Raw genomic sequence first — 98,350 nt, forward strand, 5'->3', positions numbered from 1 at the left:
CCCCATCAGGTGGGAGATGACTTGTGCTGATGACGGCCCGCGATCGATGTAATCGCCGAGCGTGATGATCAGCTTGCGCCCTGCAATGGCGGCGGCATCCTCGACGATTGCCTGCTCTGCCTTCTGCAGCAAGTCATGCCTGCCATGAATGTCACCGATGGCGTAGATCGGAATGTCGCCGGGATCCAGTTTCAGCCGCTCACGGACCGTCGAAGGCATGTTGAACCTCTCATTGCGAGCATCGAAGCGTCGCTACGCTTCGCATTGGTGCAATCAAGCGACAATAAAATCCAATCGCTCGTGCATTCGTAGAAAAACGCGCCTTATCATTGCACCCGCGATCCATCAATCCTAGAGGCTCAACTGATTGGAGGAGCAATGGGAACCGTATCGCGGTTTGCCGACCGGGCAAGACCAGCCGCGCACCGCATCGAAAGCGAGGAAGAGGCGATCGCCACTGCGCGCCGGCTTGCTGCGGACTTCGCGCTGCAGGCGAGCGAGCGTGACATCAACCGCGTCTTTCCTCGTGCGGAGCTCGACGCCCTTTTCCAGTCAGGACTGACAGCCGTGACGGTTCCACCAGAGAATGAGGGGCTGGATGTCGCCAATGCGCTCCTCGGCGAGATTGTCGCCATCATCGCGGAAGGCGATTCTTCGATCGGGGAATGCCTCGAGCATCACTTCACCGTGCTGGAAGAGCTCAGGAATGAACCGAACGAGGAGCGAAGGGCCCTCCTCTTCGTTCGCGCCCTTGCTGGCGATCATTTCGTGGCAGCAACCTTTGCTGAAGCGGGCGCGGCGGTCCCCTCTGGCGTCCGCTATCAATTGAGCGGCCGAAGCTTGCGCGTGCCCGGCATCCTGTTTGCCGATTGGATCGCCGCCGACGCGATCGACACGCAGGGGCAAGCGGTCCGCTTCCACCTGCCTTGCGACACCGCGGGGCTGCAGATCATCGATGACTGGGATGGTTTCGGGCAAAGGACCAACGGCGCCGGATCCGCAGTTGCCAATGGCGTCATCGGAAACGGCGAAGCAGTGGCGGATAATCGCCACCAGCCTCACACGACCAGTTCGGCCCTGGCCGCCCTCCTCCATGCTGGGACGGACCTCGGCATCGCGCGAGCCGCCCTTGCCAGTCTTCGGGAAGCGCCGCGTTCGGCCGGGGTTGGAAAACTTGCACTTTCCGTGCAGGCGACGGCTGCGCTCCTGGAAAGCGCGGGCGGCAAATTGGACTTCGCGCAGGTGAGCCCCTCGACAGGCGGGACCGAAGCTGCCTTCTTCTCCGCGTCAGCCGCCAGCATCACCGCAAGCAGGACGGCGCTCGACGTCGCCAACGCACTGTTCGAACTGTCCGGTAACGGCGCGACAAGCATCGGCCGGAATCTCGATCGGCATTGGAGAAACGCACGAATCCGCGCAAATGATGCGGCCGCCGACGATCTCTACCGGGCGGCCGCGGCGCATTATTTCGGCGACGGCTGATGCCTCAATTGGCGAGAGAAATGGCGACTTCCTCGTCGGCACCGTCCAGCTTGTTGCCGGATGCGACGAATTGCTCGAGCGTCATGTTGTCGAGAATATCGGCGATCGCGTCCCGGACCTCGGTCATGGAGCGCCGCACCTGACAGTTTTCGGGATCGGAACAGTCGTCGCAGGCTTCGAAAGCCGTGCGGCTGGCACATCGAATAGGTGCCAAGGGGCCGTCGAGTGTGCGGATAACATGACCGATGCGAATTTCGGAGGCCGGACGCGACAGCGAGTAGCCGCCGCCCGGGCCTTTCTTCGATCGAAGAATGCCGACATTTCGCAATTCCAGAAGAATCGTATCGAGGAATTTCTTCGGAATATTGTTGCGCGAGGCAACGTCGTTGATGAAGGCCGTTTCACCGGGCGCGAGCCGCGCCAAGTCAACCAGCGCCTTCAACCCATACTTTCCCTTTTTCGTCAGCATTTTCTGTTGCCTTAAGCCCCCGGTACTCCGTCCCCATTATCCAGCAAATAACGCCAAAACCGTGAACACACAAGAAATAGCTATTATTTATATAGTTTATATTCGACTTCGGCTTGCCCACAGACACCTCGGGTGGTTGCGCCCGACTTCACCGCACAATAGTCTTTCCTGGTTTCAAGCAACCGTTGAAAATCCGATGGAAACGCTGGCAAATCTGGAGTCCTTTGTCCGCAGCGCCGAACTCGGTGGATTTTCCGCTGCAGCGCGCCGCCTTTCCGTCACGCCCGCGGCCGTCAGTCGCAATGTCGCGATGCTCGAGGCCAATCTCGGTGTTCGCCTGTTTCAGCGCAGTACGCGCAAGCTCACGTTGACCGAGGCGGGCGAACGCTTCTTCGCCGCCATCCGCGATGATCTGGCAAACCTGCAGAGTGCCATTGCCGCCGTGGCGACCGATCGAGGCGAACCGTCCGGCGTCCTCAAGGTCAGCATGAGCCCGGCCTTTGGCACCGGCTATGTCCTGCCGTTGCTGCCGGATTTCCTGGAACGCTATCCGCTTGTGAAGCCGGAATGGATGTTCGAGAACCGCCAGGTCGATCTCATTTCCGAAGGCTATGATGCCGCGATCGGCGGCGGCTTCGAACTAACGCCCGGTGTCATCGCCCGAACGCTTGCCCCCGCTCATCTCGTTGCTGTCGCCTCCCCTGCATACATGAAGGGCCACGTTCCGCCATTTGATCCAGCCGGGCTCTCCGTGCTCGACGGCATCGTTATGCGGTCCAGCCGCACCGGCCGTCTCCGTCACTGGGCGATGCGCAACGTCGCCGGCGATGAGATGCCTGCAGCGTTACCGGAAAAGGTCGTCGTCAACGATCCCGTGGCCATGTGTCAGCTTGCCCTGCTCGGCCTCGGCGTCGCGATGATTGCAACCGCAGATGCCCTGCCCTTTCTTCAACGTGGCGAACTCGTGCGTCTGGTTCCGAACTGGTATGCCGATGCCGGGCCAATTTCGCTCTACTACGCAAATCGAACATTGCTGCCGGCAAAGACCCGCGCCTTCATCGACTTCATCACCGATCGCTTCCAGAAGGACCGTTTGGCCGAGCGTTTTGCCGGGAGCCTTGGCTAGGTTCATGCCTCCGGCGAGCGAAAAAGTGCCACCTTCTGCGGAAACCCGTTGAGTGTGTGCCAGCCGGCCGAGACGGCTTCGGCCTGCGCCTCTTTCGGGAGCGCGTCGGACATCAGGAGCCGAACGCGAAGATCTCCGCACGTTGTCTGGATGCGGCTGACGCGAGTGACGTCGGGGCCGATCAGCGTGAAGTCGAGGCGACGGCTGGAACCGATATTGCCCTAGCTGACCTCGCCACGGTGCAAGGCAATGCCGACGCTGACAGCAATCTCGCCGAACTGGAACCGATCGACCTCTCGCAGAATGTCCCTGGCGGCGATCAATGCCGACGTGCTGCTGGGGTGGTCGCGTCGGGTCACTCGGCTTCCCCGGCGACCTCGAATGCTTCCTTGCGGGGAAATTCGACCATTGTCCTTCTCCTGTGACTTGCCTCGCCACGCGAGGTCAAATTCGATGAGATGGACAATGCGCTGTCACGTGCGTTCTGATAATCTGCTCAAATCGGGAAGGATCATCAACTCAGAGCGGATAATCGGAGAACCCAATGGACCGGCTGACAAGCCTCACAGTCTTTGGTCGCGTGGTGGAGTGCGGCGGCTTCTCTGCGGCCGCACGCCGTCTCAACATGTCGGTGACGATGGTCGGCAACCACGTACAGTCCCTCGAGGACAGGCTGGGTGTCAGGCTACTCAACCGCACGACGCGCAAGGTCAGCCTCACGGAAACCGGCAAGTATTACTATGAACGCTCGGCCCAGATCCTGGCCGATCTCGAGGAAGCCGACAGTACCGCAGGAGCGTTGAGCTCTACGCCGCGTGGTACCCTCAAGATCTATACCAGCACGGCCATCGTCCGCTTCCTTCTGCCGGTGGTCAGCGAGTATCTCGAGCTCTACCCGTCGATCGCCCTCGATATGAATATTGGGGAACGGATGATCGATATGGTCGAGGAAGGTTATGATCTGGTGATCCGCACCATACCGCCGCCGGACTCGAGCCTCGTTGTCCGGAAGCTGACGCCTTGGCGGCACATCCTTGTGTGTTCGCCAAGCTATCTTGAGAGCCATCCGATACCGCAGGTCCCGGCGGATTTGGCCAACCACAACTGCCTTCAGTACACCTATTACCCCTATGGAGACGAATGGCGCTTTGAAGGCGCCGATGGCGCCCAGGCGAGCGTGAAGATCGGTGGCAACGTCGTATCGAACAGCGCCGAGACGCTACGGCACCTCACGACGACGGGCCAGGGCATCTTCCTGGCGCCGAGTTTCGTTGTGTTCGACGACATCGCGTCGGGACGATTCGTCCGGATGATGCCCGACTACCGCGCTGTCGAGTTCAGCATCAACGCCGTCTATCCGAACCGCAGTCACTTGCCGACGAAAGTGCGCCTGTTCATCGACCTGCTCGCAGAGCGCTTTGCGGAGCACCGGAAATGGATGACGTAGTCAGTTCGTGTTTTGCGTCGGCGGCGGCACGGTATTGGGGCTCGTGGCGCCTGCCGGCGCCTTCGGCGCGGGACTGGTCCCGCCGCCTGTCCAGACGTTGAATGCCAACACGACCATCGCCACCACGAAGACGACGGCACCAAACAATGCCCAGGCTGAAAGGTTTCGCCCTTCCCTTGACAGCGCTTTTTCCTGCGCGTCGTAGGCCGTGTGCCGATCGGTAGAATGATCGTCCGGCCTGTTGTCATTGGCGGTCATCGTTGCACCTCTGGCAACAAAACGCGACCGCTGTCGGCGAGTTCCGGAGATCAGAGCAGCGGATTGCGACCCTGGGCGGCACTGAGGTTTAGTTCGCGGGCAATGTCCTCTGCATCTCTCTTGGTGAGGCCGACGAAATCCCTGCCGTCCGTTGCCGCAGGCAGGGACGTCAAGGTGTCGACGATCGTCCACCCTCCACGCGGCTCCTGACGGATCTCGTAGCGGGGGAGATCTTCGAATGGACAAGGTTCATCTTCCATGTGTTACCGCTAACTGTCATTCACATAACGGTATCTGCGGCGGCCAACAGCTTTTGCAAGCCGCTGTCGACAGCCCTAGGCTTTTGCATCAGGGACATTTGTCTTCAACTCCTTCAGCCATATCCGTGCATTGCCGTCGGATGGCGCACGCCAATCGCCACGCGGAGACAGCGAACCGCCCGACGTCACTTTCGGGCCATTCGGCGATGCCGACCGCTTGAACTGGCTGATGGTAAAGAACCGGAACAGGAAAACCTCCATCCAGTGCTTGATGACGGGCAGATCGAAACTGCGGCGCTTGTCGGCGGGGAAATGCGGCGGCCAGACGCCCGCCCCGGCATCCCGCCAGGCATTGTAGGCAAGGAAGGCGATTTTCGAAGGGCGAAGGCCAAAACGCGTCGTGTAGTAGAGGGCGAAGTCGTGCAGATCGTATGGCCCGATCTTGTCCTCCGTGCTCTGCATGACGCCGTTCTCATCGGCGGGAACCAGTTCGGGCGAAATCAGCGTGCCAAGAATGCTCTCCAATGTCGCATTGGCTTCCGCATCGAAATCACCGGAACGGATCACCCATCGGATCAGATGCTGGATCAGGGTCTTCGGCACCGATGCGTTGACGTTGTAGTGGCTCATCTGGTCGCCGACCCCGTAGGTCGACCAACCGAGACCAATTTCCGACAGGTCTCCGGTACCAAGCACCAGCGCATTGCGGTGGTTTGCGGCGCGGAACAGGAAGTCCGTGCGCAGACCAGCCTGGACGTTTTCGAAGGTCGTATCGTAGACCGGCTTGCCGCTGCCGAAGGGATGCTTCAGATCCTTGAGCAACTGCAGGGCCAGTGGCCTGATGTCCACTTCCTCCGCCGTGACGCCCATGCTGCGCATCAGCGCCCAAGCGTTCGACTTGGTGGCGTCGCCCGTCGCGAATCCCGGCATGGTGAAGCAGAGGATGTCCGAACGCGGCCAGCCGAGCTGGTCGAAGGCGCGCGCCGCGACGAGCAGCGCATGGGTGGAATCGAGACCACCCGAAATGCCGATGCAAAGTCGCTTGATGCCGGTCGAGCGCAGCCGCTTCATCAGCCCCTGCACCTGGATGTTGAACGTTTCGTAGCAATCCTGATCGAGGCGGCTTTCATCAGCGGGCACGAAGGGGAAGCGCGCAACATCGCGCTTCAGGCCTATGTCGCCTTTCGGCTTCTTGAACTGGAACGCTACGCGCCGGAATTCGTGCCCGGCCGTGAGGTTGAGCGTGGCCGCATCATTGAACGTGCCTGTTCGCAACCGCTCGAGCCGCAGCCTCTCGACATCGATATCTGCCACGCACATCTGCGACGACGTCGGGAAACGATCGGTTTCGGCAAGCAGACTGCCCAGCTCGTAGATGCAAGCCTGACCGTCCCACGCGAGATCCGTCGTCGATTCGCCAGGGCCGGCGGCCGAATAGACATAGGCCGACAGGCTACGCGCCGACTGTGCCGAGCACAGAAGCTTACGGGTGTCGGCCTTTCCGACCGTTATGTTGCTGGCCGAAAGGTTGGCGAGGATCAGCGCACCCGCCAGCGCGCCGAAATCGCTCGGCGCCGCCGGCGCCCAGAGATCTTCGCAGATCTCGATGTGAAAAACGAAATCTTCCATATCTTCGGCTGCGAAGATGAGGTCTGTTCCGAACGGTACCGTCTCGCCGGCCACACGAATGCTGTCGCCGCGCACGCCTCGCCCAGACGCGAACCAGCGTTTCTCGTAGAACTCGCGATAGTTCGGGAGATGCATCTTCGGAACGACGCCGAGGATGCGACCAGCATGAATGGCGACCGCGCAATTGTAGAGCCGCCCGCCGTTCTGCAGCGGCGCGCCGACAAGAAGAACCGGCGTGAGATCGCGGCTTGCCCGGACAATCTCCGCGATCGCAGCATCGACGCCCTTGAGAAGCGCGTCCTGCCCCAGCAGGTCGTCGATGGAGTAGCTGGAGATTCCGAGTTCGGGAAATACCATCAGGCCAGCGCCCTCGGCATGTCCCTGCCGCGCCAGTTCCAATGTTGCCTGCGCGTTGAAGTCCGGATCGCCGATCTCGCAATTCGGCGTGCAGGCCGCTACGCGGACAAAACCTTGATCATAAATCGAATAGAAATTCACCAATGCCTCCAGCAGCCAAGCGCTTGATGACTGACCATTACATCCAAATGCCTCCGGGCAAAACCTGATCTCGCACTGCGAACAGCCTTATTCGATGTCGCTCATGCAAGCTGCAAACAGTATCCTGTAAAATGAAGGACTTATCAGCAGTTGCGAAAAGGGAAGACCCGCGAAACTGCCCAAAATAAAATTACGAAACTGTCATAAAACTATGGAAGAGTCAGCCTATATCGCTCGCGCGCCACAGTTCGATTTACCTCTCTTCCAGAGCAATGAATGTCCAACGTTATCCGCGTCCGTGCCGGGCTGCTTCGGGAAACACATCCCGGTGAGCGTCGCGTCGCGTTGACGCCGGACGACGTGCGGCGGCTTTCCGCGCGTATGTCGATTCATTTCGAGCGCAGCTGCGGCATCGGCGCGGGGCACGCAGACGACGCCTATATCGCTGCAGGCGCCGAGCCCGCCGAGTTCGCCGGGATGGCATCCTCTTTGGATGTATTCGTCAGTGTGCGGCGGCCGGCAGCCACGCGGATTTTTCCAGGGACAGCGGTTCTGATTTTCCTTGGTTCGAACGCAGCACCAGTGGCCGGTCTACCAGCTGGACAACGGCCGCTCCATCTCGACATCGCCAGGCTTTCCGGGGTGCAGGGCGTCAAGGGTGCGGACATTTCATCGAGACAGGCAGCCATTACCGGCCACGCCGCCATACTGGAAGCGGCCAGGCAGTTCGGCATTTCGCATCCGATGCTGATGGTGGACGGAAGCTTTGTCCGGCCGGTCAAAATGGCCGCCTTGGGCAGCGACGCAGCAAGCCTGCAGGCACTGGCGACCGCGCGCCGTCTCGGCGCGCTGACCCATGGCTTTGGCCTGGGGAGGGATACACAAGCAAAGATCGAACGACTCGGTGCCAAATTCCTCGCCATGTCCTCAGACTTGGCACGGCTGCGCCAAGAGCTTTCCGATCCTCTGTCCAAGATGCAGTTGATCACGACCAACGTCGTGATACCCGGTCAAACCGCCCCGATGCTGCTTGACGAGACCATGCTTTCGCGGTTGAGCCCCGGAACGGTGATTGTCGATCTTGCCGCCGAAAGTGGAGGCAATTGCGCGCTGATGCGTGTCGACGAAACAATCAACGTCTTCGGCGTTCGAATCATCGGCTCCGCCACACTTGCGAGCCACGAAGCCGCCGAGGCGAGCCGGCAGTTCAGTGACGGGCTGAGAAATCTGCTGGAACATTTGATCGACGCAGATTGTGCTCTGAGGCTCGATCCCCGCGATTCCATGACGGCCGCGCTTATGAATGAAGAGACTGCATTGAGGCGCGTTTCACCATGATCGCGGCGCACGCTTGAAGAGAGGACGGACGGCTGCGGCGCCATAGATGCTGCGGTGCAACATTATTGTCTTGGTAACATCCGTTTCGAAAACGCGTTGAGTAACAACTGGTTATGGCCAGCGTTGGTAAACGTTTCCTTGCGCAAAAATCGAGAGTTGCCTTTGTGCAACACCCGAATTCCGCTTTGCAGCAAAACTCAATTTTGACTGTATCTATTATTGATACATTTAATCGGAAATGTAATTTGGCGCCGCGGACGTACCGCGTTTCCCGCAAGGGCTTGTACGAAACAATTTGGGGTAGGTAGAGCCGGCTTTCGGCAGTGACGACCTGTGCCCAATCGACAGAAGATTGGACTGATTATGAACATTAAGATGATTCTCGTGAGCTCGGCGGCGGCCTTGGCTGCCATCTCGAGCTCGCAGGCCGCTGACGCCATCGTTGCTGCTGAGCCGGAACCGGTTGAATATGTCCGCGTCTGCGACGCTTACGGCAGCGGCTACTTTTACATCCCGGGCACGGAGACCTGCCTGAAGATCAGCGGTTACATCCGTTTCCAGGTCAACGCTTCCCCGAACGCCGTCACGGGCGGCGCTTCCACGTCCGGCACCTCTGACTGGGATGCCGTTACCCGCGGCCAACTCCAGTTCACTGCCAAGAGCGACACCGAATACGGTCCGCTGACGGGCGTCATCGTTCTCCAGACGAATGCCGACAATGCGTCCGGTCAGATCGCAAAGCTCGACTCGGCTTACATCGACATCGCCGGCATCCGCGCCGGTCTGTTCTACAGCTGGTGGGACGATGGCCTGTCGGGCGAAACGGACGACATCGGCAGCAAGGTGACGCTGCACAACTCGATCCGCTATCAGTACGAAGCCGACAACTTCTACGCTGGTATCAGCGTTGATGAGCTGGAAGACGGCTACTACAGCGCCGGCGAACAGCCGAACAACGTCGGCGTAGCGATCGGCATCGGCGGCAAGGCTGGCGTATTCGGCTACCAGGTCACAGCCGGCTACGACACCGACAACGAAGAAGGCGCCGTCCGCGCCATGGGTACTGTCGCTATCGGTCCGGGCACCCTCGGCCTCGCAGCGGTCTACTCCAGCGGCCCGAACTCCTACTATCAGGCCGCTGAGTGGGCTATCGCCGGTGAGTACGCCATCAAGGCGACCGACAAGCTGAAGATCACCCCGGCCGCCCAGTACTACGGCAACTACGGCATCGTCGCTGGCGACTTCAACGACAACAACGACGCCTGGAAGGTTGGACTGACGGTTGACTATCAGATCGTCGACAACCTCTACGCCAAGGCGACCGTCAACTACCTCGATCCGGACATCGGCAACGACGTAACGTCGGGCTTCTTCCGCCTCCAGCGCGCATTCTAATCGAAAACGGCGCCGCGTTTTCACCTTGCTTCGCGACTAAGGTCACGGAGAAGGCGATGCGGCGCCTCTTTAACGTTTCTGATCAGATTGACCTCCGATCAGTTAGGAGAGGTGGCCCGGGTTCCCTGCCCGGCCACCCCTTTTTCGTCTTGAGGACGAAATTATTCCGCGGCGTGGCGATCGCGCACGAGACTTCCATCTGACGGCTGCCGATGGCCGGCAGATTTCTGCGCCTCGAGGCGACGTAGCTCGGCTACACTGTCGTGAATGGTCACCGAACCAAGCATGTCGACGACGGCCTGCTCGGCGCGATCGCAAAGAAACTCCGAGAGGTCTCCGATATTCTCGCCCACAAGTCCCTCATGCGGAATGTCATGCCTGGTCGCCCAGATCTTCTTGTCACCGGTGACAGCAGCATAGATCTGGCTGAGCAATATCTGGTCCCGCGGACGCGCCAAACGGATGCCGCCCTTGCCGCCCTGGGCAGTAGCGAGAATACCGTTCTCATTGAGCGGCAGCAGCAGCTTGCGGACAAAGCTGGCGCTGGTATCCAGCCCTTGTGCTAGGGATTGGCTCGTGGTGCGGAGATTTGCCTCTTCGTTGACGGCGACACTGATGACAATCTGTAGAGCGGTCGAAAAGCGCGTGTCGATCATGCTGTGCTGAGGCCTTCCGTCTGAAGCCAGTTCGTGACAGATATTTGCCACGCGAATCCATTGTCAAGAACGCATAGTTGAAATCACGGCGACTTGACTGAAACCTCGGATAGGGCGGGTACGGCAGCGACACGGAGTGCGCCGCGAAATAAACATGAAGGCCGTGGCCTCTCGGCATGAGACCACACCAAGTTTCAAGGCTCCATCACGCGATTTCGATTTTACGCCAAGGCTTACCTGCAATACGCTCCGCGCGCTAGAAATTTCAACCAGGGAGAGACGCCATGAGACGCAGGTTTGCCTATATCGCAGCCGCTTTCGCCTTTTCAGCGGTTGGGATCCATGCTCAGGACAGCGCGATGAGTTTCTTCGTGACCAGTGCAAATCCCGGCAAGGGCGGCGACCTCGGCGGCCTTGCCGGTGCCGACGCCTATTGCAACACACTTGCCACAGCCGCGGGCTCCACTGGCAAGACCTGGAAGGCCTATCTTTCCACTGACGCCGAGAACGCAAAGGATCGCATCGGCTCCGGGCCATGGCATAATGCCAAGGGTGAAAAAATCGCCGACGACGTGGCCTCTCTACACAGCGACAAGAACAACCTGACCAAGCAGACCGCGCTCAACGAGAAGGGCGAAGTCATCAACGGCCGCGGCGACACACCGAACCGCCACGACATCCTGACCGGCTCGCAAGCGGATGGCACCACGGCGCCTCAAACATGCGGCAACTGGACGATGGGCGGTGCAGAAGGTGTCGCGATCGTCGGCCACAGCGACCGGACGGGACTAAATGACTCTGCGGAAGCCAAGTCGTGGAACGCCGCGCATCCGACCCGTGGCGGCTGCACCGTGGAAGCCTTCAAGACGACCGGAGGCGACGGTCTGTTCTACTGCTTCGCAGCGAATTGATCGGCAAGGCATTGCCGGACGGTGCATTCACCGCCCGCATCGCCACCGCATGCCATCACGAGCCGAGGCGCAGGCACGGATGCCCTGCGTACAGAACACGGTCGCTGTCTAAAGCCAGCCGATCCGCCGAAGCAACCAAAGTGTCGCAACGGATGTGATCGTCACGAACATCACGATGATGACGAATGCCCAGGTGTCGTTGACCCCCGGAATGCCTCCGACATTCATTCCGAACAGGCCGGCCACCACGCTCGGCGGCAGCAGCAGGGCCGCCAGCGCCGCCAACCGATTGGAATTGCGTGCGATGCGTTCGCTGATCACCGTCGAGAGGTCATCGTGCAGGATACCGGTGCGGTCGCGGATGGCATCGAGGTACTCGATGAAGCGCATCAGCTTGTCGATGACCTCGCGCATGCGCAGCTTGTCGCGTTCCAGGAGCCATGGCGCGTCATCATGTTCGATGCGGTTCAATGCATCGCGCTGCGGCGCCAGATAGCGGCGAAGCTGTACAGAACGCCGGCGCAACAGCTTGAGGCGCTGGCGCACCTCGCTTGCTTCGCCGTGAAAGATCATCTCGTCAAGCTCGTCCACCTCCTCGTCCATGGCGTCAAGTACAGGCTCCAGGTCGCGCACAAGCTTGTCGCCGATCAGCGCCAGCAGGTCTCCGGTGCGATGCGGGCCCTTGCCTTTCTCGAGCGCCCGGCGAATGTCGCGCAATGCGGTGATGTAGTGGCCGCTGTCACGCAGGGAAATGACCTTGTTGACGTCGATCCACATATGGAGCGGCACGAGATCGATGTCGGTCTGCTTGTCCGGCTCTTCGTCCGGCGCCGTCGCACACACGCCCCGAAGGATGATTAGCAGACCGTCGGCGACAGGCTCGACGCGCGGCCGTGTTTCCTCTTCGAGAAGGGCTTCCGTCACGAAGCTATCGAGGCCGCTTTCCCTGTTGATCCAATCGGCAGCCGCCACATGGTCGCGCTCGAAATGCAGCCAGATGATCCCATCTTCCGGCTTCCATCGTCGCGCCCGAGCAATGTCCAGCTGTGTACAGCCACCACACCCGTCCAAGAGCAGGGCGAAGCGCAATCCGGGCTCCGCGCCGTAGCTCACTTTAGAGGTAACTGGCGACTCCATCGCGCGCCCCGCAAACAGCCAGAGGAAACCTGAAAATGCAGCCAACACAAAAGCTTGGCACGGCAGATTCTAGCAGGTCACGATCAAGGCGCAAGTCCGCCAGAATCAGCATTGGTATCCGGCAGCCGCGGGCTTGGCGCTCAAAATAGGTCGCCTTCGTCTGCCAAGACGATTTCAACACCGATCAGATTGGCGTATTATTGCAGTGTAATTGTGCGAGGCCGATCCAGGAAGGAGGGCCAGCTTGATCACGACAACCACCGATCACCGCAACTGGTCACAAGGCTTCGGCGCGCCTGGCTCAGGCGAAGCTCCGCGTAACGTTCGCGATCTCACCGAGCATGCCGATATTGTCGTCCTTTTGCCCGATCCGGCCTCGGCACAGTCCTGTCTCGATCTGGCTGACGACGCGGCAGATGCTGTGCACGACAGCATCGCCGCCGTACATATCGGGGCCGATCCGCTGGCCATGCTCGTATCGGCCGAGGAAATCGAATTGCAGATGCTCCGAGACCTCGAGGAAGGTTCGACGCACGAACGGTTCGAACGCGTCAAGCGGCTATTCGACGAGTGGAGACTGAGCGCGCCTCACCGGCAAAGCCTGGTGCTCGGCGATTGCCAGGGTGACCTGCGCCGTTGCGTCGGCAACGTTTGCCGGAACGCGTCGCTTGTCGTCACGCCCTATCGAGGCAATCTCGACGCTCGTGACGCCTTCCATGACGTCCTCTTTCACGAAGGCAAGCTCGTGCTCGTCCCGCCGGCCAATGGCTATCGCGGACGTCTGCTGGACCACGTCCTGATCGGCTGGAAGCCGCATGACCACGCGCGGCGCACGATGGTCGCCGCACAGCGCTGGCTGGAAGCCGCCAACCGCGTTACCGTGCTCTGCGTCGATGACAAGCCGAACAGGCACTACGAGACCACCGCGACGGAAATCTGCCGGCAGCTGGGACTCGATGCCGAGGTCGTCGTGACCTCGTCAACGGGCCGCTCGGTCGGCAACACCATCCTCGACTTTGGTACGTCGGTGAACGCCACCTGCATTCTGATCGGCGCGTTCAAGCACGGTTATCTGCTCGAACTGCTTCTCGGCCGCGTCACCTATCGCCTGCTGTCCCATGCCACTGTTCCCCTGCTAATGAGCCATTGACAGAGCCGCCAAGCGCACCTTTACGAGCCGGAAGATGCGGCGGTGAAAACCGCGAACTGTGCGTCGAATGCACGCTTGTATGCGGGCCGCGCTTGACCGCGAGCGACATAGGCGGACAGGTTCGGGTATTCGGCCAGTAGGCCCGATCCTTTCACCCTGAGCAGCACCGACACCATCTGAAGGTCACCGGCGCTGAACTCGCCGTCGAGCCAGTCGGCATCGCCAAGTCGATCGGAAAGTTCGCCCAGCCGCTTTCGGATGCGTTCCTCGACGAGAGACCGGCGCTCGTCGTACCAAGTCTTGTCGCCCTCTAGGTATCGGGCGATTTCGCGATCGACGATCGGCGGCTCCATCGTGCTGATCGCGGCAAACATCCATGTGATCGCGCGCGCCCTGGCATTCGCATCGTCTGGCAGCAGGCCGGCATGGCGCTGCGCGATATGGAACACGATTGCCCCCGACTCGAACAAGACCAGATCGCCTTCTTCATAGGTCGGAATTTGCCCGAAAGGCTGAAGCGCGAGATGCGCGGGCTCCTTCATCGCTTTAAACGAAAGAAGGCGAACGTCGTAAGGCTGGCCAACTTCTTCGAGCGCCCAGCGAACGCGCATGTCACGCGCCAGACCCTTGCCGCCATCAGGCGACCGTTCAAAGGCGGTAATTGTAATCGTCATCGCTGTCCTCCATAGCTTGTCTGTCTTGAAGACGGCTGGCTAAACGGGAACCCGACAGTTTGTGCTCGAGATAATCCTCGCGGTCACTTCAATCAGCTCAAAGGACGCGTTCCTGCTGCTGTCGAGCGTCGGCTCTGGCACGACCGCCACATCTCCGTGCACAGACCTGCTGCGACCAGCTTGTCGAAGCAAGCGATTGGGCGCAATAGTCGCGACACCTGCTACGTGCAAGATAGGGCTCATCGAGCGTCCGGGGCAAGACAGCCTGTTCCGCGAAATGAAGGAAACCATGCCCCTGCAGGAAAAGGAGATTGGACGTGCCAACAGAGATCGACGACGAACCTCTTCGCAAGCTTGGATTGAAGTATCCCCTTGTCGTCGCGCCGATGGCCGGTGGCCCCTCAACGCCCGAACTGGTGATCGCGGCTTCGGCTGCTGGCGCGCTGGGTTCGGCCGGGGCCGCCTATTCCAATCCCGCAGCCATCGTTGAATTCGCTGACAAGGTACGCCAGCGCACGGACAAGCCCTTCGCGATCAACCTTTTCATTCCTCATGCCGCCCCACCCGTTGATCCGGCCGCGGTGGAGCGGGCGATAGCAGCCACGGCCGGATATCGCGCCGAGCTTGATCTGCCGACCCCGCAATTCAAAGCACCTTTCGAAGAGGACTTCGACTCCCAATTCGAGACGATTCTGAGGATTAGGCCGGCCGTGTTCAGTTTTGTCTTCGGCCTGTTGTCGGCAGATCATACGAAAGCGGCACGAGAAGCCGGCATTCTGCTCATCGGGACGGCGACCGCACCGGAGGAAGCACAGGCACTCGAAGACAGTGGCGTTGATGCGATCACGCTCCAAGGCTTCGAGGCCGGCGGCCATCGCGGTATCTTCGAACCCGACGGCGCCGATCCGGAGATCTTCCTTCGCGACCTTCTCGCTCAATGCAGGGGGAAAGTGCGCGTGCCGTTGATCGCGGCGGGCGGCATCATGACCGCGTCGGACATTCGCGCCACCCTCGCCGCGGGCGCGCAAGCGGTGCAGCTGGGCACGGCCTTCCTGGCCACCAGTGAGGCCGGCACGTCGGCTCCTTACCGGTCCGAACTCGATGCTCCGAAGCGAAAGACCCGAACGACACGCGTCTTTTCAGGCCGGTTTGCCCGAGGTATCGAGAACCGCTTCATGGAAGAGATGACGCCAAAGATGGATGCCGTCATGCCGTTTCCCGCGCAGAACAAGTTTACTCGTGACTTGCGAGGCGCGTCCGCGGCAAAAGGCTCGCCGGACTTTCTGTCGTTGTGGGCAGGAACGGGAGAAGGTGAGCTTTGGCAGGGGTCGACCTCCGAACTGATCCGGAGCCTGTTTGCCGGATAGCTCCGGCCAGGCGACGACCGAGCGGCTCGAGCGATTTCCATGACTTATCGGAAGAATTGAAAGCGCTGACATTGTATCACACTGTATTCAAAGAGCCGCGGGATACAGCAACATGCAAGCCCAGCGGCCGTCAACATACGGCGGATACATCAAGGGCGTCATTAGCAGCAGAATAATGGAGATCGCCCGATGGAGCACATCGACCACGTCCTGATCGTCGATGACGATCGCGAAATCCGGGAGCTCGTGTCGAGCTACCTGAAGAAGAATGGCCTTCGCGTGACCGCAGTTGCCGACGGCCGGCATATGCGCTCCTTCCTCGAAGCGAACTCCGTCGATCTGATCATCCTCGACGTGATGATGCCAGGCGACGATGGCCTGGTTCTCAGCCGCGAGTTGCGTGCCGGACGGCACAAGGCCGTTCCCATCGTCATGCTGACGGCGCGTACGGATGAGATGGATCGCATCATCGGTCTCGAGATGGGTGCGGATGATTACCTCGCCAAACCGTTTTCGGCGCGTGAATTGCTGGCGCGCATCAAGGCCGTCCTTCGGCGCACGCGCATGCTGCCACCGAATCTGCAGGTGTCGGAAGCCGGCCAATTGCTGAGCTTCGGCAAATGGAAGCTCGATACGACGGCGCGCCATCTCGTCGATTCCGACGGGACAGTGATCGCGCTCAGCGGTGCCGAATATCGGCTGCTGCGCGTCTTTATCGATCACCCCCAGCGCGTGCTGAACCGCGACCAGCTTCTCAACCTGACACAGGGCCGCGACGCCGAGCTTTTCGACCGTTCGATCGACCTTCTCGTCAGCCGCGTGCGCCAGCGCCTTGGCGACGACGCCCGAGAGCCGACTTACATCAAGACCGTCCGCAGCGAGGGCTACGTCTTCTCCATGCCGATCGAGATCACCGAGGCACGCTGATGGCGACGCACGCCTTCCTGAATGGATTTCGCCTGTGGCCGCGCACCCTCGGGGCGCGGCTGTTTCTTATTCTGCTTGCTGGTCTGGCGATCGCGCATGGCATGTCGTTCACGGTGCTATTTTTCGAGCGCTACACGGCCGCCAAGTCGGTCATGTTCAACACCCTCGAAAACGACGTCGCAACCTCGATCGCCATTCTCGATCGCCTACCGGTCGACGAACGCGCCGATTGGCTCGATCGTCTTGATCGGGGGAGTTATCGTTTCGTGCTGGGACCCGGCTTGCCCGGCAATCCGACACTCGAGGCGCGCAGCGCCGAAATCGCTTCCAAGGTTCGCGCGGCGATCGGTGCAAAGTATCCGATCGAGGTGGAGACCATTCCCGGCGCCAACCTCCGACTCCAGGCACATCTGTCACTGAGCGATGGTGCGCCATTGACGATAGACATCAACCCGCATGGCGTCATGCCGCTGGCCGATTGGCTGCCTTATGTGCTCGCCGTCCAACTGGCGTTGCTGGTGCTGTGCAGTTGGTTTGCCGTGCGTCAGGCAATTCGCCCGCTCGTCAATCTCGCGCGAGCCGCCGACACGCTCGACCCGAACGTGAAGACCCCTCGCCTGAGCGAGACGGGACCGAGCGAGGTCGCTTATGCCGCAACCGCCTTCAACGCAATGCGCGAACGCATCGCGCAATATCTTGAGGAGCGCGTACAAATACTCGCAGCCATATCGCACGATCTGCAAACGCCGATCACCCGCATGAAGCTCAGGGCGGAGATGGCGGAGGATTTCGGCGATAGGGATAAGCTGATGCAGGATCTCGGCGAGATCGAACGTCTTGTCAAGGAAGGTGTCGCCTATGCTCGCAGCGCCCATGGCAATGTCGAGAAAGCCTCGCGCATCGATCTCTCCTCGTTCATCGAAAGCCTTGTTTATGATTACCAGGATACCGGCAAGGACGTTGCGATAATTGCGATGAGCGGCGGTGCGATCATGACACGGCCGCACGCCTTGAGGCGCGTTCTCACCAATCTCATCGACAACGCGCTGAAGTTCGGCGGCAGCGCCGAGATCGAAGTGCAACGCCGCGCCGACGAGAGCATAGTCGTCACAGTGCTTGATCGCGGTCCCGGCATTCCCGATGACCAGCTGGAAGCTGTCCTCAAGCCCTTCTTTCGCCTGGAGCAATCGCGCAATCGCGACACCGGCGGAACCGGGCTCGGCCTCGCCATTGCCGTACAGCTTGCTACGGCGATCGGTGCATCGCTGACGCTGCGCAATCGGGACGGCGGCGGGCTTGTGGCCGAAATCGCCATCAATCGAACAGCAGCTTGAGCCGCCTTGCGGTTGCCACTGGAAACATTCGCCTGACTATCGGCAAAAGAGCGGCAGCCTTTGACCGCTGCCGCTCCTCGCCATCACACCCACCTGGCGGGGGAACCGTCTTTCTTATCTCGTCAGACGAGGTTTATGGTGACGTTGATATTGCCGCGCGTAGCCTTGGAATATGGGCATATTTGATGCGCTGCATCGACAATAGCCCGAGCAGTTTCGTGGTCGATGTCCGGCAGGCTGACGTTGAGGCGTGCCTGAAGGGAGTAGCCGCCCGTGCTGCTGCAGAGGTCCACTTCGGTGTTGACGGCGAGGTCGGCAGGAAGTGCGACCTTCAGGCTGCTGGCGGCAAAGCCCATCGCGCCGATGAAGCAGGCCGACCAGCCAGCGGCAAAAAGCTGCTCAGGGTTCGTTCCCTGCCCCGCGCTGCCAGGCGACGACAGTTTGATATCGAGGCGACCGTCGGAGCTGCGCGATGCGCCGTCGCGACCGCCGGTCGTGTGCGTCTTGCCGGTGTAGATTACTTTCTGGTTCTCGCTTATGATGTTCTTCCTTTCGACAGAATGGATGCCGCCGAAGCCTGATTGCCTGGCTCGCTGTCGAACCGCAGATGGCGCTCCTTACGTGTCTGGAATGTTTCGTCGCGGTGCTGAAATGTAGCCAACTTCCGTGCAAACGCGGTGCGGATACAATACGATACGAACCGCCCGTAAGCGGCTGACCGCTCAGCCAAGGCGCCGGACGCAGATCGCGCCCGGATGAAGTACGAAGGGCTGCGTGGGCAGGACCGCACCTTCATGACGCGTGCATGATAAAAAACCCGGCGTGCGCGCCTAAACGCTCTAACGCCAGGTCCAGAGTTCGGAATGAAGGCGAAGCCGGAAAAGCGCGGCTGGCCGGCGCGACTACCCTCGCCGATGAACCATCAGAATCGATCGACGTCGACCACGGCTTGCGCAAAGGCTTGCGGCGCCTCCTGTGGCAGATTGTGACCGATACCGCCGGTGATCAGCCGATGTTCGTACTTGCCCGAGAACTTCTTGGCGTAGGCCTCCGGCTGCGGATGAGGCGCACCATTGGCATCGCCTTCCAGCGTGATGGCAGGCACGCCGATGACTGGGAACTTGGCAAGCCGCGCTTCGAGTTCGTCATATTTGCGCTCACCCTCGGCCGCGCTGATGCGCCAGCGGTAGTTGTGGATGGTGATGTCGACGTGATCCGGATTTTCGAAGGCGGCCGCGCTGCGATTGAAGGTCGCGTCATCGAAATTCCACTTCGGTGATGCAAGCTGCCAGATGAGTTTTGCAAACTCGCTCCGGTATTGCTCATAGCCTGCGCGGCCACGTTCGGTGGCGAAGTAGAACTGATACCACCAGGCAAGTTCGGCCTTCGGCGGCAATGGCGCCTTGTTGGCTTCCTGGCTGCCGATGAGATAGCCGCTGACGGAAACCAGCGCCTTGCAGCGCTCGGGCCAGAGGGCGGCAATAATGCAGGCCGTCCGAGCTCCCCAATCACAACCACCGATCAGCGCCTTCTCGATTTTCAGCGCATCCATGAGCGCGACGATATCGGAGGCAATTGCAGACTGCTGACCGTTGCGCAACGTCTTGTCGGAGAGGAACCGTGTCGTGCCGTAGCCACGCAGATAGGGAACGATAACGCGGTAGCCAGCCGCGGCAAGCAGTGGTGCGACGTCGACATAGGTGTAGATGTCATAGGGCCAGCCGTGCAGGAGAATGACCGGAGGCGCGTCGCTCGCACCAAGTTCGGCATAACCGACGTTGAGCAGACCTGCATCGATCTGCTTGATTGTGCCGAACGAGGTGTTGGTGCCTGGCGCGATGGTGGGAACGCGGGCAGCAGTTGGCGTCGCCGCTTGCGCAACACTCGTCCCGATGACGCCCAGTTGCGCAGCAGCGACGGTCAGGGCCGCGACGCCCATGAACCGCCGCCTCTGTTGATTGATTTCCTCTGCCATCGATGTTCTCCAGATTGCGTTAAAGACATTCGTAGAAGCCGGTACGCGTGTATATCCAATGTGTGCCCGATGGCGGGAATTGAATGCTGATGTAGGGATCGGGTCGAGAGATACATTGGTATACTTTCGCCTGCAACTGAGCGACCCGAGGTGAATGTTCAGCTCAAGGACACTCAAGTTCGGGGAGCCGGACCGTTTTCGGCAAAGGCGGGAATCGCGCGAAGCCCGGCGACAACCGCTGCGATGCGAGGCCACTGGTCGAGCGCGAGCCCAGCCCGCTCGGCATTGACGGCCTGCGGGAAGAGGCAAATGTCGGCCATCGACGGCGCATCGCCGGCCGCATATCGACCTGTCTGCCGCCGCGCGAGTAATTCCTCCACTGCAGTCAATCCAACGCGGATCCAATGACGGCTCCAGTCCGCAATTTCCTGCGGCCCGGCTCCTGGAATGGTGCCAAGGCGAGCCGTCACCCGCGGCGGAAGAAGCGGATGGATATCTGCAGCGATCGCCAAGGCGACGGCCCGCGCAAAGGCGCGATCCTCAAGCTTTTCAGGCAACAGCGGTGGCTCGCGATAGCGCTCGTCGAGATATTCGATGATTGCCAGCGACTGGGTCAGAAGCACGCCCTCATCGGTCAGCAATGCCGGAACGAGCCCCTGTGGATTGACATGCAGATATTCGGGTGTCCGATTGATGGCATCGGCACCGAGGATACCGATTGTCTCCCGCTCGACGCCGAGCCCTTTCAGCGCCAGGGCGATCCTGACACGGGACGCCGCCGACGAGATCTTGTCTTCGAAGAGTTTCATCGCGGATCTCCTCAATAATTCGCGCGTTGGGGCAGTGCCTTATCGGCCGATGTCGCCACGAAGGCAACATTCGCGGTCTGCGCGGTTTGCTTCGACCCTGCATCAGTTGGAGGCGATAACCAGGAGAAGAGTGCGGCGATCGCGGGCGGCTCCCCCGGAGCGGTATCCCAGGCACATGGCACTGCTGACAGCGCAAGCACGGCAATGGTGGTGACTAAAATGCGCATTGCTTTCTCCTCAATTGCTTGACCCGTTTGGGTCAATCCCAGGAAAATTCTGATCTTTCCGGAGCGGGTAGAATCCGAGCGTGACGACCGCGCGTATCCCGAATGTGTTCGAATGCCCCGAGGACTGTATCGCTATGTATGCGGGGATCAGGCTCGTTCGACTGACCCAAGTTTGAATTATCGTCACCTCGATGCGGCGGAGCGACGCCACCGCGGCATGGCGCCAAGGTCAGCCTGCCTGGTCTGCGACGAGCGCTGGACGCTCCCGATACTGCGCCGGGAAAAGCCGCTTCAGAGCTTCGATCTTCGGTTGCTCGTAGACGTACACATAGGGCTGGCTGGGATTGTTGTAGACGTAGTCCTGATGATAGGCCTCAGCGCGATAGAAAGTTTTCCCGACTTCGGTCGAAGTGTGAATCGGGCGACTGAAAGCGCCTTCTTGACCGAGTTGCGCGATGTAGTCGGAAGCGACCTTCGCCTGCTCGTCGTTCAGCGGAAAGATCGCCGACCGGTATTGCTTCCCGACGTCAGGCCCTTGTTGGTCGACCTGCGTCGGATCGTGAACCACGGAGAAGAAGATCTGCAGCAACTGGCCGTAGGTGATCTGCGTTGGATCGAAGACGATCTCCACCGCTTCGGCATGAGCGGTTTGCCCGGTCTCAGTCATTTCGTAGGTCGCAGTCGCGGCACTCCCGCCGGCATAGCCTGCCGTGGCGCTCACAACGCCGGCAACATGCTGGAACGCCCCTTGCACGCCCCAGAAGCAGCCGCCGGCAAGCACCAGCGATTGCGTTCCGGATGTCACGGCCACGTCATGGAGGGCCGGAGGAATGCGCTTGGTCTCTTCGGGCGGCGATCCGCCATTCAATTTCAGTGCGAGGCCGCCGCCACCGATCACCGCCAGGGCCACAAGGCCGAGGCGTGCGATGGCGCCGATTGAGGCCAAAAGGGTTTTTGCTCGATTTTTCATGGCCCTATCCTCTCAACCAAAGGTGAAGACGAAAGCTTCGACACCGGGATCGAGGAAGCGGATCTCGAACGTCCGCTCCCGCACGTCTTTCGACTGGCGCACCAGCTGGTAGAGGCGCGTTTCCGAAACACTGCCATTGCCTTGCGCATCAATATCCGAACCGTGGTCTGCCCCCGGCGCTACGCCGTCCACCGTCACCTGAAAGCGGACCTTCTTGCCGCCCGCTCCAGGCCCAAGGACGAGATGGAGATCTCGTGCACTGAACCGGTAGGTGATGCCTCCACCGGCCTGCTCAAGCGAGGCCTGCTCGCCCCCTACCGTCCACTTGCCCGTCAGACCCCATTCGTTGAGGCCAGGCTTTCCGACGGTGTAGTCACGCGCGGCGTCTGCCCCGGTCCCTTCCGGCGAGATAAAGTTGGCAGCTCGGAGGTAGCCGATGTAGGATTCACCGGACTGCAGGCGCGCAAGGTCGGGCGCCGCCTCGGCGCCCTTGGCATCGGGCGCGACGGTGACCGTGTCAGCCTTCTTGCTGCCTGCGGCTTCCGCCAGCAGATCCTGGATGACGCGTTCGGACTGTTCGTAGTCTCCTTCACCGAACTGGGTGTGCCTGATCTGGCCCTTCGCATCGATGAAATAGTGAGCCGGCCAGTAGTTGTTGGCGAATGTCCGCCAGATCTTGAAGTTGTTGTCGATCGCCACGGGATAGCCGATCTGGAACTTGTCGATCGCCTGACGGACATTGTCGATCCGCTTCTCGAAGGCAAATTCGGGGGAATGGACGCCGATCACGACCAAGCCTTGGTCCCGGTACTTTTCCGCCCAGGCCCGAACGTAGGGGATCGTCCGAATGCAGTTGATGCAGGAGTAGGTCCAGAAGTCGACGAGAACCACCTTGCCGCGCAATTCTTCGGCCGTGAGCGGCTTCGAATTCAACCACTCCACAGCACCGTCAAGCGACTGGAAGCGGCCTAGCACCGGCAAGTCGCTCTGGTATCCCTTGCGCGCATCATTCGCAGCGAGTGCCATCGCATTGCCTGCCGGCTTCCCAGCGGCACCGCCAGCGCCGTGCAGCCTGTCCAGCAGCGACTGCTCGATGCTTTTGCTGCTGGCATAGGAGAGACGCGACAACAGGCCGGTATCGAGCCCGAGCGCAATCGCCGTAACGCCGGCCAGTACGGCAACGCCAAGACCCTGCCGAAGGCGTTCGCCGACGCCGAGCGATCGCTTCATCGCGGCAAACACCTTCTCGCCGGCAAGAGCAGCCATTGCCAATGAGGTGGCAGCGCCCGCGGCGTAGGCCGTCAGCAGGAGGGTGGTCTGCACGTTTGCCCCTTGCAGGGCGGCACCGGTGAGGACCAGTCCGAGGATCGGGCCGGCGCAGGGCGCCCACAGGAGACCGGTCGCGACGCCGAGAAGGAAAGAGGTACCAACGCCAGCCCTCTTGCCGCTCGCTTGCTGCGACAGACGGCTGCCGAGTGCCACAGCCGGCCGCGTTACCACCGCCGCGATACGCGGCGAAAGCAGCGTCACGCCGAAGCCAGCAATCAGCGCAATGGCGACATATCGGCCAATTTCGTTCGCATCCACGGCCCAACTTCCGCCGACTGCGGCAAGCGTTGCCACGCCCGCGAACGTCACGATCATGCCGATCAGCATCGGCAGGATGCTTCTTGTAAACGGCTGACCTGCCCGCGACAGCACGAAAGGCAGGACCGGAAGGATGCAGGGGCTGACGATGGTCAGCGCCCCTGCAAGATAAGCGATCAGGAATAGGATCATTGTCATCCCCTGCAGTTGACCGATGCTTGCGCACTGGTCGTTGATGGTGACTGCAGGGGATCAGCCCGAAGTATCCAGGATGTGTCGCGTTTCCTGAGCTCGACTTTGTACAAAATCGGTGGTGATTTCGGGGGCATCTGAGCAGCCCTGGGTGAATCAATTCGCCGCAGGGTCCCGGCCTTGCGCCATTCGTTTGATCGGATTCGAACGAATGGATGAGCGAACAACATGATTGTAGCCGTGAGCCGGGAGACGCGGTCCCCCACATCCTTCGCAAATGGCTGTCGCCGTTTCGTTTCTGGTTTACCGCGCCAAGCTGGGAGCATCTGCTGGTCCTGGTGATGGGTGCGCTCCTTTCGCCTGGCAAGCGAACGGTGACGGCCTGCCTGCGCATCACCGGACGCGCGGAGGTAAGTAATTTTGCCGCCTATCATCAACTCCTCAACCGAGCCCGCTGGAACCCTCGCACGTTGGCGGCCCGTCTGCTGTCCATCATTGTTGCCCGGCTCGTGCCCGAGGGCCCTGTCGTGATTGGCATGGATGATACAATCGAACGGCGTTGGGGCCAACGCATCGCCGCGCGTGGAATTTATCGTGACCCGGTGCGCTCCAGCCATGGCCACTTTGTCAAAGCCAGCGGCTTGAGATGGTTGAGCTTCATGGTTCTTTCACCTGTCCCATGGGCAAAATGTATTAAAGCCCTGCCGGTGCTGACGATCCTGTGTCCCTCTGAGCGCCATGATCAGAAGAAGGGCCGAAAGCACAAGCTGCTGACTGATTGGGCAAGGCAAGGCGTCTTGCAGCTTTGCCGCTGGCTGCCGGGCCGCGAAATCATCTTTGTCGGCGATAGCAGCTTTGCCGTTCATACACTGGCTGCGGCTCTTCCCGACACGGCCACTCTCATCACGCGGTTGCGTCTGGATGCCAGTCTCTTTGCTCCACCAGATCAACGGCACGAACATACGCTCGGGCGACCGGCGCAAAAAGGCAGGCCATTGCCGAAACTGAAAACGCTCCTCAAAGACGCAAAGACCGAGTGGCAGCGCATCGTCGCATCGTCCTGGTACGGCAAGCAAACCGACAAAACCCTTGATGTCACATCAGGAACCGGCCTCTGGTATCGGCGTGGAACGCCCCCAAGACCAATTCGCTGGGTTCTCGTTCGCGATCCATCAGGCCGTCGTGAACCCCAGGCGTTCATGAGCACCAACGTCAACCTTGAGCCCGCTCAGATCATTGCCTATTTCGTTCGGCGCTGGCAGATCGAGGTCACCTTCGCCGAAACGCGAGCGCATCTTGGCGTGGAAACCCAACGGCAGTGGAACGACAAAGCCATCATGCGCACGACCCCGTCGCTGCTGGCGCTCTACAGCCTCGTCACACTCTGGGCATGCGATCTGCTCGGTCATGGCGTCCTTCCCTATGCCGCCGCCTGGTACAAGAAAACAGAGTTCACCTTCTCCGATGCCATCGGTGCGGTTCGCATGATCCTGTGGGATCAGGATATTTATCGACAGCACCCGCCAGACCCGGACATTCCTGAAACTCAACCAAGCCGCCTCAAGCGGATGACACAAGCACTTTGCTTCGCTGCATAATGTACAAAGTCGAGCTGAGAATTGTATCAAAATGCAAGCAGCGCCAGCCGTAGGCTCATGCGTTCAAAAGCTTCAACAGTTTCTTGGCGGCCGAGGTGGACGAAGCCGGGTTCTGGCCTGTGATCAAGCGCCCATCAACGATGGTGAAATCGGCCCAGTCGCCGGCTTTCTCATAGTGCCCGCCCAATCGCTTCAGCTCATCCTCGACGAGGAAAGGCACGACCTCCGTGAGATGGACGGCCTCCTCCTCGCTGTTGGCAAAGCCCGTGACACGCTTGCCCTTGACAAGGGGCTGTCCCTGATAGGTCACCTTTCTCAGAACTCCGGGGGCATGACAGACAGCGGCGACCGGTTTGCCGGCATTGTAGAAGCTTTCGATCAGCGCGATCGAATTCCTGTCGTTGACGAGGTCCCACATCGGACCGTGGCCACCGGGATAGAAGACCGTGTCGAAGCCGTCCGCCTTGACGTCGCTAAGCATTACAGTGTTTGCCAGCTCCTTTTGCGCCGCTGGATCGCCCTTGAAGCGGGCCATCGCCTCGGTCTGGTTGGCTGGCTCGTCGCTCTTCGGATCGATCGGCGGCTGCCCGCCCTTGGGCGAGGCCAAGGTGATCTCGGCACCTGCATCCTTGAACACGTAGTAGGGCGCAGCAAACTCCTCGAGCCAGAAGCCGGTCAGCTTTCCGGTGTTTCCGAGCTGATCATGCGAAGTCAAAACCATCAGGATCTTCATCGTCGGTCTCCCTTTGTTGAGCGAACGCAAGACGCGGTTTGGCCGGCTACCCTCGCAGTCGCGCGCATTGCTCGCTGCAGGGCCTCGTCATCCAACCTGAAAGATTCTGGATCCGCTGCCGGGCTACCCGACCGATAGCGCGGTGGCGCGGCCTGTCTTGCTTTTACCTCCCGATATTTACTTCCTTCCGATTTCGGGTGAATACTCGCCGCCAGGCAATCACTATTCCGCGGGGCGACACAATGGATCGCATCGACGCCATGAAGGTGTTTGTGACGGCAATCGACGAGGGCAGTCTCGCCGGAGCAGCCCGCAACTTGAAACGATCGCCGACGGCGGTTAGCCGGGCGCTCAGCTTCCTAGAGGCGCATGTCGGCGTCGAACTGCTGCACCGGACAACCCGGACGCTGAAGCTGAGCGAGGCAGGTCAGCGCTATGCGGCAGCCTGCCGGCGTGTGCTCGTCGATCTTGAAGAAGCCGACATGCTAGCCGGGGGCGAGCGCTCCGCACCGCGCGGAACGCTGACCATTTCGGCACCGCCGATTCTTGGAGAAGAGGTGCTGCGCCCCATACTGGACGACTTCCTTGACCTTCACCCGACGGTCTCCGTGCGGTTTCTTATGCTGGATCGGTTCGTCAACCTGGTCGACGAAGGCGTCGATCTTGCCGTGCGCATCGGCCACTTGTCGGATTCCTCCCATGTCTCCACTCGTCTCGGTGGCGACGTGCGACGCGTCGTGGTCGCCTCTCCTCGTTATCTGGCCAACCATCCGCGCATCGACGAACCCGGGGACCTGGCGAAACAGCAGATCATCGCGTTCAGCAACTTCGGCCTGGATTCCTGGAGCTTCACACCGGCGAAGGGGTCTACGATCCCGCGGACGGTTCATTTCACGCCGCGCTGTATCGTCAACAGCGTTCGCGCCGCCGCCGCGTCAGCCGCTGCAGGCGGCGGCCTGACGAGGCTCTATTCCTACCATGTCGCATCTTATGTGCGCGACGGACAGTTGAAGATCGTGCTCGCGGACGCAGAGCACCCGCCGCTGCCCGTGCATCTGCTCGCACCGCAAGGCCGGATGTCGGTGCCAAAGGTCCGGGCCTTCGTGGACTTTGCAACGCCCCGCCTGCGTTCCGAATTCGCGCGCATGGCAACTGCAGCAGGCGTACTCGCCTAATTATGCCGAAATTCGGTTGATTGTCGCTCAAACAACGGCAATTCTCTCACATATCGAATGGATCTAAATCAATTGCACCAACGCCGAGGGCGTAGGGCGGCCTCAACTGTAACGGCCGCTGCACTTGAAAGGATCACATCATGAGCACGGAACAGAAGGTCGCCATTATCACCGGCGCATCGCAAGGCATCGGTGCAGCATTGGTTCAGGCTTACCGCGACCGGAACTATCGCGTCGTGGCCACCTCCCGATCGATCGAGACCAGCTCCGATACAGGCATCCTCGCCGTAGCCGGCGATATCAGCAAGCCCGAGACTGCAGAGCGGGTAGTGCGCGAAGCGCGTCAGCGTTTCGGCCGCATTGACACGCTCGTGAACAACGCCGGCGTCTTCCTGGCGAAGCCATTCACCGAATTCACCCAGCAGGACTACGACCACAACATGAGCGTCAATGTCGCTGGCTTCTTCCACATCACGCAGCGCGCAATCGCGGAAATGCTGAAGCAGGGCTCGGGTCACATCGTCACGATCACGACCAGCCTGGTCAATCAGCCGATCGCCGGTGTGCCCGCAGCTCTCGCTTCCCTGACCAAGGGTGGTCTGAACGCAGTCACCCAGGAACTGGCCATCGAGTACGCAAAGAGCGGCGTTCGCGTCAACGCGGTCTCGCCGGGCGTGATCAAAACGCCGATGCATCCGCACGAAACCCACGCCGCGCTTTCGACCCTGCATCCGGTCGGCCGGATGGGCGAAATTCGCGATATCGTCGACGCCGTCCTCTATCTTGAGAGCGCGAGCTTTGTGACCGGCGAGATCCTCCACGTCGATGGCGGTCAGAACGCCGGCCGCTGGTAGGCACTGCGACGTTGGTTGTCCGGCCGAACCAACGTTCATCCCCGCGGCCGCGAGCCCGAATGGCCGCGGTCGCCGTCAAGATAAAGCTGAAATGAGGTGGAAAATGAAACTGGTCATGGTCGCCGACCCGATGTGTTCCTGGTGCTACGGTTTCGGAAAAGAAATGACTGCGCTGCAGCAGCGTCACCCCGAGATCTCGCTTGCGATCATCGTCGGAGGTTTGCGCGCCGGTGCGACAGATGTGCTTGACGAGGCGGGCAAGCGTTTTCGCCTGGAACATTGGGCGCGGGTCGAACAGGCAAGCGGCCTTCCCTTCAATCGGGATGGGCTGATGGCCCGCCAGGGCTTTGTGTATGACACCGAACCCGTTTGCAGGGCGGTCGTGGCGGCACGTATCCTGGCCCCGGAAGCCGACTTGCTGAAGGTCTTCCGCGCCTTCCAGCATGCATTCTATGTCGATGCCGTCGACACGACCGATGGCACGGTTCTCGCCAAGGTGGGTGCCGAGGCCTTGAGTGCCGAAGGCCATCCCGTCACCCAGGACGAGTTTCTGGCGATATGGCAGAGCAAGAGCACCATCGACGCCGCCTCGGCTGACTTCATCAGGGCGCGATCGATGGGCGTGACGAGTTTCCCAAGCTTGTTCCTTGCCCAACAAGGCAAACTGCGCCGGGTCGGCAACGGATATGCCGATGTCGAAACATTGGAACACGAGATCGCCGCTCTGCTCGCAGCATAGCGCCATTTAAGTCAAGCCCGAGAAAGGAGACTGCAAATGCCCATCGTCACCGTACAGGTTACCCGCGAAGGAACCACACCCGACCGCAATTCGGTAACGGCCGAAGAAAAGGCCGCGATCATCAAGGGCGTCAGCCAAGTGCTGCTCGACGTGCTTAACAAGCCGCTTGAATCGACCTATGTCGTCATCGAGGAAGTCGATCTCGACAATTGGGGCTGGGGCGGCCTGCCGACCGTGCAGTACCGCAAACAGCGCGCCGCGGCAGCAAAGTCCTGAAGCTGTCGAGGTCTGCGCGGACCCGTTGCTCACGTTGCGAGCGACGGGTCCTGGCGCTTGCGTTTCGACAGCGCTTCGGACAGCACCAGCCCGCATCGCGTTAGTCTATACTGGGCGCGAATATCAGCCATAGCGACCACTGCCCACCCGGGTCATACCATTGTGCGTGGCTTCCTATTGCAGATGCTGAAGGCCGACCTCAGGACATCCTCGGACGTTGGCAAAGGTGATTTCGCGGCGATCGCCCCACCCGGTCAATCCTCTCAACGTCAGAACATTCTCGTCGCGATAGACCACATCGGTCCGGTAGATGCCGGCACGGCGGGCTCTGTTCGTCGCTTGGCTGACGTTGCAGGTGCCTTCCGATGGCGACACATGCCAGGTGCTCGTACCCCTGCCGTCGCGATTCCAGCCGTCCGATGCGCCCGCCGCCACGGCCGGCAGCAAGGCTACGAAGATCATCAAGGTCGTATGGAAGGCGGCTTTCATGATCCCTGCCCCGGTTGCACTGCGCTTGAGCGCTCTGCGCCAAAATAGACGGGCCTGCGCGTAGCGCAATCATCTCCGGGCGGACCCGCGCGCCATTTGCGAACAAATGTCGCCGGAGTCGTGCGGCAGCGTTGATAATCGGTTAACGCTGCCGCCGATCGGCTGAGTGATCACCCGTGGCGGGGTTCATCGTTCGCGCGGGCAAGGACAAAGTCGTGTTTTACCTCCCAGAAATCGCCGGCGAATTGATACTGTTTCGACCGTTCGCGATCGCTCGTCCGGCGGAATTCGGCAAGCAGGCTCTCCTTTACGCCGAACACTGCATCGGAACTGATGTAGGGATCATCGGGATCGAAGATATGGGTGGTCAGTGGTTCGAAGCCTTCGGCCTTGATGATGTAATGGAGATGCGCGGGCCGATAGGGATGGCGGCCCAGTTCCTTCAGCAGTTGCCCGACCGGGCCGTCATCCGGGATCGGATAATATTTGGGTTTCACCGCCCGAAACCAGTAGCGCCCATCCGGACCGGTGCGGAACACGCCCCGCAGATTGAAGTCCGGCTGAAGGCCCTTTTGCTGAACGTCGTAGAAGCCCTCGTCGTTGGCCTGCCAGACATCGAGCAGCGCATCGGCGATCGGCTGTCCGTCGGTATCGAGGATCCGGCCTTCGATAAACATATCCTCGCCCTTCTGGTCGAGGCAGATGTTCGCCCCCATCGGCAGTTCCGGCGCGTCGGCAACGTGAAACGGACCAAGCACCGTGCTCTCCGAAGCACCCGAGGGTTTGCGGTTGTTGATCGCATCGACCAGCATCGAAACGCCGAGGACATCGGAGAGGAGAATAAACTCCTGCCGCCATTCGTTGCAGATCTGCCCCGTGTGCGTCAGGAAGAAGATGGCCTTCATCCACTCATCCTGTGTCGGCTCCATTTCCTTTACCGCTTCGTGGAGCTTTCGCGTGATGACTTCCATCACCTGCTTCAGGCGTTCATCCTTGGCCTTGTCGTTGCGGCCGGTCACCACAGCGATCGAACTTTCTTCCGTAAAGAAGCCCTTCTCATGTGCTTCCATGATGCTCTCACTTATCAAGGATGGATTTGAGGACGCGGCGCAGTTCGGCTTCCGGATTGGAAACCATTGAATCTGCACGCCAGGCGACGTGGTGATCGGGCCGCACGAGAATGGCGCCAGAATCCCGGACCTCGCGCGCATTCGCCCAATCGCCAACCAGGTCCTGCCATTGCTGGCGAGGTCCGATCATGTGCGTGGCGATCCGGATATTGAACTCCTTTGCGAGTGCCTTGGCAGCCGCTAGCCAGCCATCACCACCGATACCAGTCAGAACCGTGAAGGCGCCGTGGCCGGTCAGGTCGAGGGTGGAGACTTTCTCACCACCGTGATTGAACAGCCAAATATGCGGCAGCCGTGCGCCGGGCCATGTCGTCGGCTGGTAGTGAAGTTCCGGGTCCTTCGCGAAAGCCGGCTCTGGTCGACCGTCGGCAACGACGGCACTTGACCTGTACCGCTGGTTCATCTCGACGCCATGCGCGTCGAACTCGTAAACCTTGTAGGCGATCGCTTCCCGGATCGCCTTGCGCTGCCTCTCCGCCTCTGGAGTATCCTTGCAGCGGGCGTCCATGTTTTCCTGCATCTTGACCGGATCGACAGAGTCCAGAAGGCCGAGGGCCTTGAAGATCGGGCCGAACTCTTCGATCGACTTGTTGGCTCGCGTCACGATCTGCTTGGCGATCGGCGCACGCTCAGCATTGTAGCTATCAAGCAGACCCATTCCGGCCTGTCCCTTCAGCACCATGGACAGCTTCCATGCGAAATTGAAGGCGTCCTGGATCGACGTGTTGGAGCCAAGTCCGTTCGACGGAGGATGCCGGTGGGTGGCATCTCCCATGCAGAAGACACGGCCCTTGGACATCGCCACTGCGTACATGTTGTTGACGGTCCAGGTCGAGACCGACTTGATCTTCGGCTGGAGCTCCTGGTCACCGACGAGGTCCCGAACCACCTTGACGGCGAAATCCTCGGTCACGTCAGGCGCCGGCCGGTTGATGTCGTAGCCCCAGACGATCAGCCATTCGTGCCAGGGCCGGACCATGCGCACCAGGCCCATTCCGATGCCGCCGACATCCGCGCCCGGCTGCAGCACCCAGTAAAGCACGGAGGGTCGGTGCGCGACATGCCGCGACAGATCGGCCTCGAACAGGATGTTCATCGAGCCGCCGACACCCATCTTGCCTTCGAAGGAAAGACCCGCCTGTTCGGCCACCCTCGAATTGCCACCATCGGCGCCAACCAGGAACTTGGACCGGACGCTAAATTCCTTGCCCGTCAGCCGGTCGAGACAGGTGGTGGTGACGCCGTCGGCATCCTGCGCATGGCTGACGTACTCCGTCGACATGCGCGCCTGCGTGCCACGCGAGCAGGCAGCCTTGAAGAGCAGCGGCTCCATGAAGGTCTGCGGCAGGTCGTTCATCAGGCTGGGTGAGGAGAGTTGATGCTCGGCGCGAGACAGCGGATGCTTGCCCCAGCTCTTCATGCGGCCGATTTCCTCACCCGTCAGCGACGTGCAGAAGACGTTCTCACCCATCAGATCCTGCTCGGCGGCGAACATATAGGCTTCGTCTTCGACATCGCGACCGAGATCGCGCAACACCTCCATCGTGCGCTGATTGGTGATATGGGCGCGCGGTGTATTGGCGAGCCATCGGAAGCGATTAATCACCATGTTCTCGACGCCGTAAGTCGACAGCAGCGCCGCAGTTGCAGATCCGGCAGGGCCGGTTCCGATGATGAGTACGTCCGTTGTGATATCAGCCATTTGGCTCTCCTATCTTCTTGTGTCCGAGAGGTCCGCCTTTGAGGATTCGGCGAACCGGAAAAAGCTGGATGCCGGTGCGGTCGGAAAACAGGCCCCAAAGCCCGCGCGGCGCAAACAGCATCGTGACGATGGCGACCAGGCCGAGGATCAAGAGATACCAGGAGCCATAGCCAGCAAGCAGGTTCTGCAACAGGAAGAAAACGATGACGCCGACAATCGGCCCCTCGACCGTACCGATGCCGCCGATGACGACGATGAAGATCACGTAGGCCGTCCAGTCGATCACCGAGAACGCGGCATCTGGCGAGATGCGTTGCTTCTGGACATAGATCAGCGCGCCACAGCAGCCGGTCAGAAATGCCGCGGTTAGGTAGACCATGGTCTTCATCCGCCGCGCATCGACGCCGACGGCGCGTGCCGCCTGCTCATTGTCCCGGACAGCCGCAAGACCCAGCCCGTGCCGCGATCGCAGCAACCGGTAGATGGCTCCGATGGTGGCCAAGGCGAGTACCAGCGCGAGCCAATAGGTCAAAGCATCGCCGGCCTCCGCCGATTTCATGCGCAAAAGGGATTTCAACAGGTCGACGCCGATCATGTCGCGCGTCGCGTCACGCGGCAACGATGTGCCGGTTCCGCCACCAAGCGCCTTCCACTGGGCGAAGAGCAGACGACCGACCTCGGCGATGACCCATGTGCCAATGGCAAAATAGGGACCGTAAAGGCGGAAGGTGAAAAAGGCCGTCGGCACGGCGACGATGACCGCAAAGACACCGGCCACGAACACCGCCGCCACAGGATCGAGGCCCAACAGGCTGACGAGAGCAAACACGGCGTAAGCCCCGCAGCCGACGAAGAGTTGCTGGCCGACCGAAATCAGGCCGGCATATCCGGCAAGCAGGTTCCAGCATTGCGCCAGCACCAGCATGGTGAGGATGAAGAACAGGTCCTGGACGGCACCGCGCGACACCAGAAGCGGCGCCAGGAACGCGAGGACCACCGCGATGGCAGCCATGACGGCGAATGCCGCGGAAGCGCCCGTACGGGTCTCGACTTTGAAGGTTGGTGCGAGCAACTGTTCCATGACGCTCAATCCACTGCGCGCGGGAAAAGGCCGCGCGGCTTGAACAGGAGGACGAGAAGGAAGGCGAGATGCCCGGCGAGGATCTGCCATTCCGGATTGACGGCCGCCCCGATCGTCTGCGCGACACCAAGTATGATGCCGCCGGCCAGCGTTCCCCAAAGTGAGCCCAGCCCGCCAATGATGACGGCTTCGAAGGCATAGATCAGCCGGGCCGGTCCCGACGTCGGATCAAAATTGGCGCGCGTTCCGAGGAACAGTGCCGCGATGGTCACCACGACCATGGCAAGGCCTGTCGCCATGGCAAAAATGCGTTGCGGCCGGATGCCCATCAGGCCTGCCGTGGTGACATCGTCGGATGTGGCACGAAACGCCCGGCCGATCGAGGTGCGATAGATCAACTGGTTCAGCGCAATGATGGCGAGGATCGCTGAGCCAAAGGTCAGCATCGGCATGACACCGACATTGATCGGCCCCAGCGAAACGGAAGCCGTCTCGAGCGCGCCGGTTGATATCCGACGGCTGTCGGCCGTAAAGCCTTCCAGCAAGCCATTCTGGATGACGATCGAAAGACCGAACGTGACGAGCAGAGGCGGCAGGATATCCTTTCCGAGCGTACGGTTGAGCAAGTGGTATTGAAGGACCCAACCGGCTGAGAACATGAGGGGAGCCGCAATGAGCGCGGCAACGAAAGGATGAAGCCCCAGCAGGGAAACAAGCAACAGGATCAGAAAGGCGGCGAAGACGATCAGGTCGCCATGCGCAAGGTTGACAAGCCGCATGATGCCGAAGACCAGGCTTAGTCCCGCGGCAAAAAGCGCATAAAGCCCGCCGAGCAAGATGCCTTGCGCTATCGTATCAAGCCAGTTCATGACCATCTGCTCCGAAATAAGCCTTGTGAATGGCATCGCGGTCGAGGTCGCATGGCTCTCCGGAGAGCGTGATGCGGCCCTCCATCATGCAATAGACCCGATTGGAGACCTTGAGTGCCTGAGCGATGTCCTGCTCAACGATGATGATCGCCGCTCCGGTTTCCCGGATTCGTGGAAAGGCGGCATAGATGTCGCGCACCACGACCGGCGCCAGTCCAAGGCTGATCTCATCGCAAAGGAGCACGTCCGGGTTCGACATCAACGCCCGGCCGATCGCCACCATCTGCTGCTGGCCGCCGGACAGTGCCGTGGCAGGGTTTCGCCGACGCTCCTTGAGGATCGGAAACAGCGCATAGATGCTCTCGAGCGTCCAGGGGCCCGTGGCCTTGCGGCCATAGGAACCAATCAACAGGTTCTCCTCGACGCTCAACGATGGAAACAGCCGCCGGCCCTCCGGCACCATGGCAATCCCGCGCGACATCACATCGGGGGCGGCCAGCGCGCCGATCGCCTCTCCCCGATAGCCGATGGAACCGGGCTCGTTTTTTAGGACGCCCGACAGCGACCGCATCAGCGTCGTCTTGCCGGCCCCATTCGCGCCGATGATCGCCAGCGTCTCGCCCTCTTCGAGGCTGATATCGATGCCGAACAGCGCCTGGAAGTCACCGTAGGAAGCCGTCAGTGCGTGGGTTTCGAGAAGTGGCATCACACATCGATCCCCAGGTAGATTTCGCGAACTTGCTTCGAGTTCATGATCTCGTCGGGCTTACCGATGCCGATCACGCGACCGAAATGCAGGACAAGCAGACGACCGACCACGGCGTTCAGCGCATGCAGGACATGCTCGATCCAGATCACCGCAATGCCTTTGTTGTGCAGGCCGCGGATGGTCGCCACCAGTGCCCGGCACTCGCCTTCCGTCAGCCCGCCGGCAATCTCGTCGAGCAGCAGAAGTTTCGGATCGGTTGCCATCGCGCGCGCCAGTTCCAACCGCTTGCGCTGCAGCAGCGTGAGGCTGCCGGCCATTGCATTGGCTTTGTCAATCAGACCGGTGTCGATGAGGATTTCTGCACAGCGATCGGCAACCTCCCCTTCCCGCTTTCGCGCGCCGAACGATCCGGCCACCAGCAGGTTCTCGAACACCGTGAGCTGATCAAAGGGCTGCGGAATCTGGAAGGTGCGACCCATCCCGGCAAAGCACCGCGCCATCGGCGGTGTATTGGTCACGTCGGAGCCTCTGAAACGGATCGCGCCTTTGTCTACAGAAATGTTGCCATTGATCAGATTGAACACCGTCGACTTGCCGGCGCCGTTCGGGCCGATGATCCCGAGTGCCTCGCCGTCTTCCACGGCAAAGGAAATCTGTTCGGCGACGGTCAACGCGCCGAACTTCTTCGAGACACCTTCCAGTTCCAATATTGGCATCCATCTCTCTCCCACGAAGGGAGCCGCCTCCACGGCTCCCCGCTCGCCTCATGAGCGCTGACGCGCTCAGGCGATCAGCTCCATTTTTCCCCCGGTCGGTATGTTGGGTGCCGTGGCGTTCTCGACGATGACGAGATCATAACCCTTGCCACCCTGCTTCAGCCGCCACTGGCCTCCGACAAGGGGCGTCTTGGCGACATTCTTTTGTGCAAAGGGCGGCAGTTTCTCGCTGCCCCAGGCGATCGGCCCAACAAGCGTATCAAGCTTCGTTTCACCAATGACCTTGGCCACGGTCTCGCCGTCACTCGGATCCTCGGCTCGCTTCATGACATCGACCCCGAGTTCGAACAGCGCGTGCGCAAATCCGATCGGCTGTGTCCAGGGCCGGCCCGTCGCCTTGGTGAAGGCGTCGGCGACCTGCGCCGCCGTCTCGCCCGTCAGTGATGATTTGAACGGGTGGCTTGGCGTCCACCAGACCTCGGTCGAGAGATTGTGACCAGCATCGCCGAGCGATTCCACCGTTTGCGGGAAAAGCAGAGCCTTACCCACTGAGGCAACCTTTGGCTTGAAGCCCTGCTGCTTCGCCTGATTCCAGAAGGTCGTGAGATCCGGTGGGATAACGACACCGGTGACGATCTCGGCGTTCGCCTGCTTGAATGCGTTGATCTGCGCGGAGAAATCATCCGAAAGGTTCTGGAAGCGGCCTGGATCGGTCAGCGTATAGCCGAGCTTCTCGAGCACCGGCGGGAAGCCCACGACCTTGTCTCCCCACGCGTTGCCATCCCCGTCGTTGGGGAACAGTCCGCCGACCTTCTTGTTGGTCTCGACCTGGCCCCACATGCCGGTAAAGACGGCAATGATGTCCTCGAGCCCCCAGAAGAAGTGATAGGCGAAGTTGAACGGTTTCCAGGAATTCGGGTCGCCGGGATTTGCCTGCTGGCCGATGAACCATGGCTGCCACGGCGCCACCGTGGAAATGCAAGGCATTTCTTCGGCTTCGCAGGTCGTCGACACCGGGTTGGTTGTTTCAGGCGTCGAGGAAACGAGGACCAGGTTTACCTCATCGGCGACGATCAGTTCCTTGGTCACCTCGGCGGCACGATTGGGATTGGACTGGCTGTCTTTGACGACAATCTCATAATCGAGGCCCATCTTCTTGGTCGTCGCCAAAAAGTTCTCGATCACGAACTTGTCGGCCTCGCCGAAGGCGGCAAGCGGTCCGGTTTGCGGACTGACATAGCCGAGCTTGATCGAGCTCTTCTGTGCCAGCGCCGGCAAAGCCAGCCCGGATGTGGCGGCAAGCACGCCGGTGGCTGCCGTCTGTTTCAGGAATTCGCGCCTGGTTGTCATCTCATTCTCCTCCCATTCCCCCTTGTGTGACGACTAATTCTCCGGCCGGCGGCCCTCCCAGGCCTGCTGCAGCAATGCGCGGATCGATTGCCGATCGATCGATCGAGGATTCCAATAGGGGTTCTCGACCGCGACCTGGCTTGCCTTGTCGAGGTCGGCCTCGGTCAGGCCGAGATCACGCAGCGCCCGCGGCGCGCCGATCGACTTTGCAAAGTCCCAAAGCCCGCCGCCGACCGAATCTCCGAAAATCTCTGACACAGGCTGAAGAAGCTCCGGCACCGCCACGGCGTTAAAGGCCGCCGTGTGCGGCAGCATGATCGCATGCGTCTCGGCATGCGGTGTGTCGAAGGTGCCGCCAAGCGTGTGGCAAATCTTGTGATGCAGGGCCATGCCAACCGCTCCGAGCACTGTGCCGCAAAGCCAGGCGCCGTAAAGACCGCCCGCCCGCGCCGTGAGGTCACTCGGCGTCGCGATGATTTCCGGAAGTGCAGCCCGGAAGGCGCGCAAGCCTTCGACAGCCATGAGGGTCGAGATCGGGTTGCGGTCCTGCGCGTAGAGCGCTTCGACAGCATGGGCCATGGCGTTTAGACCCGAGGTCACAGACAAACCAACCGGAAGGCCCGTTGTCAGCGTGGCATCGTAGATCACCACTTCGGGCAGGATCCTGGCATCTTTCACCGTCGACTTGCGCCCTCGGTTTGACCAAGGATCGGCGTGACCTCCGAGCCTGCGTAGGTCGTTGGAATGACGATCTGTGGCAAGTTCGTCCGATAAGCGATGGCCTTGCCGAGACCCGTCGTCGAGCCGCCGCCGAGCGACACGACGCAATCGGCCCCGCTTTCCCCGACCAGCTTCATTGCCGTCTCGGTGACATCGACAGGCGTGTGCATGACGGCGCCGCTGAACACGCCGACGGCCAGCGACCCGATCTTCGTAGCCAGTGCCTTCGCGTCACTCTTCTGCTGTGGCGTGGACAGAACCAAGGCTCTCCGGCGACCGATCTTGGCGATCCAGTTTGCCACCTCTTGGCTAGCCCCTTCGCCGAAAACGATATGGGCCGGGCTGCCGGCATAGTGAAAGGACAGGCTCATTTTGTTTTCTCCGGTCTTGCCCGCACCATCACGAAGGTGAAATCGACCTGCTTCATCTGCGACACGTCTCCGCTGACCGGGCAAAAGTCCAAGACCAGCTCAGGTTTGACGCCAAACAACGCGTCCTCATGGAGATGCGGATCGTTTTGATCATAGACATGCGTGGTGATCGTCTCGAAACCTAAAGCGCGGACCACAAAATGCAGATGCGCCGGCCGATGAAGGGGATAGCCCGCGGCTGCCAGCAGATGTCCGACCGGGCCGTCGTCGGGCACGCTGTATCCTTTCGGCATGACCGTGCGGTAGTTGACGCTTCCATCGGCATCGGCGCGGAAAAGGCCCCGCAGGTTGTGCTCGGGCTGCAGATCCGGCTGCTGGTTCTCATAGAGGCCCTGGGCATTGGCCTGCCAGGTGATGAGCTCGGCCGAGGGGATCGGGTGCCCGTCGAGGTCGATGATCCGGGCCGAGACGCAAAGCGGCTCTCCCACGCCATCAAGCGAAATCGAGCTGCCCAGCGGGCGCTCCGGCACATCACTGCGAAAGAACGGGCCGCGGATGGTGTTGGGGGTTGCGCCTTTCGGCCGCCGCGAATTGATCTCTTCCACGAGGGCCGACGCACCAATCAGGTCGGAGAGCAACACCCACTCCTGACGGCGTTCATCGGAGGCATGGCCGACTTCCGTCAAAAACGCGATCACCCTGCGCCAATCATCCTGGGTGGGCCGGAATTCCTTGATCAGTTCATGCGTGTGCTTGGCGACTGCCGCCATGAGGCTGGGCAACTGGTCGCCCTTGCCGGAGGGCATGCGCTCAGCAAACACGTCGGAGGAAGTGGCTTCACTGAAAATAAGCGCATCGGCTGCCGGCGGCATGCGTCCCTCCCAAGCACTCGCATCGTTGCTCAGAGTAACTTAGCAGGCCAGTACTGGCTGATTGATGATTTGATTCAACTTTAATATAACAGATCGTTATGAAGATTGACGAACGTCACCTGATACAGCTCGCCGCTGTGGTCAAGACCGGCGGCGTGACCGAGGGAGCGGCCCTCCTCGGACTCGCGCAGCCGGCCGTCTCGCGCACGCTGTCGATGCTTGAAATGCGTCTCGGCGAGCCATTGTTCATCAAAGGACGCAGACCGTTGCAGCCGACGTCGCTTGGCCTGTCACTGGCTGAGCAAGGGCTGGTGATGCTGGCCGCGTCCCGGAAAGCGTCGGATCTGGTGGAAAGCTTCCGCGTCGGCAAAAGCGGCGTCGTGCGCGTCGGAGGCACGCCCTTCTTCATGGATGCGCTGATCGCAGGGTTGTGCGCCGAGTTTCAGGTCACCCATCCCGACGTTCGGATCGATCAAAGCTACGGCTACTTTCCTGATCTGCGGGCTGCGCTCAAGGCCGACCAGATCGACCTTGCCATCTGCCCGATCGACATTCTCGACGAAGGCTCCGGCTTGGAATTCCAGCAGATCTTGCCGGGGCGCAACGTGATTGCCTGCCGCGTCACGCATCCGCTGCTGCTGAAGCGCCGGCCGCAGCCAAGCCAGCTTCTCGATTATCCCTGGGTCGCCCCGCCGCCTGGCAGCCCGCTGCTTGCCGATCTTCGCGCCCTGCTGCTCTCCTTCGGCGCAACCGAGATCAAAATCCGCTATTCCGGCGGCTCGCTGATGAGCGTGATCAACTATCTCAAGGCGGCCGACGCCCTGACCGTCATGCCGCACAGCGTGGTCTTCGCATTGCGCAAGGAAAAATCCATCACCGCCCTACCCCTGACGATCCCGCATCCGGAGCGAGCGCTGGCAATTCTCACGCGGGCGGACTCGGCGCGATCGCCTGCGGTCGATCAGTTCGCGCAACATATTCGCTCCGGATTCGAAAGCCTGCGTCATCTGATCAAGAGGCATGAGGAGGCTGTGGTCTGGGGGCGGTAGCAGCTTACCGCTACCGCCATGATAGGCCAGTGGCGACCAATGTCGCCTCCGCGACGGTCAACGACCTCGCAGGCTCGCCTTCTGGGCCACCGCGGCCGAGCTTGTCAGGAAGTGGCTGCCCCTTTGGCGTGAACTCGAGCGACCCTGAATTTATGCAGAAGCGCTCACCGGTGGGAGGCGGGCCGTCCGGAAAGACGTGGCCCTGGTGCGCACCGCAACGCGCGCAAACGATCTCCGTCCTGACTGTGCCGTAGCGGGTATCGCGAATATGCCGCAGATGACCCTTCGCGACCGGAGCCGTGAAGCTCGGCCAGCCTGTGCCGCTTTCAAATTTCGCAACAGCCCTGAACAGGGGAAGACCGCACAGGTGGCAGGTATAAAGGCCCTCGCGTCGCTCGTGGAGGAACACGCCACAGAACGGCGCCTCCTCACCATGCTCAAGCAGCAAATGGCGGTCCTCTTCGTTGAGGTCCGCCACAAACTGCTGCATCTGTTCTCGAGTGGGAGGAGTGAGATCGAACTGCAATTCGAGGACATCACGCATTCCTGGTCCTCTTTGGCCCCGGCGGATGCCTGGAAACCCTTTTCAGACAGGTTACTGTCACCAACGGGATGGCGCCGTCCCGATTGTGTCTACGCCGACCGCAGCGAATGGAACGCAGCTCTGAGTTCGGAGGTGAACGCTTTCGGCTGCTCCCAGGCAGCAAAGTGCCCGCCCTTGTCGAGCTTGTTGTAGTGGATCAGCTTGGGATAGGCGCGCTGCGTCCAGCTACGCGGAGCCGCATAGATCTCATCCGGAAAGACGCTCACGGCAACCGGGATGGTGACATTCTTGACAGCAAAGAATGCCAGCTTGTTTTCCCAATAGAGGCGCGCCGACGAGACGGCAGTGTTCGTCAACCAGTAGAGTGTGATGTTGTCGAGGATATCGTCCCGCGTCAGGCCTTCGGTCTTTCCATCGAAGACGCGCGCGATCATCTCGTAGCTGCGGATATCGTGGTCGATCATCCATGCCGCTAGGCCGACTGGCGAGTCGGCGATTCCATAGAGCGTCTGCGGACGGTTCGCCATTTCGAGCGCATAGCCGAGCCCGTGCTTGTAAAAATCGTCCAGCTGATCGTAGGCATGCTGTTCGTCGGGAGAGAGGCCCTTCGGCGCCGTACCGCCGGGCTGCAGCGCTGCGGCGATATCAGCCGGAACGGTCGCCGGCATGTTGACATGGATGCCGAGCAATTCCGGAGGGGCAATCAGAGCCATCTGCTCGGTGACCGCATCCCCCCAATCGCCACCCTGCGCCACGTACTTCTCATAGCCGAGCCGCTTCATCAACTCGATCCAGGCATTCGCGATGCGGATCGGGTCCCAGCCGGTCGTGGTTGGCTTGCCTGAAAAGCCATAGCCGGGCATCGACGGGATGACCAGATGGAAGGCATCCGACGCCTTCCCGCCATGCGCCGTCGGGTTCGTCAACGGTTCGATGATCTTCAACTGCTCGATGATTGAGCCCGGCCATCCGTGCGTGACGATGAGCGGCAGTGCGTCCTTATGCTTGGAACGAACGTGAATGAAGTGAATGTCCACCCGATCGATCGTGGTGATGAACTGCGGCAGGGCATTCAGCTGCGCTTCGACCTTGCGCCAATCATATTCGTTTGCCCAGTAGCGAGCGAGTTTCTGGGTCGTCGCATACTGTACGCCTTGCGAACTGTCGTTCACCGTTTCCTGCTCCGGCCATCGGGTCGTGTTGATGCGCTGGCGCAGATCGGCAAGTTGCGCATCGGAAGCCTTAAACTCGAAGGGGCGGATTGTATTGCTGTCGTCACCCGCTGCGGCGAATGACCCCGGCAGGAGACTAACGGCGCCGGCAACTGCTGCAGATGCAAGCAAGCTACGCCGTGTGACCGATGATGATAGAGCTGACATATCGTCCTCCTATGTCGGTTCATTCGGATGCCTGGCACATTTTCACCGAAGGCCGGGCTTATCCATTGTACGATGGTGTCGGCGATACCTTTGCATTGTTCTCGCCGAGAGCGTTTTCCACCCCTTCAGATGAGGTTGGTCGACACGTCGATATTGCCACGCGTTGCCTTTGAGTACGGGCAGATCTCATGCGCTGCATGGAGAAGTTCTTCTGCGACGTCACGCTCGATACCCGGCAGGCTTACATTGAGGCGCGCGCGCAGGAAGTAAGAACCTCCGTCGGCATTCAGATCGATTTCGGTATCGATCTCAGGATCGACGGGCAGCTTGATCTTTCTTTGCGCTGCGGCGACCTCGATGGCGCCAATGAAGCAGGCCGACCATGCGGCGCCAAAAAGGCGCTCAGCGGCCGGGTGCGGCTGCGCCAGCCGGAGGTCCAACTCGCCGTCGCTGCTGCGTGTAAAACCGTCGCGACCGCCCTTGTTGTGTGTCTTGCCGGTAAAGAGGAGCTTCTCGGTCATGGTGAAATCTTTCGGGTTGCGTTTACTCGTATCCGCTTCATTCGGACACGATTTAAATAGATCAACGAAACGGAGCTGTCAATACCATTGCGATTTAATCGGATACGATTTATATAAGAGGGAACGAAGAGAAACCGAATAGGATCTCCCATGTCCGCATCTAAAACCGCAAAGAGCCTGGTGGTTGAGACGCCCTCCTCCGGCGACACCGACAGCAAGGGCAACACGCTTTCAAACTTTCTGTGCTTCGCAGTCTACTCGGCAAACCTCGCCTTCGGACGCGCCTATAAACCGATCCTGGATAAGCTGAACCTGACCTACACCCAGTACATCGCGATGGTTGCCCTGTCAGAGAAGGACGACCAGACTGTGGGAGCTCTCGGCGAAAAGCTCTTCCTGGAATCAAACACGCTGACACCGATACTCAAGAAGATTGAATCCTTGGGTTATATCCAGCGCAAACGCGATCCTGCTGATGAACGGCAAGTCCGCGTGACGCTCACCCCCGCCGGACGCAATCTTGTGGAGGCCGATCCCGGAGCACCGCTGGTCGAAGCCACTGGCCTGGGTGAGGACTTTCCGGTCGTGCAGAAATCGGTGGTGCGGCTGCGCAACAACCTCCTGAAGGTGATAAAGGACGGACCGGCGAAGGATTGATTATTGTCGCTGCCAGTGAGCGTCGATGCGTTCGGCGCCCGCCTCGGCCCTCGGATGCAGCCGTCCAGGTTTCGTTGTTCGGAAAGTGGAAAGAAAGTGTCGGGCTTTTAGGTTGTGCTTCCAGCAATCCGCGACGGACCCTCGAACACAAGATTTCGGCGTGGCGGCACCCGTAGCGCCGCTGTTTGCGAGCCCCGCGGTGTAGCCTTGGACAAGGCCTTCGCTGATCGAAAGCCGAGCACCGGAATTGCTCGAGGCGTTGCAAAAATAAAATAGCATGACCGATCGAACGTCACCCGAACTGGCCGACACCCGCGCGAACCCGACGGCATCCCTTCTACCGCAATGACACCAAGGCAAGCTCATTTGCCTCCATCATCTCGGCCGCCTTGGCGTATCCGCCACCCATGCCGTCGAGAAAGTGCAGATGCGAATCCGGCTTTCCCGAAGGCACAAAGCAGGTCATGAGCGCGTGGGACTGGCGGTGCAGTCCGAAGTTGACCTCGCCCCGCGCCTTTGCCGCAACCAGGATGGCTTCGACTGTTTCGATCTGTTCGCGAGTGCAATCCAGCGTGAGACGCAGGCCATCGTCATATTTGCGGAAGTCCGAGTTGGAGGCGACCGCCGGCCAGCCTTCGAGATCGACTGTCCTGGCGCTGTCCTTGGCGATGGCGGTATTCCGCGACAAGGGTTGGGCCTGCCGCGTTCCGGCGTCGAGAACGGAAAGCACGCACTTTGCCAGCGACGCGAAGGCTTCCGGGCTCCTGTCTTCGTATGGCTCCACCAGCAGCGAGAGGATCTCGCCCCGCTGGCTGAGAAACGGCTCCCAATCGCAGGTCAGGCCGGTCAGATCGGGCTTGGTCGTGTAGCTGCCTGGCTTCACCAGGTATCGCCCGTTCTTGATTTGCCGCTCGGCCCATTTCAGGCCACCGCCGGCAAACATCGCATAGGTCGCGTTTTCAGAGGCGGCGTAGCGCGCAATGCGCACGTCGCGTCCATTGGCACGTATTTCACCCACGGTCAGCAAGCCGGCCCGAAGAGCAAGATTGAGATTGGCCTTTGCAAAGGCGCTCACCTGCCGCAGCGCGGAAGTCGCGGTCATGATCCCCTGGGGCGGCAGCGCGAATGCGGCTCCGTCGCCGCGGAATACGAAGGGAAAATCGAAGTCGCCCCACGCGTTTCCGACCGCGGCGATCACCGACGCACCAGCGTAGTTGACGTCTTCGTAGCGTCCCGACTTAATCGCCGACGTCGAGCCGACGACATCCGTTATTCCGACCAGCCAATCATCGGGTAACGCCTCATAGATAGAGGGGTCGAGCACTCGCGAAAACTCGCTATAGGCCCGGGGCGTGTTTGGATGATCGCTACGCATCGAGCGTCCGCCGGCCTGCATGGCGGTAATCGCCGATTGCATCGACTGCCTGAACCTGGTCTCGCCGGACATAGCGACGTCCTTTCCGCCAATTTAATTCGCGCCCGAATAACTCGGATGCGCTTAAATACGCGAACCGCGTCGCTACGTCAATATATTTGTGATTTAATCGGATACGATTTATGAACAAGGATGCAAGAGGGGAACGGCCGGATCACGCTTCGCATGACTGAATCGTAAGGACCGAGGTCTGCGAATGACGACCTCGTGGTTTCTGAACAGCGGTAGACGGAGGCATCATACGAAAGAGGGTCGCATGCAAACAGCAGTATCCGTTTCAAGCCCGACATTCCCCAAAAGGCTCATAGCTGGAAGCCGCGCAATAGCCGGCCGCTCCCAAAGTACATGTGGATTACCGTATGTGATAAATTCCATGTTTCAGTGCTTCAGGTAGCATGCGCTTGGATGATTACATTTCCTAGTCATCAAGAGGTCACTGCAAAACTCACGTCGTCTGTTTTGCGGTGACCTCGCCAAAATCCAAGCGACCGACGCCCAGAGATGCCTTCAACGGCTGGTCGCAATGCCGCCATCGACATAGAGCATCTGACCGGACGCCACGGCGTGTGACAGGCCGAAGCCTTGCAACGCATCGCCCGAGTACCCATCTTGTGGCGGTCACCCGAAAAATTCGAACATGACATGGTCGACGCATCGTGCGTCGCATCTTGGTGCGTTTCCTCCGAGCCGCTGATGGAAACCGAGGCCGCCATGTCGAGAACGCCACCATGCGGCAAAGGACTTCAATTGAACAAACCCAAAGCTCCCGCCGCACCAGCGGCGAGCCCGCGCGAGCGCGATGACGCCGCTCGCCGCCCGGACAAGAACTGGAAACCTTACCCCTGCCTTCTCACGCGTCGTGAACTGCAGGAACTGATCGCCCAGCAGCTTGGCTGAGAGGCAAACCACTGAACCTCAAGAACAAGGAGAAAAAGATGCAGGTCATTGTCAGAGACAACAACGTCGAACAGGCCATGCGTGCATTGAAGAAGAAGATGCAGCGTGAGGGTCTGTTCCGCGAAATGAAGGAACGCCGAGCCTACGAGAAGCCGTCCGAGAGACGCGTGCGTGAACGGGCACAGGCAATCGCCAGGCAGCGCAAGGCGGCCCGCAAGAAGTTGCAGCGCGAAGGCCTCTTGGCCTCCCCCAAGCGGCGCTCATCCGGCCGATAACGTGTCGCGACTATTGTCGCCGGGTGTCCTCGGCGGCAGCTCCATCCCGAGAAAGGTCAATTATGGAAGAACTGCATAGCCTGACTGTTTCCGATGAACGTCTCGAGGACTGCCGGGACGTGATCGAGCCGGATCTTCAGGATCTGATCCGTATGACAATCGCCTCCGGCTTTACCGCCGAAGAGGTTCTGATCGCAATCAGCGAACTCGTGGCGGAGGACTACGCCGTAACGGCCAAACTGCCAAGCGTGCACTGATTGGCCCGCGCCCGCCGGTCGACAATCGCCCCGGGGATCAACATGGCGAGGCACGGTCTCACGCCGGCGTAGGGTGTTGATCGGCTCCGACGAACACCTACATCCCGCTTATCGTTTGTTGGCAAAGAGGAGGTTCATCATGAACACTATCAGCCATGCAACCGAACAAAGGTGGGCTGCGCCCGTGGCTATACGGATTGGAGCACGCCCCTGTGAGCATATCCACGGTCCTGCCGAAGCAGTTGACTATCTGGAGCACAGGTGGCCGATCCAAAACAGCATGCACCTTGAAGCCGCCAAGCGCAGATGCGTGGAAGCCATGAATTATCTCGCGCACCTGGAAGCCGCACGAGACGCTTTCGTCGCAGCTGCCGTAGAGGCAGAGGTCCTGGCATGACTTGCGTCGGGGCGAAGGCTGCTAGATTTGGCCGCCTTCGCCCAACGGCGCGCAAGTCCAACCCGCACGCCCAAGCAAACGCACACGTCTTACAGTAACGGGCTCAGCCACTTCAGTCGGCCCAAAGCTGCGCTGACGATCTAGTGCGTTGTGACGGACTTCGCAGAACGCGCGCGACGGGGCTTGTCTTCGGGAGCTGCGGTTATCGCGATCGCAGCCACTTTTGTCTTCTTCCCGGCTTGTTTTTCAGCTGCGGTTTTCGTCGCAGCTCGCGGCTTTGCCGATTTCGCCTTGGCCGTCGACTTTGTCGAAGCACGGCCAGTTGAACCATCGGCCTGCTCGCCGAATTCCTTGAAGGCTGCCAGCCAATGCTTCATATCCTGACCGTGGGGGCGTCCCTCCTGCTCCCAGATCTCATAGGCGCGGCGGCGGATTTTCTCTTCATGCTCTTTCATGTGAAGGATCCTACTCTTCGTTGCAACCCGATCTTAACTGGCGCAAGCGGTCCAATAGGCAATGGAGACACCGGCATCGATTGATCGAATGAAGCCGGCCGCGGCGGCGAATTAAAGCAGCGATTGTCTTTTCCGAAATGCCTCTATCTACCCCCGCGCGAACGACTTAAAGCAGGAAGGAAAGCGAGATGAAACGCCTATCGATTTTGCTTCTTCTGGCAGGAGTGACGATTGCCGGATGCACGCCGACCGAGCAGGGCGCGGGAATTGGTGCGGCCTCGGGCGCGGTCATTGGCGGTGTGGCGACCGGCAATGTGCGCGGTGCCGCCGTGGGTGCCGCCATAGGTGGCGTCGCTGGCGCCGTTATCGGCAACGTCGCAGGGCAGCCTGGTCAGTGCTACTACCGGGATCGTTACGGCCGGCGATATGTCGCCGCCTGTCCGCGCTGAGCATATTCTAGGGCGCGCCAAACGCGAGGCTGATGTTTGGCGTGCTGGCGTCCCGCATTGCGCTCAGCCTTGACCGCGAAAGATCGCGACCGTGGCGGCAACAAGCTCGGCATTGTTCGCTGCGATCGCCCCGTCGGGAAGAAACTTTCCATCTTCGAGGCCGACGCGCGTGGAATAACGCTGCTCTTTGGCCAGTTGCACGAATGGCCAAACGGTGGCGTCGAAACCATGCATCAGGATGGGCCGCTGCACATTGGCACGCTGAAGCGTATCGACGATCCCCTTCGCGACATCGCGAGCGGCTTGCAGCTCCTGCTCGTTGTCGAGCTCGATGAGTATGCGCAACACCCGCTCATGTGCTTCAAGGCGAATGTATCGTTCCGCGTCCGCGACTGATGCCAGCCCAACTTCGATCCCAATTCCCTTTTCGCGGAGTAATGTCATGACGGCCGGGGCGTTGCTTTCCGAAAGGTTCACTGACGCATAATCGGGCAAGACACCCCACTGACGAATGGCCTCCAGGGTTCGCAGCTCGTCACCTTCAATCCAGGCCCCGGTTGAGACGCCCACGAGAGAGCCGGGGCACGTGCGTCGAACCGCATCGATCGTCTCATCGACTGCTACAAGACTTTCATTTCCGTCAGCAGCACGCGGGTGAACATGGAGTTCCGCGGCGCCGGCAGCGACGACAGCAGCAGCGTCCCTTGCGATTGCCTCAGGCGTCAGAGGCAATCGCGGATGGTAATCGGTTGGCCGCGCGCCATTGATGCAGGCTTGAACGATCACAGCGGGTGTTTCCTTATTGCCCCGTCGCAGTTGACATCATGTTGCCTGTTTTGGTGGCTGATACCGATAGTGTCTTCACAGCGGCCAAAAGACCATGCTGAAAATCAGCTCTTCATGAGCACCCGCGCCTGGACCGGTTGCTGTATCCCCTTGAGCAAGAGCAGGCGGGCCTCGGCCCCCGAGGCAAGATGCGCAGCCTGAGCGGCGGTCTCCGGCGATATTATGATCTCGTCAGCACGGGCCTGAGATTCCAGCCGCGCGGCCAAGTTAACGGTCCCACCGATCGCGGTAAAATCGCTGCGGAAGCTCGAAAACTCACCGATCTCGACCTCGCCGCTATGAATGCCGACACCGACACCCAACCCTTGATCGGCGTCAAGGCTGTCGAGCGCGGCCGCGCAGCGTCGCTGTATGTCCATTGCCGCCATAACCGCTGCGGCAGCGTGATCCTTCCGCACGATCGGAAAATTGAAGATCGCCATCAGACCGTCGCCCATTTGCTTGTTGACGATGCCGTCGTGAGCCCAGATCGCCTGCGCACACCGGTCCTGGAACAGACTGACAATGTCGCTCAATCTGACTGGTTCAATCTGTTCCGAAAGGGCTGTGAACCCTCTGATGTCAGCAAACAGGATGGTGACGCTGGCGGTGATCTGGCGCTTCTTCTTGACGTAGCGAAACGACCGCTCGCAAATCGTGCAAATGTTCGGGTTCATCTTGCTGCGGGTGACGCCAAATACGCGGAACGGAAGCGCAAGCGCGCCCCGGATCGGAATGGGCACGTGCATTTGATCCCAGCACCCCCGGCAAATCCTGGCGTCGCCGTGACTGACCGGGTCTATCGGATGGGAGGCCGTTGTCATGATCCGCGATCCCTCCAGCAGAAAGGCCGGCTGTTGCCCGGCTCGAAAAACAAACTTCTAATATTCGCCGGCAGTTGGCAACTCTTGGGGTTGGGGATCACTGAACATCTGCCGTGGGACGCGCTGATCATCAGAGGTATGCTGCGACAACGTCCGCTGCTTGGAGATCGTCGAGCTTGAAAGAGGCATGGCGATTTTTCGGCTGATGAACGCTTGTGGGACGGCAGCGCCTGCTGCCATTTGCACATAACTGGCTGCAACGTTCGTCTCTTTTCCTTGCAAAAAACCGCACTTTATGTTAATGACTGTCCAGTCAGTCATATTTTGGTGCAAAGGGGATGGCAGAAAAAAAGCGAGAAAGACGAGATCCGGAGCAGCGTAGAGCCGAGATCCTGGCGGCCGCCTTTGCCTGTTTTGCAGAGCGCGGTTTCGCCGCGACACGGATGGAGGATGTCGCAGCCCGCGCAGGCATCGCCAAAGGCACGGTCTACCTGCATTTCCCCGACAAGGAGCGATTGTTCATCGAACTCGTGTCCGGTGTTGCCTCCCCGATCCTCGGGGAAGTCGGCGGCTTGGTGCAGAAGGAGATGATCCCGGCGCGTACCGCCGTGTCGATGTTCTATGCGCTCTTCAAGCGCGAGGTTTTGGAGACGGAGCGTCGGCACCTGCTGCGGCTGATCCTTGCCGAGGGTCCGATGTTCCCCGTTGTGACCGAATTCTACTACCGCGAGATCATCACCAAAGGCCTCGCGATCGTGCGTGTCCTGCTTGCCCGTGCCGCTACGCGCGGCGAGCTACGCAATCCCGCCGTGGCCGACGTCCCGCAACTGGTCATGGCGCCGGCCTTGATGTCGATCATTTGGACGACGCTGTTCGAAGGCTACGAGCATCTCGACACGCAGAAACTCTTCGACACGTTTCTCGACACGCTCTTCGTGCCGGAAGGAGGCGCGATATGAAACGAATTCTCATCGTCGTTATCGTGGCCGGCGCGGCGCTTACCGCCCTGCCCTTCCTGTTTTCCGACAAATCCCAGCGCGCCTACCAAGGCTGGATCGAGGCTGACACGCTGTTCATCGGCGCGGAAAACAGCGGCCGCCTGGTCAAGCTCGATGTCGCGGAAGGCCAGGCAATTGCGCCCGGTGCGCCGCTCTTCAGTTTGGACTCGCAGAGCGAGGAGGCCGCAGTCGGCGCCGCACGCGCTTCGCTCGCCCGCCTGCAGGCCGAACTGGAGCTCGCCGAAGCCAAGCAAAAGCGGCCGGAAGAAATAGACATGCTGCGCGCCAGCGAACGTGAGGCAATCGCCCGACTCGAGCTTGCCGCACAGGATCTCGATCGCACCCGCGTCCTGGTCGAGCGCGGCACCGCAACAAAGGCAAACCTCGACACGGCGACGGCCACCGAAGCCGCTAACCGTGCCGTCCTCGACAATGTCCGCAGCCAGATTACGCTCGCCAACCTGCCCGCCCGCATTGAGACGCTGCGCCAATCGAGGGAGGCTGTTGCAGCCGCAAAGGCCGATCTCGCCTCTGCAGAAGCAGCGCTCACCCGCCGCTTCGTCTCGGCTCCGGCAACAGGCAGCATCGAGACCGTCTATTATCGCACCGGTGAGGTCGTGCCCGCCGGCCGGCCGATCGTGGCCCTCCTGCCGCCAGAGAACATCCGCATCCGCTTCTTCGTGCCTGAAACCGAGATTGCGCTGTTTTCGCTTGGTCAGTCGATCCGCGTCGCCTGTAACGCGTGCCAGCCCACCGATGCGAAGATCAGCTTCATCGCAAAGAACGCCGAGTATACGCCACCGGTAATCTACAGCCTCGAAGAGCGTGCCAAACTCGTCTACCGCCTCGAGGCGATCCCCGCCGATCCAAAGGCGTTGCGCCCGGGCCAGCCGGTGGATGTCACTGCGGGAGCCCGACCATGAGCGACACGGCAATGGCCATCGACGCGCCCGGGACCGTGATCGACGTCCATCACCTCACCAAGAGTTTCGGCAGCAGAAAGGTGGTCGATGACCTTTCGATGTCGGTCAAGAAGGGCCGCATTCACGGCTTTCTCGGCCCCAACGGTTCCGGCAAGACCACGACGATCCGCATGCTCTGCGGCCTGCTGACACCAGACAGCGGCGATGGCACCTGCCTTGGCTTCGACATCCTGACCGAGAGCGATCGCATCCGCCGCCGCGTCGGCTACATGACGCAGAAATTCTCGCTCTATCAGGACCTGTCGATCCGGGAGAATCTGGAATTCGTCGCCCGCGTCTACGGCCTGCCTGACGCCCGCGGCAAAGCAAGCGCCGCCATTGAGCGCCTCGGCTTGAAAGGCCGTGAACAGCAGTTGGCAGGAGAGCTATCGGGCGGCTGGAAACAGCGCCTTGCGCTCGGTGCCTGCATCCTGCCCGAACCGGCGCTGCTCCTCCTCGACGAGCCGACGGCCGGCGTCGATCCCAAGGCCCGCCGGGATTTTTGGAACGAGATTCACGCGCTTGCCGCCGACGGTCTCTCGGTGCTGGTGTCCACCCATTACATGGACGAGGCGGAGCGTTGCCATGAGATCGCCTATATCGCCTATGGCAAACTGTTGGCGCAGGGAACGGTGGACGAAGTCATCGCCGGCACCGGCCTCGTGACATGGACCGTCTCCGGCGCGGAGGTGCATCGCCTCCAATCCGAACTCGAGAACGAGCCGGGCGTGGACATGATCGCGCCGTTCGGGACGAGCCTGCATGTTGCCGGCCGCGATCCCCAGGCGCTCGAGAAGGCAATCGCGCCTTACCAGGAACGGTCCGATCTCAAGTGGCAAAAGGGCGAGGCAACGCTGGAGGATGCTTTCATCGATCTGATGCGCCGCTCGGAGGACAATTTTCAATGACGACCACAGTGGCAAATGGCAATGGCGGCACTTTCGGGCGTTTCTGGGCGATGACCGTCAAGGAATTCATCCAGATGACGCGCGACCGCATAACGCTGGCGACGATGGTCGCCTTGCCGATCATGCAGCTGTTCCTGTTCGGCTTTGCGATCAACACGACGCCGCACAACCTGCCGACCGCAGTGCTGATGCGCGAGAATACCGATGTCGGCCGATCCATCTTGGCGGCCCTTCAAAACACGGATTTTTTCCAGATCCGTTCGGTCGTGACGCGCGCCGAGGACATGGATTCGATTCTGCAATCCGGCAGGGCACTGTTCGTGGTGGAAATTCCCGAGGGATTCGAACGCTCGCTTCGCCGCGGCGATACGCCCTCGCTGCTGGTCGCGGCCGACGCCACCGATCCGGTCGCGTCGAGTTCGGCGCTCGGCGCGCTTTCCGGCATCGTCACGTCGGCTCTCGCCAACGACCGCCAGGTCGAATTTTCCGAACCGACCAAGCCCGCCTTCTCCCCCGCCTTCTCCATCGTCCAGCACCGTCGCTATAATCCGGCCGGTTCATCGACCCTGAATATCGTGCCCGGCCTGCTCGGCACGATCCTGACGATGACGCTGCTGATCTTCACGGCTCTCTCGGTCACGCGCGAGGTGGAACGCGGTACGATGGAGAACCTGCTCTCCATGCCGATCAAACCGCTGGAAATCATGCTGGGCAAGATCGCGCCCTATGTGCTGATCGGCCTCATCCAGTCGTTGTTGATCATCGGCGCTGGCCTGCTTGTGTTCCACGTCCCAATCCTCGGTGGTCCGGCCTCGCTCGCGGCAGCGACCACGCTCTTCGTCATCACCGACCTCTCGATCGGCTACACTTTCTCGACGATCGCGGCCAATCAGTTGCAGGCCATGCAGATGGCGATGATGTTCTTCCTTCCGAATATCCTGCTGTCGGGCTTCATGTTCCCGTTCGCCGGCATGCCGAAATGGGCGCAATGGATCGGTGAGGCCCTGCCGCTGACCCACTATATCAGGATCGTCCGGGCGATCATGCTGAAGGGCGCCAGTATCCAGACGCTTGCCTATGACACGATCGCCCTCGCCTGCCTGATGGCCGTTGCCATGCTCATCGCCGTCCGCCGCTTCCGCAGGACATTGGATTAGTCGCAGGCTGATGTCCGCGGTGCGGATCCCTTCGCGGTACACACAACAGGCTGCCTGGCTATCTGGGCCGGCGAACGGCCCGGACCTTGCCGCTGGTTCCCCCGCCACAAAAGAGGCGATCTGCGCCATCGGACTCGAGCCCCGATATGGTCAGGCCAGGCGGCATGTCGATGCGTTCCAACACGCGCCCGCTCTCAGGTTCAACGCGCCGGATATCGCTCTCATCGCCTTCCCAAGTGGCGTGCCAGAGTTCGCCATCGACCCAGGTCACGCCGGTAACGAAGCGGCTGGACTCGATGCTGCGAAGAAGCGCGCCGGTGTCCGGATCGATCTGATGGATCTTTCGGCCACGGTAGTCTCCGACCCAGAGCGTTCCTTCAGCCCAGGCAAGCCCGGAATCACCGCCATTGCCGGGGGCCGGGATCGTCGATAGCACCTCGCCGGTCTTCGGATCGATCTTCTGGATCCGGTCTTCCGCAATCTGGAAAAGATAGCGCCCATCGAAAGCCGTTCCGGCATGTGCGGCAACGTCTATCGAGTGCACGACCTCGCCGACCTCGGGATCGAAGGCATTGAGCTTGTCGCCGGAGGCAAACCAGACATGCCGGCCGTCAAAGGTGACGCCGGCAACACGGTCCGCGTTCGGAAAGGGGCCATATTCACGAAGGATTTCAGCTTGGCTGTGTTTCATGGGCTTATCCTAGTCGTTCGGCAGTGGACCTGGGAGCAACAAAGTTGACGGGAAACCCGGCAGCGACGGTATCGTCCACCGGCGCGCCGGCCCGCGTCCGAAGGATTGCACCTTGCCCGTTGCCGCCAGTGCGTCAAGCGCCCGCTGCACTGTGCGTGGGCTTGCACCGATCGCGATCGCCAGCGCCGAACTCGACCAGGCCTCCCCATCCGCCAGAAATGCGAGGACCTCACCATGCTGCTCCTCGACGGGCGGGGCCAGGATGATCACCTCAGCGGCGCGACGCGGTGCAAGCACAAAGCCGTCCCTCGTCGCTCTGATATCCGCTATCCTGTGAAGCTCGCCGCGCAGCCGTCCGACTTCGACACGCAGCCTGGCGCGATGCGATTCATCGGCGTCCTTCGCCCTGAATGCACGGGCAACGAGGGCGTTCCGCGATGCGTCTGTCGGCCAGCTCTGCGCGAGCGCACGCGCCAGCGCGAACAACACCGGGCGCGTCGTCAGCGAAACAACCGCGTCCGCGTCCCGCACGACATAGCGACATGCATCGACCACGAGCGCCCCTGACGCCAGCACCGCCTCGACCTCCTCCAGCAGCAAGAACCGCTCCTCGCCACGCCTGATCAGTCGTGCCGCCGGCGTTCTCAGAACCTCGAAGGCCCCTTCGACCTCCGCACGAAGTGCGGGAATGCCCGCCTCGCGCGCAGCATTTTCTGCCCGGCGCAGCGCCGCGCGCGCAACGCCTGTCTGGAGACGGCGGATAGCAATCCCGGCGACGACGAGTTCGTAGCCCGTCAGCAAGGGGGGCGTGAGCGGCGCCGAATCGACCCCGGCGAGCAGGCGTTCGGCCTCGTCGAGATGGCCGATGAGAAGCAGCCGCCGGGCTTCGAGATGCCGTGCATGTGCGGCGTTCAAACGGTCATCATGCGCTTCGAGCACCTCGCGCGCGGCGGTAAGTGTCTTGGCCGGCCAGCCTAGATCGCGCGAGACGAGCGCAATTTCTGCTTCGGCGACGAGGCAGCGCGCCCGCGCGACGGGTTCTTTTGGCCCGAACGCACGGGCAGCCGCCTTCAGCAGGGCCTTCGCCCGGACGAGATCGCCAAGCTGTGCCATCGCGATGCCCCGAAGCGCGAGCGCAGGCGCATCGTTACGCAACGCGACCCTCTTCAAGGCACCGAGAAGATCACCGGTCGCGAGCAGCCTCGCCGCAGCGATGATCATCGAGTCCATAAAAATCCCGTCAAACTTGTCACTCCCACCATCTCCCACTCCGGCTCTAGTCTGCTCACGACCACCAAGCAGCCGCAAGTGGCGGCAATGCTAAGCCCACAGGCAGCAACAGGAGAAGCATGATGACGATGCATATCACCGGTACACGCGAAGAATGGCTTGCGGCGCGGCTCGACCTGCTCGCAGAAGAGAAGGAACTGACACGGCGCAGCGACATGCTGGCGCAACGCCGCCAGGAACTGCCGTGGGTGCGGATTGACAAGGAATACCGGTTCGAGACCGCCAATGGCAGCGCTTCGCTGATCGATCTCTTCAAGGGCCGTTCGCAGCTTCTCATCTACCATTTCATGTTCGGACCCGACTATACGGCCGGATGCCCCTCCTGCTCGTCGATCGCAGACGGCTTCAACGGCGTCGCCGTCCATCTCGAAAACCATGACGTCGCCTTCACCGCCGTTTCCCGCGCACCGCTTGCCAAGCTGCAGGCTTTCAAGCGACGGATGGGATGGAGCTTCGACTGGGCATCCTCTTTCGGCAGCGATTTCAACCTCGACTTCAGCGTCTTGTTCAGCGAAGAGCAGCAGCGCGAAGGCGGGATAGAGTATAACTATCGCCGCGAGCCACCGGCACGGGTGCTATCAGAAGGCCAGACCGTGCAGGAATGGAAACTGCGCGGCAGCGAGAGCCCAGTCGCCCAGATCGCCGCAATGACCGGGACGGATGTCGCGACGTACACGCGCGACCGGCCGGGTGTCAGCGCCTTCGTGCTCGAGGACGGCGCGGTCTACCACACCTACTCAAGCTATGCGCGCGGCCTGGACAGCATTTGGGGCGTGTATCAATGGCTCGACCGCGCGCCCCGAGGCCGCAATGAGCAGGGTATCTGGTGGCGGCTGCATGACGAATACGGCCAGGGATGACGCTCATGCTTTCCTCCGACCAGACACGGCGCAGCACATCCGTCGAGACACCGACCGGCAATATAGCAGGCGTCGGCGATTGGCTGCGCCTGGCAGCGGCGCCAACCTTCGCCATCATGGCGACTGTCACCCTGGCAAGCGGCGGAGCAGATATGATCTGCTCCGCAATGCAGGACGTTTTTCCTGTGGATGGCATGACGACGATGTACCTGCTGATGTGCGTCTTCCACCTGCCGCCGTGGTTGCGCCTGATTTCCGGACGTCCGGCCGAACCTGGGCGGCCCTGATGCGCAGACCCGGAACTGTCGCTACCGGCTAAGATTCCGGGCGCCAGAGCGTGCTTTGCTCCGCCCTTGTCGACTTCGGGACCTCGTTGCAAAAGGCAATGGCGATTGCACCGAGTGCCTTGCATTGCTCCCTGCCCGCTCCACCTTAAGCCCCGAGTAAAGCCACCCAACCAGACAGGCAATCGGGAGAAGGTCCGTGCCATTCAGTTCCACGATCTCAGCGGCCGCATCGGGACAATTTTCGATCGGCACCATCACCATCAATCGTCTCGGCTTCGGGGCGATGCGTATTACGGGACCCGGTATCTGGGGGCCGCCTGCAGACAAGGCCGGAGCGTTGGCAACCCTGCGTCGCCTGCCCGAGATCGCCGTCAATTTCATTGACACGGCCGATTCCTACGGCCCCGACGTGTCCGAAGAGCTCATCAGCGAAGCGTTGTATCCTTATAAGGGGCTGTTGATTGCGACCAAAGCCGGGCTGACCCGCGAGGGGCCGGACCGGTGGACGCCGAAGGGGCGGCCGGAATATCTTCTCGACCGAGCGAAAGGCAGCCTCAAGAAGCTTCGCATCGAGCGGATCGACTTGTGGCAACTACACCGCATAGATGCAGCGGTCCCTCGCGAAGAGCAGTTCGGGGCGGTAAAGATGCTCCTGGATCAGGGCCTCATCGCCCATGCCGGCCTCAGCGAAGTGTCGGTTGAAGACATAAAGGCCGCCCGAAAGGTATTTCCCGTGGCGACGGTTCAAAATCGCTACAACCTCGTGGATCGGGGCAGCGAGGATGTGCTGGACTACTGCGAGCGCGAGGGTATCGGCTTCATTCCATGGTACCCACTGGCGGCAGGCGAGCTTGCCCGTCCTGGCTCCATTCTTGACATGCTGGCCAAGAAGTATGGCGCGACGCCAGGCCAGATTGCTTTGGCGTGGGTGCTCAAGCGCAGCCCCGTGATGTTGCCCATTCCGGGAACCTCCAAGGTGAAGCATCTCGAGGAAAATGTTGCGGCCGCTAGCATCGTTCTCGATGAAGGGGACTTTGTAGCCCTGGACGAAGCGGCTCGCCAATCTGGCTCCTAACGCAGACGTGAACCCGAGCGACTTGTCCAACTGGGGCAAGTGCTCTTAGTCAGGCGTTGAGGGCCAGATGAGCGAAGAGATGCCGCGCCTGGTTCGTCAGCCAATCCGGCGACTGGCAGCATAGCACCAGCCGCCGGCTGGCCCATGCGTCGGCAATGCGCACTTCGGATAATGCATGCGACCTGCGAAAGCGCCTTGCGGCCGTGGCGGGAATAATGGCAATGCCTGCCCCGTTGGAAACGAGACGGCATATGCCCTCAAAGCTTCGCACCCGGACGCGCAACTTCAGCTTTCTGCCCAGTCGCATGGCCTGATCTTCAATATGACTTTGCAGCGCTCCGTCCATAAGGCCTATGAAGTCCTGGTCCAGGACTTCCCGGAAGGCGATGTTGGCTTGTCCCGCAAATCTCCACTGCTTGCCAGCAACGATCACCAGTCTGTCCGTGGCGAAATGGCGGAGGTGCAGGTCGCCGGTTTCCACGGCATCGGATAGGATGCCAATCTCTGCGTGGCCGGCCGATATCGCCCGCGCGATCTCAGCACTCTGTCGCTCCTTCAAATCGAGATCGATCGTCGGATGCATGGCCATCCAGGATGCAAGCCGTCCCGGAAGAAACTCCATTATCGCGGCGGTATTGGCGAGTACCTGGATCGTTGCCCGCAATCCTTTGGCATGTTCGCTCAACTCGCCGCGCATGCGTGCCATCTGGCGCTCGATCAGCCGCGCGTGGTGAGCCAAGGCCTCGCCCGCTTGTGTCAGCGATACGCCTCTGCGGCCGCGTTCCAGGAGCATCACGTTGCCGGTGGCCTCCATCGCCCGCAAACGCTCACTTGCGGCCGCAAGCGACAGGCCGACCTCGGCCGCACCACGGGTGATATTGCCCGCCTCGGCAACGGCGAGAAAGAGACGGAGATCAGCAAGGTCAAAGCGCATCCTCGACGATTACACCGGAATCAGCCTTCGGACCAGCCGAAGCCTGGGTTCCGACAATCCGCATTGTGCGCGACGGCAGATCCGCTATTCCCGAGCACATGGAAACACCGCTTGCCCTCCTCGCGCTCATCGCCGTGATCTTCTTCGTTGCCGGGATCGTCAAGGGCATCACCGGCATGGGTTTACCCACCGTGGCGATGGGCTTGCTGGGCTCGCTCGTTTCTCCTCTTGCTGCGGCCGCTTTGCTGGTGATGCCATCGCTCATCACCAATCTCTGGCAGTTGGTGGCGGGACCGAGCTTCGTTCCGGTAACGGTGCGCCTCTGGCCAATGATGCTCGCAATCACCGTGGCGACGATCGCAGGCACCGCCTTCATCACCAGCGGACACAGCAACGGGCCGACCGCCGCACTCGGCGCAGTGCTCATGCTGTATGCGATCTATACGCTCCTCGCCCGGCCACTCAGCGTCTCAGCGCGGCTGGAACGGTGGCTTTCTCCGGCAATCGGCCTTGTGACAGGCATGATCACCGGCGCGACCGGCATTCTCGTCGTCCCAGCGGTCCCTTATCTGCAATCGCTCGACCTATCCCGAGACGATCTCATACAGGCCTTAGGTCTGTCTTTCACCGTCTCGACGATTGCACTTGCCGGCGGACTTGCGTGGCACGGTGAATATCACGCGGGCGCTGTGATGACGTCCGCGATCGCCATCATTCCCGCACTTGCCGGCATGGCTGCCGGACAAGCCATACGCGCAAGGATCAATCCTGCCACGTTCCAAAAGTGGTTCCTCATCTGCCTGTTTGCACTGGGCTGGAAATGCTGCTCCGGGCGTTCCTGTAAGATCGCAAGGGTCGGAGACTCCCTTTTCGTGTGGGATATCGCTTCGATTGCGCCGCCGCTGAAGTTTTTGTCATCAGGATGTTTTGTCCGGCTGGCATCGCTCTATCTCTCTTCGAAAGAATTGCATCCACCGATCACCATGCGACCGAGCGGAGACTGCCATTTGGCAACGGAAACGGAACTGAAGCTAGAACTGAGCGCCGACGCTGTCGACACGCTGCTGGGATCCGGCTTGCTGGGCGAGCCGGTCTCTGTGGATCCCTTGACCTCGATCTATTTTGACACCCCCGACCACCTGGTGTGGGAGGGCGGCTATTCTCTGCGAATCCGTACGGTTGGCGAAGCGCATGTCCAAACGGTAAAGACGAAGGGCTCGAACAGTGCCATCTTTGCGCGCTCTGAGTGGGAAGCGCCGGTCACAGGCAACACACCTGTGATCGACTACACGACCCCGTTGAAGGCGGAACTTGATATCGACGGCACCGCTTCCGTCGCGCAGTTCTCTACAACAGTAAAACGGCATCGGTGGAACGTCGATCAGGACGGGAGCAGGATTGAAGCCGCGTTGGACATGGGCTTGATCGTCGCCGGCGACCGCCAGATGCAGATACGGGAATTGGAACTGGAGCTGAAGGACGGCAAGCCAAATGCCCTGTTCATCCTTGCCCGCAGAATCGAGGCGCTTGTTCCGATCCGTTTCGGTGTCGTTTCAAAAGCAGAGAGAGGATACCGTCTGCTCGGCGAGCAGGAAACGGCCTGCAAATCGGAGCCCGTGCACCTCGATCGCGATCTGCGGGTTTCTGGTTCGTTCCAAGTCATCGCTGAGGCATGTTTCCGGCAATTCCGGCTGAATGAATCGATCCTCATGGATCGCGCAAACCCGTCGGCACTCCATCAGGCCCGCGTTGCACTCAGACGGCTGCGGTCCGCCTTCTCGCTCTACAAGATGATCCTGGTTGATGTGGAATCCCATCGGCTCAAGGATGAGCTGAGGTGGCTGACCGGTATTCTCGGAACGGCGCGCAACATCGATGTCATGATTGCCAGGGTCGGAAGCAGCGACATCAGAAGCTACCTGCTTGAAGCGCGCGACAGCGCCTATGAGGAGGTGCTGAATGCGCTTTATGGCTCGCGCGCCAAAGCCCTTATGCTTGACCTTAACGAATGGCTCCACTGCGGCGAGTATCTCACGCTGCCGGAAACGGCGGAGATCCGCAACGGACCGGTGGTCGATTTCGCAATCGAGGTTCTCGACCGTCAACGCAAGACGCTGAAAAAGCGGGGCAAGTCTCTGGTGGAGGCTGACGACGAGCACCGGCACGAAGCGCGAAAGGCCGCGAAGAAGCTCAGATACGCAAGCGAATTCCTAAGCTCGTTGTTCACCAGCAAGCAGGCAGAGCGACGGTACGGCAAGTTTATCAAGTCGATGGAACAACTGCAGGATGAACTCGGTCTTCTGAACGACATGGCAACCGCGCCGACTGTCGTTCACGACTTGGAGCTGGATTCACATCCCGACGCTCAATCCCTGATTGTCGTTGGCGACCGCGAAAAATTGGTCAACGCCGCACAGTCGTCCTTGGATGAGCTGATGGAACGGAAGAGATTCTGGCGGGGATGAACCGGACAAGCCCGACGTCATGACAAGCGTCCGCCGTGCTTTCGAGCTGATCTCTGATGCTACGGAGACGCTGAAGCCGGAGCAGCTTCACCTGACGATCAGCGTGACGCCAACCTTCGCCTCGAAGTGGCTAATCCCCCGCCTTCCGGACTTCACGGCGGCCCAACCCAACATCGATCTGCGCATCCTGGCGAGTGATCGCATTGCCAACTTCCAAACCGACGCAGTGGATCTCGCGATCCGTTATGGCCGGCTACCCTTCGGATCGGGCCTGAACGCGGAACTTCTCTTCGAGAACGTCCTTGTTGCCGTCGGCAGCCCTTTGCTGGTGGAGAAGCTGGGCCCGCCCGGCCAGGATGGCAATTTCCCGCGCTACCCGCTTCTTCACGACGCCCACGATTCTTGGCCGCAGTTTCTGGAATTGGCGTTTCCGGACGATCTGCCGACGACCGCCAAGAACATCCGGTTCAATCAGACGTCGCTGGCGCTCGAGGCCGCGATTGCTGGCCAGGGTCTCGCTCTGACGAGCACGTTCTTCGTCGAGGACGACATAACGTCGGGCCGCCTCCTGCGCGTGTTGCCGACCGAACTCACTGTTGGTTCCGATTTCTACGTCGTCTCGCCACGCAAGCCCCGTCATCCGGCCTCTGTGGCAGCGGTAAAACGCTGGCTGGCAGACGCTGCAGGCCGGTAACAACCAGCGACAAACACGCCAAGCCTAAGCGTGCAACTGACCCCGACACCGTTCGGGTTACATCGCAGATCGGCAATCGAGGCGTTGTCGAAACGCTTTCATGTGAGGCCCTCTCACAGAGGCGGTGTGCATCGGCACCAGCGTTGAATGCCGACTTGTGGGGAAAGGCATCCAGATTGTGACGGAACGCACAAGCAAAGTCTTGGCATGAGCGGAGCCGACTGGTGCCGCTCCGATTTCTATAGTAGCCCTCAGTTTGCAGTCAGAATTGCATGCTACCGTGCGGAAGAACAATCATCGGGATGTCCAGATGACGCGAACAAACATAGGCGTGTTGCAGTTGTCTCTTCTAGCCTTGGTGCTGGCAGGATGCACGAAGGTCGAACCCCTGGAAACCGCCGCCGTCACACAGTCAATCCCGTCAGCCACGAAGACGGATCAGGCGGTTATCGCAGACGCAGTCAGCCGCGGCCCCGTCGGAGTGAAGCCCCTTGCCTGGGCCAACCCATCAACGGGAAGTGTTGGCGTGATTGAAGAAATCGGCGTTGATCCTGAAAGTTCGTGCCGCGCCTTTGTGACGACCCAGCGCACGCTCGAGGGAGAAACCCGCTTCAAGGGTCTCGCCTGCCCGTCGGGCGAGTCTGACTGGAAGCTCGGTCCGGTACGATAACCGCGATGCCCCCGTCCTCGAGCCGAACAGCCGACTCGAGCTGCTTTAGCCGTTCTCCTGCGCAGGTCGTCGCAACGGCGCTTCTGCTTCCTTATTGCCGGCGATCGCGGGCCGGCGCGCGCCGGTGTCTCATACTCGACCAGGCGCGATCGCCCGCAGCTCAGGCGCATGATCGGCGCCGTCGGCCTCGAGACGGAACACGGACGGACGTTCGCGGAGACGCGCGGCTTGCCCGGCGAGGATGGCGGAGGCGGCGTTGCTTTCCTCCACCATGGCAGCGTTTTGCTGCGTATCCTGGTCCATGCGCCACCGCGGCCTCCTCCTCGAGCTTTGCGTTGGTGATTGCAGACTGACGGAAGACTTCGAGCGCCCTCGCCACGAGGCTGCGCTCCGACAAGATCAGGCGTTTTCCCTCGTATGCCGCCGCTCCAGTTTTGGAGGTGGCACCCATTTCATCAACTGTCCCATCTGGCGAGGTTCCAGCTGAAGAAGGATGCGCGGACGCAGCTGAGAAGCCGCGTCCGCGCGAGAGCTGCCGATCAGACGAGGTCGAAACGATCGGCGTTCATGACCTTGGTCCAGGCTGCGACGAAGTCCTTGACGAACTTCTCCTTGGCATCGGACTGGCCATAGACTTCGGCAAGGGCGCGAAGCTGCGAGTGCGAACCGAAGATCAGGTCGACGCGGGTACCGGTCCACTTGAGCTCGTCCGTCTTGCGGTCGCGTCCCTCGTAGATGCCCTCCTTGCCGGCAACGGGAGACCACTGCGTGCCCATGTCGAGCAAGTTGACGAAGAAGTCGTTCGTCAACGCCTCTGGACGCGACGTGAAGACGCCGTGCTCGGGCTCGCCCGCCCTCAGCACGCGCAGCCCGCCGACGAGAACCGTCATTTCCGGTGCGGTCAGCGTCAACAGGTGCGCGCGGTCGACGAGAGCCTCTTCCGGCTTCATGAATTGCCGGCCGCCGACATAGTTGCGGAAACCGTCGGCGCGCGGCTTAAGCGCCGCGAAGGAGGCCACATCCGTCTGCTCCTGCGAGGCATCCGTGCGGCCAGGCGTGAACGGCACGGTGACGTCACGACCTCCAGCCCTTGCTGCTTTCTCGACACCGGCTGCACCGGCAAGAACGATCAGGTCGGCGAGCGAGATCTTCTTAGCCCCAGTCTGGGCAGCATTGAAGTCTTTCTGGACGCTTTCGAGGACGCCAAGCACCTTGGCGAGCTGCGCCGGCTGGTTGACTTCCCAGTCCTTCTGCGGCGCAAGCCGGATGCGCGCGCCATTGGCGCCGCCGCGCTTGTCGGAACCGCGGAAGGTCGAGGCGGACGCCCAGGCGGTCGAGACCAGCTCCTGCGCGGTGAGGCCGGTTGAGAGAACCCTCTCCTTCAGGGCAGCGATGTCCTTGTCGTCGACGAGCGGATGATCGACGGCCGGGACCACGTCCTGCCAGATCAGGTCTTCTGCCGGGACTTCCGGACCGAGATAGCGAACCTTCGGTCCCATGTCGCGGTGGGTCAGCTTGAACCATGCGCGGGCAAAAGCGTCGGCGAACTGATCTGGGTTCTCGAGGAAGCGGCGCGAGATCTTCTCATAGGCCGGATCGAACCGCAGTGACAGGTCGGTGGTCAGCATGGTCGGGAGATGTTTCTTCGACGCGTCATAGGCATCCGGAATGGAAGCGTCGGCATCCTTGGCCTTCCACTGCTTCGCGCCGGCCGGGCTTGCAGTCAGCTCCCATTCAAAGCCGAACAGGTTTTCGAAGAAGAAATTGCTCCACTTCGTCGGGGTCTGCGTCCAGGTCACTTCCAGGCCGGCGGTGATGGCGTCCTTGCCGACACCGGTACCGAACGTGCTCTTCCAGCCGAGGCCCTGATCCTCGATCGCGCCGCCTTCCGGCTCGGCACCGATCAGCGATGGATCGCCGGCACCATGCGTCTTGCCAAAGGTATGACCGCCGGCGATCAGCGCCACGGTCTCCTCGTCGTTCATCGCCATGCGCGCAAAGGTTTCGCGGATGTCGTGGGCAGCTGCGACCGGATCGGGATTGCCGTTCGGGCCTTCGGGATTGACGTAGATCAGGCCCATCTGCACGGCGCCAAGCGGCTCCGAGAGCTCGCGTTCACCGCTGTAGCGTTCGTCGCCCAGCCAGGTGCCTTCCGGACCCCAGAACAGTTCCTCGGGCTCCCAAACATCCGCACGGCCACCGGCAAAACCGAACGTGTTGAAACCCATGGATTCCAGAGCGACGTTGCCCGTGAGGATCAGCAGGTCGGCCCAGGAGATCTTGTTGCCGTATTTCTGCTTGATCGGCCACAGCAGGCGGCGGGCCTTGTCGAGGTTGGCATTATCAGGCCAGCTGTTGAGAGGCGCGAAGCGCTGCTGGCCGGCACCGGCACCGCCGCGACCGTCGGTGATGCGGTATGTGCCAGCACTGTGCCAGGCCATGCGGATGAACAGGCCGCCGTAGTGACCGAAGTCGGCCGGCCACCAGTCCTGCGAATCGGTCATCAGCGCGTGAAGGTCCTGCTTCAGCGCGTCGAGGTCGAGCGTCTTGAATTCCTCGGCATAGTCGAACGCCTTGCCCATCGGATCGGCAAGACCGGAATGCTGGTGAAGAATCTGAACGTCCAGCCGGTCCGGCCACCAGTCGCGGTTGGATCGACCACGGGGCGTATTGCCATGCGCAACGGGACATTTGCCTGCGCTCTCGGGTTTCTGGTCCATAACGTTCTCCTTGATTGCTTTGAATTTTCTGCCGTCCAAAGGGAGCTTTGCCAAACCACCCGGCCCGGCCGAGCTGCGCCGTTCCCGAATGAGGCTTTGTGCTCGAGCCGAAGACACCGGTCGACGCGCATCCTCCCTTTGCTTCTTCATATCGGAAGCTGATCATAATTCTAAGTTAGATTTACTGATCGTTACGATAACCTAAAATTATGAAAATCCTGAGGGCCCACAGCGCAGCGTTTCTGACTTGGATGCGAGCACCGTGGCATGCCGTCGGGTTTTTGGCGTTGGCAAAAACATTGCCTACCGCGGGCTGTGCGTAGCGTTTCCATGCAGCCGAGGGCCGTGGCCAAGACGTTCGGATTTTAACGCCTCGCTGCCCGGCTGACCGGCGAATTGTCGGTGGCCGGCTTCCGGAGGGTGGCCGCCATCGTTCCCCTACAGACTCCCGCCTCCATCACAAAACTCCCCGGGCGCATCACTGTCGCATGTCCATTTGACAGATATCCTACAAGTGGATATGTGTCTCTTGTCTGAAACTTTTGCAGCGGGATTGGCATGCCACTCAAGACCATGAAGCCTTTGACGAGAGCCCCGCTGCTGCATGTTTCCGTGCAGGAGAGCCTGCGCGCATACATCAACGACAATGGCTTGAAACCGGGCACCCTTCTGCCGGCCGAGAGCGAGCTCGCAGCCCAGCTCGGCGTCAGCCGCAACTCCCTGCGCGAGGGCATCAAGGCGCTTGAATCTCTCGGTGTGCTGGAATCGCGTCGCGGCGTCGGGATCTTCGTCAAAGCGTTCTCCTTTGAGCCGCTGCTCGACAATCTTGCCTATGGTCTTGGCGGCGCGCTTCGCCAGATCGAGGAAGTCATCGAGATTCGCCGGACGCTCGAGGTCGGTCTGATCGGCAAGACGCTGGAGACGATCAGCAAGGACGACATTGCCGAGCTTCGCGCCGCCGTCAACCGCATGAAGGCGCATGCGGAACGTGGCGAAGCCTTCGCCGAGGACGACCAGCTCTTTCATCGCCTGCTGTTCCGCTGCCAGCAGAACGAGACGCTGAGCCGGCTGATCGACGTGTTCTGGCTCGCTTTCTACAAGGCCTCGGATTTCGTCAATCTCGACAATGTCGATCCGATGGCCACCTGGCGGGATCACGCCGCCATTGTCGATGCCGTCGAGGCCCGGGACCTGGAGGAGGCCCGCCGGCGTCTCGACCACCACTACGAGGGCATCGCCCGAGTTATCGCAAACAACAAGACAAGTTCAAATGTGGGAGGAACGCAATGAAAACTCTGTCTCGACTTTCGGCGATCGCGATCGCTGCGATGATGGCAACAACCGTCGCATCGGGCTTCACCCGCCCGGCACAATCCGCAACCCTGTCGGGCGGTTTCGACGTCGGCCCCGGTGGCTTCCAGGGCAATTTCAATCCGCTGGCCGCGACCGCCGGCTTCACCTGGCTCAGCATCTATTTCGAGCCACTCGTCGCCTACGATGCGAAGCTGCAGAAGACGGTCGGCGTCCTTGCCTCCTCCTATGAGATCAGCCCGGACCAGCTGACCTACGCGTTCAAGCTCGCCGACGCGAAATGGCACGACGGAAAGCCATTTACGGCAAACGACGCCAAGTTCACGATCGGGCTCGCCAAGAACGCCAAGACCGGCTCCGTCCTGGCAGCCCGCCTGTCACCGGTATCGGCGGTCGAGGCTCCCGATGAACATACGCTGGTCATCAAGCTCAGCGCACCATCCGCGAGCCTCATAGATACGCTTACCAAGGTGATGATGCTGCCCGAGCATGCGCTGTCGTCAATACCGGCCGACCAGCTCGCCAAGAGCCCGTGGTGGTCGACGTCACCGATCGGCACTGGTGCCTTCAAGTTCACCAAATATGTCAACGACCAGTACGTCGAACTCGCCGCCAACACCGATTACCGGGGCGGTAAGCCGGCTCTGGAGAAGATCATCAATCGCTACTTCGCCGATCCGGCGGCCGCGATCGCCGCGCTTCGCGCCGGCGAGATTCAATTCACCTATGTCGATTCTAACGATGTCCCGACGTTCAAGGATGACACGTCCTTCCAGGTGATCGAAGGCAACTCGTTCGTCGTCAATTACCTGGGATTCAACCATGAATCACCGATCTGGAAGGATTTGCGTGTCCGTCAGGCCGTGATGCACGCGATCAACCGCGATGCAATCATCCAGAGCCTCTACGGAGGCGCCGCCAAGCCGGCCAACTGCGCCTACGTCGCCGACCAGCTCGTGCCGAAGGATATCGACCCCTATGCCTACGATCCCGAAAAGGCAAAGGCGCTTTTGAAAGAAGCGGGCTGGGACGAGATCAATGGTGGCAAGCCGATCACGCTTTTGACCTACTACACGACGCCATTGGCGACCAACGTGCTCGCTGCAGTTCAAGCGATGCTGGCGCAGGTTGGCATCAATGTCGTGCCGCGCGCAGTCGATGCTCCGACCTATAACAGCATCGTCCTGAAGCCGGATGCCGATATCTCGCAGTTTCAGCTGGTCTATGCCGGTCTGCAAAACGGACCGGATGCCGGCAGCATCAATGTCGGGCTGAATGAAAAGCAGATTCCGCCCGCCGGCCCGAACGTCGTTCGCGCCCGCATACCCGATCTGACTGCCGCGCTCGACACTGCCCTTGCCGAGCCCGACGCGGCAAAGCGTGACGAACGCTACCGGCAGGTCTGCAAGGTCATGAACAGTCAGCTTCCCTGGGGCACGCTCTGGGTGGCGAACCGCTATGGCGTCGTCTCCACCAAGGTCAAGGATTTCGTCTGGACCCCCGCTCCCGGAGGCGGTCCCTACGAGGCCGATCCGCAACATTGGTCGATCGCTGAATAAGGCCGCCCATGGTACGAGAGGGTGGCGTTCGCCACCCTTTCAGGACGGAGTTGCAATGCTGACATTTAGCCTCCGGCGCTTGGCGATCGGGATAGGCATGCTGCTCGCGTTGAGCATGCTGATTTTCCTTCTGCTGCGCCTCACCCCTGGTGATCCGATCGATGCCTATATCGATCCGAACATTCCGTTGTCGCCGGCTGATCTGGCTGAACTGCGCAGCAGGCTCGGCCTCGATCAACCGCTGCCTGTGCAATACCTGGCCTGGCTGCAGCAGGCGTTGACCGGCAATCTCGGCTACTCGATCAAGCGCATGGATCAGCCGGTGCTCGGCCTCGTGCTGTCACGCATCGGTCCCACCATCCTGCTCATGGGAACGGCTCTCGTCATCTCAATTATTGTTGGCATCGCCACCGGCATCGTAAGCGCCGTGCGACGCAATTCGGTCACCGACGTTTCGTTCTCGGTGCTTGCGCTTGCCGGCATTTCAAGCCCGGCTTTTCTCAGTGCGTTGATCGGACTTTACGTCTTTGCCGTACGGCTCAACTGGATGCCATCTGGCGGCATGCTGACACCCGGCGAGCCGTTCTCGGTCCTCGATCTGCTGCATCACCTGATCCTGCCTGCCTGCCTGCTTGCAGTCGCCCAGGCAGCGTTGATCATGCGCTACATGCGCGCCTCCCTATTGGAAGTGCTCAATCAGGACTACGTGCGCACGGCGCGGGCCAAGGGCGTCATCGAATTCTGGGTGATCGTCAAGCACGCCTTGCGCAATGCGCTGCTGCCTGTTGTCACGCTCATCGGTTCGACCATCGGTCTTGCCATCGGCGGCGCCATCTTCATCGAGAGCGTCTTCAATTGGCCGGGCATGGGTCTGCTGCTCGTCGATTCGGTCGAAACCCGTGACTATCCGGTCATCATGGGCGCCACACTCATCATCGGAGCCTGCGTCATCGTGGTCAATCTGCTGACGGACATGACCTATGCGGTGATCGATCCGCGCATCAAGGTGGGCTGAGCATGCTGGCCAGAACCCCCACCCGCAGTCCCGGTCCTCTCGCCCGCGCGCTCGACCGCTTCCTGATCAACCGTGCTGCCGTTTTCGGCGTCTGCCTGGCTCTTCCTGTGTTGGCGATGATCCTGTCCTACCCGCTCTGGTGGACCTTCAAGCCAAACGACATTGACCTATTGGCGATGAACAGCGGTCCAAGTTCCAAACACGTCTTCGGCACGGACGGCGTCGGACGCGACGTGTTTGCGCGCGTGATGGAAGGCGGACGCATCTCGCTCCTCGTGGCCGTTGCCTCGACGCTGCTGTCAGCGATCATCGGCTTTCTTTTCGGCGCCGTCTCCGCCCTTGCCGGCCGCTGGGCAGACGCCGTCGGCATGCGGTTTGTCGATCTCGTCATGACGCTGCCGCCCGTGATTTTTCTCCTTGTGCTCGCCTCGATCGCCGGCACGGGCATCTGGCCGACCGTCCTCGTCATTTCGCTGCTGTCCTGGCCGCTCCTGGCACGAATGGTGCGCGCGCGGCTCCTGGAATTGCGCGAGCGCGACTTCGTCATCGCCGCGCGGGGAATGGGCGCTGGCCTGCCGCACCTCCTCTTCCGGCACGGTCTGCCGAACTCGATCGATATCCTGGTTGTCTACGCCACGCTGCAGATCGCCAACGCCATCCTGCTCGAAGCCGGCCTTTCCTTCCTTGGTCTCGGCATTGCCCCGCCGGCCGCCAGCTGGGGCAACATGCTGAACGCGGCCCGCTCGACGGCGGTGCTTGAACAATATCCCTGGCAATGGCTGTTCCCAGGCGGGGCTCTCATCCTCGCGGTTCTTGCCATCAACTTCATCGGCGACGGTCTTCGGGACGCTTTCGACCCTCGCGCTGAACTAAACTGATCATTCGAAAGAAGAGACAATGACAAAATTCAAGGGTGTAATTCCTCCAGTCGTGACGCCTCTCAATGCGGATTTCACGGTCGATTATCCGTCCTATACGCGGGTTCTGGAGCATCTTATCGACGGTGGATGCCACGGCGTTTTCGTGCTTGGTTCGACAAGCGAGGTAATCTTTCACGACGACAAGACGCGCCGCCAGATCATCGAGCATTCGGCAAAGGTGGTGAACGGGCGCGTACCGTTGATCGTCGGCGTCATAGATGCGACCACGGATCGCGTCATTCATCACGCAGACGTCGCCAAGCGGGCGGGCGCCGATGCCGTGGTTGCCACCGCGCCGTTCTATACCGTCACCAGCCAATCGGAAATCCTCGACCACTTCCGCTTTATCCGTGACGCCGTCGACGTACCGCTCGTCGCCTACGACATTCCGGTCTGCGTGCACGTCAAGCTGCAACGCCAGACGACGGTGACCTTGGCCAGGGAAGGCACGATCATCGGCCTTAAGGATTCCAGCGGCGACGACGGCAATTTTCGCTATGCCCTGCTCGATCTTGCCGACCGGCCGAACGTGTTCCTGATGACCGGTTCGGAAATCGTCGTCGACAATGCCTTGCTGATGGGGGCCCATGGCGTTGTTCCTGGCATCGCCAATGTCGATCCGCATGGCTATGTGCGCCTCTGGAACGCCGCCCAGCGTGGGGACTGGGTCGCCGCGCGCAAGGAGCAGGAGCGGCTCTGCCGTCTCTTCGAAATCGTCTGGGTCGCCCAGGGCCGCGTCAGCGGCGGTGCCTCCGGCATTGGTGGCTTCAAGACCGCAATGAAGAGCCTCGGCATTATCGATACCTCCGTCATGCCGCGTCCGCGCGCCGCCCTCAATGAAGCAGAGACGGCAAGGATCAATGAGATCCTGCGTGCAACCGGTCTGCTTGGCGGGTGACCACCATGCAGTCAGCCGAACCGGTTCTTGCCATTCAGGGCCTCAAGACAATCTTCCGCATTCGCGGCGGCGATGTCACGGCCGTCAACGACGTCGACCTGACGGTGGGCGCAGGAGAGACCGTGGCTCTGGTAGGAGAATCCGGTTCGGGCAAATCCGTGACCAGTCTTTCCGTCATGCGCCTTCTCACCCGCAACATCGGATCGATCGCAGCGGGAAGCATCCGGCTGCGCCGCAAGGATGGTTCCGGGCACGACCTCGTTACGCTGACCGACGAGGAAATGCGCGACATTCGCGGCGACGACATCGGCATGGTCTTCCAGGAGCCGATGTCCAGCCTCAATCCCGTCTACACGATTGGCGACCAGATCGCCGAGCCAATTCGCATTCATCGCGGCGCAACCCGAAAAGCCGCAATGGCTACTGCCGTTTCGCTCTTGGAAAGCGTCGGGATCCCCGATGCCAAACGGCGCGCCGGCCAGTATCCGCACGAGCTGTCCGGCGGCATGCGCCAGCGTGCGACGATCGCCATGGCACTTGCCTGCGATCCGACATTGCTGATTGCGGATGAACCGACGACCGCACTCGATGTGACGATCCAGGCGCAGATCCTCGATCTGCTGCTGAAGCTCCAGCGCGAGCGCGGCATGGCCATCCTTTTCGTCACGCACAATCTCGGCGTCGTGGCCCAGATCGCCCATCGCGTCGCCGTCATGTACACCGGCCGCATCGTCGAGGAAGGGCCGGTCGGCGAGGTCTTCAGCAATCCGAAGCATCCTTACACAAAGGGCCTCCTTGCCTCGATGCCCCGGCTTGGCGACGCGACACGGATGAAACAAGCCGGCGAAAAGCTCGCCGCCATTCCGGGCGTCGTTCCAAGCCTCGTCAACATGCCCTCGGGCTGCACCTTTGCGCCGCGCTGTCAATTTGCGATCGAGGCGTGTCGCAAGGCGGTGCCGGCGCTTGAACCCGTTGGACCGCTTCATAAGAGCCGATGCATTCGCTGGCGGGAGATCTAGATGACCGAACCTCTGCTTTCCGTCCGCGATCTGTCCAAACACTACGCATCCCATGGCACGCGGCTGACCATTTTGAAGGATATTTCCTTCGACATCGGCAAGGGCGAAGTCGTGGGGCTGGTCGGCGAATCCGGAAGCGGTAAAACGACGATCGGCCGCTCGGTGCTGCGCCTGGTCGAGCCGTCCGCCGGCAACGTCCGTTTCGACGGCGTCGAACTGACCGGCCTTTCACCGTCGGCGATGCGCCGCATGCGCCCGCGCATGCAGTATATCTTTCAGGACCCGTTCGCCAGTCTCTCGCCGCGCATGACCATCGGCGAAATCCTGACGGAGGGATTGAAAATCCAGCGCATCGGAACCCGCGCGGAGCGGATGGAGCGCGCCCGCATCGCGCTCGAGCAGGTCGACCTGCCCGCCGAGGCGATCAATCGCTATGCCCACGAGTTTTCAGGCGGGCAGCGCCAGCGCATTGGCATTGCGCGCGCACTGACACTGACCCCGGAGCTGATCGTCGCCGACGAGCCGGTGTCGGCGCTCGATGTCTCCATCCAGGCGCAGGTCATAAACCTGCTGCGCGATCTGCAGCAGCAGCTGGGGCTGACCATGCTGTTCATCTCGCATGACCTTGCGGTCGTAGAGTATATTTGCGATCGGGTGATCGTCCTCTATCTCGGTCGGATCATGGAAATCGCTGCGAGCGGCGATCTCTACGCCCGGCCGCAGCATCCCTATACGCGCGCGCTTCTCTCGGCCATTCCCTCGACCGACGTCGGCGCCAAGCGCGAGCGGCAGGTGCTGAAGGGCGAAATCCCGAGCCCCGCCAACCCTCCGAGCGGCTGCGTTTTTCGCACCCGCTGTCCGCACGCGATCGAGGCCTGCGGCCAGGCCGCACCGGAACTGCGGGAAGTCGCGCCGGGACACTTCAAGGCCTGCATTCGCGATGACATACCATTGGGAGCCATGCCTTGACGACGCAAAGACGGCATTCGATCGCCGGCAATTGGGCGAGCCTTCTGTTGCCCATCATGGAGAACGACGAGATCGACTTTTCTGCACTCGGCGAAGAGATCGACATCCTTGTAGAAGCCGGCGTCGACGGCATCTATTCCAACGGCACGGCTGGTGAGTTCCATAATCAGACCGAAGCCGAGTTCGACAGGATCCAGGCAACGCTTGCCGAGCGTTGCGCAGGGACCGGCATACCCTTCGTGATCGGCGCGTGTCAGCCGGACCCGCGGATCGCGCTCTCCCGGATCATACGCGCGGTGGCCCTGAAGCCTCTGGCGATCCAGGTCATTCTGCCGGATTGGTGGCCGGTAGCCGATCTGGAGGCGATCGATTTCCTGAAGCGCGCGGCGGACTGCGCCGAGGGCATCCCCCTGATCCTCTACAATCCGCCACATGCAAAGCGGGTTCTCACGCCCCGAGACCTGGCCGCCATCTGCGGCCCCTCCCCTTGCGTTGTCGGCATTAAGCTCGCCGACGGCGATGCGGATTGGTATGCGGCGGCGCGCGAACACCTCTCGGCGCTCGCGCTTTTCGTCCCCGGCCATCATCTTGCGACCGGCATGAAACACGCCGGTGCCGCCGGCGCGTTTTCCAATGTGGCCTGCCTCAGTCCGCGCGGCGCCCAATGGTGGACCGACCTCATGGCAAAAGATATCGACGCCGCTCTGGCTATCGAGAAACGGATTTGCGCGTTCATGGACAGCCACATCGTTCCATTTCGCCAGACCCAGGGCTATTCGAATGCGGCGCTCGACAAGTTGCTTTGTGCGATCGGTGGGTGGGGCCCGGTTGGAACGAAACTCCGTTGGCCATACCGTTCCATTGAAAAAGCCGAAGCCGAGCGGCTGAGTAAGATCGCACGCGCGGAACTGCATGAACTCTTCCAATGAGCGCACTGCTCAGCCCTTGGCCCCCTGAACGTCTGGCGAAAGGCACCCATTTGTCTGACTGAGGAGCGCAATCGGATCAATCGTGCGTGGGAATATGCGAGTCGACCCCGGTCGTCTCGATCTTGTTCCGGACATGCCGCACGCCGTCGACCGCAAGGGCAGCGAGTTCGACCTTCCGTGCCATTCCGATCGTTTCGACTTCTCCTTCGAGGGTCACGGTATGGCCGTCTGCATGAACGTCGATACTATCGACATCAACATCAGGGATGTTCTCGAGATTCTCCGTCACCTTCGCTTCCAGCTCGTCGCTGTCGTCGCGATCGATCATCCCCGGGCGCAGTGAGTCCTTAAGAGGGTTCTCGTTGCCGTTCTCGTCCACACCGTCCACCCGCAAGCCGCTGTTGTTGTCTCGGCCGGGGTCACCTGAAGCTTCGCCATAGGCGCGATTTGCCGGAGCGGGCCGCTTTGGCTCCTTGTCGGCATAAGGCCAGCCTTCATCGATATTGCGCTCTTCGAAATCGCGATAGTCTCCTTCACGCGACAGTTCTTTATCGTTCCTGGGCATGATGATCTCCATGGGTTGCGCTGTCTTGGAGAAACTCATCGGTCCCGAAATGGTTCAGGAGCTTGTGTCGTACTCAATGCTACCGTGGAGATAGGACGGATCGCTACCGCTGCCGCTCTGACATTAACTTTGGGTTAACCATAATCGTCGTTTACCATGGGTAGCGGCCTCAAGGGTCGTTGATTCGGAAGTCCACCGCGAAATCTGCGCATGGATGTGAGGAAAGACGATTGCGGCGACCCGAAACGTTCAGTTTACTGAAGGCGTCATGCTTGGCATTGCTTGCCGGGCTCCTCGTTGGATGTCAGTCGTCGGGAAACGTCAGGTCCCCAAACATTTCCGAGACGGTGCCCGCCGAGACGGCGCTGGCCTTGCCTCCGCCTGGCGGCCCCTCGATCGTCAGCGTCGTCGAGCACAAGCGTGGCAACGGCACCGAGCAGATGATTTCGCTCTACACGTCGTCATCCGTGCCAGGCCAGAATTTTCTCAAGGTACAGTTCCTCGGCGCGTCGGGAGCCAATCCCGGTACTGGAAACGCCTCGTATAAAATGATCAGCGAAAACGGGATAATCCGCGAGGCTTTTGTGGCCGTTCCCGGCGTGCAAATGACGCGGTCCACGACCTATCTACAAAACAGCTATGGACCGTTCGGCTATGCCTCGGGCGAGAGCGGTTCGGGCGATACCTGTATTTATGGCTGGCAGCAGATCCGCTCGAGCAGATCCGCTCATACGCAAGCGCGTAACTTCGGAATGATCCAGGTGCGGTTGCGCCTCTGCGATGCGCGGGCAACCGAAAGGCAGTTGCTTGGAATCATGTACGGCTACACGATCGTCGGGATGCTGGACGGAGAAATCTGGAATCCATTTGGATCTCCGCAGGGTATTGATCCGACGCTCGGGCGCCCTGGCAATCCGATCTATCCGGACCAAGGCGGTTACAGGAACATGCCGATGGCCTTTGGCTATGAACCGGCCCGCCCGGAAATCCAATCGCGTGTCGTTCGCGTACGCAGCGTTCAGCCGAAAGCTGAGGAGGCGCCTGCCCAGTTACCGCTGCCGACAGGTCCTCGCGTGCCGTTGCCGGACGCCTCGAGCGATTTGCCACAGCCAGGCATGTCAGCAGTGCCTTCGAACGAACAGACGCAACCGAGATCCGCGACGGCGAGCGGCCTAACGGTGCCATCGCCAGACTGTATAGGGGATTCGGCCATGACGGCCGTGTGCCGAAGATAGACGTGGGAAGGCTGCGGTGTTCCCAAGCACCCGGCCTGCATTGTCAAAGGGATCTTGATGCATAAAGCCCGGAGCATCATTACGTGGGCCTTCGTTTCTCTATGTGTGATCGCGCTGATCACATTGCCAGTGAACCTGCAGACCCAGCTGATTGCGAGCATTGTCGTCGTCGCCGTAATGGCGATCATCAAGGGGCTGAAGGCTGAAGGCACCTGGAGGCTGATCGCGCTTGCCTTCGGCACCTCAATTGTTCTTCGCTATGTCTACTGGCGCACGACCAGCACGCTGCCGCCGATCAATCAGCCAGAAAACTTCATCCCCGGTCTGCTGCTCTACCTCGCGGAAATGTACAGCGTGGCGATGCTGGCGCTCAGCCTGTTCATCGTCGCCACCCCCCTGCCGCCGCGCCCTTCGCGGGCGAGCAAGGAAGAACGCTTTCCCCACGTCGACGTGTTCGTCCCCTCCTACAACGAGGACTCGCACCTCCTCGCCAATACGCTGGCCGCCGCGAAGGCCATGGATTATCCCGCTGAGAGGCTGCATGTCTGGCTGCTGGACGATGGCGGCACATTGCAGAAGCGCAATTCCAACAAGCTTCTCGAAGCCCAGGCGGCAGCGGCGCGTCACAACGAGCTCAAGAAGCTCTGCGAGGATCTCGGCGTACGCTACCTCACGCGCGACCGAAACGAGCATGCCAAAGCAGGCAACCTCAACAATGGAATGAAGCATTCGAGCGGCGAGCTGATTGCCGTATTCGATGCGGACCACGCGCCGGCACGCGATTTCCTGCTCGAGACCGTCGGCTATTTCGACGACGATCCGAAGCTGTTCCTTGTCCAGACACCGCATTTCTTCATCAACCCGGATCCCCTGGAACGAAATCTTCGAACCTTCGAGAGAATGCCGAGCGAGAACGAGATGTTCTACGGCATCATCCAGCGCGGTCTCGATAAATGGAACGCAGCATTCTTCTGCGGCTCAGCTGCCGTCCTCAGCCGAAGGGCACTGGAATCCCAGGGCGGATTCAGCGGTATCAGCATCACGGAGGACTGCGAAACCGCCCTTGCGCTGCATGGCAGCGGATGGAACAGCATCTATGTGGACAAGCCCCTGATCGCCGGGCTGCAGCCGGCGACCTTTGCAAGCTTCATCGGCCAGCGCAGCCGATGGGCACAGGGAATGATGCAAATTCTGCGCTTCCGCTTCCCCTTGTTGAAGCGGGGCCTGACACTGCCGCAACGCCTTTGCTACATGTCGTCGACGCTCTTCTGGCTCTTCCCGTTTCCGCGCACGATCTTTCTGTTCGCGCCGCTTTTCTACCTCTTCTTCGATCTGGAGATCTTCACCGCATCGGGCGGCGAGTTCCTTGCCTATACGCTGGCATACATGCTTGTGAACCTGATGATGCAGAACTACCTCTACGGTTCCTTCCGCTGGCCTTGGATCTCGGAACTCTACGAGTATGTTCAGACGGTTCACCTGCTCCCGGCAGTGGTTTCGGTCATGCTCAATCCGCGAAAGCCAACGTTCAAGGTTACGGCGAAGGACGAGTCGATCGCGGTCAGCCGTCTTTCGGAAATCAGCCGACCGTTCTTCGTCATCTTTGCCGTACAACTGATTGCTCTGGTGGTGACGATCTTTCGTATCTACGCCGAGCCGTATAAGGCCGACGTGACCTTGGTGGTCGGCGGCTGGAACATCATCAACCTGATCATGGCCGGCTGCGCCCTAGGCGTCGTTTCCGAACGTGGCGAGCGGGCTGCGTCCCGTCGCGTGCGTGTAAACCGGCGTTGTGAATTCGGGGTCAACGGCAAGTGGCACACGGCATCCATCGAGGACGTCTCGGTGCACGGTGCCCGGCTGCATGTGTTCAACAAGCAGCTGGATCCGATGGTGATTGGCGCCGAGGGCGAGATACGCTTCCAGCCTCACAGCGGCGCAAGCATCGAAACGCTGCCGCTTATCGTCCGCAATATCCAGCCTTCAGGCGAGATTCTGGCTGTTGGCTGCCAATATAGTCCGAAGAACGCCCTCGACCACCGCCTGATCGCCGACCTGATGTTTGCGAATTCCGATCAGTGGACGCAGTTCCAGCAGGCGCGCCGCCACAACCCAGGTCTCATTCGCGGAACGATCTGGTTTCTCGGCCTGTCGCTCTATCAGACAAGCCGCGGCCTCGTGTACCTTTTCCGCAGCATGCGGCCCGAACGCGAGCGGCAGAGCCAGGTCGCGAAGGCAGGCTACCGATGAAAAAGATCACATCGATCTTGGCGTTTCTCCTCGCGGCTTCAGTAGTTGCCTATGCGCAAACGCCGCCTTTCGACATGTCGGGTGAACGTGAGCAGGGCAGTGCGCCGATGGTGCCGAGACTGACGTTCCCGGCGACGCCTGCACCGGCAGAGGCGCCGCCGCGGTCTGCATCGCCTGCACCGACACCGGTGGCGCCCATGCCTGCCGCGCCCACCCCTTTCTCCATGGCACCCGCTTCACCATCAGCCTCGGCAACGCCACCATCGCAACCGCAGGCGCCGGCCGACGTTGCTCGACCGCAGCCTTCGCCACCAGTCGTCCCGGCGCAGGCGCAACGCCCTGCGCAACCGCCCATCCAGCGAGCTGGTCAAAGCTCGGTTCAAAGGTACATCATCCCTTTCGCCAAGTTCGGCCTGGATGGCGAGTATGATCGCAGGTCGTGGTCGATCTACATCACGCCAGAGCAGGCTGCCGCGCCAGCGAAGTTCAACTTCTCCTATCAAAATGCCGTCGTCGTTGCCCCGGAGGCGTCGCAACTAACGGTTCTTCTGAACAACAGGATCGTCGGTCAACAACCGATCGCCTCGTCGGACGCGCCATCGAACGTCTCCTTCGACGTGCCCGCGGGACTGCTACAACCGGGCGCGAATCTTCTGACATTTGAAGCCACCCAACGCCATCGCACCGACTGCACTGTTCAATCGACGTATGAGCTTTGGACGGACATCGACCCGGCAAAGACCTATCTGAGCTTTAGTGGGCAAGAGGCCGCGAAGTTTTCCAGTACAGACGCCATCCGCGCGACCGGTGTAGACGAAACCGGCAAGACGCAGTTCAATTTCGTCGTACCGGCGCTCGAGCAGCCGGGCACGACAAAGCCTCTCTTACGCCTTGCCCAGGGCCTCGCGGTTCTAAGCGGCATGCCGAATGAAACCTTTTCATTCACGCCTGACACGTTGCCGCAAACGGGTGCGGGTCGCATGACTGTCGTCGTTGGAACGCCGGCCGAGCTGCAATCAGTCATCGCGACGCCGCCGGCCGCGCAAGCAGCGCCGCTGGCCTCGTTCGTGACGGACCCGAAGTCTGGGGCACCCGTTCTTTTGATCAGCGGCCCGTCCTGGCCAGCAATCTCGTCCGCTATCGACACGATCGTTTCGACAACGGATCGCCCAGCGACGGCCGTTCGCGACACGCTGGTAACCCAGCGTTGGAGCGCGCCGGATGCGCCGCTCGTTCTCTCCGCCGCGAACCTGACGTTTGCGCAGCTGGGCGTGCCGACAACGGAGTTTTCAGGACGACGCTTCCGTACCAGTTTCAATATCGCCGTGCCGTCCGATTTCTATGCGAACGCCTATGGCGAAGCCACAGTACTACTCGACGCAGCCTATACGCAGAATGTCCTGCCCGGCAGCCATATCGACATCTATGTCAACGGCAACATCGCATCGACGGTGCCCATTTCGTCAACAGGGGGGGGCATCTTCCGGCACTTGCCCATTCGCGTGACGATGCGGCATTTCAAGCCGGGTTTGAACACGCTGTCGCTTGAAGCCATCCTGATGACGAAAGAGGACGAGGTCTGCGTGCCTGGCACGACGGCCGGCGCAGCACCGCGCTTTGCGCTCTTCGACACCAGCGAGCTTCACATTCCCGACTTTGCCCGGATCGGGCAACGGCCGAACCTCGCCGGCCTATCTGGAACCGGCTATCCCTATAACCGCGCGACGCAGCCAACGCCCCTCTTCATCGACCGGATTGATAGCGATACACTGTCGGCGACCGCTACGCTGCTCGGACAAATGGCGATCGTTGCCGGCCGCCCGATCGACGTTGAGCCGGCAGCGACGCCGGGCGCCATCGGCGAGCGAGACGCCATTTTCATTGGATCGATCTCGCAGATGCCGCCGGCAGTGCTGACGCAGCTGAACATAGCGGCGAGCAGTCAGGCCTCTTGGCGGCCCCCCGCCGCGGCCCAATCGAACCAGACCGAACCTTCCGTGACCTTTGACGATTGGCGCTCGAAAGTTAGCGGCGGAGTATGGCGCGGGCAGATCACCTCATTTCAGGAGTGGCTTCGCCGCAACTTCGACATTTCGCTGAGTTCGCTGCAGTTCGTGCCCGGGTCGGAAGAAGCCTTCACGCCCTCGAACGACGACAGCTTCCTGATCGCTCAGGGCAAAAGCGCCGCAGGGGGATCGTCCTGGACCATCGTCACGGCTCCTTCCGCCGAGGACCTGCGTGAGGGCGCCGAGGCAGTTGCCGCACAGGTCAACTGGCCGCAGGTCGCCGGTCATATCACCACTTATTCCAGCAAGACCGGCAAGGTCGAAAGCGTCCCGGTCGGTCGCTTCGATTTCGTGGCCTCTCAGCCGTGGTCAATCTCAAATTATCGTCTGATCGCTGCGAACTGGTTGTCTACGAACATACTGTCCTACGCCTTCCTTCTGGTCGTCCTTTCGCTTCTGATCGGCGTTGCCACGGCAAGCATGCTTTCCAGGCTGGGCAGGCGCGAATGAAGAGACTGTTGAAACTGATCTGCGCCGCAAGCTTCGCGGTTGCCGCCGCCTGCCAGTCCGCGCAGGCGCAAGGTCCGGGGATCAACCCGCAGGCATGGGGCGCCTATAAGGCGAAGTTCCTGGATGCCAGCGGCCGCATCGTCGATGATGCAAACGCCAATATCAGCCACAGCGAGGGCCAAGGGTATGGTCTGCTGCTTGCCTACCTTGCCGACAGCCCCGCAGACTTCGAGCAGATATGGTATTTCACGCGCACCGAACTGCTGCTGCGCGACGATGGCCTGGCGGCCTGGAAATGGGATCCGGCCGTTACGCCGCATGTCACCGATATCAACAACGCGTCGGACGGCGATCTGTTGATTGCCTATGCGCTGGCCCTTGCGGGGTCTGCCTGGAACAGAAGCGACTATATCGAGGCGGCCGCGAAGATGGCCCAGGCGCTTCTTTCGCATGTCGTGGTCAGTTCAGGCGGACACACGCTACTGCTGCCGGGCGTCAGCGGTTTTGATTCCTCCGATCGCAAGGACGGCCCCATCGTCAATCCCTCCTACTGGGTCTACGAGGCGATCCCGATCATGGCGCTGCTGGCGCCGTCTAACGCTTGGCAGAAACTGTCGGATGACGGCCTGTCGCTGTTGCGGTCGATGCAATTCGGCCCACGAAAGCTGCCCGCCGATTGGGTGAGCCTCGATCACATGCCGGAACCCGCCAAGGGCTTCGACGCGGAATTCGGATACAACAGCCTGCGCATACCGCTCTACCTTGTTCGCGCGGGAGTTTCGGACAAGGCTCTGCTGTCAAGATTACGCCAGGGAATGACCGCCGAGGACGGCACTCCGGCGACGATCAACCTCGCGTCCGGCAAGCCAAAGACGCTGCTGTCGGACCCGGGTTATCGAATTGTTAACGATGTCGTGGCCTGTGTGACAGACGGAACGAAGCTGCCTGAGTCGTCGCAGCAGTTTGAGCCATCGCTCTATTATCCATCGACCCTTCATCTTCTTGGGTTGGCATTTGTCGGGGAGAAGCATCCGGAGTGTCTGTGAGATCCTCATCCGTTGCAATTGTTGTCGCGGTGGCGGTGGCCGGTCTGGTGACGGCCCTGAAGGATCGTGCGGCACTTCAGGAGATGTTGGGCTTCGGCGGATCGGGTCACGCGCCCGCGCCACAATTCATGCTCATGGGTCGTGTCACGGGGCCGGAGATCGGCCCCAAGCCTCAGATCGACGTACAGGCGATTGCAGATCGGCTGCAGGCCGCAACGACGGTCCCGCCGCTGCCTCAGGAGAGCGAGACTGCCGGTGACGAGGCCGAAAAATCCGTAACGGTCGCGCAGGCACCGCAAGGGCAGCCTGCTGCTGGTCAGCCAGCAAAGCCGGCTCAGCCGAAAGTCGACGAGAGTGCGTTGCGCTATTTCGCCAGCCGTGGTGACAAGGCGCGACTGCAGGCCGAGATCGCGCGCCTCCAGGCGCTCTACCCGAACTGGGTGCCACCCGCCGACCCTCTGGCCGTTCCGCAGAGCGGTGACAGGCAACTGGAACAGATGTGGCAACTGTATTCGGAGGGACGCTACGCGGAGCTTCGCAAGGCTATTGCCGATCGACAGGTCTCCGAATCGGGATGGCAGCCGCCGCCCGACTTGCTTGACCGACTGGATGTCGCGGAAGCCCGTGCACGCCTCGTCAATGCATCCGACCTGAAGCAATACGCAACCGTCGTCCAGATCGGCGCCAACACGCCGAGCCTTTTGACATGCAGCGACATCGATGTGCTCTGGCGGGTTGCCGAAGCCTTCGCGAGGACGGATCGCGCGCCCCGCGCCCGGGATGCCTATATGTATATCCTCAAGAACTGCACGAATCCGCAGGAGCGCCTGGCGACCATTCAGAAAGCGTCTGCTTTGCTGTCCTACGCAACGATGCAGGATCTCCTGGGGCTCGAACGCCCCGATGGCAACGGCGGTCGCGAGTTCGACAGCATCCGCAATGACCTTGCCCGCCGCTTCGTCGCGGCTGGCAACGATGACCCCGATCTCGTTGTGGCGCCGGCTTACCTCTCGATTGTTCAACGACTTGCCGAAACCGAGGGCCTGGCATCCGACAGCCTTATTCTCGGCTGGTACCAGCTTCGCCGGGAGAACTATGCGGATGCCGAGAAATGGTTCCGGGCAGCCCATGACAAGGAAGACACGGCAATTGCTTCCCAGGGTCTGGCGCTGACGTTGATCGCGGAAAAAAAGCCCCAGGAGGCGGAGGACATCATGTACAAATGGCGTGGCGCCTCCAAGGATGCGACCGCGACCTATCTCGCGGCGACGGCAAACCTGATGGCTCTGCAGCCACCCGCCGATCTCAGCGAAGAGGTGCTTTCACGCATCGCGGCAGAAATCATTGCCCAGAAATATGTGCCGACAGCACAGCAATTCGGCTGGTTCGCCCGCAGTCTCAACCAACCGCAAACGGCAGCGCGCTGGTTCGAAACGGCGTTGCGCTGGAAACCGGATGACGAGCCGTCCGCCTACGGGTTGGCCATCACGCGTCAGCAGTTGCGCGACCGGGCGGGTGTGGCCGAGATCCAACGGCTGTGGGCGGGAAAATCCGAGCGCATCGCCCAGTTGGGCGAGACAACCAACCGGCAAACGACGCAACCTCCCCTGCCCGCTCCCGGGCAGACGGCGCCGCAAGGCGCAGCCGCCTCGCCCCCTGAGATCGTTAGGGCACCTGGTCTCGATGAGGCCGCGAACCCGCCAGCCAGCGTTGAGGTCTCGCGCCAGCCTGCGATGCAAACGGTGACGGTTCGCCGCAGCGCGCGGCAGTTGCGCGGATGCACTACCACGCTCAATGCGCAATTGCTCCATCCTGAAGCGGCACTGTCGCGTGGGTGGTGCCTGATGGACATCGATCGCCCGATGGAGGCGGTAAAGGCGTTCGAGGCGGCGCTGCTCAGTCCAAACCGCAAAACGCGCGAAGATGCGGCCTATGGCCAGAGCCTCGCCTACCTGCGGGCCGGCCTATCCAACAATGCCGCCGTTGCAGCCACAAGGGCGCCGCAGACACAACAGCGCGCGGCGGAACTGCAGATTGCGATCTTGGCCGACAGGGCCTTGGCCGCCTTCGACGCCAAGCGTTATCGCGAGGCCTTGATATATCTCGATCAGCGCGCCCAGCTGCGCCAGGAGCCGATCGATTTGTTGGTGCTTCGGGGATATGCCTACTTGAACATGAAGATGTACGGCGACGCGGAACGGATATTCACGGCCGCCGCGGCGACCGGCAGCAAGGACGCGAACCGTGGTCTAGCCGATCTGAAGGCATCGACGCATCCCGACACCGTCGATTGAAATTGGCGTGAACAGTGCCACTTAGCGTGCGCCGGAGGCAACCACGGCCGTTACCAGCGTTGCCTCAGAACTCCGCCGGAGCGGATGCGCCGCTTCATTCCTTCAAGTCCCGATGCAACGCCCGCCCCCGCCGAAAGTCCCGCAATCTCTCCTAGGAAGAAGGCGTTTCATGCTCGTAGAGCTGATCCATGCTTAGTGTTGCGACCTTGGCAAAAGAGGTCTGATTCCTGACGCTGCCGTCATGAAGTATGACGACTTCGTCGCAGAACGAAATGGTGCTGCGGTGATGGCTGATGACGATTGTCGTGCGACGGCCGGCCCTTGATTTCAAGGTTTCGACGATCGCAGCTTCCGACAATCCGTCCAGGGCGTTCGTGGCCTCGTCCAAGATGAGAATTTCCGGATCTCGCACGAGCGCCCTTGCTAGCGCGATCCTCTGTCGCTGACCTGCCGAGACGGTGGCTCCCCTGTAACCGACCACGGTCTCATACCCGTCAGGCAGTTTCTCGATGAACTCGTGCGCCTCAGCAAGCTTGGCGGCGTTTTCAGCGTCGGCAAACGAAGCGTCGTGACCATAGGTGATGTTTTCCAGGATTGTACCATCAATCAGCTCAAGGTCCTGGCTGGCGAGCGCAATTTGTCTTCGCCATTGGAGAGGATCGATTTGATTGAGTGAGATGCCATCGATCAGAATCCCTCCCTCGTCGGGCTCCACAAATCGACAAAGGAGATTGACGATCGTGGTCTTTCCAGCGCCCGATCGTCCGATGATTGCTGTCGATCGACCTTGGCGAATGTCGAAGCTCGCGGCGCGCAGCACGGCCGGTCGCGAGCCCGAGCCCGGATATTTGAACGTTACGCAGTCAAAGCCAATCTGCTGGCGGAGCCCCTGGACCGGGTCGTCGCCCGCCGGTGGCTTTGGCTTATCAGACGAATCCAAGAGCCATCTGACCTCTTCCAAAGAACCACTCCAGCCTTGCACCGCGCTCCACGCCATTTGAAGCGCACGCACATGCGGTTGCAGCCGATATAGCAGGACCACGAAAGCGACGATAATCGGAAAACTCACGCCCCAAAGCCAGGCGCTGACGACGACCGTTAAAAAAACAGCTGAATGCAGCATCTCTGTCAATGGCGGCAATATCGCTTGTCGGGATTGCAGAACGAAACTCGCTTTTCGAACGGCATCTGAAGAGGAATCGAAGAGTGCCTTTTCGCGCAGTTCCTGTCCGAATGCGCGGATGAGCCGCCCCGCATGTACGAGATGAAGCATCTTCGAGGCAAGTTCACTGTTGAATGACGTGACGTTGCGGCTCGGCCCTTTCAGGCTGGCAGAGAGGATTGCATGAATAGCCTGGATTACAACGAGCCCCAGCGCGACGCACAGGGTCATCTGCCATGAAAGAAGCAAGAGGAAGATGAGCAAGATGACGGCGGCTGATGCGTTTACGATCGCCGCAAGGGTTGTCTGTATTGCGTCCGAAGCCCGCCAGGATTCGTTGGAGATGATATTGAGCAGGCGCCCCGGGCTCTGCTGCAGAAAAAATGAGTATCCAATCGTCAAAAGCTGGCCGGCAAGAGAACTTCGCATGGCGTGGCCGGCTCTGCCGTAGATGAAATTGGTGAGCACGGCGTTGGCGAACGCCAGCACATTCTTCACTGTGATCAATCCGAGGATTGCGGCAGCGATCGCAATAAGCCTTGCCCGATCATCCAAACCGGCGCCCACCTGTTGGAAGACGGCTGAAAGCCCAGCCATCCCCGAGGGATCCTTCTCGCCGCCGATAATGCCGAGCATCGGAATAATGAGACCGATGCCCGTGCCTTCGAGGACGGCGGTGCTTAATCCTAAGACGACGACAATCGCAAGCAGGTAGATCTGCCGGCCGAGCGCCTGACGCAATAGCCGAAAACTCGACCAAACGAATTCTAGCATGGCTGTCGTGACCTCAGCTGGTGGCAGGCTCTGGCGCGGGGGAATACGCCCACTATGCGAGCCCTTGAAGCGACTGTACGGTTTTAGCGGGCACCGATTGATAGTAGCGCGCCATGAGATCCAGTCGCCGGGTCGCGCCGCCTGAAAAGCGGCACAACCACGGCGCATAAGCAGCGGACCGAAGTCCGTACTGTTCTCGACGCCGGATGAGCTGCCACTTTCCAGTCAGCGTTAAAAACGCGTGCGTGAGCTCCGGTCGCTGCTCGTCAATAATAAGTTGATAGAGGAAATAGAAGAAGCACAAGCTTCCGTGCGCGTAGCTGGAACGCGTCGGACCCACCCGCTCCGCGATTTTCCGTTCGATCGCGAGGAGGCAATTTGCAGCACGGCGTACCGTGTCGGGCGTAACCGCTGCCCCGATGGCATGAAGCGCATCGGGATCGTCGCAAAGAGATTGTCGTTCGAGGTTCTCCGCGACGATCTTCAGGTGCGTTTGACGCATCTGCTGCTTGTGTCTGCTTGAGACGCTGTCGCGGTGAATACGATAGGCAACGAGGCTCTCATCGATCATCGCCGCAGGAAACTGCCGGGCAATGCGCCCGAAGAGATCAAAATCCTCGGCATGGACATAGCCTGCGTCATACACCAGCATGTCTTCAGGGATGACCTTGCGGTTGTACATCACGGTCGAGTGCAAGAAGATGGTAAAGAACGTCGACAGTATGTGCCAATCTCCGGTCTGATAGATCGGATTTGGCCTGCCGCGTACCACGCGGTTGCCGAGAAGCTGATCAATGCCCGTACCACTGATCGCGAGCTGAGGCTGCTTGGCAAAGAGTGCGGCCTGGCGCGAAAAGCGGGATGGATAGGAAATATCGTCTGCGTCCATTCGGGCGATAAGGTCCCCTCTCGCCAAGGCGATGCCCTCGTTCAACGTCGCAATCAGTCCGCGGTTCTCCCGCGAGACGATGCGGATACGATCGTCGGCTTTTCGACACCGTTGAAGGACCTCCAGCGAACGATCGGTCGAGCCGTCGTCAAGCGCAATGACTTCAAAGCGGTCGTAGTCCTGGCGCAGAATGCTTTCGAGCGCGGCGGCAATGTAAGGCTCGCCATTGTAAACAGGCAGCACGACCGAGATCAGAGGATCAGGCATCTATTAAGTCCCATGTTCATCGCGGTTGGCATAGCTTGGGCGGTACGCTGAAACCTCGTATGCTCGTACGTCGGGTTCACTCGCCCTGTTCGACGACGGAATGTGAGCCTGGCTTCTGGAGCGGACATAGGGGAAGTGGCGTTTGAGCTGGTTGAGCGGCTTTTCGAAGATCGTCCAGGAGATCGAAGCCAGCATCAGTGTGGCCGCGGTCGCAATCACAAAACGACCGGGACCCTGTTCCGAAACATTGACCGGGATCCAGGCCTGAGCCTTGACGATCAGCGAAAGCACAATCGGATGGAAAAGGTAAACGCCGTAACTTATGCGTCCGACCGCGGTGATCGGCGGGAGTTCCAGCAGGCGGCCGAGCGGTCCTCGTAGGCCCGACGAACAGCCTCCGACCAGCATGACGAGGGGTATGATGGGAAAAATCTCCGCACCGATCCACGTCAGCCATTCAAGCGCTGGTGTCATCGGCACTGGTTTCAGCCATAGGAAAATGACGGCGCCGGCGGTCAGGGGAGCAACGCTTACCCGCATCCAGCGGGGCCAAACCTCAGTCCTGCTTCGATGGACGGCGAGGAGGGCGCCAGCTACGAGCGCATCCAACGACGCCGGAGGAAGAAGGTCACGCGCGAGGGCGGGTGTGCCTGTGAACGGCCAGTAGAAGCGATACGCTAGCGAGAATGCGATGACCGCGACGCAAATCGGTCCAATGAAGCGGCGGGGAGCCAGCAGGATCACCAACGGCCAGGCAATATAAAACTGTTCCTCAATGCTTAAGCTCCAGGTGTGGCACAACACCCAAGGTATCCATTCATTGTGGAGGGCATACCAAAAGTTCGAGAGGTAAGCCGCGTGCCACTTGAGGCTACCGCGAGCTCCTTCAAGGTTTACAAACCAAACGAAGCCCAACATCGCAAAATAGGGAGGGAATATGCGCAAAGCGCGGCGAATATAGAACGATTTCAGCGCAGTGCCCGGTTCATAGTCGATAGCGGAACGTGCATCTAAAAGGAGCCGCGTTATCAGGAAGCCGCTGAGTACGAAGAAGAGGCGTACGCCGAGATGACCCAAAACTGATCCATCGACCGCGAAGAAATGGTGGTATAGGACCATAGCGACGGCGAGAGTGCGAAGTCCGTCCAGTTGCCGTTCTCGTGCATGAAGCATGGATCCCCCTTGGTCTCGAGGGAGCTCGCCTCGTCGGAGCCTACTCCCAATGACATTCTCACGACCCGCTTTTGTGCTGTTTATTCCGTTCCGGATGGATCGGATTGAGGTGCCAAAGTGCTTCTTAAAATTCCGGGCAATCGGGCCAAACTGTGGCGCTGGGGCAGTATCAGACTTTAGTCCGATCTATCGAACGCGTTGTCACTCCAATCGTTCCTGAGCGAGGGGAATGATCGGCCAGTGTCCTCCCAGCCGCAGAAATGGACGCCGCTGCAAGTTTTGGGATCGGCGGCTAACGACACGCACCGCGTAAGCCATTAGAAAAGAAGCATAATAGCGCATGGCAAGAGTCGGAGTGCATGACGAATGCACTTCTGGTGCAACAAGGCAAACCGTTAGGGGGCGCATCAATGAAAGCTATCCGTCTGATAATGCAAGCCGCGAATGATCCCTGCCGAGCTCTTGGTCGCGAGGAGGTACTCGCGGCGACGTTTCGCGATTTCGTGCAAAGGGCTCTCGCGGCGGGGTGGAATGAACCGGAGGTCGCCCTGACTTTGGCTGATATCGCCGATGACTACGTCATGGCACTCGCTCGGCGGGTTGTGGTAAATTAGTATCAAGTACCGACGCGCGTCGCGGGACCACCACCCCGCGACGCTTGCGGTTCACGGTCGCATCGCATCGATCCTGGCGGCAATGGAAGCAACCACGATGCTTGAGGAACGCTTCAAGCGTAAATTCCTCGATACTGCCGTGAAGTCGGAATCGAGCATGACGGAGGAGCTACGATCGCCAGCGCTATCTGGGTCTGGTTATTTCGGGTGCTTGGGAAGATTTGGTTGCGGGGGCACGCAACCAACGATTCCTGCGATTGGTTGAAAAGCCTATCCCGAGGCCAGCGGCCTAGACTGTCGACGTATGCCCGGTTCGAATCCCTCCCGACCCGCCATTTCAGTATAGAACTGGGCACGCCAGTTCCCGCCGATTTCCCGCCGCCAATGGCGACAAGCGTGCGTAAAAGCTCGTCTTTCGATCCCTAGCCGCATCATGAGGTGCATGGGATCGTCGCCTATCTCCTGCGTGATCGACAGCAGCTTGACGCCGTTCGTCGCGAGCTTGCGGACGTAGAACTCAAGCTCGAAGTGGTCGCGGAAGAAGCGCGAGAACGAATGGACCACGACAATATCGAAGGGCGCGGGCCTGCTGGTCCCGGCCTCGATCATGCGCTGGAATTCGGGGCGGCGGTCGTTGGTGGGGAAGCCCCGGCCTCGACATAGGTTTGCGCAAGCCTGAAGCGCGTGAGGCGCAATAGTCGATCGTGAAGAACTCGATATCAGACATTGAGCTGCGGTATCGATCGGCTCTGGGACGTGGAGATTAGTGCGGCTACCAGACACAAAAGCTGTCTGAACCATCGCAGCAGGAGGGAGAAGTTGTATCCGGCTGCGGCCAGAACGGCATTGACGGCATCCCCCTGTTCGCCAGCGAGATAATTGCGGTCCATTCTGTGTTCGCTCTTGAGGTGTCCAATGACGGGTTCGACCGCCGATCGTCGTCGCATCTGGCGCTTGATGGCGGGCGTGAGGCGGCGCTTCTGGCCGCTGGTGAAGACCCTCAGCTTGTGACTTTCGGGAGCATTGTGGCCGCGGTATCCAGCGTCGGCCAGAATGCGGGTGACCTCGTTGCCGATCATCTTTTCCATATCCGGAACGACGGTCGCGAGCGTGTGGCCATCGTAGGGATTGCCGGGCAGCGCCGTCGCGTGCAGAGCGAACTGCCCGCCCTTTGAACGGTTCAGTGTTGTGGCCACGGACACCTTCACTCCAAACTCATAGGGCTTGTGCGCCTTGCCTTTACCAATGCACTCGACCTCGTCGGCGTGCAGGCTATAGATCTTGCGGCCACGCTGACGTTGCCGCTGCTCGATGACCGTTTTTGCCTGATAGAGCGACCATTTGAAGATCGCGTCGAGTTGTTCGTCACCGGCGATCTGACGCTCGATGTCGCGAACGATCCGGCCGAGATAGGTCTTCAACTTGCGCAGTGCCTTGCCGGCCCGTTTGAATTGCTTCGCATGAGCGTAGCGTTGGTATTGGATCAGGGCGAATTTACCGACCCGAAGATAGGTCTGGCGCAGATCCAGCCCCATTTTCTTCGCCAGCCGCACCAACCGTTCGCGCGCCCGGTGAATAAGCTTGGCATCCGTCGGGAACATGACGTTCTTCGGTTGAACGGTCGTGTCCACGATCACCTGCCGCGTATCCTGCGGCTTCATCGCGCCTGTCTTGACAGCCACGGCCAGGCTCTCTTGCAAGAGCGCGGCGATCCGCTCCTCGCCCATGCGCTGCCGCCAGCGCGTCATCGAGGAGCGGTCGAACGATAGGTCGTGCCGAAAGAACTCCTCGCCGCACAGGTACTGGAAATAGGGGTTCTCCACCCAGCGCTCGCACAGGGCCTCGTCCGACAGGCTGAACGTGTGCTTAAGAATGGCCAGCCCCGCCATCAGCCGCGTCGGCAATGGCGGCATGCCCGCTCCGTCCGAATACACCGTCCCAAAGCGGGCTTCCAACACAGGCCAGTCGATCGCCTGCGCCAGGCGCACCAGTTCGTGCTTCATGTTGATGATCTGGTCCAGCCGGGATCGGAACAAATCCTGTTCACCCGTTTCGCGCCGTTCGCGTGGTTTACCCATTCCTGGCTCTCCGATTCATCGCGATAACCCAGTGAATCACGCTTCGCCAACCAGGGAAACCTCAAACTGATTTTGCAAGGAAACAGCCTATTCGTCGGCTGTTTCCTGCAATTAGAAGATCTGCAGATTGCTCGATTCTTACGCTAAATCAGCCGCTTGGGAGTTCTTCACGGCCGACGCAATAGGCTTCGCCCTGCTTGCGCTGGTCGGGAATGGAGACGTCATGCTCGGCCTGTCGCGCCGTCGAGACGCGCAAATAGGGGGCCGCGCGCAGCGGCACGGTCATGGCATGTATCTCCTTTTCAGGTCATAGGGGCCCGGATCGCAGACCATGCTGCAAACAGGATCGAGGAGTTTGTTGCCGGGGCATTGGACGGCCCAAAAGGCCGTAGCTATTGCTGCCGCCGCGTGAACAACTCCCGAAACAATTCCTCTGACCGCTGCAAGCCTTCATCCGTCAAGATCAAGGACTTCGTCTTGCTCGCCGGATCACCGATCAGACCCTTCTTGAACAGTCGGTCCGTCGCATCCCAATCAAAACTCTTCCATACCCGACGCCCGTCATGCAGCGTCAGCCATAGCAGTGCCAGGACAGCATCGTCGATCTTGTTCTCGTCGATATCCATCGATCGATCCTAACATGCAAATCGCTCGACTGCTGTAGCCCACCCCGAATGCGTACCGGTCACGTAACGCCCAACCTCTTCCTAGGCGAGCCACTCTGGTCGGATGGTCGAAAGGCGTGGCTGGCAATAAAATCCTTCCTCCGCATTGCCGCAGCCGAGGACGGCGAAGTCTGCCGGAACATTGATCCCCAGCCGCGTAAATTCCTCGATGCGGTCACTGCCGTGAAGGCGATTTCTGAATCCATCGGGACGACTAGAATGCCGACCGCCACCGTTGGTGGGCGTGCATGACGGTGATAATTTCGATGTCCTGACTGACACGGTACGGGATGATGTAAGGAATATCGGCCAGCACCACTTCACGGGTACCCTTGATGCGCCCCGGCCGCCCACTTGCAGGCAAGTCCGCAAGCATATCCACTGCGGTCACGATCCTGGCAATCACACGCGCTGCCGCATCGGGATTGTCCTGCTCAATACGGGCGCCGATTTCGTCAAGCCGCCGCAACGCCCGAAGCGTCCAGCGAATACGCTTTCCGCTCATGATTGGCGGGCGGACTTGACGTACTTCCCAACGATCTTCGCCACATCTTCGGCGCTGGCAAATTCGCCGCGATCGGCCTCAGCCAACCCAGCCTCGATCTCGGCAAGCTGCCACTCCTGCTGCTCAACGAAAGCCTCAATAGCCTCGGCGGCCATATAGGCACGAGAGCGATCCAGCTTTTCCGCGATCTGATTAAGCTTGCTCGCGGTTTCATCCGAAACACGCACGGTAAAAGCAGCAGTCATGGTACCTAACTTTCGTTGGTTCACCTCAATTATTGGTGAACCAACGTGGTTCGTCAAGGTTTTGCTCATGAGAGACGACTTTCGTTTTGATGAATTGAATAAGCTCCGGCCACGCCGGGGATCGGAGTGGCGGGACAAGGACCGCTCCCTTATGAAGCCTGCCAAGCGGGCTGACGAATCGGCAAGCGATTCGTGACGACACCCGTTCGGGTGTCTTTATCGGACCGTGGGGTCTCGGCCTCCGTGGAAGGGCGGCGGTCCGGCCGCCCTCCGGAGCCACTTGTGGCGGATAGCGGTTTTCAGGACCTGGCAAAGGGTGCCAACCACGTCATGAAGTGTGCTGCGCAGGCATCTTGCCGGTCGTCGTAGTGGAGATGCGGTGCACCCGAAGCCCCTCGCCGACATGAGTGTCGACGAATTCGACCGCGCCATTCGAACCAACATCCGCGGTACGTTTCTCGGCATGAAGTTTCAGATCCCGGCTATGCTGGCAAGCGGTGGGGGCTCCATCATTAACATGGCGTCGGTCGCGGGCGTTCAGGGCGTGGCCAACCTCGCGGGTTATGTCACCGGCAAGGCCGGCGTTATAGCGCTGACCAAGATTGCGGCGTCGGATTATGCTGATCACGGCATCCGGGTGAACGTACTCGCGCCGGGGCCAATCCTCACCCATCACCTCGAGGCGTCTGGTGAGCAGGCGCAACGTCAGGCCGCCATGGCGACTCCGATGCGACGCCTGGGCAACTCCGACGAAGTCGCCAGGACGGTCCTGTGGCTGGGTTCCGATGATAGCAGCTTCATCACGGGTGCGATTGTTCCGATCGACGGTGGACAGTTTGCCGGAACCAAGCCTGAGCGCATGTACCGGCAGGGTCAAAGAATGCCGGATGCGAAGTGAGAACGGGCATCGCAGGTGCAGGAGTCGTGCAAACCGGAATTGGTCGTAAACAGGCGATCAAAGAAGGCAATGGTTGTGGTCTGTCACCCGGACTCCCATAGCTTCAATCACGCACTTGCCAATGAAGTTCAGAAGGCTTGGTCGGAGGCAGGTTTCGACGTCAGGGTTCGTGACCTCTATGTTGAAGGCTTTGATCCTATCATCACAGCCGCCGAGGCTCGCGGCGCTCGGTCGCTCGATCCGGTGGTGACGGGGCATATCCAAGAGTTGATCACAAGCGACCTTTTGGCCGTCGTACACCCCAATTGCTGGGGTGCGCCGCCCGCTATGATGAAGGGGTGGATTGATCGGGTGTTCGCACCTCAGGCGGCATACACATTCCCCAAGGGAGAGGACGCAGGAGACGAGCCAATCGGATTGCTGGCGACACGAGCTGCGCTCGTCCTCAACACCGGCAATACGTTGCCGGATCGGGAACGCGAGCATTTCGGCGATCCGCTGGAGCGCATGTGGCGACAATGCATTCTCGCCTACTGCGGGGTGCCTAAGGTCGAACGTCGCCTCTTTGGTGTGGTTGCGACCAGCACGGCTGCTGAGCGGGACGCCTGGCTCGCCGAAGCACGGCAACTCGCACATGATCTGTGCTGAGCTCGGTCACTCGCGCGGGTGGCCTAGGCGCAAAGCTGCTCATCTCGCGCGCGATCCTGTATCGTTCGCACCCCTATCGGATTAGGCGAGCGACTTCGGCGGGTGTTGGACGACTCCTCGACCGGCGCCTCGCCGAACGCTGCCCCGCTCGTCCCGAATGATCTTCAAGCTCGTTCCGTGGTCACGGTCGCTCGAACGGCAGCTCGGCCGTCACGGCGCCGGCGTGGCACGCGGCGACGGCGGCATCGCCTGTCGCTGTGGACGGAAACGGGGATGGGGGATTTAATAAAGCACGAACCCCAAGCTCCATCGGCGTCGGTCTAGTCGTCATCGGAGATTCCGATGGCGCCTTCGTGTTCTTCCGTTTCCTCTATTCAGGCAGATCTGCGAATTCTCAATGGAGGTGGTTCACTCGAGGGAACGGAAGACATGGAAAATAATGAAGTCGCGCATACGAAAATTCTTATCGCCGGGGGTAGCTCTGGAATGGGCTTTGCGCTGGCGAAGCGCTGCCTCGACGCCGGTGCGGCGGTCGTCATCGTCGGACGCAATGAGGACAAGCTGAAGCGCGCCCGCGAGGCGTTGCAGGCACCAGCGGCGTTGGACACGGTCGCGGCCGATATCGCGGAGGAGGATCAGGTCGCCGAGCTGTTCAGGCAGGTCGGCCGGCTCGACCATATCGTCAGCACCGCAGCCGATATCGAAGGCGCCTATCAGCTGTTGCCTTCGGTCGAACTAAAGGTGGCCCAGAGGGTGGTGGAAAGCAAATTCTATGGGCCGCTGCTCCTGGCCAAATACGGCGCACCCGTGCTGTCAGCCACCGGCTCCATCACCTTCACATCCGGCATCGCCGCCTATCGGCCCGCGGCGCGAGGCTCGGTCGTCGCCGCCGTCAATGCCGCGCTGGAAGGACTGGTCCGGGCGCTTTCGATCGAACTGGCGCCAATCCGGGTCAACGCCGTCTCGCCAGGCTGGGTCGACTCCCCCATCTGGCGCTTCGTCGCCGGCGACAAGAAAGACGAGACGCTCGCCGCGATGGCAAAGCGACTGCCGGTCGGGCGCGTCGGACAACCAGACGATATCGCCGACGCCATCAGTTTTCTGATGGGCAACGCCTTTACGACAGGGACGATACTGCATGTCGAGGGTGGCCACCGGCTGATTTGACCGGCGCGAAATTCTCGCTCGCGGCCGCCAGCAGCAGTTTCAGCGCCGGCGGCTGCACCCGTCGGCGGCGCCAGATCATGACAAGTGAAGCTGTTGCGACCTCTCCCGGCCAAGGCATCTCGACAATCTCGCCGCGATCGAGCGCGTCGGCGACCGCAAGGCGCGGAACCAGGCCCATGCCCGTCCCAGCCGCCACGAGGCGCGCGATCGTGCCGATGCTGCCGACTTCGGCAGCAAGCTTCGGGGCCGCAATGCCAGCCTCGGCAAATGCCTTGTCGAACAGGTACCGATAGATGCACCCGGCCTCGGTCGCGACGAAGCTCATCGAGGCAAGCGCGGTCAAGTCGCCTTCCCTCGAGATGGTGGATGCTTCCTTCGGCGGAGCAACAAGAACCAAAGGTTCCGCAGATATCATCCGCTTGACGAGGCGTTCGTCGAGGCCGCCCTTGTCGAAGCAGAAGGCGACGTCGATTTCGCCATCCTCCAGCTTGCGCAGCAGATCGCCGCTGCCCGCGACCTTGAGCCGAAGTTCGATGTCTGGATGGTCGCCCTGAAAGTCCGACAGTACTTGTGAAAGCATCGCCGAAGCGATCGTCTCCAGCGCGCCGATCGTTACCGACCCGGCGGTCTGTCCGGCTGTTACGCCCACGGCAGCCCGCGCTTCGTCCGATAGCGTCAGGATTTCTTCGGCATAGGGCCTCAACGTTTGACCTGCCGGCGTCAACTCCAGGCCGAGCTTCGAGCGGGTGAACAAGGTCGTACCAAGTTCGGTCTCAAGTAACTGGATCTGATCACTCACGGTGGATTGCGCCAGGTGGATCTCCTCGGCCGCGCGCGTGATATTTCGGCACCGCGCTACCGTAAGGAATGTCTTGAGCAATTTTGGATGCATGAGAATGCCTTCCGTCAATAAACTATTATTTCATGTTACCGGGCTTGCTTGGCTACAATCACTCACATTCTTCTGGAAATCCCGCGGACTTCTAGGCACCCTGGGCTGGCGGTCGTCAACACAGACAAGCAGGTACAGTAGAGCCACCTCGAGCTCCATGACGGTTCTCGCAGAGTGGGTGCTTGCCTGAAAAGCGAATTCAAAAGCCATTCAGCAAACGGCTTTGACCGATGACTGGCTGGTAGAAGCGGAAGTCACTGTTAGTGTCGCTGGTGTCCTGGATCGCGATCCCTAACGATCTGTTCGTCGAGATAGATTATTCGCTAGGATCGAGCGACTTCCGAGCACGGCCGTCCGTCGTAGGCCTCACCTGGTTAACGAGGATGAGCCGGCGATCGTGCTGCGCGGCGACCTGGCCGCGATCCCGCGGTTCGCCGCGAACAAGAAAAACCCCGACGTCCTTTCGGAAGCCGGGGTTTTGGGTGCCTTGCTTTCGCAAGAATCGTTGGTTGCGGGGGCAGGATTTGAACCTGCGGCCTTCAGGTTATGAGCCTGACGAGCTACCGGGCTGCTCCACCCCGCGCCAAGGGGACGTTGTCCCCGGAAGTATACGCTCTGCGTTATGGTGTTCAAAGCGGAAAGGACCGCTTTGGGCGGCCCTTTGTTTTCGGCTTGGGCCGTTTGTTGTGATGAGAAGATTGTATGTTGCGTTTAGCAGACCTGGCAGCGACCGACTCTCCCGCGTCTTAAGACGAAGTACCATAGGCGCTGGGGCGTTTCACGGCCGTGTTCGGAATGGGAACGGGTGCAGCCGCCCCGCCATGACCACCAGGTCAGCGAAGCGCAACAATTGAGAAGCTGGCAGAGGTCTTGCGACCTCTTTTTTCCGGGCGAACATTTGATGTTCGCCGGGTGAACACGTCTTAACATCACCTTGAGCGGACAAGCGCCTTGCGCTTGCCGGGGTCGGGACGAATGCTTTGCATTCGCCCTGTGATGAGCATGGTCAATGAGAACGATCAAGCCAATCGAGCTATTAGTACCGGTAAGCTTCACACATTGCTGCGCTTCCACACCCGGCCTATCAACGTGGTCGTCTTCCACGGCTCTGATAGGGAATACTCGTTTTCAGGTTGGTTTCCCGCTTAGATGCCTTCAGCGGTTATCCATTCCATATGTAGCTACCCTGCTATGCCCTTGGCAGGACAACAGGTCCACCAGAGATATGTCCATCCCGGTCCTCTCGTACTAGGGACAGATCCTGTCAATATTCCTACACCCACGGCAGATAGGGACCGAACTGTCTCACGACGTTCTGAACCCAGCTCACGTACCGCTTTAATTGGCGAACAGCCAAACCCTTGGGACCTGCTCCAGCCCCAGGATGCGATGAGCCGACATCGAGGTGCCAAACAACCCCGTCGATATGGACTCTTGGGGGTCATCAGCCTGTTATCCCCGGCGTACCTTTTATCCGTTGAGCGATGGCCCTTCCACGCGGGACCACCGGATCACTATGACCGACTTTCGTCTCTGCTCGACTTGTCAGTCTCGCAGTCAGGCGGGCTTATGCCATTGCACTCGACGACCGATTTCCGACCGGTCTGAGCCCACCATCGCGCGCCTCCGTTACTCTTTCGGAGGCGACCGCCCCAGTCAAACTACCCACCATACACTGTCCCGGATCCGGATAACGGACCGCGGTTAGACATCCATGACGATAAGGGTGGTATTTCAAGGATGGCTCCACGGAAACTGGCGTCCCCGCTTCAAAGCCTACCACCTATCCTACACATGCCGACACGAATGCCAGTGTAAAGCTATAGTAAAGGTGCACGGGGTCTTTCCGTCTGACCGCAGGAACCCCGCATCTTCACGGGGAATTCAATTTCACTGAGTCTATGTTGGAGACAGCGGGGAAGTCGTTACGCCATTCGTGCAGGTCGGAACTTACCCGACAAGGAATTTCGCTACCTTAGGACCGTTATAGTTACGGCCGCCGTTTACTGGGGCTTCGATTCAAAGCTTGCACCTCTCCTCTTAACCTTCCAGCACCGGGCAGGCGTCAGACCCTATACGTCGTCTTGCGACTTCGCAGAGCCCTGTGTTTTTGATAAACAGTCGCTACCCCCTGGTCTGTGCCACCCCACCATACTTGCGTATCATGGGGTCACGCTTCTTCCGAAGTTACGCGTGCAATTTGCCGAGTTCCTTCAACATAGTTCTCTCAAGCGCCTTGGTATACTCTACCTGACCACCTGTGTCGGTTTCGGGTACGGTCTATACGGTGGAGCTATTTCCTGGAACCGCGTCCCTGCCCAGACAATCCAATAAGTCTGAACAAGTTGAGCAATCCGTCACTACCACCAGGCCCACGAATATTAACGTGGTTCCCATCGACTACGCATTTCTGCCTCGCCTTAGGGGCCGGCTAACCCTGCTCAGATTAACTTTAAGCAGGAACCCTTGGTCTTTCGGCGAGAGGGTCTCTCACCCTCTTTATCGTTACTCATGTCAACATTCGCACTTCCGATACCTCCAGGACCCCTCACAGGTATCCCTTCACAGGCTTACGGAACGCTCCGCTACCACGTGTATTGCTACACATCCTCAGCTTCGGTGCATGGCTTCAGCCCCGTTACATTTTCGGCGCAAAGACCCTTATTTAGACCAGTGAGCTGTTACGCTTTCTTTAAATGATGGCTGCTTCTAAGCCAACATCCTGGTTGTTTTGGGATCCTCACATCCTTTCCCACTTAGCCATGACTTGGGGACCTTAGCTGGAGGTTAGGGTTGTTGCCCTTTTCACGACGGACGTTAGCACCCGCCGTGTGTCTGCCGACTAGTACTCCCCGGTATTCGGAGTTTGGTTAGGATCAGTAAGACGGTGAGTCCCCATAGCCCATCCAGTGCTCTACCCCCGGGGGTATTCGGTCGACGCTCTACCTAAATAGATTTCGCGGAGAACCA

General features: G+C 60.5%; 98 protein-coding genes, 1 tRNA gene, 2 rRNA genes and 1 pseudogene (2 of these 102 running past the window's edge). 50 read left to right on the forward strand and 52 right to left on the reverse strand.

Annotated features, from left to right (window positions below; translation table 11 throughout):
* Positions 1–219, reverse strand: the beginning of a protein-coding gene (locus LPU83_RS54480; RefSeq protein ID WP_024317334.1) for a metallophosphoesterase. The gene continues 519 nt to the left of window position 1, outside the view; 219 of the gene's 738 nt are visible here — the first part of the coding sequence; its start codon is at positions 217–219; its stop codon lies beyond the left edge, outside the window.
* Between the two features lie 159 nt (positions 220–378).
* Here LPU83_RS54480 and LPU83_RS54485 point away from each other — a divergent pair, with 159 nt between their 5' ends.
* Entirely contained in the window at positions 379–1,482 is a 1,104-nt protein-coding gene (locus LPU83_RS54485; RefSeq protein ID WP_024317335.1) for a monooxygenase, read from the forward strand.
* Between the two features lie 4 nt (positions 1,483–1,486).
* Here the strand turns inward: LPU83_RS54485 and LPU83_RS54490 are convergent, their stop codons facing one another.
* Positions 1,487–1,951 carry an RrF2 family transcriptional regulator gene (locus LPU83_RS54490; RefSeq protein WP_024317336.1) on the reverse strand — a complete coding sequence of 155 codons (465 nt, stop codon included), beginning with the start codon at positions 1,949–1,951 and terminating at the stop codon, positions 1,487–1,489.
* A gap of 196 nt (positions 1,952–2,147) precedes the next feature.
* Here LPU83_RS54490 and LPU83_RS54495 point away from each other — a divergent pair, with 196 nt between their 5' ends.
* From LPU83_RS54495 to LPU83_RS54505, 3 genes are all read left to right on the forward strand, one after another.
* Positions 2,148–3,077, forward strand: coding sequence for a LysR family transcriptional regulator (locus tag LPU83_RS54495; protein ID WP_024317337.1), 930 nt, complete (start codon positions 2,148–2,150; stop codon positions 3,075–3,077).
* Between the two features lie 56 nt (positions 3,078–3,133).
* Complete coding sequence (locus tag LPU83_RS75855; protein ID WP_024317338.1) at positions 3,134–3,502, forward strand: hypothetical protein; 369 nt, start codon at positions 3,134–3,136, stop codon at positions 3,500–3,502.
* 119 nt (positions 3,503–3,621) lie between these two features.
* On the forward strand, positions 3,622–4,524 hold the full coding sequence (locus tag LPU83_RS54505; RefSeq protein WP_024317339.1) for a LysR family transcriptional regulator: 903 nt from the start codon (positions 3,622–3,624) through the stop codon (positions 4,522–4,524).
* Here LPU83_RS54505 and LPU83_RS54510 read toward each other — a convergent pair whose 3' ends face one another.
* The 3 genes from LPU83_RS54510 to LPU83_RS54520 all read right to left on the reverse strand — a co-directional run bounded on the left by LPU83_RS54510 (position 4,525) and on the right by LPU83_RS54520 (position 7,169).
* Positions 4,525–4,782, reverse strand: coding sequence for a hypothetical protein (locus LPU83_RS54510; protein WP_024316058.1), 258 nt, complete (start codon positions 4,780–4,782; stop codon positions 4,525–4,527).
* 50 nt (positions 4,783–4,832) lie between these two features.
* Entirely contained in the window at positions 4,833–5,042 is a 210-nt protein-coding gene (locus tag LPU83_RS54515) for a hypothetical protein (protein ID WP_024316059.1), read from the reverse strand.
* Positions 5,043–5,117: 75 nt separating this feature from the next.
* On the reverse strand, positions 5,118–7,169 hold the full coding sequence (locus tag LPU83_RS54520) for an NAD(+) synthase (RefSeq protein WP_024316060.1): 2,052 nt from the start codon (positions 7,167–7,169) through the stop codon (positions 5,118–5,120).
* Positions 7,170–7,445: 276 nt separating this feature from the next.
* Here LPU83_RS54520 and LPU83_RS54525 point away from each other — a divergent pair, with 276 nt between their 5' ends.
* The gene (locus tag LPU83_RS54525) at positions 7,446–8,507 is read left to right on the forward strand and encodes a Rossmann-fold NAD(P)-binding domain-containing protein (RefSeq protein ID WP_024316061.1); all 1,062 of its coding nucleotides are present in this window, start codon (positions 7,446–7,448) and stop codon (positions 8,505–8,507) included.
* Between the two features lie 363 nt (positions 8,508–8,870).
* Positions 8,871–9,902: a porin gene (locus LPU83_RS54530; RefSeq protein WP_024316062.1), complete on the forward strand. Its 1,032-nt coding sequence runs from the start codon at positions 8,871–8,873 to the stop codon at positions 9,900–9,902.
* A gap of 161 nt (positions 9,903–10,063) precedes the next feature.
* Here the strand turns inward: LPU83_RS54530 and LPU83_RS54535 are convergent, their stop codons facing one another.
* On the reverse strand, positions 10,064–10,558 hold the full coding sequence (locus LPU83_RS54535; protein ID WP_024316063.1) for an RrF2 family transcriptional regulator: 495 nt from the start codon (positions 10,556–10,558) through the stop codon (positions 10,064–10,066).
* A 284-nt stretch (positions 10,559–10,842) separates the two neighbouring features.
* Between LPU83_RS54535 and LPU83_RS54540 the strand changes: the two genes are divergently transcribed.
* Positions 10,843–11,469, forward strand: a complete 627-nt coding sequence (locus LPU83_RS54540) for a hypothetical protein (protein ID WP_024316064.1) — start codon at positions 10,843–10,845, stop codon at positions 11,467–11,469.
* 108 nt (positions 11,470–11,577) lie between these two features.
* Here LPU83_RS54540 and LPU83_RS54545 read toward each other — a convergent pair whose 3' ends face one another.
* Complete coding sequence (locus LPU83_RS54545; RefSeq protein ID WP_024316065.1) at positions 11,578–12,606, reverse strand: CorA family divalent cation transporter; 1,029 nt, start codon at positions 12,604–12,606, stop codon at positions 11,578–11,580.
* 244 nt (positions 12,607–12,850) lie between these two features.
* On the opposite strand from LPU83_RS54545, the gene LPU83_RS54550 reads away from it, so the two are divergent.
* Positions 12,851–13,756: a universal stress protein gene (locus tag LPU83_RS54550; RefSeq protein ID WP_024316066.1), complete on the forward strand. Its 906-nt coding sequence runs from the start codon at positions 12,851–12,853 to the stop codon at positions 13,754–13,756.
* Between the two features lie 20 nt (positions 13,757–13,776).
* On the opposite strand, the gene LPU83_RS54555 is transcribed toward LPU83_RS54550, so the two are convergent.
* On the reverse strand, positions 13,777–14,430 hold the full coding sequence (locus LPU83_RS54555; RefSeq protein WP_024316067.1) for a glutathione S-transferase family protein: 654 nt from the start codon (positions 14,428–14,430) through the stop codon (positions 13,777–13,779).
* Between the two features lie 317 nt (positions 14,431–14,747).
* Here LPU83_RS54555 and LPU83_RS54560 point away from each other — a divergent pair, with 317 nt between their 5' ends.
* The 3 genes from LPU83_RS54560 to LPU83_RS54570 all read left to right on the forward strand — a co-directional run bounded on the left by LPU83_RS54560 (position 14,748) and on the right by LPU83_RS54570 (position 18,058).
* Positions 14,748–15,797, forward strand: a complete 1,050-nt coding sequence (locus LPU83_RS54560) for an NAD(P)H-dependent flavin oxidoreductase (protein WP_024316068.1) — start codon at positions 14,748–14,750, stop codon at positions 15,795–15,797.
* A 189-nt stretch (positions 15,798–15,986) separates the two neighbouring features.
* The gene (locus LPU83_RS54565) at positions 15,987–16,724 is read left to right on the forward strand and encodes a response regulator (protein ID WP_024316069.1); all 738 of its coding nucleotides are present in this window, start codon (positions 15,987–15,989) and stop codon (positions 16,722–16,724) included.
* A complete protein-coding gene (locus LPU83_RS54570) occupies positions 16,724–18,058 on the forward strand; it encodes a sensor histidine kinase (RefSeq protein ID WP_024316070.1) in 1,335 nt (444 codons plus the stop codon). The genes LPU83_RS54565 and LPU83_RS54570 overlap by 1 nt, the downstream gene beginning before the upstream one ends.
* Before the next feature lie 122 nt (positions 18,059–18,180).
* On the opposite strand, the gene LPU83_RS54575 is transcribed toward LPU83_RS54570, so the two are convergent.
* The 6 genes from LPU83_RS54575 to LPU83_RS54600 form a co-directional block, all read right to left on the reverse strand.
* A complete protein-coding gene (locus LPU83_RS54575; RefSeq protein WP_082321231.1) occupies positions 18,181–18,597 on the reverse strand; it encodes an organic hydroperoxide resistance protein in 417 nt (138 codons plus the stop codon).
* A 383-nt stretch (positions 18,598–18,980) separates the two neighbouring features.
* Positions 18,981–20,033, reverse strand: a complete 1,053-nt coding sequence (locus LPU83_RS54580; RefSeq protein WP_024316072.1) for an alpha/beta fold hydrolase — start codon at positions 20,031–20,033, stop codon at positions 18,981–18,983.
* 173 nt (positions 20,034–20,206) lie between these two features.
* On the reverse strand, positions 20,207–20,842 hold the full coding sequence (gene maiA / locus LPU83_RS54585; RefSeq protein WP_024316073.1) for a maleylacetoacetate isomerase: 636 nt from the start codon (positions 20,840–20,842) through the stop codon (positions 20,207–20,209).
* A gap of 11 nt (positions 20,843–20,853) precedes the next feature.
* Complete coding sequence (locus tag LPU83_RS54590; protein ID WP_024316074.1) at positions 20,854–21,069, reverse strand: hypothetical protein; 216 nt, start codon at positions 21,067–21,069, stop codon at positions 20,854–20,856.
* A 229-nt stretch (positions 21,070–21,298) separates the two neighbouring features.
* Positions 21,299–22,039 (reverse strand): peptide-methionine (S)-S-oxide reductase MsrA, encoded by a 741-nt coding sequence (msrA, locus tag LPU83_RS54595; RefSeq protein ID WP_024316075.1) that lies wholly within the window; start codon positions 22,037–22,039, stop codon positions 21,299–21,301.
* Between the two features lie 12 nt (positions 22,040–22,051).
* A complete protein-coding gene (locus LPU83_RS54600; protein ID WP_024316076.1) occupies positions 22,052–23,818 on the reverse strand; it encodes a cytochrome c biogenesis protein DipZ in 1,767 nt (588 codons plus the stop codon).
* Positions 23,819–24,033: 215 nt separating this feature from the next.
* Between LPU83_RS54600 and LPU83_RS54605 the strand changes: the two genes are divergently transcribed.
* Complete coding sequence (locus LPU83_RS54605; RefSeq protein ID WP_037068948.1) at positions 24,034–25,416, forward strand: IS701 family transposase; 1,383 nt, start codon at positions 24,034–24,036, stop codon at positions 25,414–25,416.
* A 55-nt stretch (positions 25,417–25,471) separates the two neighbouring features.
* On the opposite strand, the gene LPU83_RS54610 is transcribed toward LPU83_RS54605, so the two are convergent.
* Entirely contained in the window at positions 25,472–26,149 is a 678-nt protein-coding gene (locus tag LPU83_RS54610) for a type 1 glutamine amidotransferase domain-containing protein (protein WP_024316077.1), read from the reverse strand.
* A gap of 242 nt (positions 26,150–26,391) precedes the next feature.
* Between LPU83_RS54610 and LPU83_RS54615 the strand changes: the two genes are divergently transcribed.
* The 4 genes from LPU83_RS54615 to LPU83_RS54630 all read left to right on the forward strand — a co-directional run bounded on the left by LPU83_RS54615 (position 26,392) and on the right by LPU83_RS54630 (position 29,193).
* The gene (locus tag LPU83_RS54615; protein WP_024316078.1) at positions 26,392–27,324 is read left to right on the forward strand and encodes a LysR family transcriptional regulator; all 933 of its coding nucleotides are present in this window, start codon (positions 26,392–26,394) and stop codon (positions 27,322–27,324) included.
* Between the two features lie 140 nt (positions 27,325–27,464).
* Positions 27,465–28,178: an SDR family NAD(P)-dependent oxidoreductase gene (locus tag LPU83_RS54620; protein ID WP_024316079.1), complete on the forward strand. Its 714-nt coding sequence runs from the start codon at positions 27,465–27,467 to the stop codon at positions 28,176–28,178.
* Between the two features lie 103 nt (positions 28,179–28,281).
* Positions 28,282–28,917, forward strand: a complete 636-nt coding sequence (locus LPU83_RS54625; protein WP_024316080.1) for a DsbA family protein — start codon at positions 28,282–28,284, stop codon at positions 28,915–28,917.
* Positions 28,918–28,953: 36 nt separating this feature from the next.
* Entirely contained in the window at positions 28,954–29,193 is a 240-nt protein-coding gene (locus LPU83_RS54630) for a tautomerase family protein (RefSeq protein ID WP_024316081.1), read from the forward strand.
* A 174-nt stretch (positions 29,194–29,367) separates the two neighbouring features.
* Here LPU83_RS54630 and LPU83_RS54635 read toward each other — a convergent pair whose 3' ends face one another.
* The 10 genes and pseudogenes from LPU83_RS54635 to LPU83_RS54680 all read right to left on the reverse strand — a co-directional run bounded on the left by LPU83_RS54635 (position 29,368) and on the right by LPU83_RS54680 (position 39,202).
* Positions 29,368–29,682 carry a hypothetical protein gene (locus LPU83_RS54635; protein WP_024316082.1) on the reverse strand — a complete coding sequence of 105 codons (315 nt, stop codon included), beginning with the start codon at positions 29,680–29,682 and terminating at the stop codon, positions 29,368–29,370.
* 170 nt (positions 29,683–29,852) lie between these two features.
* Positions 29,853–30,752, reverse strand: a complete 900-nt coding sequence (locus LPU83_RS54640) for an intradiol ring-cleavage dioxygenase (protein ID WP_024316083.1) — start codon at positions 30,750–30,752, stop codon at positions 29,853–29,855.
* A 7-nt stretch (positions 30,753–30,759) separates the two neighbouring features.
* The gene (locus LPU83_RS54645) at positions 30,760–32,514 is read right to left on the reverse strand and encodes an FAD-dependent oxidoreductase (protein ID WP_024316084.1); all 1,755 of its coding nucleotides are present in this window, start codon (positions 32,512–32,514) and stop codon (positions 30,760–30,762) included.
* Positions 32,507–33,595 carry a branched-chain amino acid ABC transporter permease gene (locus LPU83_RS54650; protein ID WP_024316085.1) on the reverse strand — a complete coding sequence of 363 codons (1,089 nt, stop codon included), beginning with the start codon at positions 33,593–33,595 and terminating at the stop codon, positions 32,507–32,509. Before LPU83_RS54650 ends, LPU83_RS54645 begins: the two co-directional genes overlap by 8 nt.
* 5 nt (positions 33,596–33,600) lie before the next feature.
* On the reverse strand, positions 33,601–34,464 hold the full coding sequence (locus LPU83_RS54655; RefSeq protein WP_024316086.1) for a branched-chain amino acid ABC transporter permease: 864 nt from the start codon (positions 34,462–34,464) through the stop codon (positions 33,601–33,603).
* A complete protein-coding gene (locus LPU83_RS54660; RefSeq protein WP_024316087.1) occupies positions 34,451–35,170 on the reverse strand; it encodes an ABC transporter ATP-binding protein in 720 nt (239 codons plus the stop codon). Before LPU83_RS54660 ends, LPU83_RS54655 begins: the two co-directional genes overlap by 14 nt.
* Positions 35,170–35,889, reverse strand: coding sequence for an ABC transporter ATP-binding protein (locus LPU83_RS54665; protein ID WP_037070008.1), 720 nt, complete (start codon positions 35,887–35,889; stop codon positions 35,170–35,172). Before LPU83_RS54665 ends, LPU83_RS54660 begins: the two co-directional genes overlap by 1 nt.
* Positions 35,890–35,955: 66 nt before the next feature.
* Positions 35,956–37,239, reverse strand: coding sequence for an ABC transporter substrate-binding protein (locus tag LPU83_RS54670; protein ID WP_024316089.1), 1,284 nt, complete (start codon positions 37,237–37,239; stop codon positions 35,956–35,958).
* A gap of 33 nt (positions 37,240–37,272) precedes the next feature.
* Positions 37,273–38,330: pseudogene (locus LPU83_RS54675) on the reverse strand (maleylacetate reductase).
* Positions 38,327–39,202 carry a dioxygenase family protein gene (locus LPU83_RS54680; protein ID WP_024316090.1) on the reverse strand — a complete coding sequence of 292 codons (876 nt, stop codon included), beginning with the start codon at positions 39,200–39,202 and terminating at the stop codon, positions 38,327–38,329. Before LPU83_RS54680 ends, LPU83_RS54675 begins: the two are co-directional and overlap by 4 nt.
* A gap of 98 nt (positions 39,203–39,300) precedes the next feature.
* Here LPU83_RS54680 and LPU83_RS54685 point away from each other — a divergent pair, with 98 nt between their 5' ends.
* Positions 39,301–40,251 (forward strand): LysR family transcriptional regulator, encoded by a 951-nt coding sequence (locus LPU83_RS54685; protein ID WP_024316091.1) that lies wholly within the window; start codon positions 39,301–39,303, stop codon positions 40,249–40,251.
* Between the two features lie 10 nt (positions 40,252–40,261).
* Here LPU83_RS54685 and msrB read toward each other — a convergent pair whose 3' ends face one another.
* From msrB to LPU83_RS54700, 3 genes are all read right to left on the reverse strand, one after another.
* A complete protein-coding gene (gene msrB / locus LPU83_RS54690; RefSeq protein WP_024316092.1) occupies positions 40,262–40,795 on the reverse strand; it encodes a peptide-methionine (R)-S-oxide reductase MsrB in 534 nt (177 codons plus the stop codon).
* 89 nt (positions 40,796–40,884) lie between these two features.
* The gene (locus LPU83_RS54695) at positions 40,885–42,174 is read right to left on the reverse strand and encodes an epoxide hydrolase family protein (RefSeq protein WP_024316093.1); all 1,290 of its coding nucleotides are present in this window, start codon (positions 42,172–42,174) and stop codon (positions 40,885–40,887) included.
* A gap of 125 nt (positions 42,175–42,299) precedes the next feature.
* Entirely contained in the window at positions 42,300–42,695 is a 396-nt protein-coding gene (locus LPU83_RS54700; protein WP_024316094.1) for an organic hydroperoxide resistance protein, read from the reverse strand.
* A 150-nt stretch (positions 42,696–42,845) separates the two neighbouring features.
* Between LPU83_RS54700 and LPU83_RS54705 the strand changes: the two genes are divergently transcribed.
* Positions 42,846–43,352, forward strand: coding sequence for a MarR family winged helix-turn-helix transcriptional regulator (locus LPU83_RS54705; protein WP_024316095.1), 507 nt, complete (start codon positions 42,846–42,848; stop codon positions 43,350–43,352).
* 337 nt (positions 43,353–43,689) lie between these two features.
* Here LPU83_RS54705 and LPU83_RS54710 read toward each other — a convergent pair whose 3' ends face one another.
* Positions 43,690–44,727: a DUF3095 family protein gene (locus LPU83_RS54710; RefSeq protein ID WP_024316096.1), complete on the reverse strand. Its 1,038-nt coding sequence runs from the start codon at positions 44,725–44,727 to the stop codon at positions 43,690–43,692.
* A gap of 771 nt (positions 44,728–45,498) precedes the next feature.
* On the opposite strand from LPU83_RS54710, the gene LPU83_RS73110 reads away from it, so the two are divergent.
* The 4 genes from LPU83_RS73110 (at position 45,499) to LPU83_RS54725 (ending at position 46,613) form a co-directional block, all read left to right on the forward strand.
* Positions 45,499–45,684 (forward strand): hypothetical protein, encoded by a 186-nt coding sequence (locus tag LPU83_RS73110; protein ID WP_051166692.1) that lies wholly within the window; start codon positions 45,499–45,501, stop codon positions 45,682–45,684.
* A 38-nt stretch (positions 45,685–45,722) separates the two neighbouring features.
* Positions 45,723–45,959: a 30S ribosomal protein S21 gene (gene rpsU, locus LPU83_RS54715; RefSeq protein ID WP_024316097.1), complete on the forward strand. Its 237-nt coding sequence runs from the start codon at positions 45,723–45,725 to the stop codon at positions 45,957–45,959.
* A 62-nt stretch (positions 45,960–46,021) separates the two neighbouring features.
* Complete coding sequence (locus tag LPU83_RS54720; protein ID WP_024316098.1) at positions 46,022–46,216, forward strand: hypothetical protein; 195 nt, start codon at positions 46,022–46,024, stop codon at positions 46,214–46,216.
* Between the two features lie 139 nt (positions 46,217–46,355).
* Entirely contained in the window at positions 46,356–46,613 is a 258-nt protein-coding gene (locus LPU83_RS54725; protein ID WP_024316099.1) for a DUF982 domain-containing protein, read from the forward strand.
* Between the two features lie 140 nt (positions 46,614–46,753).
* Here the strand turns inward: LPU83_RS54725 and LPU83_RS54730 are convergent, their stop codons facing one another.
* A complete protein-coding gene (locus LPU83_RS54730; RefSeq protein ID WP_024316100.1) occupies positions 46,754–47,068 on the reverse strand; it encodes a DUF2934 domain-containing protein in 315 nt (104 codons plus the stop codon).
* A gap of 188 nt (positions 47,069–47,256) precedes the next feature.
* Between LPU83_RS54730 and LPU83_RS54735 the strand changes: the two genes are divergently transcribed.
* Positions 47,257–47,517, forward strand: coding sequence for a YMGG-like glycine zipper-containing protein (locus LPU83_RS54735; RefSeq protein WP_024316101.1), 261 nt, complete (start codon positions 47,257–47,259; stop codon positions 47,515–47,517).
* 63 nt (positions 47,518–47,580) lie between these two features.
* Here LPU83_RS54735 and LPU83_RS54740 read toward each other — a convergent pair whose 3' ends face one another.
* From LPU83_RS54740 to LPU83_RS54750, 3 genes are all read right to left on the reverse strand, one after another.
* Positions 47,581–48,303, reverse strand: a complete 723-nt coding sequence (locus LPU83_RS54740) for a 3-keto-5-aminohexanoate cleavage protein (protein WP_024316102.1) — start codon at positions 48,301–48,303, stop codon at positions 47,581–47,583.
* 104 nt (positions 48,304–48,407) lie between these two features.
* Complete coding sequence (locus LPU83_RS54745) at positions 48,408–49,166, reverse strand: adenylate/guanylate cyclase domain-containing protein (RefSeq protein WP_024316103.1); 759 nt, start codon at positions 49,164–49,166, stop codon at positions 48,408–48,410.
* A 57-nt stretch (positions 49,167–49,223) separates the two neighbouring features.
* On the reverse strand, positions 49,224–49,487 hold the full coding sequence (locus LPU83_RS54750; protein WP_157997363.1) for a hypothetical protein: 264 nt from the start codon (positions 49,485–49,487) through the stop codon (positions 49,224–49,226).
* Between the two features lie 17 nt (positions 49,488–49,504).
* Here LPU83_RS54750 and LPU83_RS54755 point away from each other — a divergent pair, with 17 nt between their 5' ends.
* From LPU83_RS54755 to LPU83_RS54770, 4 genes are read left to right on the forward strand one after another with little or no spacing between them, the layout of a single operon-like run.
* Entirely contained in the window at positions 49,505–50,125 is a 621-nt protein-coding gene (locus LPU83_RS54755) for a TetR/AcrR family transcriptional regulator (protein WP_024316105.1), read from the forward strand.
* Positions 50,122–51,087, forward strand: coding sequence for an HlyD family secretion protein (locus LPU83_RS54760; RefSeq protein WP_024316106.1), 966 nt, complete (start codon positions 50,122–50,124; stop codon positions 51,085–51,087). Before LPU83_RS54755 ends, LPU83_RS54760 begins: the two co-directional genes overlap by 4 nt.
* Complete coding sequence (locus LPU83_RS54765) at positions 51,084–52,034, forward strand: ABC transporter ATP-binding protein (protein ID WP_024316107.1); 951 nt, start codon at positions 51,084–51,086, stop codon at positions 52,032–52,034. Before LPU83_RS54760 ends, LPU83_RS54765 begins: the two co-directional genes overlap by 4 nt.
* Positions 52,031–53,191: an ABC transporter permease gene (locus tag LPU83_RS54770; protein WP_024316108.1), complete on the forward strand. Its 1,161-nt coding sequence runs from the start codon at positions 52,031–52,033 to the stop codon at positions 53,189–53,191. The genes LPU83_RS54765 and LPU83_RS54770 overlap by 4 nt, the downstream gene beginning before the upstream one ends.
* A gap of 58 nt (positions 53,192–53,249) precedes the next feature.
* Here the strand turns inward: LPU83_RS54770 and LPU83_RS54775 are convergent, their stop codons facing one another.
* Positions 53,250–53,882, reverse strand: a complete 633-nt coding sequence (locus LPU83_RS54775; protein ID WP_024316109.1) for a Vgb family protein — start codon at positions 53,880–53,882, stop codon at positions 53,250–53,252.
* Between the two features lie 9 nt (positions 53,883–53,891).
* Positions 53,892–55,112: a hypothetical protein gene (locus LPU83_RS54780; RefSeq protein ID WP_024316110.1), complete on the reverse strand. Its 1,221-nt coding sequence runs from the start codon at positions 55,110–55,112 to the stop codon at positions 53,892–53,894.
* Positions 55,113–55,234: 122 nt separating this feature from the next.
* On the opposite strand from LPU83_RS54780, the gene LPU83_RS54785 reads away from it, so the two are divergent.
* The 3 genes from LPU83_RS54785 (at position 55,235) to LPU83_RS54795 (ending at position 57,394) form a co-directional block, all read left to right on the forward strand.
* A complete protein-coding gene (locus LPU83_RS54785; RefSeq protein WP_024316111.1) occupies positions 55,235–56,032 on the forward strand; it encodes a DUF899 domain-containing protein in 798 nt (265 codons plus the stop codon).
* Positions 56,033–56,037: 5 nt separating this feature from the next.
* Positions 56,038–56,319 (forward strand): hypothetical protein, encoded by a 282-nt coding sequence (locus LPU83_RS54790; RefSeq protein WP_024316112.1) that lies wholly within the window; start codon positions 56,038–56,040, stop codon positions 56,317–56,319.
* Between the two features lie 196 nt (positions 56,320–56,515).
* Positions 56,516–57,394 carry an aldo/keto reductase gene (locus LPU83_RS54795; protein ID WP_024316113.1) on the forward strand — a complete coding sequence of 293 codons (879 nt, stop codon included), beginning with the start codon at positions 56,516–56,518 and terminating at the stop codon, positions 57,392–57,394.
* A gap of 49 nt (positions 57,395–57,443) precedes the next feature.
* On the opposite strand, the gene LPU83_RS54800 is transcribed toward LPU83_RS54795, so the two are convergent.
* Positions 57,444–58,328 carry a LysR family transcriptional regulator gene (locus LPU83_RS54800; protein WP_024316114.1) on the reverse strand — a complete coding sequence of 295 codons (885 nt, stop codon included), beginning with the start codon at positions 58,326–58,328 and terminating at the stop codon, positions 57,444–57,446.
* A 98-nt stretch (positions 58,329–58,426) separates the two neighbouring features.
* Between LPU83_RS54800 and LPU83_RS75375 the strand changes: the two genes are divergently transcribed.
* The 3 genes from LPU83_RS75375 to LPU83_RS54820 all read left to right on the forward strand — a co-directional run bounded on the left by LPU83_RS75375 (position 58,427) and on the right by LPU83_RS54820 (position 62,157).
* Entirely contained in the window at positions 58,427–60,793 is a 2,367-nt protein-coding gene (locus LPU83_RS75375; protein WP_024316115.1) for a TSUP family transporter, read from the forward strand.
* A 19-nt stretch (positions 60,794–60,812) separates the two neighbouring features.
* The gene (locus LPU83_RS54815) at positions 60,813–61,487 is read left to right on the forward strand and encodes a LysR substrate-binding domain-containing protein (protein WP_082321232.1); all 675 of its coding nucleotides are present in this window, start codon (positions 60,813–60,815) and stop codon (positions 61,485–61,487) included.
* A 310-nt stretch (positions 61,488–61,797) separates the two neighbouring features.
* Complete coding sequence (locus LPU83_RS54820) at positions 61,798–62,157, forward strand: RT0821/Lpp0805 family surface protein (protein WP_024316116.1); 360 nt, start codon at positions 61,798–61,800, stop codon at positions 62,155–62,157.
* A gap of 129 nt (positions 62,158–62,286) precedes the next feature.
* Here the strand turns inward: LPU83_RS54820 and LPU83_RS54825 are convergent, their stop codons facing one another.
* Positions 62,287–62,460, reverse strand: a complete 174-nt coding sequence (locus tag LPU83_RS54825; protein ID WP_374046199.1) for a hypothetical protein — start codon at positions 62,458–62,460, stop codon at positions 62,287–62,289.
* 236 nt (positions 62,461–62,696) lie between these two features.
* On the reverse strand, positions 62,697–64,877 hold the full coding sequence (gene katG / locus LPU83_RS54830) for a catalase/peroxidase HPI (RefSeq protein WP_024316117.1): 2,181 nt from the start codon (positions 64,875–64,877) through the stop codon (positions 62,697–62,699).
* Between the two features lie 558 nt (positions 64,878–65,435).
* On the opposite strand from katG, the gene LPU83_RS54835 reads away from it, so the two are divergent.
* The 8 genes from LPU83_RS54835 to LPU83_RS54870 are packed head-to-tail and all read left to right on the forward strand — an operon-like array spanning position 65,436 to position 73,497.
* Positions 65,436–66,167 (forward strand): FadR/GntR family transcriptional regulator, encoded by a 732-nt coding sequence (locus LPU83_RS54835; RefSeq protein WP_024316118.1) that lies wholly within the window; start codon positions 65,436–65,438, stop codon positions 66,165–66,167.
* Complete coding sequence (locus LPU83_RS54840) at positions 66,164–67,747, forward strand: ABC transporter substrate-binding protein (protein ID WP_024316119.1); 1,584 nt, start codon at positions 66,164–66,166, stop codon at positions 67,745–67,747. The genes LPU83_RS54835 and LPU83_RS54840 overlap by 4 nt, the downstream gene beginning before the upstream one ends.
* A gap of 55 nt (positions 67,748–67,802) precedes the next feature.
* Positions 67,803–68,762 carry an ABC transporter permease gene (locus LPU83_RS54845; RefSeq protein ID WP_024316120.1) on the forward strand — a complete coding sequence of 320 codons (960 nt, stop codon included), beginning with the start codon at positions 67,803–67,805 and terminating at the stop codon, positions 68,760–68,762.
* Between the two features lie 2 nt (positions 68,763–68,764).
* Positions 68,765–69,640 carry an ABC transporter permease gene (locus LPU83_RS54850; RefSeq protein ID WP_037070015.1) on the forward strand — a complete coding sequence of 292 codons (876 nt, stop codon included), beginning with the start codon at positions 68,765–68,767 and terminating at the stop codon, positions 69,638–69,640.
* A gap of 19 nt (positions 69,641–69,659) precedes the next feature.
* Entirely contained in the window at positions 69,660–70,580 is a 921-nt protein-coding gene (locus tag LPU83_RS54855) for a dihydrodipicolinate synthase family protein (RefSeq protein WP_024316122.1), read from the forward strand.
* Between the two features lie 5 nt (positions 70,581–70,585).
* On the forward strand, positions 70,586–71,599 hold the full coding sequence (locus LPU83_RS54860; RefSeq protein WP_029710167.1) for an ABC transporter ATP-binding protein: 1,014 nt from the start codon (positions 70,586–70,588) through the stop codon (positions 71,597–71,599).
* Complete coding sequence (locus LPU83_RS54865; protein WP_024316124.1) at positions 71,600–72,568, forward strand: ABC transporter ATP-binding protein; 969 nt, start codon at positions 71,600–71,602, stop codon at positions 72,566–72,568.
* The gene (locus LPU83_RS54870; RefSeq protein ID WP_024316125.1) at positions 72,565–73,497 is read left to right on the forward strand and encodes a dihydrodipicolinate synthase family protein; all 933 of its coding nucleotides are present in this window, start codon (positions 72,565–72,567) and stop codon (positions 73,495–73,497) included. The genes LPU83_RS54865 and LPU83_RS54870 overlap by 4 nt, the downstream gene beginning before the upstream one ends.
* A gap of 76 nt (positions 73,498–73,573) precedes the next feature.
* Here the strand turns inward: LPU83_RS54870 and LPU83_RS54875 are convergent, their stop codons facing one another.
* A complete protein-coding gene (locus LPU83_RS54875) occupies positions 73,574–74,062 on the reverse strand; it encodes a BON domain-containing protein (protein WP_024316126.1) in 489 nt (162 codons plus the stop codon).
* A 347-nt stretch (positions 74,063–74,409) separates the two neighbouring features.
* On the opposite strand from LPU83_RS54875, the gene bcsN reads away from it, so the two are divergent.
* Genes bcsN through LPU83_RS54900 form a run of 5 tightly spaced genes read left to right on the forward strand, consistent with a single transcriptional unit; the run spans position 74,410 to position 83,403 of the window.
* On the forward strand, positions 74,410–75,297 hold the full coding sequence (bcsN, locus tag LPU83_RS54880) for a cellulose biosynthesis protein BcsN (protein WP_037070019.1): 888 nt from the start codon (positions 74,410–74,412) through the stop codon (positions 75,295–75,297).
* Between the two features lie 57 nt (positions 75,298–75,354).
* Positions 75,355–77,547: a UDP-forming cellulose synthase catalytic subunit gene (gene bcsA / locus LPU83_RS54885; RefSeq protein WP_024316128.1), complete on the forward strand. Its 2,193-nt coding sequence runs from the start codon at positions 75,355–75,357 to the stop codon at positions 77,545–77,547.
* The gene (locus LPU83_RS54890; protein WP_024316129.1) at positions 77,544–80,063 is read left to right on the forward strand and encodes a cellulose synthase BcsB subunit; all 2,520 of its coding nucleotides are present in this window, start codon (positions 77,544–77,546) and stop codon (positions 80,061–80,063) included. Before bcsA ends, LPU83_RS54890 begins: the two co-directional genes overlap by 4 nt.
* On the forward strand, positions 80,060–81,109 hold the full coding sequence (locus LPU83_RS54895) for a family 8 glycosyl hydrolase (RefSeq protein ID WP_024316130.1): 1,050 nt from the start codon (positions 80,060–80,062) through the stop codon (positions 81,107–81,109). The genes LPU83_RS54890 and LPU83_RS54895 overlap by 4 nt, the downstream gene beginning before the upstream one ends.
* Positions 81,106–83,403, forward strand: coding sequence for a cellulose synthase (locus LPU83_RS54900; RefSeq protein WP_037070022.1), 2,298 nt, complete (start codon positions 81,106–81,108; stop codon positions 83,401–83,403). The genes LPU83_RS54895 and LPU83_RS54900 overlap by 4 nt, the downstream gene beginning before the upstream one ends.
* A 151-nt stretch (positions 83,404–83,554) precedes the next feature.
* Here the strand turns inward: LPU83_RS54900 and LPU83_RS54905 are convergent, their stop codons facing one another.
* Genes LPU83_RS54905 through LPU83_RS54915 form a run of 3 tightly spaced genes read right to left on the reverse strand, consistent with a single transcriptional unit; the run spans position 83,555 to position 87,668 of the window.
* A complete protein-coding gene (locus LPU83_RS54905) occupies positions 83,555–85,339 on the reverse strand; it encodes an ABC transporter ATP-binding protein (protein WP_037070024.1) in 1,785 nt (594 codons plus the stop codon).
* A gap of 52 nt (positions 85,340–85,391) precedes the next feature.
* Entirely contained in the window at positions 85,392–86,495 is a 1,104-nt protein-coding gene (locus tag LPU83_RS54910; protein WP_024316132.1) for a glycosyltransferase family 2 protein, read from the reverse strand.
* Positions 86,496–86,498: 3 nt separating this feature from the next.
* Positions 86,499–87,668, reverse strand: a complete 1,170-nt coding sequence (locus tag LPU83_RS54915) for an acyltransferase family protein (RefSeq protein ID WP_024316133.1) — start codon at positions 87,666–87,668, stop codon at positions 86,499–86,501.
* Positions 87,669–88,078: 410 nt separating this feature from the next.
* Between LPU83_RS54915 and LPU83_RS54920 the strand changes: the two genes are divergently transcribed.
* The gene (locus LPU83_RS54920) at positions 88,079–88,282 is read left to right on the forward strand and encodes a hypothetical protein (protein WP_024316134.1); all 204 of its coding nucleotides are present in this window, start codon (positions 88,079–88,081) and stop codon (positions 88,280–88,282) included.
* Between the two features lie 270 nt (positions 88,283–88,552).
* On the opposite strand, the gene LPU83_RS75860 is transcribed toward LPU83_RS54920, so the two are convergent.
* The 6 genes from LPU83_RS75860 to LPU83_RS54950 form a co-directional block, all read right to left on the reverse strand.
* Positions 88,553–88,891: a recombinase family protein gene (locus tag LPU83_RS75860; RefSeq protein WP_024316135.1), complete on the reverse strand. Its 339-nt coding sequence runs from the start codon at positions 88,889–88,891 to the stop codon at positions 88,553–88,555.
* 110 nt (positions 88,892–89,001) lie between these two features.
* Complete coding sequence (locus LPU83_RS54930; protein ID WP_037069531.1) at positions 89,002–90,360, reverse strand: IS5 family transposase; 1,359 nt, start codon at positions 90,358–90,360, stop codon at positions 89,002–89,004.
* A 148-nt stretch (positions 90,361–90,508) separates the two neighbouring features.
* Positions 90,509–90,646 (reverse strand): hypothetical protein, encoded by a 138-nt coding sequence (locus LPU83_RS54935; RefSeq protein ID WP_157997364.1) that lies wholly within the window; start codon positions 90,644–90,646, stop codon positions 90,509–90,511.
* Between the two features lie 106 nt (positions 90,647–90,752).
* On the reverse strand, positions 90,753–90,986 hold the full coding sequence (locus tag LPU83_RS54940) for a DUF6429 family protein (protein ID WP_024319104.1): 234 nt from the start codon (positions 90,984–90,986) through the stop codon (positions 90,753–90,755).
* 253 nt (positions 90,987–91,239) lie between these two features.
* Positions 91,240–91,530: a type II toxin-antitoxin system RelE/ParE family toxin gene (locus LPU83_RS54945; protein ID WP_024319103.1), complete on the reverse strand. Its 291-nt coding sequence runs from the start codon at positions 91,528–91,530 to the stop codon at positions 91,240–91,242.
* Positions 91,527–91,775, reverse strand: a complete 249-nt coding sequence (locus LPU83_RS54950; protein WP_024319102.1) for a CopG family ribbon-helix-helix protein — start codon at positions 91,773–91,775, stop codon at positions 91,527–91,529. The genes LPU83_RS54945 and LPU83_RS54950 overlap by 4 nt, the downstream gene beginning before the upstream one ends.
* Positions 91,776–92,154: 379 nt before the next feature.
* Between LPU83_RS54950 and LPU83_RS54955 the strand changes: the two genes are divergently transcribed.
* The 3 genes from LPU83_RS54955 (at position 92,155) to LPU83_RS54965 (ending at position 94,488) form a co-directional block, all read left to right on the forward strand.
* Positions 92,155–92,673 (forward strand): SDR family NAD(P)-dependent oxidoreductase, encoded by a 519-nt coding sequence (locus LPU83_RS54955; RefSeq protein ID WP_197901938.1) that lies wholly within the window; start codon positions 92,155–92,157, stop codon positions 92,671–92,673.
* Between the two features lie 69 nt (positions 92,674–92,742).
* Complete coding sequence (locus tag LPU83_RS54960; RefSeq protein ID WP_024319099.1) at positions 92,743–93,321, forward strand: NAD(P)H-dependent oxidoreductase; 579 nt, start codon at positions 92,743–92,745, stop codon at positions 93,319–93,321.
* A gap of 429 nt (positions 93,322–93,750) precedes the next feature.
* The gene (locus tag LPU83_RS54965; RefSeq protein WP_024319098.1) at positions 93,751–94,488 is read left to right on the forward strand and encodes an SDR family oxidoreductase; all 738 of its coding nucleotides are present in this window, start codon (positions 93,751–93,753) and stop codon (positions 94,486–94,488) included.
* Here the strand turns inward: LPU83_RS54965 and LPU83_RS54970 are convergent.
* The 4 genes from LPU83_RS54970 to LPU83_RS54985 all read right to left on the reverse strand — a co-directional run.
* Positions 94,439–95,380 (reverse strand): LysR family transcriptional regulator, encoded by a 942-nt coding sequence (locus LPU83_RS54970; protein ID WP_024319097.1) that lies wholly within the window; start codon positions 95,378–95,380, stop codon positions 94,439–94,441. The genes LPU83_RS54965 and LPU83_RS54970 overlap by 50 nt on opposite strands.
* Before the next feature lie 506 nt (positions 95,381–95,886).
* Positions 95,887–95,963, reverse strand: a tRNA-Met gene (locus tag LPU83_RS54975).
* 135 nt (positions 95,964–96,098) lie between these two features.
* Positions 96,099–96,213 (reverse strand): 5S ribosomal RNA (rrf, locus tag LPU83_RS54980).
* Positions 96,214–96,395: 182 nt separating this feature from the next.
* Positions 96,396–98,350, reverse strand: a 23S ribosomal RNA gene (locus tag LPU83_RS54985) (it continues 947 nt past the right edge of the window).

Source organism: Rhizobium favelukesii (assembly GCF_000577275.2).
In the GTDB taxonomy this organism is placed as follows: domain Bacteria; phylum Pseudomonadota; class Alphaproteobacteria; order Rhizobiales; family Rhizobiaceae; genus Rhizobium; species Rhizobium favelukesii.

Coding starts and splice junctions, on each gene's coding strand:
- LPU83_RS54660 (WP_024316087.1), bottom strand. CDS start 35,170: ATGCCACTTCTCGAAACCCACGCACTGACGGCTTCCTACGGTGACTTC.
- LPU83_RS54910 (WP_024316132.1), bottom strand. CDS start 86,495: ATGCCTGATCCTCTGATCTCGGTCGTGCTGCCTGTTTACAATGGCGAG.
- LPU83_RS73110 (WP_051166692.1), top strand. CDS start 45,499: ATGTCGAGAACGCCACCATGCGGCAAAGGACTTCAATTGAACAAACCC.
- LPU83_RS54695 (WP_024316093.1), bottom strand. CDS start 42,174: ATGTCAGCTCTATCATCATCGGTCACACGGCGTAGCTTGCTTGCATCT.
- LPU83_RS54860 (WP_029710167.1), top strand. CDS start 70,586: ATGCAGTCAGCCGAACCGGTTCTTGCCATTCAGGGCCTCAAGACAATC.
- LPU83_RS54645 (WP_024316084.1), bottom strand. CDS start 32,514: ATGGCTGATATCACAACGGACGTACTCATCATCGGAACCGGCCCTGCC.
- LPU83_RS54800 (WP_024316114.1), bottom strand. CDS start 58,328: ATGCGCTTTGACCTTGCTGATCTCCGTCTCTTTCTCGCCGTTGCCGAG.
- LPU83_RS54540 (WP_024316064.1), top strand. CDS start 10,843: ATGAGACGCAGGTTTGCCTATATCGCAGCCGCTTTCGCCTTTTCAGCG.
- LPU83_RS54780 (WP_024316110.1), bottom strand. CDS start 55,112: ATGGACTCGATGATCATCGCTGCGGCGAGGCTGCTCGCGACCGGTGAT.
- LPU83_RS54845 (WP_024316120.1), top strand. CDS start 67,803: ATGCTGACATTTAGCCTCCGGCGCTTGGCGATCGGGATAGGCATGCTG.
- katG (WP_024316117.1), bottom strand. CDS start 64,877: ATGGACCAGAAACCCGAGAGCGCAGGCAAATGTCCCGTTGCGCATGGC.
- LPU83_RS54760 (WP_024316106.1), top strand. CDS start 50,122: ATGAAACGAATTCTCATCGTCGTTATCGTGGCCGGCGCGGCGCTTACC.
- LPU83_RS54630 (WP_024316081.1), top strand. CDS start 28,954: ATGCCCATCGTCACCGTACAGGTTACCCGCGAAGGAACCACACCCGAC.
- LPU83_RS54930 (WP_037069531.1), bottom strand. CDS start 90,360: ATGGGTAAACCACGCGAACGGCGCGAAACGGGTGAACAGGATTTGTTC.
- LPU83_RS54705 (WP_024316095.1), top strand. CDS start 42,846: ATGTCCGCATCTAAAACCGCAAAGAGCCTGGTGGTTGAGACGCCCTCC.
- LPU83_RS54735 (WP_024316101.1), top strand. CDS start 47,257: ATGAAACGCCTATCGATTTTGCTTCTTCTGGCAGGAGTGACGATTGCC.
- LPU83_RS54620 (WP_024316079.1), top strand. CDS start 27,465: ATGAGCACGGAACAGAAGGTCGCCATTATCACCGGCGCATCGCAAGGC.
- LPU83_RS54610 (WP_024316077.1), bottom strand. CDS start 26,149: ATGAAGATCCTGATGGTTTTGACTTCGCATGATCAGCTCGGAAACACC.
- LPU83_RS54905 (WP_037070024.1), bottom strand. CDS start 85,339: ATGCTAGAATTCGTTTGGTCGAGTTTTCGGCTATTGCGTCAGGCGCTC.
- LPU83_RS54785 (WP_024316111.1), top strand. CDS start 55,235: ATGACGATGCATATCACCGGTACACGCGAAGAATGGCTTGCGGCGCGG.
- LPU83_RS54725 (WP_024316099.1), top strand. CDS start 46,356: ATGAACACTATCAGCCATGCAACCGAACAAAGGTGGGCTGCGCCCGTG.
- LPU83_RS54825 (WP_374046199.1), bottom strand. CDS start 62,460: ATGGACCAGGATACGCAGCAAAACGCTGCCATGGTGGAGGAAAGCAAC.
- LPU83_RS54840 (WP_024316119.1), top strand. CDS start 66,164: ATGAAAACTCTGTCTCGACTTTCGGCGATCGCGATCGCTGCGATGATG.
- LPU83_RS54530 (WP_024316062.1), top strand. CDS start 8,871: ATGAACATTAAGATGATTCTCGTGAGCTCGGCGGCGGCCTTGGCTGCC.
- LPU83_RS54570 (WP_024316070.1), top strand. CDS start 16,724: ATGGCGACGCACGCCTTCCTGAATGGATTTCGCCTGTGGCCGCGCACC.
- LPU83_RS75860 (WP_024316135.1), bottom strand. CDS start 88,891: ATGATCGAGGCCGGGACCAGCAGGCCCGCGCCCTTCGATATTGTCGTG.
- LPU83_RS54590 (WP_024316074.1), bottom strand. CDS start 21,069: ATGCGCATTTTAGTCACCACCATTGCCGTGCTTGCGCTGTCAGCAGTG.
- LPU83_RS54700 (WP_024316094.1), bottom strand. CDS start 42,695: ATGACCGAGAAGCTCCTCTTTACCGGCAAGACACACAACAAGGGCGGT.
- msrA (WP_024316075.1), bottom strand. CDS start 22,039: ATGAAAAATCGAGCAAAAACCCTTTTGGCCTCAATCGGCGCCATCGCA.
- LPU83_RS54510 (WP_024316058.1), bottom strand. CDS start 4,782: ATGACCGCCAATGACAACAGGCCGGACGATCATTCTACCGATCGGCAC.
- LPU83_RS54710 (WP_024316096.1), bottom strand. CDS start 44,727: ATGCGTAGCGATCATCCAAACACGCCCCGGGCCTATAGCGAGTTTTCG.
- LPU83_RS75375 (WP_024316115.1), top strand. CDS start 58,427: ATGGAAACACCGCTTGCCCTCCTCGCGCTCATCGCCGTGATCTTCTTC.
- LPU83_RS54640 (WP_024316083.1), bottom strand. CDS start 30,752: ATGGAAGCACATGAGAAGGGCTTCTTTACGGAAGAAAGTTCGATCGCT.
- maiA (WP_024316073.1), bottom strand. CDS start 20,842: ATGAAACTCTTCGAAGACAAGATCTCGTCGGCGGCGTCCCGTGTCAGG.
- LPU83_RS54535 (WP_024316063.1), bottom strand. CDS start 10,558: ATGATCGACACGCGCTTTTCGACCGCTCTACAGATTGTCATCAGTGTC.
- LPU83_RS54915 (WP_024316133.1), bottom strand. CDS start 87,668: ATGCTTCATGCACGAGAACGGCAACTGGACGGACTTCGCACTCTCGCC.
- LPU83_RS54600 (WP_024316076.1), bottom strand. CDS start 23,818: ATGATCCTATTCCTGATCGCTTATCTTGCAGGGGCGCTGACCATCGTC.
- LPU83_RS54670 (WP_024316089.1), bottom strand. CDS start 37,239: ATGACAACCAGGCGCGAATTCCTGAAACAGACGGCAGCCACCGGCGTG.
- LPU83_RS54515 (WP_024316059.1), bottom strand. CDS start 5,042: ATGGAAGATGAACCTTGTCCATTCGAAGATCTCCCCCGCTACGAGATC.
- LPU83_RS54555 (WP_024316067.1), bottom strand. CDS start 14,430: ATGACGATTACAATTACCGCCTTTGAACGGTCGCCTGATGGCGGCAAG.
- LPU83_RS54545 (WP_024316065.1), bottom strand. CDS start 12,606: ATGGAGTCGCCAGTTACCTCTAAAGTGAGCTACGGCGCGGAGCCCGGA.
- LPU83_RS54720 (WP_024316098.1), top strand. CDS start 46,022: ATGGAAGAACTGCATAGCCTGACTGTTTCCGATGAACGTCTCGAGGAC.
- LPU83_RS54505 (WP_024317339.1), top strand. CDS start 3,622: ATGGACCGGCTGACAAGCCTCACAGTCTTTGGTCGCGTGGTGGAGTGC.
- LPU83_RS54920 (WP_024316134.1), top strand. CDS start 88,079: ATGAAAGCTATCCGTCTGATAATGCAAGCCGCGAATGATCCCTGCCGA.
- LPU83_RS54485 (WP_024317335.1), top strand. CDS start 379: ATGGGAACCGTATCGCGGTTTGCCGACCGGGCAAGACCAGCCGCGCAC.
- LPU83_RS54815 (WP_082321232.1), top strand. CDS start 60,813: ATGACAAGCGTCCGCCGTGCTTTCGAGCTGATCTCTGATGCTACGGAG.
- LPU83_RS54495 (WP_024317337.1), top strand. CDS start 2,148: ATGGAAACGCTGGCAAATCTGGAGTCCTTTGTCCGCAGCGCCGAACTC.
- LPU83_RS54890 (WP_024316129.1), top strand. CDS start 77,544: ATGAAAAAGATCACATCGATCTTGGCGTTTCTCCTCGCGGCTTCAGTA.
- LPU83_RS54935 (WP_157997364.1), bottom strand. CDS start 90,646: ATGACCGTGCCGCTGCGCGCGGCCCCCTATTTGCGCGTCTCGACGGCG.
- LPU83_RS54945 (WP_024319103.1), bottom strand. CDS start 91,530: ATGAGCGGAAAGCGTATTCGCTGGACGCTTCGGGCGTTGCGGCGGCTT.
- LPU83_RS54605 (WP_037068948.1), top strand. CDS start 24,034: ATGAGCGAACAACATGATTGTAGCCGTGAGCCGGGAGACGCGGTCCCC.
- LPU83_RS54625 (WP_024316080.1), top strand. CDS start 28,282: ATGAAACTGGTCATGGTCGCCGACCCGATGTGTTCCTGGTGCTACGGT.
- LPU83_RS54970 (WP_024319097.1), bottom strand. CDS start 95,380: ATGCATCCAAAATTGCTCAAGACATTCCTTACGGTAGCGCGGTGCCGA.
- LPU83_RS54750 (WP_157997363.1), bottom strand. CDS start 49,487: ATGACTGACTGGACAGTCATTAACATAAAGTGCGGTTTTTTGCAAGGA.
- LPU83_RS54565 (WP_024316069.1), top strand. CDS start 15,987: ATGGAGCACATCGACCACGTCCTGATCGTCGATGACGATCGCGAAATC.
- LPU83_RS54650 (WP_024316085.1), bottom strand. CDS start 33,595: ATGGAACAGTTGCTCGCACCAACCTTCAAAGTCGAGACCCGTACGGGC.
- LPU83_RS54775 (WP_024316109.1), bottom strand. CDS start 53,882: ATGAAACACAGCCAAGCTGAAATCCTTCGTGAATATGGCCCCTTTCCG.
- LPU83_RS54965 (WP_024319098.1), top strand. CDS start 93,751: ATGGAAAATAATGAAGTCGCGCATACGAAAATTCTTATCGCCGGGGGT.
- LPU83_RS54685 (WP_024316091.1), top strand. CDS start 39,301: ATGAAGATTGACGAACGTCACCTGATACAGCTCGCCGCTGTGGTCAAG.
- LPU83_RS54895 (WP_024316130.1), top strand. CDS start 80,060: ATGAAGAGACTGTTGAAACTGATCTGCGCCGCAAGCTTCGCGGTTGCC.
- LPU83_RS54820 (WP_024316116.1), top strand. CDS start 61,798: ATGACGCGAACAAACATAGGCGTGTTGCAGTTGTCTCTTCTAGCCTTG.
- LPU83_RS54790 (WP_024316112.1), top strand. CDS start 56,038: ATGCTTTCCTCCGACCAGACACGGCGCAGCACATCCGTCGAGACACCG.
- LPU83_RS54655 (WP_024316086.1), bottom strand. CDS start 34,464: ATGAACTGGCTTGATACGATAGCGCAAGGCATCTTGCTCGGCGGGCTT.
- LPU83_RS54770 (WP_024316108.1), top strand. CDS start 52,031: ATGACGACCACAGTGGCAAATGGCAATGGCGGCACTTTCGGGCGTTTC.
- LPU83_RS54960 (WP_024319099.1), top strand. CDS start 92,743: ATGGTTGTGGTCTGTCACCCGGACTCCCATAGCTTCAATCACGCACTT.
- LPU83_RS54875 (WP_024316126.1), bottom strand. CDS start 74,062: ATGCCCAGGAACGATAAAGAACTGTCGCGTGAAGGAGACTATCGCGAT.
- LPU83_RS54525 (WP_024316061.1), top strand. CDS start 7,446: ATGTCCAACGTTATCCGCGTCCGTGCCGGGCTGCTTCGGGAAACACAT.
- LPU83_RS54940 (WP_024319104.1), bottom strand. CDS start 90,986: ATGGATATCGACGAGAACAAGATCGACGATGCTGTCCTGGCACTGCTA.
- LPU83_RS54755 (WP_024316105.1), top strand. CDS start 49,505: ATGGCAGAAAAAAAGCGAGAAAGACGAGATCCGGAGCAGCGTAGAGCC.
- LPU83_RS54835 (WP_024316118.1), top strand. CDS start 65,436: ATGCCACTCAAGACCATGAAGCCTTTGACGAGAGCCCCGCTGCTGCAT.
- LPU83_RS54765 (WP_024316107.1), top strand. CDS start 51,084: ATGAGCGACACGGCAATGGCCATCGACGCGCCCGGGACCGTGATCGAC.
- LPU83_RS54615 (WP_024316078.1), top strand. CDS start 26,392: ATGGATCGCATCGACGCCATGAAGGTGTTTGTGACGGCAATCGACGAG.
- LPU83_RS54680 (WP_024316090.1), bottom strand. CDS start 39,202: ATGCCGCCGGCAGCCGATGCGCTTATTTTCAGTGAAGCCACTTCCTCC.
- LPU83_RS54745 (WP_024316103.1), bottom strand. CDS start 49,166: ATGACAACGGCCTCCCATCCGATAGACCCGGTCAGTCACGGCGACGCC.
- LPU83_RS54580 (WP_024316072.1), bottom strand. CDS start 20,033: ATGGCAGAGGAAATCAATCAACAGAGGCGGCGGTTCATGGGCGTCGCG.
- msrB (WP_024316092.1), bottom strand. CDS start 40,795: ATGCGTGATGTCCTCGAATTGCAGTTCGATCTCACTCCTCCCACTCGA.
- LPU83_RS54490 (WP_024317336.1), bottom strand. CDS start 1,951: ATGCTGACGAAAAAGGGAAAGTATGGGTTGAAGGCGCTGGTTGACTTG.
- LPU83_RS54950 (WP_024319102.1), bottom strand. CDS start 91,775: ATGACTGCTGCTTTTACCGTGCGTGTTTCGGATGAAACCGCGAGCAAG.
- LPU83_RS54855 (WP_024316122.1), top strand. CDS start 69,660: ATGACAAAATTCAAGGGTGTAATTCCTCCAGTCGTGACGCCTCTCAAT.
- rpsU (WP_024316097.1), top strand. CDS start 45,723: ATGCAGGTCATTGTCAGAGACAACAACGTCGAACAGGCCATGCGTGCA.
- LPU83_RS54850 (WP_037070015.1), top strand. CDS start 68,765: ATGCTGGCCAGAACCCCCACCCGCAGTCCCGGTCCTCTCGCCCGCGCG.
- bcsA (WP_024316128.1), top strand. CDS start 75,355: ATGCATAAAGCCCGGAGCATCATTACGTGGGCCTTCGTTTCTCTATGT.
- LPU83_RS54635 (WP_024316082.1), bottom strand. CDS start 29,682: ATGAAAGCCGCCTTCCATACGACCTTGATGATCTTCGTAGCCTTGCTG.
- LPU83_RS54865 (WP_024316124.1), top strand. CDS start 71,600: ATGACCGAACCTCTGCTTTCCGTCCGCGATCTGTCCAAACACTACGCA.
- LPU83_RS54730 (WP_024316100.1), bottom strand. CDS start 47,068: ATGAAAGAGCATGAAGAGAAAATCCGCCGCCGCGCCTATGAGATCTGG.
- LPU83_RS54665 (WP_037070008.1), bottom strand. CDS start 35,889: ATGCCAATATTGGAACTGGAAGGTGTCTCGAAGAAGTTCGGCGCGTTG.